96 protein-coding genes and 2 pseudogenes (1 of these 98 running past the window's edge) are annotated in these 115,343 nt (G+C 34.4%); 61 read left to right on the top strand and 37 right to left on the bottom strand.

The window, feature by feature from the left end:
* The 3 genes from bshC to E0I26_RS09620 form a co-directional block, all read left to right on the top strand.
* Positions 1-1,191, top strand: partial view of a bacillithiol biosynthesis cysteine-adding enzyme BshC gene (gene bshC, locus E0I26_RS09630; RefSeq protein ID WP_131916268.1) — the 3' portion only. Its footprint begins 417 nt before the window's first position; 1,191 of the gene's 1,608 nt are visible here — the last part of the coding sequence; its start codon lies off the left edge, out of view; it ends in the stop codon at positions 1,189-1,191.
* Between the two features lie 44 nt (positions 1,192-1,235).
* The gene (locus E0I26_RS09625) at positions 1,236-2,507 is read left to right on the top strand and encodes an acyltransferase family protein (RefSeq protein WP_131916267.1); all 1,272 of its coding nucleotides are present in this window, start codon (positions 1,236-1,238) and stop codon (positions 2,505-2,507) included.
* A gap of 113 nt (positions 2,508-2,620) precedes the next feature.
* Positions 2,621-3,040 carry a nucleoside-diphosphate kinase gene (locus E0I26_RS09620; RefSeq protein WP_113634352.1) on the top strand — a complete coding sequence of 140 codons (420 nt, stop codon included), beginning with the start codon at positions 2,621-2,623 and terminating at the stop codon, positions 3,038-3,040.
* Positions 3,041-3,178: 138 nt separating this feature from the next.
* On the opposite strand, the gene E0I26_RS09615 is transcribed toward E0I26_RS09620, so the two are convergent.
* Positions 3,179-3,475 (bottom strand): DUF721 domain-containing protein, encoded by a 297-nt coding sequence (locus E0I26_RS09615; RefSeq protein ID WP_099715934.1) that lies wholly within the window; start codon positions 3,473-3,475, stop codon positions 3,179-3,181.
* On the bottom strand, positions 3,456-3,896 hold the full coding sequence (locus tag E0I26_RS09610; protein WP_131916266.1) for a hypothetical protein: 441 nt from the start codon (positions 3,894-3,896) through the stop codon (positions 3,456-3,458). Before E0I26_RS09610 ends, E0I26_RS09615 begins: the two co-directional genes overlap by 20 nt.
* Before the next feature lie 247 nt (positions 3,897-4,143).
* On the opposite strand from E0I26_RS09610, the gene E0I26_RS09605 reads away from it, so the two are divergent.
* Complete coding sequence (locus tag E0I26_RS09605) at positions 4,144-5,220, top strand: serine hydrolase domain-containing protein (protein ID WP_131916265.1); 1,077 nt, start codon at positions 4,144-4,146, stop codon at positions 5,218-5,220.
* A gap of 187 nt (positions 5,221-5,407) precedes the next feature.
* Here E0I26_RS09605 and ftsY read toward each other — a convergent pair whose 3' ends face one another.
* From ftsY to E0I26_RS09555, 10 genes are all read right to left on the bottom strand, one after another.
* Positions 5,408-6,376, bottom strand: a complete 969-nt coding sequence (gene ftsY, locus E0I26_RS09600; RefSeq protein WP_131916264.1) for a signal recognition particle-docking protein FtsY — start codon at positions 6,374-6,376, stop codon at positions 5,408-5,410.
* Positions 6,377-6,545: 169 nt separating this feature from the next.
* Positions 6,546-6,698, bottom strand: coding sequence for a DUF4295 domain-containing protein (locus tag E0I26_RS09595; RefSeq protein ID WP_073370281.1), 153 nt, complete (start codon positions 6,696-6,698; stop codon positions 6,546-6,548).
* Between the two features lie 75 nt (positions 6,699-6,773).
* Positions 6,774-6,956 (bottom strand): 50S ribosomal protein L33, encoded by a 183-nt coding sequence (gene rpmG, locus E0I26_RS09590; RefSeq protein ID WP_017495179.1) that lies wholly within the window; start codon positions 6,954-6,956, stop codon positions 6,774-6,776.
* A gap of 27 nt (positions 6,957-6,983) precedes the next feature.
* Positions 6,984-7,220, bottom strand: a complete 237-nt coding sequence (gene rpmB, locus E0I26_RS09585) for a 50S ribosomal protein L28 (RefSeq protein ID WP_024980263.1) — start codon at positions 7,218-7,220, stop codon at positions 6,984-6,986.
* A gap of 75 nt (positions 7,221-7,295) precedes the next feature.
* The gene (locus tag E0I26_RS09580; protein WP_131916263.1) at positions 7,296-8,546 is read right to left on the bottom strand and encodes a CinA family nicotinamide mononucleotide deamidase-related protein; all 1,251 of its coding nucleotides are present in this window, start codon (positions 8,544-8,546) and stop codon (positions 7,296-7,298) included.
* A gap of 168 nt (positions 8,547-8,714) precedes the next feature.
* On the bottom strand, positions 8,715-9,059 hold the full coding sequence (locus E0I26_RS09575) for an Hpt domain-containing protein (RefSeq protein ID WP_131916262.1): 345 nt from the start codon (positions 9,057-9,059) through the stop codon (positions 8,715-8,717).
* On the bottom strand, positions 9,059-9,670 hold the full coding sequence (locus E0I26_RS09570) for a fumarylacetoacetate hydrolase family protein (RefSeq protein ID WP_131916261.1): 612 nt from the start codon (positions 9,668-9,670) through the stop codon (positions 9,059-9,061). The genes E0I26_RS09575 and E0I26_RS09570 overlap by 1 nt, the downstream gene beginning before the upstream one ends.
* A gap of 83 nt (positions 9,671-9,753) precedes the next feature.
* Positions 9,754-10,524 (bottom strand): 3'-5' exonuclease, encoded by a 771-nt coding sequence (locus E0I26_RS09565; RefSeq protein ID WP_131916260.1) that lies wholly within the window; start codon positions 10,522-10,524, stop codon positions 9,754-9,756.
* Positions 10,525-10,696: 172 nt separating this feature from the next.
* Entirely contained in the window at positions 10,697-12,013 is a 1,317-nt protein-coding gene (locus E0I26_RS09560) for a dihydrolipoamide acetyltransferase family protein (RefSeq protein ID WP_131916259.1), read from the bottom strand.
* A gap of 84 nt (positions 12,014-12,097) precedes the next feature.
* Positions 12,098-13,285, bottom strand: coding sequence for a glycosyltransferase family 2 protein (locus tag E0I26_RS09555; RefSeq protein WP_131916258.1), 1,188 nt, complete (start codon positions 13,283-13,285; stop codon positions 12,098-12,100).
* Between the two features lie 593 nt (positions 13,286-13,878).
* Between E0I26_RS09555 and E0I26_RS09550 the strand changes: the two genes are divergently transcribed.
* From E0I26_RS09550 to E0I26_RS09520, 6 genes are all read left to right on the top strand, one after another.
* On the top strand, positions 13,879-15,741 hold the full coding sequence (locus E0I26_RS09550; protein WP_131916257.1) for an ABC-F family ATP-binding cassette domain-containing protein: 1,863 nt from the start codon (positions 13,879-13,881) through the stop codon (positions 15,739-15,741).
* A 306-nt stretch (positions 15,742-16,047) separates the two neighbouring features.
* The gene (locus E0I26_RS09545) at positions 16,048-16,959 is read left to right on the top strand and encodes a type II restriction endonuclease (RefSeq protein WP_131916256.1); all 912 of its coding nucleotides are present in this window, start codon (positions 16,048-16,050) and stop codon (positions 16,957-16,959) included.
* Positions 16,956-17,930 (top strand): Dam family site-specific DNA-(adenine-N6)-methyltransferase, encoded by a 975-nt coding sequence (locus E0I26_RS09540; protein ID WP_131916255.1) that lies wholly within the window; start codon positions 16,956-16,958, stop codon positions 17,928-17,930. The genes E0I26_RS09545 and E0I26_RS09540 overlap by 4 nt, the downstream gene beginning before the upstream one ends.
* A 321-nt stretch (positions 17,931-18,251) precedes the next feature.
* Positions 18,252-18,536, top strand: coding sequence for a hypothetical protein (locus tag E0I26_RS09535; RefSeq protein ID WP_205728792.1), 285 nt, complete (start codon positions 18,252-18,254; stop codon positions 18,534-18,536).
* A gap of 488 nt (positions 18,537-19,024) precedes the next feature.
* Positions 19,025-19,318 carry a type II toxin-antitoxin system HigB family toxin gene (locus E0I26_RS09525; protein WP_131916253.1) on the top strand — a complete coding sequence of 98 codons (294 nt, stop codon included), beginning with the start codon at positions 19,025-19,027 and terminating at the stop codon, positions 19,316-19,318.
* Positions 19,319-19,321: 3 nt separating this feature from the next.
* Positions 19,322-19,678 (top strand): helix-turn-helix domain-containing protein, encoded by a 357-nt coding sequence (locus E0I26_RS09520; RefSeq protein WP_131916252.1) that lies wholly within the window; start codon positions 19,322-19,324, stop codon positions 19,676-19,678.
* A gap of 116 nt (positions 19,679-19,794) precedes the next feature.
* Here the strand turns inward: E0I26_RS09520 and E0I26_RS09515 are convergent, their stop codons facing one another.
* Positions 19,795-21,345: an SDR family NAD(P)-dependent oxidoreductase gene (locus E0I26_RS09515; protein ID WP_131916251.1), complete on the bottom strand. Its 1,551-nt coding sequence runs from the start codon at positions 21,343-21,345 to the stop codon at positions 19,795-19,797.
* A gap of 186 nt (positions 21,346-21,531) precedes the next feature.
* Here E0I26_RS09515 and E0I26_RS09510 point away from each other — a divergent pair, with 186 nt between their 5' ends.
* Positions 21,532-22,311 carry an O-methyltransferase gene (locus E0I26_RS09510; protein ID WP_131916250.1) on the top strand — a complete coding sequence of 260 codons (780 nt, stop codon included), beginning with the start codon at positions 21,532-21,534 and terminating at the stop codon, positions 22,309-22,311.
* 53 nt (positions 22,312-22,364) lie between these two features.
* Here the strand turns inward: E0I26_RS09510 and E0I26_RS09505 are convergent, their stop codons facing one another.
* Positions 22,365-23,039 (bottom strand): hypothetical protein, encoded by a 675-nt coding sequence (locus E0I26_RS09505; RefSeq protein ID WP_131916249.1) that lies wholly within the window; start codon positions 23,037-23,039, stop codon positions 22,365-22,367.
* A gap of 380 nt (positions 23,040-23,419) precedes the next feature.
* Between E0I26_RS09505 and E0I26_RS09500 the strand changes: the two genes are divergently transcribed.
* From E0I26_RS09500 to E0I26_RS09465, 8 genes are all read left to right on the top strand, one after another.
* Positions 23,420-24,106 carry an ABC transporter ATP-binding protein gene (locus E0I26_RS09500; protein WP_131916248.1) on the top strand — a complete coding sequence of 229 codons (687 nt, stop codon included), beginning with the start codon at positions 23,420-23,422 and terminating at the stop codon, positions 24,104-24,106.
* A gap of 153 nt (positions 24,107-24,259) precedes the next feature.
* Positions 24,260-25,117, top strand: coding sequence for an ATP-grasp domain-containing protein (locus E0I26_RS09495; RefSeq protein ID WP_131916247.1), 858 nt, complete (start codon positions 24,260-24,262; stop codon positions 25,115-25,117).
* A 29-nt stretch (positions 25,118-25,146) separates the two neighbouring features.
* Positions 25,147-25,716: a cob(I)yrinic acid a,c-diamide adenosyltransferase gene (locus E0I26_RS09490; protein WP_039110943.1), complete on the top strand. Its 570-nt coding sequence runs from the start codon at positions 25,147-25,149 to the stop codon at positions 25,714-25,716.
* Between the two features lie 209 nt (positions 25,717-25,925).
* On the top strand, positions 25,926-26,147 hold the full coding sequence (locus E0I26_RS09485) for a DUF2795 domain-containing protein (protein ID WP_007138072.1): 222 nt from the start codon (positions 25,926-25,928) through the stop codon (positions 26,145-26,147).
* Between the two features lie 84 nt (positions 26,148-26,231).
* Positions 26,232-29,573, top strand: a complete 3,342-nt coding sequence (gene secA / locus E0I26_RS09480) for a preprotein translocase subunit SecA (protein WP_131916246.1) — start codon at positions 26,232-26,234, stop codon at positions 29,571-29,573.
* Between the two features lie 501 nt (positions 29,574-30,074).
* Positions 30,075-30,680: a hypothetical protein gene (locus E0I26_RS09475; RefSeq protein WP_131916245.1), complete on the top strand. Its 606-nt coding sequence runs from the start codon at positions 30,075-30,077 to the stop codon at positions 30,678-30,680.
* A gap of 568 nt (positions 30,681-31,248) precedes the next feature.
* Positions 31,249-31,467, top strand: a complete 219-nt coding sequence (locus E0I26_RS09470; protein WP_131916244.1) for a hypothetical protein — start codon at positions 31,249-31,251, stop codon at positions 31,465-31,467.
* On the top strand, positions 31,467-31,772 hold the full coding sequence (locus tag E0I26_RS09465; RefSeq protein WP_131916243.1) for a type II toxin-antitoxin system RelE/ParE family toxin: 306 nt from the start codon (positions 31,467-31,469) through the stop codon (positions 31,770-31,772). The genes E0I26_RS09470 and E0I26_RS09465 overlap by 1 nt, the downstream gene beginning before the upstream one ends.
* 71 nt (positions 31,773-31,843) lie before the next feature.
* On the opposite strand, the gene E0I26_RS09460 is transcribed toward E0I26_RS09465, so the two are convergent.
* A complete protein-coding gene (locus E0I26_RS09460) occupies positions 31,844-32,506 on the bottom strand; it encodes a TrmH family RNA methyltransferase (RefSeq protein WP_131916242.1) in 663 nt (220 codons plus the stop codon).
* A 272-nt stretch (positions 32,507-32,778) separates the two neighbouring features.
* Here E0I26_RS09460 and E0I26_RS09455 point away from each other — a divergent pair, with 272 nt between their 5' ends.
* From E0I26_RS09455 to E0I26_RS09435, 5 genes are all read left to right on the top strand, one after another.
* Positions 32,779-33,468, top strand: a complete 690-nt coding sequence (locus tag E0I26_RS09455) for an SIR2 family NAD-dependent protein deacylase (protein ID WP_131916241.1) — start codon at positions 32,779-32,781, stop codon at positions 33,466-33,468.
* A 128-nt stretch (positions 33,469-33,596) separates the two neighbouring features.
* A complete protein-coding gene (gene purB, locus E0I26_RS09450; protein ID WP_131916240.1) occupies positions 33,597-34,943 on the top strand; it encodes an adenylosuccinate lyase in 1,347 nt (448 codons plus the stop codon).
* A 184-nt stretch (positions 34,944-35,127) separates the two neighbouring features.
* Positions 35,128-37,368 (top strand): cation:proton antiporter, encoded by a 2,241-nt coding sequence (locus tag E0I26_RS09445; protein WP_131916239.1) that lies wholly within the window; start codon positions 35,128-35,130, stop codon positions 37,366-37,368.
* A gap of 255 nt (positions 37,369-37,623) precedes the next feature.
* Positions 37,624-38,229 carry an NAD(P)H-dependent oxidoreductase gene (locus E0I26_RS09440; protein WP_131916238.1) on the top strand — a complete coding sequence of 202 codons (606 nt, stop codon included), beginning with the start codon at positions 37,624-37,626 and terminating at the stop codon, positions 38,227-38,229.
* Position 38,230: 1 nt separating this feature from the next.
* Positions 38,231-40,132, top strand: coding sequence for a monovalent cation:proton antiporter-2 (CPA2) family protein (locus E0I26_RS09435; protein ID WP_131916237.1), 1,902 nt, complete (start codon positions 38,231-38,233; stop codon positions 40,130-40,132).
* Between the two features lie 87 nt (positions 40,133-40,219).
* Here E0I26_RS09435 and guaB read toward each other — a convergent pair whose 3' ends face one another.
* On the bottom strand, positions 40,220-41,692 hold the full coding sequence (gene guaB, locus E0I26_RS09430; protein ID WP_131916236.1) for an IMP dehydrogenase: 1,473 nt from the start codon (positions 41,690-41,692) through the stop codon (positions 40,220-40,222).
* Between the two features lie 163 nt (positions 41,693-41,855).
* On the opposite strand from guaB, the gene E0I26_RS09425 reads away from it, so the two are divergent.
* Positions 41,856-44,360: a cation-translocating P-type ATPase gene (locus tag E0I26_RS09425; RefSeq protein ID WP_131916235.1), complete on the top strand. Its 2,505-nt coding sequence runs from the start codon at positions 41,856-41,858 to the stop codon at positions 44,358-44,360.
* A gap of 8 nt (positions 44,361-44,368) precedes the next feature.
* Here E0I26_RS09425 and E0I26_RS09420 read toward each other — a convergent pair whose 3' ends face one another.
* The 3 genes from E0I26_RS09420 to E0I26_RS09410 all read right to left on the bottom strand — a co-directional run bounded on the left by E0I26_RS09420 (position 44,369) and on the right by E0I26_RS09410 (position 47,283).
* Positions 44,369-45,763 (bottom strand): DUF5723 family protein, encoded by a 1,395-nt coding sequence (locus E0I26_RS09420; RefSeq protein WP_131916234.1) that lies wholly within the window; start codon positions 45,761-45,763, stop codon positions 44,369-44,371.
* Positions 45,760-46,314 carry a hypothetical protein gene (locus E0I26_RS09415; RefSeq protein ID WP_235831750.1) on the bottom strand — a complete coding sequence of 185 codons (555 nt, stop codon included), beginning with the start codon at positions 46,312-46,314 and terminating at the stop codon, positions 45,760-45,762. The genes E0I26_RS09420 and E0I26_RS09415 overlap by 4 nt, the downstream gene beginning before the upstream one ends.
* A 105-nt stretch (positions 46,315-46,419) precedes the next feature.
* On the bottom strand, positions 46,420-47,283 hold the full coding sequence (locus tag E0I26_RS09410) for a hydroxymethylglutaryl-CoA lyase (protein ID WP_131916233.1): 864 nt from the start codon (positions 47,281-47,283) through the stop codon (positions 46,420-46,422).
* Between the two features lie 197 nt (positions 47,284-47,480).
* Between E0I26_RS09410 and E0I26_RS09405 the strand changes: the two genes are divergently transcribed.
* Together E0I26_RS09405 and E0I26_RS09400 are read left to right on the top strand one after the other, a co-directional pair.
* On the top strand, positions 47,481-48,092 hold the full coding sequence (locus E0I26_RS09405; protein ID WP_131916232.1) for a hypothetical protein: 612 nt from the start codon (positions 47,481-47,483) through the stop codon (positions 48,090-48,092).
* Positions 48,089-48,799, top strand: coding sequence for a DUF3307 domain-containing protein (locus E0I26_RS09400; protein ID WP_131916231.1), 711 nt, complete (start codon positions 48,089-48,091; stop codon positions 48,797-48,799). Before E0I26_RS09405 ends, E0I26_RS09400 begins: the two co-directional genes overlap by 4 nt.
* Here E0I26_RS09400 and E0I26_RS09395 read toward each other — a convergent pair.
* Complete coding sequence (locus tag E0I26_RS09395; protein WP_131916230.1) at positions 48,767-49,804, bottom strand: quinone-dependent dihydroorotate dehydrogenase; 1,038 nt, start codon at positions 49,802-49,804, stop codon at positions 48,767-48,769. The two genes, E0I26_RS09400 and E0I26_RS09395, sit on opposite strands and share 33 nt — an antisense overlap.
* Positions 49,805-50,085: 281 nt before the next feature.
* Here E0I26_RS09395 and E0I26_RS09390 point away from each other — a divergent pair, with 281 nt between their 5' ends.
* The 4 genes from E0I26_RS09390 (at position 50,086) to E0I26_RS09375 (ending at position 53,415) form a co-directional block, all read left to right on the top strand.
* Positions 50,086-50,661 (top strand): hypothetical protein, encoded by a 576-nt coding sequence (locus tag E0I26_RS09390; RefSeq protein ID WP_131916229.1) that lies wholly within the window; start codon positions 50,086-50,088, stop codon positions 50,659-50,661.
* Between the two features lie 178 nt (positions 50,662-50,839).
* The gene (gene pepT, locus E0I26_RS09385) at positions 50,840-52,093 is read left to right on the top strand and encodes a peptidase T (RefSeq protein ID WP_131916228.1); all 1,254 of its coding nucleotides are present in this window, start codon (positions 50,840-50,842) and stop codon (positions 52,091-52,093) included.
* A gap of 4 nt (positions 52,094-52,097) precedes the next feature.
* Positions 52,098-52,682, top strand: a complete 585-nt coding sequence (locus tag E0I26_RS09380) for a YdeI/OmpD-associated family protein (protein ID WP_131916227.1) — start codon at positions 52,098-52,100, stop codon at positions 52,680-52,682.
* Between the two features lie 289 nt (positions 52,683-52,971).
* Positions 52,972-53,415, top strand: coding sequence for a hypothetical protein (locus E0I26_RS09375; RefSeq protein ID WP_205728791.1), 444 nt, complete (start codon positions 52,972-52,974; stop codon positions 53,413-53,415).
* A gap of 76 nt (positions 53,416-53,491) precedes the next feature.
* Here the strand turns inward: E0I26_RS09375 and yajC are convergent, their stop codons facing one another.
* The 3 genes from yajC to E0I26_RS09360 all read right to left on the bottom strand — a co-directional run bounded on the left by yajC (position 53,492) and on the right by E0I26_RS09360 (position 55,998).
* The gene (gene yajC, locus E0I26_RS09370; RefSeq protein WP_099715973.1) at positions 53,492-53,764 is read right to left on the bottom strand and encodes a preprotein translocase subunit YajC; all 273 of its coding nucleotides are present in this window, start codon (positions 53,762-53,764) and stop codon (positions 53,492-53,494) included.
* Between the two features lie 30 nt (positions 53,765-53,794).
* Positions 53,795-54,706 carry a transcription antitermination factor NusB gene (gene nusB / locus E0I26_RS09365; protein WP_131916388.1) on the bottom strand — a complete coding sequence of 304 codons (912 nt, stop codon included), beginning with the start codon at positions 54,704-54,706 and terminating at the stop codon, positions 53,795-53,797.
* A 185-nt stretch (positions 54,707-54,891) separates the two neighbouring features.
* Positions 54,892-55,998, bottom strand: a complete 1,107-nt coding sequence (locus E0I26_RS09360) for a Glu/Leu/Phe/Val family dehydrogenase (protein WP_131916226.1) — start codon at positions 55,996-55,998, stop codon at positions 54,892-54,894.
* A gap of 202 nt (positions 55,999-56,200) precedes the next feature.
* On the opposite strand from E0I26_RS09360, the gene E0I26_RS09355 reads away from it, so the two are divergent.
* On the top strand, positions 56,201-57,961 hold the full coding sequence (locus E0I26_RS09355; protein WP_131916225.1) for an ABC transporter ATP-binding protein: 1,761 nt from the start codon (positions 56,201-56,203) through the stop codon (positions 57,959-57,961).
* A 71-nt stretch (positions 57,962-58,032) separates the two neighbouring features.
* Positions 58,033-58,413, top strand: a complete 381-nt coding sequence (locus E0I26_RS09350) for a PUR family DNA/RNA-binding protein (protein ID WP_099715976.1) — start codon at positions 58,033-58,035, stop codon at positions 58,411-58,413.
* A gap of 110 nt (positions 58,414-58,523) precedes the next feature.
* Here the strand turns inward: E0I26_RS09350 and E0I26_RS09345 are convergent, their stop codons facing one another.
* Entirely contained in the window at positions 58,524-58,859 is a 336-nt protein-coding gene (locus tag E0I26_RS09345) for a tRNA-binding protein (protein WP_131916224.1), read from the bottom strand.
* 397 nt (positions 58,860-59,256) lie between these two features.
* On the opposite strand from E0I26_RS09345, the gene E0I26_RS09340 reads away from it, so the two are divergent.
* The 3 genes from E0I26_RS09340 (at position 59,257) to E0I26_RS09330 (ending at position 62,274) form a co-directional block, all read left to right on the top strand.
* Positions 59,257-60,810, top strand: a complete 1,554-nt coding sequence (locus E0I26_RS09340; protein WP_131916223.1) for an FMN-binding glutamate synthase family protein — start codon at positions 59,257-59,259, stop codon at positions 60,808-60,810.
* A 6-nt stretch (positions 60,811-60,816) separates the two neighbouring features.
* On the top strand, positions 60,817-61,206 hold the full coding sequence (locus E0I26_RS09335; protein WP_131916222.1) for a GreA/GreB family elongation factor: 390 nt from the start codon (positions 60,817-60,819) through the stop codon (positions 61,204-61,206).
* Positions 61,207-61,401: 195 nt separating this feature from the next.
* Entirely contained in the window at positions 61,402-62,274 is an 873-nt protein-coding gene (locus tag E0I26_RS09330) for an alpha/beta fold hydrolase (RefSeq protein ID WP_317126118.1), read from the top strand.
* A gap of 85 nt (positions 62,275-62,359) precedes the next feature.
* On the opposite strand, the gene E0I26_RS09325 is transcribed toward E0I26_RS09330, so the two are convergent.
* Positions 62,360-63,292 (bottom strand): peptidylprolyl isomerase, encoded by a 933-nt coding sequence (locus tag E0I26_RS09325; RefSeq protein ID WP_131916220.1) that lies wholly within the window; start codon positions 63,290-63,292, stop codon positions 62,360-62,362.
* Positions 63,293-63,515: 223 nt separating this feature from the next.
* On the opposite strand from E0I26_RS09325, the gene E0I26_RS09320 reads away from it, so the two are divergent.
* Complete coding sequence (locus tag E0I26_RS09320) at positions 63,516-66,035, top strand: M14 family zinc carboxypeptidase (protein WP_131916219.1); 2,520 nt, start codon at positions 63,516-63,518, stop codon at positions 66,033-66,035.
* Between the two features lie 377 nt (positions 66,036-66,412).
* Here E0I26_RS09320 and E0I26_RS09315 read toward each other — a convergent pair whose 3' ends face one another.
* The 4 genes from E0I26_RS09315 to E0I26_RS09300 form a co-directional block, all read right to left on the bottom strand.
* A complete protein-coding gene (locus tag E0I26_RS09315) occupies positions 66,413-70,372 on the bottom strand; it encodes an Eco57I restriction-modification methylase domain-containing protein (protein ID WP_131916218.1) in 3,960 nt (1,319 codons plus the stop codon).
* A 2-nt stretch (positions 70,373-70,374) separates the two neighbouring features.
* Positions 70,375-71,379: a restriction endonuclease subunit M gene (locus E0I26_RS09310; RefSeq protein WP_131916217.1), complete on the bottom strand. Its 1,005-nt coding sequence runs from the start codon at positions 71,377-71,379 to the stop codon at positions 70,375-70,377.
* On the bottom strand, positions 71,370-71,579 hold the full coding sequence (locus E0I26_RS09305) for a helix-turn-helix domain-containing protein (RefSeq protein ID WP_131916216.1): 210 nt from the start codon (positions 71,577-71,579) through the stop codon (positions 71,370-71,372). Before E0I26_RS09305 ends, E0I26_RS09310 begins: the two co-directional genes overlap by 10 nt.
* Positions 71,580-72,181: 602 nt before the next feature.
* A complete protein-coding gene (locus tag E0I26_RS09300; protein ID WP_131916215.1) occupies positions 72,182-74,308 on the bottom strand; it encodes a M3 family metallopeptidase in 2,127 nt (708 codons plus the stop codon).
* 219 nt (positions 74,309-74,527) lie between these two features.
* On the opposite strand from E0I26_RS09300, the gene trmD reads away from it, so the two are divergent.
* The 6 genes from trmD to E0I26_RS09270 all read left to right on the top strand — a co-directional run bounded on the left by trmD (position 74,528) and on the right by E0I26_RS09270 (position 80,358).
* On the top strand, positions 74,528-75,205 hold the full coding sequence (trmD, locus tag E0I26_RS09295) for a tRNA (guanosine(37)-N1)-methyltransferase TrmD (RefSeq protein ID WP_074723946.1): 678 nt from the start codon (positions 74,528-74,530) through the stop codon (positions 75,203-75,205).
* Positions 75,206-75,231: 26 nt separating this feature from the next.
* Positions 75,232-76,056: an AraC family transcriptional regulator gene (locus E0I26_RS09290; protein ID WP_131916214.1), complete on the top strand. Its 825-nt coding sequence runs from the start codon at positions 75,232-75,234 to the stop codon at positions 76,054-76,056.
* A 107-nt stretch (positions 76,057-76,163) separates the two neighbouring features.
* On the top strand, positions 76,164-77,285 hold the full coding sequence (locus E0I26_RS09285; protein ID WP_131916213.1) for an agmatine deiminase family protein: 1,122 nt from the start codon (positions 76,164-76,166) through the stop codon (positions 77,283-77,285).
* Between the two features lie 231 nt (positions 77,286-77,516).
* On the top strand, positions 77,517-77,867 hold the full coding sequence (gene rplS / locus E0I26_RS09280) for a 50S ribosomal protein L19 (protein ID WP_131916212.1): 351 nt from the start codon (positions 77,517-77,519) through the stop codon (positions 77,865-77,867).
* 300 nt (positions 77,868-78,167) lie between these two features.
* Positions 78,168-79,391 carry an isocitrate dehydrogenase (NADP(+)) gene (locus tag E0I26_RS09275; RefSeq protein ID WP_131916211.1) on the top strand — a complete coding sequence of 408 codons (1,224 nt, stop codon included), beginning with the start codon at positions 78,168-78,170 and terminating at the stop codon, positions 79,389-79,391.
* A gap of 304 nt (positions 79,392-79,695) precedes the next feature.
* Entirely contained in the window at positions 79,696-80,358 is a 663-nt protein-coding gene (locus E0I26_RS09270) for a thiamine diphosphokinase (RefSeq protein WP_131916210.1), read from the top strand.
* 3 nt (positions 80,359-80,361) lie between these two features.
* Here the strand turns inward: E0I26_RS09270 and E0I26_RS09265 are convergent, their stop codons facing one another.
* Positions 80,362-81,228: an alpha/beta fold hydrolase gene (locus E0I26_RS09265; protein ID WP_131916209.1), complete on the bottom strand. Its 867-nt coding sequence runs from the start codon at positions 81,226-81,228 to the stop codon at positions 80,362-80,364.
* A gap of 158 nt (positions 81,229-81,386) precedes the next feature.
* Between E0I26_RS09265 and rlmF the strand changes: the two genes are divergently transcribed.
* The 8 genes and pseudogenes from rlmF to E0I26_RS09225 form a co-directional block, all read left to right on the top strand.
* Positions 81,387-82,361, top strand: a complete 975-nt coding sequence (gene rlmF / locus E0I26_RS09260) for a 23S rRNA (adenine(1618)-N(6))-methyltransferase RlmF (protein ID WP_131916208.1) — start codon at positions 81,387-81,389, stop codon at positions 82,359-82,361.
* 461 nt (positions 82,362-82,822) lie between these two features.
* Positions 82,823-83,434, top strand: a complete 612-nt coding sequence (locus tag E0I26_RS09255) for an RNA polymerase sigma factor (protein WP_131916207.1) — start codon at positions 82,823-82,825, stop codon at positions 83,432-83,434.
* A 90-nt stretch (positions 83,435-83,524) separates the two neighbouring features.
* Positions 83,525-84,634, top strand: coding sequence for a FecR family protein (locus E0I26_RS09250; RefSeq protein ID WP_131916206.1), 1,110 nt, complete (start codon positions 83,525-83,527; stop codon positions 84,632-84,634).
* A gap of 539 nt (positions 84,635-85,173) precedes the next feature.
* Positions 85,174-88,269, top strand: a complete 3,096-nt coding sequence (locus E0I26_RS09245) for a TonB-dependent receptor (RefSeq protein WP_131916387.1) — start codon at positions 85,174-85,176, stop codon at positions 88,267-88,269.
* A gap of 124 nt (positions 88,270-88,393) precedes the next feature.
* Positions 88,394-90,385 (top strand): excinuclease ABC subunit UvrB, encoded by a 1,992-nt coding sequence (gene uvrB, locus E0I26_RS09240; protein ID WP_131916205.1) that lies wholly within the window; start codon positions 88,394-88,396, stop codon positions 90,383-90,385.
* Between the two features lie 41 nt (positions 90,386-90,426).
* The gene (locus E0I26_RS09235) at positions 90,427-90,984 is read left to right on the top strand and encodes a Crp/Fnr family transcriptional regulator (protein WP_131916204.1); all 558 of its coding nucleotides are present in this window, start codon (positions 90,427-90,429) and stop codon (positions 90,982-90,984) included.
* Positions 90,985-91,056: 72 nt separating this feature from the next.
* Positions 91,057-92,505 carry an amidase gene (locus E0I26_RS09230; RefSeq protein ID WP_131916203.1) on the top strand — a complete coding sequence of 483 codons (1,449 nt, stop codon included), beginning with the start codon at positions 91,057-91,059 and terminating at the stop codon, positions 92,503-92,505.
* A 20-nt stretch (positions 92,506-92,525) separates the two neighbouring features.
* Positions 92,526-92,741, top strand: a pseudogene (locus E0I26_RS09225) (UvrB/UvrC motif-containing protein); the annotation flags it as partial.
* On the opposite strand, the gene E0I26_RS09220 reads toward E0I26_RS09225, so the two are convergent.
* The gene (locus E0I26_RS09220) at positions 92,738-93,139 is read right to left on the bottom strand and encodes an excinuclease ABC subunit B (protein WP_131916202.1); all 402 of its coding nucleotides are present in this window, start codon (positions 93,137-93,139) and stop codon (positions 92,738-92,740) included. The pseudogene E0I26_RS09225 and the gene E0I26_RS09220 overlap by 4 nt on opposite strands.
* Positions 93,140-93,195: 56 nt before the next feature.
* Between E0I26_RS09220 and E0I26_RS16725 the strand changes: the two are divergent.
* The 4 genes and pseudogenes from E0I26_RS16725 (at position 93,196) to E0I26_RS09200 (ending at position 96,642) form a co-directional block, all read left to right on the top strand.
* Positions 93,196-94,016, top strand: a pseudogene (locus E0I26_RS16725) (alpha/beta hydrolase).
* A 51-nt stretch (positions 94,017-94,067) separates the two neighbouring features.
* Positions 94,068-95,078, top strand: coding sequence for a dipeptide epimerase (locus E0I26_RS09210; RefSeq protein ID WP_131916201.1), 1,011 nt, complete (start codon positions 94,068-94,070; stop codon positions 95,076-95,078).
* A 6-nt stretch (positions 95,079-95,084) separates the two neighbouring features.
* On the top strand, positions 95,085-96,116 hold the full coding sequence (locus E0I26_RS09205; protein WP_131916200.1) for an aminotransferase class I/II-fold pyridoxal phosphate-dependent enzyme: 1,032 nt from the start codon (positions 95,085-95,087) through the stop codon (positions 96,114-96,116).
* Positions 96,117-96,174: 58 nt separating this feature from the next.
* The gene (locus tag E0I26_RS09200) at positions 96,175-96,642 is read left to right on the top strand and encodes a DUF1456 family protein (RefSeq protein WP_131916386.1); all 468 of its coding nucleotides are present in this window, start codon (positions 96,175-96,177) and stop codon (positions 96,640-96,642) included.
* A 21-nt stretch (positions 96,643-96,663) separates the two neighbouring features.
* Here the strand turns inward: E0I26_RS09200 and E0I26_RS09195 are convergent, their stop codons facing one another.
* Positions 96,664-97,368 carry a LytR/AlgR family response regulator transcription factor gene (locus E0I26_RS09195; protein WP_131916199.1) on the bottom strand — a complete coding sequence of 235 codons (705 nt, stop codon included), beginning with the start codon at positions 97,366-97,368 and terminating at the stop codon, positions 96,664-96,666.
* Positions 97,365-98,414, bottom strand: coding sequence for a sensor histidine kinase (locus E0I26_RS09190; RefSeq protein ID WP_131916198.1), 1,050 nt, complete (start codon positions 98,412-98,414; stop codon positions 97,365-97,367). The genes E0I26_RS09195 and E0I26_RS09190 overlap by 4 nt, the downstream gene beginning before the upstream one ends.
* 222 nt (positions 98,415-98,636) lie before the next feature.
* Here E0I26_RS09190 and E0I26_RS09185 point away from each other — a divergent pair, with 222 nt between their 5' ends.
* The gene (locus tag E0I26_RS09185) at positions 98,637-99,440 is read left to right on the top strand and encodes a DUF5694 domain-containing protein (RefSeq protein WP_131916197.1); all 804 of its coding nucleotides are present in this window, start codon (positions 98,637-98,639) and stop codon (positions 99,438-99,440) included.
* Between the two features lie 72 nt (positions 99,441-99,512).
* A complete protein-coding gene (locus tag E0I26_RS09180) occupies positions 99,513-100,034 on the top strand; it encodes a hypothetical protein (RefSeq protein ID WP_131916196.1) in 522 nt (173 codons plus the stop codon).
* A gap of 97 nt (positions 100,035-100,131) precedes the next feature.
* On the opposite strand, the gene sucC is transcribed toward E0I26_RS09180, so the two are convergent.
* The gene (gene sucC, locus E0I26_RS09175; protein ID WP_131916195.1) at positions 100,132-101,325 is read right to left on the bottom strand and encodes an ADP-forming succinate--CoA ligase subunit beta; all 1,194 of its coding nucleotides are present in this window, start codon (positions 101,323-101,325) and stop codon (positions 100,132-100,134) included.
* 430 nt (positions 101,326-101,755) lie between these two features.
* Here sucC and gltB point away from each other — a divergent pair, with 430 nt between their 5' ends.
* Both gltB and E0I26_RS09165 read left to right on the top strand, forming a co-directional pair.
* Positions 101,756-106,273 (top strand): glutamate synthase large subunit, encoded by a 4,518-nt coding sequence (gltB, locus tag E0I26_RS09170; RefSeq protein WP_131916194.1) that lies wholly within the window; start codon positions 101,756-101,758, stop codon positions 106,271-106,273.
* Between the two features lie 2 nt (positions 106,274-106,275).
* The gene (locus E0I26_RS09165; protein ID WP_131916193.1) at positions 106,276-107,730 is read left to right on the top strand and encodes a glutamate synthase subunit beta; all 1,455 of its coding nucleotides are present in this window, start codon (positions 106,276-106,278) and stop codon (positions 107,728-107,730) included.
* Positions 107,731-107,839: 109 nt separating this feature from the next.
* Here the strand turns inward: E0I26_RS09165 and E0I26_RS09160 are convergent, their stop codons facing one another.
* Positions 107,840-108,958 carry a PepSY-associated TM helix domain-containing protein gene (locus E0I26_RS09160; RefSeq protein WP_131916192.1) on the bottom strand — a complete coding sequence of 373 codons (1,119 nt, stop codon included), beginning with the start codon at positions 108,956-108,958 and terminating at the stop codon, positions 107,840-107,842.
* A 59-nt stretch (positions 108,959-109,017) separates the two neighbouring features.
* A complete protein-coding gene (locus tag E0I26_RS09155; RefSeq protein ID WP_131916191.1) occupies positions 109,018-111,150 on the bottom strand; it encodes a TonB-dependent receptor in 2,133 nt (710 codons plus the stop codon).
* A gap of 230 nt (positions 111,151-111,380) precedes the next feature.
* Between E0I26_RS09155 and lysA the strand changes: the two genes are divergently transcribed.
* A complete protein-coding gene (lysA, locus tag E0I26_RS09150; protein ID WP_131916190.1) occupies positions 111,381-112,601 on the top strand; it encodes a diaminopimelate decarboxylase in 1,221 nt (406 codons plus the stop codon).
* 57 nt (positions 112,602-112,658) lie between these two features.
* Here lysA and pafA read toward each other — a convergent pair whose 3' ends face one another.
* On the bottom strand, positions 112,659-114,275 hold the full coding sequence (gene pafA, locus E0I26_RS09145) for an alkaline phosphatase PafA (protein ID WP_131916189.1): 1,617 nt from the start codon (positions 114,273-114,275) through the stop codon (positions 112,659-112,661).
* A gap of 173 nt (positions 114,276-114,448) precedes the next feature.
* Here pafA and E0I26_RS09140 point away from each other — a divergent pair, with 173 nt between their 5' ends.
* The gene (locus E0I26_RS09140) at positions 114,449-115,252 is read left to right on the top strand and encodes a hypothetical protein (RefSeq protein ID WP_131916188.1); all 804 of its coding nucleotides are present in this window, start codon (positions 114,449-114,451) and stop codon (positions 115,250-115,252) included.
* Positions 115,253-115,343 lie beyond the last annotated feature (91 nt).

The raw sequence follows: 115,343 nt of genomic DNA, 5'->3' as shown, positions 1-115,343 counted from the left end.
TGGATGGCGACCGAAGACCATGATTTTGAAGAAATTAATTATTTCAATTTTAAAGGTAAAAAATTCCGTTGGAACAAAGAAAGCACTGGTCCCGTTGGACGATTGTCTACTGAAGGCTTAGCTGATTTCCTTGAAGTATACGCGCTGGAATTAGGTTCCAGTACGAATGCAAATACACTCAAAAAACTGTTTGAGGATTCCTATCTCAATCACGATAATTTAGCCGATGCCACGAGATTTTTGGCTAATGCGCTTTTTGGAGCGTATGGTTTAGTCATTTTGGATGCGGATAATCCCGATTTAAAACGCAACTTCATTCCTTTTATAAAAGAAGAATTACTTCACCAATCCTCCCATAAATTGGTGCTGGAAACCGCCGATAAATTAAAAGACTATACGGTTCAAGTGAATCCACGGGAAATCAATTTGTTTTACATCGAAGATGATTTACGAGAACGCATCCTCTTTGAAAACGATACCTACAAAGTAAATCACACCAAAATCGAGTTTTCTGAAAAGGAAATTTTATCACTTTTAGAAAATCATCCTGAAAAATTCAGCCCCAACGTGATTATGCGTCCGTTGTACCAAGAAGTGATTCTTCCTAATTTATGCTACATCGGCGGAGGTGGAGAAATCGCGTATTGGTTAGAACTAAAATCCTTTTTTGAATCTGTAAAAGTACCTTTTCCAATGCTTTTACTTAGAAACTCAGTCCTTTTAGCAACCGAAAAACAAGCAAAAAAAGCGGGCAAATTAGATTTGACTTGGGCAGCTTTGTTTAGCAAACAAGTCGATTTAATCAATGAGAAAGTAAAAGTATTCTCAGAATTCCCTATTGATTTAACCATCCAAAAAGAACATTTAAAAAATCAATTTCATTATTTACACTCATTAGTGCATCAAACCGATAAATCCTTTACCGGAGCTGTAAAAGCTCAGGAAGCGAAACAAATAAAAGGATTGGAAAATCTGGAAAGAAGGTTATTAAAAGCCCAAAAACGCAAACATACGGAACAATTGCAACGCATTACCGACTTGCAAAACGAATTATTCCCCAACCAAAGTTTACAGGAACGCCAGGCTAATTTTTCGGAATTTTATTTGGAATACGGAGAAAATTTGATTTCTATAGTAATGAACCAGCTTAAACCACTGGAGAATAATTTCAACATAATAACACTTCCTTAAACCAGACAAAAATTAACTGTCAAAACCAAATAAACCACAAAACAATGACCAAAGAACGCTTAATTTCACTGGATGTATTTAGAGGATTTACCATCATATTGATGACCATTGTAAACAATCCAGGTAGTTGGGCATCAATTTACCCACCTTTAGAACACGCAGAATGGCATGGCTGTACGCCTACAGATTTAGTTTTTCCTTTCTTTATTTTCATTTTAGGAACTGCAATTCCATTTGCAATGCCTAACAAAATTTTTGATGCTGGAGTTTTTAATAAAATAATTGTTCGTTCCTTACGAATATTCTGTTTAGGATTATTCCTGAATTATTTTGGTAAAATAGAACTCTTCGGACTCCAAGGAATTCCACTATTGCTAAGTAGATTGGCAATAACTTTTGCAGTAGCTTATGCGCTTATGGGTAACTTCAATTCAAAAACAAAGACCTATTTGGCATTTTCTGTTTTTGGCATTTTATTAATTTTAGCTTTTAGCGGAATCGAAGCCTATCAAGACGTTAGAATTCCGGGAGTTTTACAACGTATTGGAATTGTTTATTTCTTTGTTTCACTCTTATATTTAAAAACAAATCAAAAAACACAACTTCTGGTCGCTTTATCCCTATTATTGCTTTATTGGGGATTAATGTCTCTGATTCCAGTTCCTGGAGTTGGTGCGCCAAACTTTGAAAAGGGAACTAATTTTGCGGCTTGGATTGATAGCGTACTATTAGAAAACCATATGTGGGCACAAACAAAAACCTGGGACCCTGAAGGCGTTTTAAGCACAATACCCGCAATTGCATCAGGAATAATTGGAATGAGTATCGGAAATTTGCTAAACCTTCAAATCAGCAAGCTTGAAATTGCTAAAAAAATGGGAGGAATTGGGCTCATTCTTGTAATTATTGGATTAATCTGGAACATCGTATTTCCAATAAATAAATCTATTTGGACTAGCTCTTATGTACTATATACCGCTGGTTTGGCAACATTATGTTTGGCATTATTATATTATTTAATTGACATTAAAAACCATACAAAATGGACTAAGCTATTTTTAATTTGGGGAGTAAATCCTATGATTGTATTTTTCTTTTCGGGAATAATTCCAAGAATCTTTTCGATGATCCAATTTCAGAATCCAAAAATACCAACAGAACAAATTAATCTTTTAGAGTATCTATATTCTTTTGGAGTGACCCCATTTTTTACTAATCCAATGACAGCTTCTTTAGCTTTCGCATTGATTTATGTTGCCTTTTGGACAATCCTATTATGGTATTTCTACAAGAACAAATTGATTTTCAAAGTATAAGATTTAAAAACAACAGCACTAATATCAAATAATCATCTTTTAATTATTTATTTATTAAAATACATTCATAAAAAAAGTCTATTTTTGCACAAAATTTAAAAAACACAAACAAAATGGCTACAAATAGAACTTTTACAATGATTAAGCCTGATGCTGTTGCTAACGGACACATCGGAAACATACTTGCAATGATTACTAATGCAGGTTTCAAAATCGTTTCTTTGAAATTAACGCAATTAACTGTTGCTGATGCTCAAGCATTTTATGAAGTTCACGCTGCAAGACCTTTCTACGGTGAATTAGTTGAATTCATGTCAAGAGGACCAATTGTTGCTGCTATTTTAGAAAAAGATAATGCTGTTGAAGATTTCAGAACTTTAATCGGTGCTACAAACCCTGCTGAAGCTGCTGAAGGAACTATCCGTAAAGCATACGCAACTTCTATCGGAGAAAATGCAGTTCACGGTTCTGATAGCGATGAAAATGCAGCTATCGAAGGTGCTTTCCATTTTGCTGGAAGAGAGCAGTTTTAATCTAGACTACTTAGATTCTTAAAAAAACAAAACCCGCTTCGTTGAAGCGGGTTTTGTTTTTTTAAGCTATTTTTTGCATGACAACATTCTAAATCTAAAATGTCTAATTATCTAAAAATCTAAGAAGTCTAAAAAAGTCTATCGTAAAACTACGTCCTTCACTACATCACGTCTCAATTCCTCGTTAATCATAGCCACAATTTTTGATCTGCCGTGGCTTAATTCCTCCCTTAATACTGAAGAGCTCAATTCAACATACAAAGTGCTTCCTTTCAAAACCACATTTTTAGTGTAATTATTCACACCATTTCCCATAAGATTTTTCCACGCATCTTTCACGTCTATTTGATCCATTCCGGGTTGCAGTTTATTCACTTGGATAATTTGTTTCAAAACATCCCCTATCGTACTTTGATTATTTAGCCTTTTTGCCATCGCCCAGTAAATTTATTGGTGTTGCTTTCTTGTAATGATATTCTATTTTTTCCTTGTTCAACAGCACTAATTCTTCCGCTGACAAAGCAATTAACTCCTCACTCCATTTCATATAAGGTGTCGAATAATCCAAAAATACTTTGTCATCGGCAAATCGCACCGTTACGTTTTCATAAACATCATTCACTAAAAAAGTCCCATCCAATTGTGGCATCACTTTCTTCCGAATCCCTTTATTATTATCTATTTTAAAAAAATCATAACTTTCATTCATGCCATAATCCTTGTCTTTTCCGGCATCAAAAACAACTTTTTCAATTTCCCAATATCCGTTTATTTTAGAAATATCTGTAGGCTTAATCTTTTGCTGACATCCCACAAAAAGGAATGCTATAAAAAGAATGCTAAATGTGTTTTTCATATAATTATTATTTTTAGGAGCTGTTTCCTGCTGTCCGCTATATCTTTATCTTGAAATTCATCCTTCGTCAGAATTCAAGAAAAAGGATGCCGCTTCCATCAGGGCTAGGAAATTCGGGTTAAATCATGTTTATTCTAAATACAAAGTTACTCTTATTAAATTCAAAGAAAACAAAAATAGTAGAAACACATTAAACTATTTTCTATATTTTTGGTCTTAAAGGAATTAGAAATAAATCAGTAGCAAGATGTCAAAAATAATCTACAGTTTCCTCATCGTATTCTTTTGCAGCAGCTGCAGTTCCGATACTGTTGAACCAACTCCTACTCCAACACCTGCAGAAACACTCTATTTCCCACCTCTAACCGGTACAACTTGGGAAACAAAATCTATTGCGAGTTTAGGTTGGAAACAAACTGCCGTGCAACCGTTATTAGATTATTTGGAACTCAAAAATTCAAAATCTTTTATCATTCTTGTTAACGGAAGAATCGTAATGGAAAATTATTTCAACGATCATTCCGCAACAAGTAATTGGTATTGGGCAAGCGCAGGAAAAACACTGACAGCAACTGTAACAGGAATTGCTCAACAAGAAAACCTAATCAACATCAACAATAAAGTTTCGCAATACATAGGAGCCGGTTGGACCAGCTTGCCTTTAGCAAAAGAAAACTTGATTACAAACAAGCATTTACTCAATATGACTTCCGGATTAGATGATAGTACGGATGATGTTGATCCAGTAAACCTAAAATACAAAGCCGATGCAGGAACACGTTGGGCGTATCATAATGTATATGTAAAATTACAGGATGTTATTGCTCAAGCCAGCGGTCAAACTTGGAATATCTATTTCAATACCAAATTGAAAGATAAAATAGGGATGGATGGCGCATGGTTTCAACTTGGTAATAATTCCGTTTATGGAAGTACAACCCGCTCCATGGCACGCTTTGGCTTGTTAATATCCAACAAAGGAAAATGGGAAAGCAATACGCTAGTGAATGAAAATTATCTTAATGAAGCCACAAACACTTCACAAACTATAAATCTGGGATATGGCTATTTATGGTGGCTGAATGGAAAATCAAGTTATCATTTGCTACAAAGTCAACTTCAGTTCAATGGCAGCTTGATACCAACAGCTCCAGCCGATATGTATATGGCACTGGGGAAAAACGATCAAAAAATCTATGTTATTCCAAGCAAGAAAATGGTCGTTATCAGAATGGGAGATCTTGCAACTCCTGATAATCCAACTTTCGCGTTATCCGATTTTGATGAAACTTTGGGGCAAAAAATTAGTGCTTTATACCAATAAGCCTACTTGGTTTTCAAACGTCTCATAAAACCTAAAACAAAGAAAACCAATCCTATTATCAACAAAAAATAATAAAAACCAAGACTTTTATCTCGAATAAGATTTGCCAATATAAAAGAAATGATGCTCACTAAATAGAGATACATCGGAGGTGTGTTTTTTAAAGAAGAAAAATCCATTCTAATTATTATTTAAAAAAACTATCTACAAACTCATACTTATTAAAAACCTGAAGATCCTCAATTCCTTCTCCTACACCAATATATTTTACAGGAATTTGAAATTGATCTGAGATACCAATTACTACACCGCCTTTTGCAGTTCCGTCCAGTTTCGTAACGGCTAAACAAGTAACCTCTGTAGCTGCTGTAAATTGTTTCGCTTGTTCAAAAGCATTCTGACCAGTTGATCCATCCAAAACTAATAACACATCATGTGGTGCATCACCAACAACTTTTTGCATCACTCGTTTTACTTTGGTCAATTCGTTCATTAAATTAATTTTATTATGCAAACGACCTGCAGTATCAATAATGACAATATCGGCATTTTGTGCCACTGCTGATTGTAACGTATCAAAAGCTACCGAAGCCGGATCACTTCCCATATCTTGACGAACAATAGGAACGCCTACTCTATCCGCCCATATTTGCAATTGGTCAATGGCAGCGGCACGAAAAGTATCGGCTGCACCAAGAACCACATTATAACCTGCTTTTTTAAACTGATAGGCTAATTTACCAATGGTAGTCGTTTTTCCAACTCCATTTACCCCAACCACCATTAAAACATAAGGCTTGCTCTGAACTGTCCCGATAGCTATCGGGATTACAAACTCAGTGGCTTCTCCAGTATTTGTCTCTGATAATAAAGCAGCAATTTCTTCTCTAAGAATTTGATTGAGTTCTTCTATACCAAGGTATTTATCTGAAGCAACACGATTTTCGATTCTGGTAATTATTTTTAATGTAGTATTCACACCAACATCTGAGGCAACAAGGATTTCCTCTAAATTATCTAAAACTTCCTCATCAACTTTTGACTTTCCGGCAACAGCTTTGGTTAGCTTCGAAAAGAAATTTGTTTTTGATTTTTCAAGACTCTTGTCTAATGTTTCTTTTTTCTCTGATGAAAATATTCTTTTGAAAAAACTCATTTCTTTTTAGATTATTAGATTGTTAGACTTCTTAGATTTTCAAACAATCTGAAGTCTGAAAAATTAAAGAGGACAATTTACTGTGCTTCTATAAAATTTTAGACAAATATAAAAAATAAAAAAGCTACTTCCGAATGAAAGTAGCTTTTCTATATAATGTGATTGTTAATTATTTCTTTTTCAAGAATTCATCAACAGCTTCAGGAGCCATAATAGATTCTACGAATGTATATGCACCTGTTTTTGGAGATTTCACCATTTTGATGGCTTTTGATAATCTCTTAGAAGATGTTTGTAACGATGCTACGGTTTTCTTTGCCATGATTCAAATGTTATTTAAATTTAAATAAAATCTTCAAATGTGACCATTTGAGATTTTTATTAAAATCTCTAATTATTATTTAATTTCTTTGTGAACAGTTACACGTTTCAAGATTGGATTAAATTTTTTAATCTCTAATCTGTCTGGTGTATTTTTTTTGTTCTTTGTTGTTATGTATCTTGAAGTTCCTGCAACACCTGAAGTCTTGTGCTCAGTACATTCTAAAATTACCTGGATTCTATTACCTTTCTTTGCCATCTTGCTATTTTTTTATTTTGGAATGGATTATTTAATAAATCCTTCTGACTGCGCTTTTTTCAAAACTGCAGCGATTCCATTTTTATTAATTGTTTTTATCGTAGATGCAGCTACTCTTAGAGTAATCCATCTATCTTCTTCTGGAAGATAAAAACGCTTTTTAACTAAGTTCACAGAAAATTTTCTCTTAGTTTTGTTCATAGCGTGAGAAACGTTATTTCCTACCATCGCTCTTTTACCTGTAAGGTCACAAACTCTTGACATTATACTTATCTTTTATCGTTATTCAAAATCAGGGTGCAAAGAAAAGAAAAATAAACCTATTAAGCAACAAATTTACTACACATTTTTTAAAATTTCTTTCTGTAATAGTTCTAAACTTTTAATTACAGCTCTATCTATCACTTTTTCACGGGGTTGGCCAAAATTAAATTCTTCAACAATTACTTCGCTTGGTGTTGCCAATGCGATAAAAACAGCTCCAACTTCTGCATTTGAGTCTCCTTTTAACGGTCCTGCGTTCCCAGTTGTCGCAATTGCATAATCTGTTTTCATCATCTTTTTTATGTTCAAAGCCATGGCCGAAACTACTTCTCTACTCACCACCGAATTTTCTTTTATGAGGCTTTCCGGAATACCCAAAACATCTATTTTAACGGCTGTTGCGTACGAAACCACACTTCCTTTAAAATATTTTGAAGAACCCGAAACCGATGTCAATACTGCTGCAATATTACCTCCGGTACAACTCTCGGCGGTGGAAATCGTTTTATTTTGCTTTGCCAGCATTTTTCCTACTACAACTTCTAAGGTTTCATCATCGTCAAAACCAACAATAATATCATGGATTATGGCATCCAGCGAGTTTACATTTTCGGCAAGAGCAACTTCTAATTTTTCTTTATCGGTGCCACGGGCCGAAAGACGCAAACGAACTCTTCCCGGTGCAGGCAAATAAGCCAACTTAATAAATTCAGGAAGGTTATTTTCCCAATCCTCTATTCGTTCCGCCACCATACTTTCGCCTTGTCCGTACGTGAGAATTGTTTTATGGATAATATAAGGGCGTTTATACTCTCTAACAACTTTTGGAATAATTTCATGCTCCACTAAATACTTCATTTCGTAAGGAACTCCGGGAAGCGAAATAAAAACGGTATTCTCCTTTTTCATCCACATTCCTGGCGCAGTACCTACCTGATTGTGAAGCACCGTACATTTTGACGGAACCAGTGCCTGATCTTTATTGATTTGCGTAATGGTTCGTTTATAAAAACCTTCTATAAGTTGCGTAACATGAGCCAGCACTTTTTGATCAACAACCAATTCATCTTCAAAATAATCACAAAATGTTTTCTTAGTAATATCATCTTTTGTAGGTCCTAAACCTCCAGTTATAATAACCAAATCGACTTTGTTTTGAAGCGCTGCAAACGTATCTAGAATGTGTTTTTTATCATCACTAATCGAAATCATTTCATTGATTTCAACACCAATTTTATCTAACGACTTAGCTATAAAACCAGAATTCGTATCAACAATTTGGCCTATTAAAATTTCGTCACCAATGGTAACTATGGTTGCTTTCATTTTTTTGTGATGTTTTTTTTTATGAGATTGCAATCTAAAAAGAGGAATGTGTAAAATAATACATTCCGTTTTTTTTTGCGTGAGGGATAAAAGTGAAAATCCTCCCGTTTTTCCGGGAGATTGTAACGGATAGCCCGACCCGCTTTTTCAGCGGGTCACGCCCCAATATTACAAATCGAAATCTTTTTTGATTTCTTTGATAGCGTCGTTAACTTGGTTTTTTACGCTCTTAAAAGTTTCTTTAATGTCTTTCTTTTTACCTTCGGCTTTAGTCCAGGCTTCAACTTGGAGAATCTCTTCAAAAGCCATATTTAAACCCATTAAATCAAGCGTAGGTTTTATCTTGTGTGCATAAGCATAAGCATGCTTGTGGTCTTTCTTTTTTATTCCTTCTTTAATTTGAAGTAAATCGTCTGGAACTTCAGTAACAAACAAAGTCAAAATTTCATTCACAAATTCTGGATCGTTGTCTGAAAGTGCGTACACTTTTGAAAGGTTGTAATTTATAGCCATTATTTTACCTGTATTCTAAATAGTTGTTGTCCCTCTAAAAATCCTTCCAAAACGTCATCCGGCTTTACTGCAGCAACTCCTTCCGGAGTTCCTGTAAAAATAATATCGCCAATTTTTAACGTAAAAAACTGAGAAACGTACGAAATAAGCTCATCAATTTTCCACAACATAAGGCTGGAATTACCAATTTGTACCGTTTTATTGTTGTTGGTTAATTCAAAAGTAATATTTTCTAATGAACTAAATTGATTTTTAGGTAAAAATTCTCCTATAACTGCCGAACCGTCAAATGCTTTTGCTTTTTCCCAAGGCAACCCTTTTGCTTTTAATTTATCCTGTAAATCGCGAGCCGTAAAGTCAATTCCGACACTGATTTCGTCATAATATTTATGGGCAAACTTAGGTTCGATGTATTTCCCCACTTTATTTATTTTGACAATAATTTCAATTTCGTGGTGAATATCTTCCGAAAATTCCGGGATTACAAATGGATGCTGCTTCAACAAAACGGCCGAATCCGGCTTCATAAAAACCACAGGTTCCGTTGGTCTTTCGTTACGCAATTCCTCTATATGATTGGTGTAATTTCTACCGATGCAGATTATTTTCATAACTTGGGTTTTGGGTTTTAGCTTTTAGGTTTTAGGTTTGAAAATATCTTACTTCCAACACCTAACACCCAATATCCTAATACCTATTTCGTATTTAGTTTTCTAAGTTTGATTGCCGTTAAAACTTTCTTGGTATACAATGGAAAATCCGCATTTTGAATCCAACTAAAATAACCGGGCTCTGTTTCCAGAATTTTATCCACTTTCACTCCTTTGTGCTTTCCAAAAGCAAAAATTTCTTCATCATCCTTATCAAAAGCAATCATTCCTGCAAAATCAGCGATTTTCTTTCTTGTCGTAAACTCCGATAATGATTTCATATCGTTTTCCAGTTCCGGATAACGATCCAGTTGTGCTTTTAATATTTCATAAGTCGCCATGGTGTCCGCTTCTGCAGAATGTGCATTTTCAAGCGTTTTCCCGCAATAAAACTTATGTGCCGCGCTCAAGGTACGTTCTTCCATTTTATGAAAAACCGTTTGTACATCAACTGAAACTCTATTTTTCATATCAAAATCTACTCCGGCACGTAGCATTTCTTCTGCCAATAACGGAATATCAAATCGATCTGAATTAAATCCAGCCAAGTCACTGTCTTTAATCATATTGTAAACTTGCGTCGCCAGTTCATTAAAAGTAGGCTCATTCGCCACTTTTTCATCGGTAATTCCATGAACAGCGGTTGTCTGTGGCGGGATTGGAATCGTTGGATTAACCAGCCATGTCTTACTTTCTTTGTTTCCGTTTGGGAAAACTTTGAATATTGAGATTTCTACAATTCTATCTTTTCCAATGTCAATTCCTGTGGTTTCAAGATCGAAAAAGCAAATTGGTTTATTGAGTTTAAGTTCCATTTTTTAATTTTGTGTGGATACAAATATATAGGTTAAACACGAATTTGACGAATTATCCCCAAATAATTTCTTCAAGAATCCTTCTCTTTTTGTGTAATTAAAACCGTGTAATAAAATAAAAACCCGACTGATTTTTAAAAATCGGTCGGGTTTAAATTGTAATTATATACCTTTAAAAATCTCTGTTTACATCAAAAGCTTCTAAATATTCAGCGACTCTTTTTACAAAACTTCCTCCTAGCGCTCCATCTACCACTCTATGATCATAGCTGTGCGACAAGAACATTTTTTGACGAATTCCAATAAAATCTCCTTCAGGAGTTTCAATTACTGCCGGCATTTTACGGATTGCTCCAAGGGCTAAAATTCCCACTTGCGGCTGATTGATAATTGGCGTACCAAACACACTTCCAAAAGTCCCCACATTCGTAACCGTATAAGTTCCGCCTTGCGTGTCGTCTGGTTTTAGTTTTCCAGCTTTTGCACGACCTCCTAAATCGTTGACCGCTTTTGCCATTCCTACCAAATTCAGCTGATCTGCATTTTTAATAACGGGAACAATTAAATTTCCGTTTGGTAACGAAGCAGCCATTCCAAGGTTGATATTTTTCTTTTTGATGATATAATCTCCATCAACAGAAATATTCATTCCAGGGAAATCTTTCAATGCTTTTGCAACAGCTTCCATGAAAATTGGCGTATACGTCAATTTCTCGCCTTCTCTCTTTTCGAAAGCATTTTTATTTTTCTCTCTCCATTTTACAATATTCGTCACATCCACTTCGATAAACGATTGTACGTGAGCCGAAGTTTGTACCGAAGCGACCATGTAACCCGCAATTAGCTTGCGCATTCTGTCCATTTCTATAATTTCATCACCACCGCTTACAGATACCGGAGCCGCTTTTTGAGCAACTGGAGCTGCAACTGGTTTTTGAACTGCTGCAACCGGAGCTGTCCCGATAGCTATCGAGGCTACAGGTTGGCTTGTTCTATTTTTTACGTACTCTAAAATATCATTTTTAGTTACTCTTCCTTCTTTTCCTGTTCCGGAAATCGCTGCTAATTCTGCAACAGAAACCCCTTCTTCTTTGGCAATATTTTTCACCAAAGGCGATAAGAATTTTTCAGAATCAGAGAAATCTACTGGAGCCGCAACACTTTCTTTGGCGGCATCCACCGTTTTTGTTACTTCAGCAACAACCTCAGCGGCTACAGCTTCTTTAACAATTGGTACAAGCTCTCCACCTTCGGTTTCAATTATTGCGATAGTCTGACCTACTTGAACCAGATCATCTTTACCAAACAATTGCTCAATCAAGATACCCGAAACTTCACTTGGCACTTCGCTGTCTACTTTGTCAGTAGCAATTTCAAGTACCGCTTCGTCAGCTTCAATTTTATCTCCAACTTCTTTTAACCAGTTTGTAATGGTTGCTTCTGCAACGCTTTCTCCCATTTTTGGAAGCTTTAATTCAAATCTTGCCATATTGTTAACCTAAAAGGTGATTTTGATTTTCAGTTTGCGAAATTACTAAATATTTCAAATATAAATTACATTAAATGTAATTTTTTACTCTATTTTCATAATCTCACCTCTTTCGTTACTATTATTACTTCCAATTAAAAAATTAGCGTTTTTGGGAATGATTTTAAAGGTAAATCCTCTATTTCTTGAAGATTCAAGAATCGACATACAATCTTTAAAAGAAATGAATTCGTTATCCAGAATAATTTCAGTCCCCGTTCCACTTCTTAACGAAGACGAAATTACCATTTTTTCTGTTTTTAAATCGTGAAATGAGACTTTTTTTTGCAAAATCAAAGCCAGTTTTTTTGCTAATTTTTCATTTGAGGAATACAACAGATATGATTTTGGAGCGCTTTTTATCCCGAAGTTTCGGGAGGGTTTCCCTTGAAACCTTTTTACCAAAGAGAAAAAGACAATTCCTGTTTTCATAAAAAGTGAGAATAACACGGAAACACGAAAATGCTTTTTGTAAAAGAAATGCATGGCTTCCTGAAAACGCTTCATATACGTTTCGTCCTTAACGGTACTTTCTCCTTTATAATGGATTACGGTGGTTTCGTGGAAATAATAGTTCGACTTTCCTTTTTGTAAAATTCTATACGACAAATCAATATCATCCGAATACATGAAACAATCTTCATCAAAACCGCCTACTTCAAGGTATAAATCTCTTTTCATTACCATAAAAGCACCCACGAGAATATCCACTTTTCCAGTTTGGTTTTCGTTTAAATGTTGCGCGTAATACTTCCCGAATGTTCCCGACTTGGGAAATAATTTGTACAAACCCGTGATTTTGGTAAAAGCGACCCAAGGTGTTGGAACGCCACGCTTGCTTTCCGGCAGAAAATTCCCGGCTCCATCGATAAGTTTGCAACCCAAGATTCCTAAATTATTCTTCTCGACTGCGCTCGAAGTGACAAAATTTAAAATTTTTATAAACGTATCTTCGGCGACAACAGTATCCGGATTGAGAATGCAAATGTATTCTCCTTTGGCTTGGGCTACACCAATATTATTGCCTTTTGGAAAACCTACATTTTCATTATTTTGAATGAGTTTTACGTTTGGAAAATGCTGTTGCATCATTGCACAACTGTCATCGGAAGAATTATTATCGATTACAATGATCTCGCCATCAATGGTTTTTAATGCATTTTGAACGCTTAAAACACATTGTTCGAGAAAATACCGAACGTTGTAATTGAGAATGATGACGGATAGTTGCATTGAGCAAATATAATTAGAAAACTTGCCAATTAAAAAATTAGAAAATTATCCTACTATTTTTATTTTTACTTCTTCACTCGAATAGGTTTCTAACTTCCCTTCATTCAATTGATGCAAAGCCTCATGAATATCCTTTACGTATTCATTTTCAGAAATTGGATTTCCATCTGCGTCATAACCAACACTGTTTTCTTCATCAAGAAGTTTTGCTATTTTACTAAGAATCTTATTATCGTTACTATTTAAGATTCTTTGCGTAATGTTGATTTTTAAAGTCTCCGTTTTTATGATACAAATTTTTAACTACTCAAATTTACGCTATTTTATTGAAAATCAAAAAACATGTTTCTTCTTAGCCCCGATTGAAGTGAAAATCCTTTGAGAGGAACGAACAAAGATTGCAACGTAAAGCGGGAACGATATCTGCAAATAAACCCGAATCTTTCGCTCCTAAAAAATAGGCTGCCGTTTTTAGTTTTAACATTACTTAAACCACAAAAACTTGAAACTTGATGTAAATGAATTACTTTTGCAAAAAAGTTATGTTTCGCAACGCAGGCATAGCTTTCAATTTATAACTCATATCTTACAAAGTGAATTACCTTTCTGTTGAAAATATCTCGAAATCTTTTGGTGAACGTACGTTGTTTAAAGACATCTCGTTTGGAATTAATAAAGATCAAAAAATTGCTTTCATAGCCAAAAACGGTTCTGGAAAAACGACTATTATGAGTATCATTAATGGTTTAGAAGAATCTGATACCGGACAAGTGGTTTTGAGAAAAGGCATCAAAATGGCGTTTCTTTCGCAAAATAATAATTTGCAGGAAGAATTAACGATTGAGGAAAGCATTTTCGCATCGGATAATGAGACTTTAAAAGTGATTGAAGCGTATGAAAAAGCATTAGAAAATCCCGAAGATGAAGAAGCCTACCAAAAAGCTTTTGACGGAATGGATCAGCACAATGCGTGGGATTTTGAAACGCAGTACAAGCAAATTTTGTTCAAACTGAAGTTGGAAAATTTCAAATTGAAAGTGAAAAATCTTTCTGGTGGACAGAAAAAGCGTTTGTCACTGGCTATCATTTTGATTAATCGTCCTGATTTATTGATTCTGGATGAGCCTACGAATCACTTGGATTTAGAAATGATTGAATGGCTGGAAAGTTATTTTGCCAAAGAAAATATTACGTTGTTTATGGTAACGCACGACCGTTTCTTCTTGGAGCGTGTTTGTAACGAAATCATCGAATTGGACAACGGAAAATTATACCAATACAAAGGAAATTACTCCTATTATTTAGAGAAAAAAGAGGAACGCATCGCCTCCGAGAATTCGAGTGTGGATAAAGCGCAGAATCTTTTTGTGAAAGAATTGGAATGGATGCGCCGTCAGCCAAAAGCGAGAACGACAAAATCGAAATCGCGTCAGGATGATTTTTATGACATTAAGGAAAAAGCGCAAAGTCGCCGTCGTGAAAATAAAGTAGAGCTTGAAATTAATATGGAACGTATGGGAAGCAAGATTATCGAGCTTCACAAAATTTCCAAAAAATTCAAGGATCATGTCATCATGGATAATTTCAGTTTTGATTTCCAACGTGGCGAACGCATTGGAATCATTGGAAAAAACGGAACCGGGAAATCGACTTTCTTGAATTTATTGACCGGAACTATTCCGCTTGATGGTGGAAAAGTGGTGATTGGCGAAACGATAAAAGTGGGTTACTATACACAAAGCGGAATCAACCCAAAACCGGGTCAGCGTGTGATTGATGTGATTAAGGAATACGGAGAATTCATTCCGTTGATGAAAGGAAAATTGATTTCGGCTTCGCAATTGTTAGAGCGTTTCTTGTTTGATGCTAAAAAACAATACGATTTTGTCGATCGATTGAGCGGTGGAGAATTGAAACGTTTGTACTTGTGTACGGTTTTGATTCAGAATCCGAACTTCTTGATTCTGGATGAGCCAACCAATGATTTGGATATTGTGACGCTGAATGTTTTAGAAAGTTTCCTTTTGGATTATCCGGGTTGTCTGGTAGTAGTATCGCACGACAGGTATTTCATGGATAAAATTGTGGATCACTTATTCATTTTTAGAGGTGATGGTGTGGTCGAAGATTTTCCTGGAAACTATTCTGATTTTAGAGCCTATGAAGACAGTACTGATGTTGCTCAAAAAGAGGAAAACAAAGCTGAAAAGAAAGACTGGAAACAAAATAATCCAACTGGAAATCTTACGTTCAACGAACAAAAAGAATTCCAGAAAATCGAGCGAGAAATCAAAGATTTAGAAATTCAGAAAGCGAGTATAGAACAATTATTCTCAGACGGGAAAATTGGGGAAAGCGATATTGAAAAGAAAGCTAACGAATTGAAAAACATCATCAATAAAATTGAAGAGAAAGAGGAACGCTGGTTTGAGCTTTCTGCTAAGATAGAAGGATAAAATTAGTATTCAGTGACAGTTTACAGCATGTAACACTTTCTTCAAATAATATTCTAAACACACCCACAACAGAATGAGATTTTGTTGTGGGTGTTGTTATTTAAAGCAAAAAAATTATCATAAATCCATAAGAAAAATTGGAATAAATTAGTCTATTTGATATTTTGCAACCTATATATTTATATATTTGAAATAAAGAATATTATTTATCAGACTTATATACAAGCTGACTGTATTTGTAAAAAACCGAATATAACAGAACATTCGCATTAACATTTTGTACATTTGTTCCTAGAAAATAAACACATGAATATTAGAGAGAAATACATTACAGAATTTGAGAAATCCTTAAATAAATTTGTTGAAGAATTAAAAAAACATGTTTCTACCGAAACTGGAGAGTGGACTGTCAAAGGGTTTATTGACATCTACAAAAATATATATACAATTTCTTCGGACACAAAAATTGTTTCGAAAATTCTTGAAATTCATATTTTTCCTGTAATTTTAAAATTTGCAAATGATGCAGGTTATAAGATTATCTTAGCTACTCATCAAAATTATTATCCAGATTTAACATTTGTTAATAAAGAAAATGATGAAATTAAATTTGCACTTGATTTAAAAACAACATTTAGGAGAGATGATAAGTCCGCAAAATTTACACTAGGTAGTTATGGCGCATATTTCAAAGAAAGAGATAAATCGAAAAACATTCAATTCCCATATAACCAATATACCGGACATTATTGTTTAGGCGTAATTTACACAAGAATAGATTTCGACGATGATTTATCTGATATAGAAATTTTTCAGGTTAATGAACTTGAAGAAAATTATGGTAATCAAATTGATCCAATAGGAGAAAGAGAAATTACTAAAGTTGAGAACTTAAAATCTATCACATCAGTAATAAAAGATTTTGATTTTTTCGCTGTAGCTAAATGGAAAATAGCAAGTGATGGAAAAGGTTCTGGAAATACCGCAAATATTGGATCTGTGAGTAACATTGATGATTTAAGAGCTGGAAATGGTGTTTTCAGTAAACTTGGAGAAGAATGGTTTGATGAATATTGGATAAACTATGGCGATGCTAAAATCATAAGGGATAATAAAGCAGTGCCAATTACTAATATTTGGGATTTCCTCGAATTTAAAGGAAGAACGGACTTGATTGATAAAGTTGGAAACGGGGCTAAAAAAAGAAAAAGTAAATGAAAATATTTGTTCCACCAATAAAATCGCAAGGTATAAAATCTAAACTTACCGAGTGGATTTCAGCAAATGTTGAAAACGTTTCCTATGAAAGATGGGTAGAACCATTTATGGGGACGGGTGTTGTTGCATTTAATGTTAGACCAAAAAAAGCACTTTTATGTGATAGTAATCCTCATTTAATTAGGTTTTACAATGCAATCAAAGACAAAGAAATTACTAGCGGAATTGTAAAAAGACATCTTACAGAAGAAGGTAAAAAATTATTAGAAAGTGAAGGTAGATACTATTACGAAGTAAGAACAAGATTTAATCTTGAAGCAAATCCTCTTGATTTTTTATTTTTAAGTCGTTCTTGCTTTAACGGAATGATGCGTTTTAATAAAAAAGGTGGATTTAATGTACCTTTTTGTAAAAAACCAAATCGTTTTGCTCAAGCATTAGTTACAAAAATCACAAATCAAGTAGAAAATATATCTCAAATTATTGAGAATGGAGATTATACGTTCAAGCATCAAGATTTTAAAGATACTTTAAATGAAATAAAACCAAATGATTTTGTTTATTCTGACCCACCATATATTGGAAGACACGTCGACTATTTTGACTCTTGGACAGAAGATGAAGAAATAATTTTGAACAATGGTTTAAACAAATCAAATGTTTCATTTATTCTATCAACTTGGTTGAGCAATAAATATAGAACAAATGATTATGTATTCTCGGTTTGGAAAAATTGTTTTGTATCTACAAAAGAACATTTTTATCACGTTGGCGGAAAGGAAACAAATAGAAATGCAGTATACGAAGCATTATTATCAAACATAAAACTAAAAGATAGCATATCAAATTCTGAAATGAATGAAAGAATTCAATTAAATCAATCACAATTGACAAGTGAAGTAAAGAGTTATAACGTGCCAAAGCAATTGACTATTATACTTGAAGAACAACAACTACACCCAATAGAATAGACGGGCCCAAATCGTTCGGAAGTAAACTGATTTATCTCAAATTGACACCACAACAAAATCTAATTCTGTTGTGGTTTTTATTTATAAGCTTAGTAGGATATTACCAAGGAATAGGATTGCAATCCCAGATTTTTCTAACAATATTTTTCTTCTAAATAATTACATACGATCAAAATATTTTTAAAACAGAAAGTACTTTGTATTTCAAAGTCATGTATCTTTGCTAAGTAAAAACCTGGAAATGAAGCTTATTAAATATTAAAAGCTGCACTTTCGGATTATGTACAACCAAATTAATATCTAAAACTGAAAATTATGATTATGGAAAACAAAAGAGGTATTGGCATTGTCCTCACAGTAGTTTTTTTACTGCTCATCCCATTAATAGCAATGCAATTCACAAATGAAGTAAACTGGAATCAGTCCGATTTTGTAGTCGCTGGTGTCCTATTGCTCGGTACAGGGCTTATCTGTGAGCTTGTAATGAGAAAGGTAAAAAAAATCGATCATCGAATCATTCTCTGTACAGTTATTCTGGCAGCGCTTCTCCTCATTTGGATAGAACTTGCAGTCGGTCTTTTCGGGACACCCTTCGCCGGATCGTAAACAGTAAACCTTGATTGCGGATTTGTAAACCGTTCCCATAAAATTAAGCAACAAAAAACCACGACAAAATTAAATGCTGTTGTGGTTTTTATGATATAGATAATACTATAATAGACAACTCTTTTTTGCCACATCAAGCGCAGTCGAGATACAACATTGGTTCTCGACTGCGCTCGAACTGACAGTTGAATGATTTTATAAATTCGAAGATTTTACCAAGGAATCGGATTGTAATCTTTCAAAAACTTCCCACACCAGTGTTTTCCTGTATTAATACCGTCAAACAACGGATCCATAACTCGTGCTGCTCCATCTGCAATACCTAATGACGGTTGAAAATCTTACAGTTCTGGTTTACTTTGGCAAAGTTTTGTTTGGTAAAAAAAGTCCCTAAAATATACTTCACAAAATACAGATACACAAACAAGTAAAAAAAAAATGCAACTATTCCCAAATTGGTAAATTGTTATTATCTTTGTAAAAAAGATTTGAGAGTAGTTGCTAAAAAAATATTGAGGGATTTTTGGGAAAATCATTCTGATTGTGAGCAACAATTAAAATCATGGTTTCGTGAAGCTCAAAAAGCGGAATGGAAAAACCCTAATGACATAAAAGCAGCCTATCCAAGCGCAAGTATTCTTAATGAGAATCGAGTAGTTTTTAATATTAAAGGAAACAACTACAGGTTAATAGTAAAAATAAATTATGAATACGAAATGGTCTGGATTAGATTCATAGGAACTCACGGAGAATATGACAAAATTAACGCAAATACAATTTAGACAATGAATATAAATCTTATCAAAACAGAAGACGATTATAATCAAGCGCTTGAAAGACTTGAAATAATCTTTGATGCAAAAAAAGGAACGGAAGAAGGCGACGAATTAGAACTTTTAGGAATATTGATAGATCAATATGAAAATGAGCATTTCCCAATAGATTTACCCGATCCTATTGAAGCGATAAAATTCAGAATGGAACAAATGGGATATACTCAAAATGATTTAGCCAAAATCATTGGTTTCAAAAGTCGAGCTAGCGAAATTTTAAACAGAAAAAGAAAACTTTCTTTGGAAATGATTAGACAGTTACACACCAGCCTAAATATTCCGACAGAAGTTTTAATACAAACTTATTAGTAAAAACCATAGCCACTTAACTGGAATTAGCAATTCTAAAAAAACCACAACAAAATTCAATTCTGTTGTGGTTTTTTATTCTATAAACTTCTTTCGGTTTCCCCTTCAGGTGGCTTCTACCAAGGAATCGGATTGTAATCTTTCAAAAACTTCCCGCACCAATGTTTTCCCGTATTGATACCGTCAAACAACGGATCCATAACTCGCGCTGCTCCATCCACAATGTCTAATGGCGGTTGAAAATCTTCTTCTTCCTGTTTTCTTTTGGCTAATTCTGCCGGATCTTCGTCGGTTACCCAACCGGTGTCGACCGCATTCATAAAAATGCCGTCTTTTGCCAAAGTTCCCGAAGAAGTGTGCGTCAGCATATTCAAGGCGGCTTTGGCCATATTGGTATGCGGATGGCGGTCTTCCTTGAAAAAACGATGAAACTTTCCTTCCATTGCCGACACATTGATGATGTGTTTTTTTCCGGTATTATCTTTCTTCATCACTTCCGAAAGGCGGTTACACAATACAAAAGGCGCTACGGAATTCACCAACTGTACTTCGATCATCTCCGTGGTTTCTATTTGTCCCAATCGCAAACGCCAGCTGTTGGTTTTTCTCAAATCCACTTGCTGCAAATCGGCATCGAGTTCTCCTTCCGGAAAAACTTCATTTGCCACGAGCGCATTATCAAACGAATACGGAATCTGAGATAATTTGGCGGAAGCCCGCAACCCTATTCCGGGTTCTGGTCCGTGCCAAGTCACCGGCATATTTTGATTTGGAGAAGCTCCAGATGTCAATACTTTTAATTCATCCAAACAATTGGTATGATCCAATAATAATTCTTGCGCTTGTTTGGGCAAAGAAGCGATGGAACGTTCTTCGTTTTCCATTAAATGCGTATAGAATCCGGCGGGACGTCTCACCGTTTGCGCTGCATTATTGATTAAAATATCCAAACGTTCGTATTTTTGCTCAATAAAGTTACAAAAAATCTCCACACTCGGAATGTGTCGCAAATCCAATCCGTGAATTTTCAAACGATGTCCCCAATCCATGAAATCGGCTTCCTTAGAAAAACGCAAAGCGGAATCCACCGGAAAACGAGTCGTTGCAATTACGGTTGCTCCACCACGCAACAACATCAAAGTAATGTGATACCCAATTTTCAGACGAGAACCTGTAATAACGGCAACTTGTCCGTTTACGTCAGCAGTTTGAAAACGTTTGGCATAATTAAAATCACCACAATCCGTACACATCGTATCGTAAAAATGGTGCATTTTAGTAAATTCCGTTTTACACACGTAACAATTTCTGGGAGTTTCCAGTTCCAATTGCTCTTTGTGGGCGAGGTCATGTGAAGCCAATAGTTTTGGTGCCACAAAAATACTTGCTTCACGGGCATGCCGAATTCCGGTTTCCTTTCGGGCGGTTCGATCCCGTTTTTCCATTTTGCGTTTGGCAGCCACTTTTCCGTCTTTTTTTCTTCGGGAAAGCTCGTCACGGTCGGGTCTGGAAAACATTCCTGCCGCTTTGATTAAAGCTGTTCGTTGTTCTTTTGGGATATCAAATATTTGGTCGGTATCGGTATTTAATTGTGCCAAAATAGCGATGCATCGGTCAATTTCCTCCGAACTTATGGCACTTTTATGTTCTATTTGTTCAATCATCATCTTAAAAAAATGGGTATTATTCTTGGTGTAAATTCCAAGGGCGCAAAGATAGACTTTTTAAAGTCGTAAAGTTTCAAAGTCAAAAGTCATATAGTCTTTGCTTTTGAATTTGTGACTTTCGGCTTTAAGACTTTTGACTTTCGACTATTATCTTAGTATCTTCGCGCCTAGCTTGCAAATATCTTTATGTTATTCCAAATAAAATCGTACGTACAATTCCTTTGGCACTCAAAAAATGAGCATGCCGTACATTCTCCGTTTGTATTTAGTTTGCTAACGAAATGCTTTTATGATAAAAAGTCAAAACCGGAATATGCTATTTTAAAAAAGTATCGAGATTCGATTTTAGCAAATAACAACACCATTGAAGTCACTGATTTTGGTGCAGGTTCGAAAGTTTTCAAATCGAATACAAGAGTCATTGCCAAGATTGCCAAAACTGCTGGAATTAGCCAGAAACGAGCCGAATTGCTCTTTAGAATTGTCAATTATTTTCAGTCACAAAGTATTTTAGAAATTGGAACTTCTTTAGGATTGGCGACTTCCGCACTTTCTTTAGGGAATTTAAAAGCAAAAATAATCACTTTAGAAGGTTGTCCTGAAACAGCAAAAATTGCTCAAAATCAATTCAACCAATTTAGTTTAACCAATATAAATTTAGACGTAACAGAATTCGGTAGTTATTTGAGTGACTTTCGACTTTCGACTTTCGACTTTCAACTTATTTATTTCGACGGCAATCACTCCAAGAAAGCAACGATAGACTATTTCGAAGTATTACTTCCTACAATTACCAACGAAACCGTTTGGATATTCGATGACATTCATTGGTCGCCAGAAATGGAAGAAGCTTGGAAAATCATAAAAAAACATCCAAAAGTGACTGTAACTATTGATACGTTTCAATGGGGATTGGTGTTTTTTAGAAAAGAACAGCCAAAAGAACATTTTGTGATTCGTACCTAAAAAAAATGACAGCCATTGCTGACTGTCATTTCTCACTTTGAATTAATTATTCCTTATTCTTTAGCTCTTTTCATCTCTCCTGATTTTGCTCCCATTCTGTTTACAGTATACATCGGTGCAAATTTCAATTTTAAACTAGCAATTTTTCTGTTATCCTCACCTGAAAGTCCTTCTTTTTCAACAGTATTTTTTCTGCTGTCAAGTGCTTCATACATCAATTTAATTTCATCCCAATCTTCACGAGAATAGGCATCTTTATTCGTTTCAACCGTACCAACAAATTGTTGATAAACGCCAAGGATATTGTCTTTGTTTACCCAAGTAAAACTCATGTCATCCCCTATTTTTCCTTCACCAAACAAAGCATTTCTTAGTTGTTGTTTTGGGTTTACAGCTACAGCAGCTTGAGCATTCTCTTGCATTTCAGCTTCATATTTAGCTTTCAAAGCTTCATATTTTGCAGTTGCAGCATCAAGACGTTCTTGCGCTTCAGCGTTATCTTTCATATTAGCTAAAGCTGCTTGAGCATCTCCGCTTCTTAATTGATACGTAGCTTCAATTCCTTGCCAGTTTGCTTTAGCATCCTCTGCAGTAACATTTCCTAATGAATCAACATACGTTACATATGTATCTACCGTTTTTTCTGCTTGTTGAGCTTTCTCATCTTTACATGAAGTAAATCCTAAAGCGATTACCGCTATTCCTAACACCATTTTTGTACTTTTCATAACTACTTGATTTGATTAATATTATTATGTAAATTTAAGCAACATTATTCGATTCGTAATTATAATCCAAAAATCTTATAAATATTACATATAATTATGAAATAAAGAGCAATAAAATGTGAATTATATAAACTAACCCTGAAATAGTATAAATAATTACAGAGTAATTTTATGTATTAAAAATTGTCTTTTAAAAGAAATTAGCAAAAATCACAAGTATTTGATTTTAAAAAAGTTAGTTCCCACTTAAAATTGAAGCTCAAAATGTAACAAATTTTAAAAAACAACTACTTATTAATAATTCAAAAGTCTTTTGTACTTTTAAAATCTAATTTAATAGCACCCTACGCACAGTCGAAGGTCAAAAATCATATATTCTAATGGCAAACCCGCTAATCAAAATAACCAATATCAAACGAGATTTTGTACTTGGAAATGAAATCGTTTATGTTCTTAAAGGCATTGATTTAGAAATAAATAAAGGTGAATATGTAGCATTAATGGGACCTTCAGGATCTGGAAAATCAACTTTAATGAATTTATTAGGCTGTTTAGACACACCAACTTCCGGGAGTTACATTCTGAACGGAAAAGATGTCAGCCAGATGAAAGATGATGAATTAGCCGAAATTCGAAATAAAGAAATAGGTTTCGTTTTCCAGACTTTCAACCTTTTACCCAGAACAACCGCATTAGACAACGTGGCTTTACCCATGATTTATGCCGGATTTTCAAAATCGGAAAGAAAAGCACGAGCTACCGAAGTATTGGAGCAAGTAAATCTTGCGGATAGAATGGACCACCAACCCAACCAGCTTTCGGGTGGACAACGCCAGCGTGTGGCAATTGCCCGTGCTTTGGTCAACAAACCATCCATCATTCTTGCCGATGAACCTACGGGGAATTTGGACAGTAAAACGTCATTAGAAATCATGAAACTTTTTGGAGACATCCATAATAATGGAAACACCGTGATTTTGGTAACGCACGAAGAAGAAATCGCCGCTTATGCACACCGAATCATTCGTTTGCGTGACGGACTTATCGAAAGCGACACTACTAAATAGTTTTTTCAGGAGCTTTTTCCGGCTATCCGCTTGTATCTCTTTCTTGTCATTCTTCCTTCGTCTGAATGACAAGAAAGAGGATACCGCTTATATCCGGGCTAGGAAATCCAAATTACGATTGCGTTTAAAATTCCAAATAACATCCACCAAAAAATGAAAATCGCTATACTAACCTGCGAAAAACTTCCAGACCTAAATCCCGAAGATCAAAAAATAATTCCGGCATTAGCCAAACATAATATAGAAGCCAGCGCTGCTATTTGGAGCGACAAAAGCGTTAATTGGACTGATTTTGATTATCTGATTTTTCGCAATACTTGGGATTATTTCGAGAAAGAAACCGAGTTTAAAATTTGGCTCGACCAAATAGAAAAACTGGGAATCAAAACACTAAATCCCATTGAAGTAATCAAGCAAAACATCCATAAGTTTTACTTGCGTGAAATGGAGCAGCAGGGAATCACAATTTTACCAACCGTTTTTATTGATAAAACGGATAATCTTAATCTTGCAGAACGTATTCCGTCACACTGGAAAAAAGCAGTTATAAAACCGGCATTTTCTGCGGGCTCTTATCTCACAGAAGTTTTTGAAGCATCAGAAATTCAAGCAATAAGTGAAAAATATAAAAGTATAGCTTCAGAAAAAGAATTGCTTTTACAGGAATTCATGCCCGAGATTCAAACATTGGGCGAAACCTCTTTTATATTTTTCAATAAAAAATTCTCCCATTGTGTCAATAAAAAACCCGTTGAAGGGGATTTTAGGGTGCAATCACAATTTGGAGGAAAATACAATTTGGTTCAACCCAGTCCAGAATTAATTGAAAAAGCACAAAAAATTGTTGATACTTTTCAAGATGATTTATTATATGCCAGAGTGGACGGAATAGTAATTGAAGATGATTTGCATTTAATGGAAATCGAATGCATTGAACCTGATTTGTATTTCAATCTCAGTGAAAATTCACTGGAACGATTTGTTGCCGCAATAGTGGAATTAATACCCTAAATTTGTTTTTTAAATCAAATAAACGGTAGATGAAAGTATATACAAAGACTGGAGATAAAGGAACAACAGCACTTTTTGGCGGAACCAGAGTCCCAAAAGACCATGCCCGAATAGAAAGTTACGGAACCGTTGACGAATTGAACTCTTATATTGGTCTGATTCGCGATCAGGAAATGAACAGTCATTACAAAGAAATCCTTATAGAAATTCAAGATCGCCTATTTACTGTCGGCGCTATATTAGCAACGCCACCTGAAAAAGAGGTGATGAAAAACGGGGAACTTCGTTTGAAAAAGCTGGGAATTATAGAATCTGACATTGAATTATTGGAAAATGAAATTGATGCCATGGAAGAAGCATTGCCGCCAATGACTCATTTTGTACTTCCAGGCGGACATACCACTGTGTCATATTGTCATATTGCACGTTGTGTTTGTCGCAGAGCAGAGCGCTTAGCAGTCCATTTAAGCCACAATGAACCCGTTGCTGAAATCGCAATCAAGTACTTAAACCGACTTTCTGACTACCTTTTTGTGTTGGCACGGAAGTTGTCTCATGATTTGAACGCTGCCGAAGTTCAATGGATTCCGAGGAAGTAGGATTTCAGTCCCGAAGCTTCGGGAGAAGAGTAACGATTTTTTATTTCAGATGTATTGAAAAATCATTTTTTTTAAATCAAAAATCGTTAATCTGAAATCAAAAATCAGCAATCAACAAAACGTTCTTAACTTTAACTAAAAATAAATGATTTTTTACTTGTCTTTTTCAGTAAAAAATTTATTTTTGCACAAAACTAAATCGACAACACATGTATTGGACATTAGAATTAGCATCTTATTTAAGCGATGCACCGTGGCCTGCTAACAAAGACGAACTTATTGACTACGCTATTAGAGCAGGAGCTCCATTAGAAGTAGTAGAAAACCTTCAATCTATAGAGGATGAAGGCGAGATATATGAATCAATGGAAGAAATTTGGCCAGATTATCCTACGGACGAAGATTATCTTTGGAATGAGGATGAATATTAAAAAGTAAACCAAGAAAAAGTCTCAAAAGAGGCTTTTTTTTTGTTTAAATTTACAGAATTACACAACCAGAAATAAAAACATATTATGAGTTTTATAAATAGTATTATTAAAGTCTTTGTTGGGGATAAATCCCAGAAAGATGTCAAAGCTTTACAACCGTATCTTAACAAAATCAAAACTTTTGAAACTCCTCTGATGGCATTATCTAATGATGATCTTAGAGGACGCACTGCTTTTTTTAAGGATAGAATCAAACAGGCTCGCGCTGAAAAAGATGCTAAAATCGCTGCGCTGAAACTGGAAGTGGAAAGCATTGAAGATATTGACAAAAGAGAAGATATTTATGTTGCTATTGATGCACTTGAAAAAGAAGCTTACGATATCTCCGAAAAAACGTTGATGGAAATTCTTCCGGAAGCGTTTGCCGTTGTTAAAGAGACAGCAAGACGTTTTAAAGACAACACCGAAGTAGTTGTAACGGCAACTGCAAAAGACCGTGAACTTTCAGCTACTAAAAGCTACATTACCTTAGATGGTGACAATGCCATTTGGGCAAATTCTTGGAATGCAGCAGGGAAAGAAATTACTTGGGACATGATTCACTATGACGTACAATTAATTGGCGGAATGGTTTTGCACGAAGGTAAAATTGCCGAAATGCAAACAGGGGAAGGAAAAACATTGGTGGCAACCTTACCGCTTTACTTAAATGCCTTAACTGGAAACGGTGTACATTTAGTAACTGTGAATGATTATTTGGCAAAAAGAGATAGTACTTGGAAAGCACCATTATTCGAATTCCACGGTATGACTGTTGAATGTATTGACAATTACCAACCCAGTTCAGAAGGAAGAAAAAAAGCGTATGATGCTGATATCACTTACGGAACCAATAATGAATTTGGTTTTGACTACTTAAGAGATAATATGGCACATTCGCCAGAAGATTTAGTGCAACGAAAACACAATTACGCTATTGTCGATGAGGTCGATTCAGTTTTGATTGATGATGCCAGAACACCATTGATTATTTCAGGTCCGGTTCCGCAAGGAGATCGTCATGAATTCATGGAAATGAAACCAAAAATTGAAAACTTAGTTAGCTTACAAAGACAATTGGCTAACGGTTTCTTATCTGAAGCAAAAAAATTAATCAAAGAGGGAAATACTAAAGAAGGTGGATTCCAATTATTAAGAGCTTACAGAGCGTTACCAAAAAACAAAGCATTGATTAAGTTTTTGAGTGAAGAAGGAATTAAACAATTGCTTCAAAAAACCGAAAATCAATACATGCAGGATAACAAAAGAGAAATGCACAAGATTGATGAGGCATTGTATTTTGTTATTGAAGAAAAAAACAATCAGGTTGAATTGAGTGACAACGGAATTAAATACCTTTCCGGAGATACGGACTCTGACTTTTTTGTACTTCCGGACATTGGAACTGAAATTGCCGCTATCGAAAAGAAAAAATTAGATAAAGACACCGAAGCCGAAGAAAAAGAACAACTATTTCAAGATTTTGGTATAAAAAGCGAGCGTATTCATACCTTGACTCAGCTTTTGAAAGCCTACACTTTATTCGAAAAAGATGTAGAATATGTAATCATGGATAACAAAATCATGATTGTTGATGAGCAAACAGGTCGTATCATGGACGGTCGTCGTTATTCTGACGGATTGCACCAAGCAATTGAAGCCAAAGAAAATGTAAAAATCGAAGCCGCTACACAAACATTTGCAACAGTTACGTTACAGAATTACTTCAGAATGTACAACAAACTGGGAGGAATGACTGGAACAGCATCTACTGAAGCGGGAGAGTTATGGCAAATCTACAAACTGGATGTGGTTGAAATTCCTACGAACAGAGGAATGGCAAGAATAGACAAAGAGGATTTTATTTATAAAACTACTCGTGAAAAATTCAATGCCGTTATCGAAGACGTAACTGAATTATCTAAAGCAGGAAGACCGGTTCTTATTGGTACAACTTCTGTAGAGATTTCAGAATTATTAAGCCGAATGTTGAAAATGAGAGGCGTTGCACACAATGTCTTGAATGCAAAAATGCACAAACAAGAAGCACAAATTGTTGAAGAAGCCGGAAAACCTGGTGTGGTAACTATTGCAACAAACATGGCTGGTCGTGGTACCGATATTAAATTATCTGCCGAAGTAAAAGCCGCTGGTGGATTAGCAATTGTAGGAACGGAACGTCATGATTCCCGTCGTGTTGACCGTCAGTTGCGTGGTCGTGCAGGACGTCAAGGTGACCCGGGAAGTTCTCAGTTTTATGTTTCTCTTGAAGACAACCTAATGCGTTTGTTTGGTTCTGAAAGAGTGGCTAAAGTTATGGACAGAATGGGATTGCAGGAAGGTGAAGTGATTCAGCATTCTATGATGACTAAATCTATCGAACGTGCTCAGAAAAAAGTAGAAGAAAACAACTTTGGTGTTCGTAAACGTTTATTGGAATATGATGATGTAATGAATGCGCAACGTGAAGTAGTATACAAACGTCGTCGTCATGCTTTGTTTGGAGAGCGATTGAAATTGGATATTGCGAACATGCTTTATGATACCTGTGAATTGATTGTTGATGAAAACAAAGCAACAAATAATTTCAAAAACTTTGAATTCGAATTAATTCGTTATTTCTCTATTACTTCACCAGTTACTGAAAGTGAATTCAGTAAATTGAGTGAAATGGAATTAACCGGTAAAATATACAAAGCTACGCTTGAATATTACACGGAGAAAACCGAGAGAAGTGCCAGAGAAGCATTCCCAATCATAAAAAGTGTTTACGAAGACAAACACAACCAATTTGAACGCATCGTAGTTCCTTTTACAGACGGAATAAAATCTTTGAATGTGGTTACTGATTTGAAACGTGCCTACGAAACTGAGGGTGCTCAACTTGTTGCTGATTTCGAAAAAAATATCACTTTGTCTATTGTAGATGAAGCTTGGAAGAAACACTTACGTAAAATGGATGAGTTGAAACAATCGGTTCAACTTGCGGTTCACGAACAAAAAGATCCATTACTTATTTACAAATTGGAAGCGTTCAATTTGTTTAGAGCAATGATTGACAATGTAAATAAAGAAGTGATTTCATTCTTGTTCAAAGGTGATTTACCGGCTCAAGAGAATCAACAAATTCAAGAAGCGAAAGAAGTTCGTCAACAAGAAGATTATAAATTAAGTAAAGACGAAATTCCAAATAGTGAAAGTGCGAATCGCGAAGCGGGAGAAATGCAACAACGACAAGTAACCGAAACTATCGTGAGAGATATGCCAAAAATCAATCGTAATGACAACGTAACGATTCAAAACGTGGCTAACGGACAAATTCAAGAAATGAAATACAAAAAAGCCGAAAGCTTAATCGCTTCAGGACAATGGGTTATCGTTAACTAATAACCGTTTCGATTCCTTAAAATTAAATTCCCCAATTACGAAAGTAGTTGGGGAATTTTTTTTATCCTGAATTTATTGCAGGATCTTTTCAAGAAGCAATTCCCGCCCTACGCTACAAGCTATTTGGTTTCAAACCCTTTTTCTAGCCGCTGTCAGGAGCTTCCTTTGGTCGCTCTGCCACCGCCAGAAAAAAGTGGTTTTCAACTGGCATAGGCTTTCCACTGCTGTCGGGGCTAGGGATTTTGCAATAAATAACTCTGTTTACGGTTTCCCGTAATGATCCTGTAATCAAAGAATATATCTTTAGCAATAAATTAATTACTAATTCCAATTTATAAGTATTTTCAGCGATTAATTTATATCTTTGAAAATAAATAAAGACTGACCTTTATCAGACCTATCTACCCAAATTTGGTGTGATAAGTCGCATATCGTCAGACCTATATACTAGTTAGCACCAATACTATGACGACACAGAAATCATCTAACAACAAACAAAATATGAAATCAAAACTGACATTATTTTCAACAATACTTTTGACAGTCTTACTTTTAAGTTTCACAAATAAAAATGAAATTGGACAATGCTATATTTCATTTAAAACAGCAACAAGTTTGACAACTGCTGACCCTGACCGACTCCCAGAAACTTCTGAAAAAGTAAGGACTGTAAAAACCGACAATGGAGAAGTTGAAGTGACCAGAATTGACGGTTACAGAGTTTTGTATAATAATGAAAAGAAAGCCCCATTCGTAAATTTGAAAGTTGAACTTTCTGAAAACAAATCCTACGACAAAGACCAAAAAAATCTTATAGAGAACTTGAAGTATTTAAATTCACATTCGCAAAATATGGAAACTAAAGACCTAATCGAACTTGAATTTAATGGTTATAAAGTTTACGGGTTTAGCAGAGCAACAATTGAAACTGGAAGTACATTAGGGACATTTGTTATGTTCCCAAGAAACGGTGTGACAGTTTATTTCTACTTTAACAATATGAAACCTGAATACAGAAATTTTGAAAGTGTAGACGACTATAAAAAACAACGTGACAGGTTTATGGACGAATACACTAAATACTTGACAACGTGCAAAGGTAAATAAGTACTGGTGCTAACAGCCGTTTTGAGCTAGTGTGTGATTTAGTGGAATTACCGTTTCGTATCAACTTTTCTGCAAAGCCGAAAGTTGAAAGGTACCACTCTGGTGCTCGTTTGCAACGAGTACCCATTTTAATTTGGAACACCATCGTAGCGTTTGTAACGCGGTTTCTTAAACTAAAAACTATATACTTCCGCAAACTTGTCACCCAGCTCCGCATTCTATTCCTGAAAACACATAAATTTTTCGTAAATGCTGCGCAAATGTCTCTGACTTTGCGCAATTTTCAGAACTTGATATTAAATTAAAACGTCATAAAGTCTCTGACTTTCATCAACCAGATTGCGCGGATTTGCAATCCGTGCCGACAACGATAAGCACATAATCAAAAGATAATATTAGATGTGATTGCTTCGTTCCTCGCAATGACTCAGCTAATGGTAAAAAAACAAAGTTGAGTAAACTAAACTTTGTCAAAATACTTACTACGATTCCTTCTTCTTCAAAAAGACAATGCGATGGGAATAGCTGTGACTATTTTTTGTAACTTTGAATTTAAGAAATAAATGATATGGATATTCAATCTTCTAAAATAGAATTGGTAAAAATCATTCTCAACATTGAGAATGATAAATTTATCGAAAAAATTACGGAATTTATTCAAAAAGAAAAAGTAGATTTTTGGGATGAATTGAGTGTTGCTGAGCAAGAGGAAATTGAAAAAGGAATAAAAGAATTGAATAAAGGAAAAAGAGTTGCGTTCAACGACTTTCTTAAAAAAATCTCTTAGTGAAAGTCTTTTTATCCGAATTAGCTGAAAGTAAACTTTTGAAATTAAATGAGTTCCTTTTAGAGCATTGGAATTTGAAGGTTCGAAATGATTTTATTAAAAAGCTAACTTCTAAAATTGAACAAATTTCAAATCAACCTGAAAGTTGTCCAGAATCATACTTATTCAAAGGGCTTTTTAAATGTGTTGTAACAAAACAAACTACTTTTTACTATAGAGTAAACTTTGACAAAAAAGAGATTGAGATTATCACCGTTTTTGACACAAGACAAAATCCAGACCAATTAGAAAAGGACATACCATAAATTTGAAAGCCATTTTCCAACTTAGTTTTTATAACAATTGTTTGAATTTGCAATTCATACCCATAGCCGATCTATCTTGGATTCTCCTCAAAATACCGTTCCTCAATTCGCTTGATGTCTTTTATGGAATTTTTGGCCCAAGCCAAACGCTTTTCTAAGATTTCATTTTCGGATAAATGCCAATCAATGTTTGAATTACGCAATCGATTCGTCAAGTTTTGAATGATGATTGCCGCCGAAACCGAAATATTCAAACTTTCGGTAAAACCTACCATCGGAATTTTTAGAAAACCATCGGCGCGTTGCAAAATTTCTTCGGACAACCCGTCTCTTTCTGTTCCAAAAAACAAAGCACTCGGTTTAGAAATATCAAAATCTTCCATCAAACAATCATTCTCATGTGGCGTAGTGGCAATGATTTGGTAGCCTTTGCTTTTTAACGTATCCACACAATTCGTAATGCTGTCGAATGTGTTAATGTCAACCCATTTTTGAGCACCCATGGCAATCTCTTTGTCTATACTTTTTCCGTAACGCTGCTCGATAACATTCAATTCCTGAATCCCAAAAATCTCACAACTGCGCATTACCGCGCTCGTATTGTGCATTTGAAAAATATCCTCAACAGCAATCGTAAAATGCTTGGTTCTGTTTTCCAATACTTTCAGGAATTTTTCTTTGCGGTTATCCGTTAAGATATTTTCAAGAAAATTAAGGTAATCGATATCAATCATTGCGGGTTATTTTTTTGCAAAAATACTAAAAAAGAGTAGCTTTATATACTAATTCGAATCAAGGATTGAAATGTGCCGTTAGGCACTAAATATTGGTAGAAAACAAGAAGTGAAACGGATTTAGCGTGCCGTAGGTACGCAACATTTATAGTTTTGTCGCGTACCAACGGCACGCTAATAAATTTTGACCCTAATTACTACCAATATTTAGTACCTAACGGCACAGCCAAACAGCTATTCAAGCTGATTCACATTACAAATGTATTTTACAAATGAAAAAGAAACTAGTAGTCCTAACCGGAGCAGGAATAAGTGCCGAAAGTGGTATCAAAACTTTTCGTGACAGTGACGGACTTTGGGAAGGTTATAACGTTATGGATGTTGCAACTCCCGAAGGTTGGCATAAAAACCCGGCTTTGGTGCTGGATTTTTATAATCAAAGACGAAAACAACTCAAAGAAGTACAACCGAATTTGGGTCATCAAATTCTGGCTGAATTAGAAAAGGATTTTGAGGTGTACATTATCACACAAAATGTGGATGATTTACACGAACGCGCCGGAAGTACTAATGTGTTGCATTTGCACGGCGAATTATTGAAAGTGAGAAGTACCAAAAACCCGAATTACATTCTGGATTGGCAGGACGATTTGAATTTTGGCGATTTCGATGAAAACAAAAATCAATTGCGCCCACATATTGTTTGGTTTGGCGAGGAAGTTCCAGCGCTTGATGAAGCGATAACACTAACTCAAAGTGCCGATTATTTTGCCGTCATTGGAACTTCTTTGCAAGTATATCCTGCGGCTGGATTAATTGATTTCACAACCCGGGAAACGCCTGTTTTTTATATTGATCCAAAGCCCATAAAAATTCCAAATCTTCGAAATCCATTGGAAGTAATTCCTATGCGTGCCACGGAAGGAGTTGCTTTTTTGAAAGAAAGGCTACTCAATCAATAACAAAATCAATCGCAATGGCAATGAAAAATTTTAGTTTCAATAAAGAATTCCCGCAAAAAATCTAAACTTATACCCCATAACTTGTAACTTATAACTATTTTTGTGCCTTTCGAACAAACAACAAAACAATGACTACTTTAAACGAATTGAATGCTATATCGCCAATCGACGGAAGATATAGAAACAAGACTATTTCGCTGGCTCCATTTTTCTCTGAAGAAGCTTTAATCAAATACCGCGTATTGGTTGAAATTGAATATTTCATTGCTTTGTGCGAAGTGCCTTTGCCACAACTTGCAACCGTAAACCCGAATTTATTCGAAAGCTTACGTAACATCTATAAAAATTTCTCTACTGAAGATGCCCTTTGGATTAAAGAAACGGAGAAAGTGACCAACCATGATGTAAAAGCGGTGGAATACTTCATCAAAGATGCTTTTGAAAAATTAGGCTTGTCCCAATATAAAGAGTTCATCCACTTTGGATTGACTTCTCAAGATATTAATAATACGGCGATTCCGCTTTCTACAAAAGAAGCTTTTGAGAAAGTGTATATGCCTTCTTTGATTACTTTAACATCAAAACTGAAAGATTTAAGCGTTGAATGGGCGGCTATTCCAATGTTGGCTCGTACGCATGGACAACCGGCTTCTCCAACTCGTTTGGGTAAAGAAATTGGTGTTTTTGTAGAACGTTTAGAAGAGCAAATGCGTTTGTTATTTAATGTTCCTTTTGCGGCTAAATTTGGTGGTGCAACCGGAAATTATAACGCACATCATGTGGCGTATCCTCAAATTGACTGGAGAAAATTTGGAGGGAAATTTGTGGAAGAAAATCTTGGTTTACACCACTCCTTCCCTACTACACAAATTGAGCATTACGATCATTTCGCCGCGTTTTTTGATGCTTTGAAAAGAATAAATACAATCATCATTGATTTAGACCGAGATATCTGGACATACGTTTCAATGGAATATTTCAAACAAAAAATCAAAGCGGGAGAAATAGGTTCTTCGGCGATGCCACATAAAGTAAACCCAATTGATTTTGAAAATTCAGAAGGAAATTTAGGAATTGCTAATGCTATTTTCGAACATTTATCGGCTAAATTACCATTGTCAAGATTACAACGCGATTTAACGGACAGTACCGTTTTGAGAAATATTGGTGTGCCAATGGGACACACATTAATCGCTTTTGAAGCTACTTTGAAAGGATTGAACAAATTGTTATTGAACGAACCAAAATTCCATGAAGATTTAGAGAAAAACTGGGCCGTTGTTGCTGAAGCGATTCAAACAATCTTACGTCGCGAAGCCTATCCTAATCCGTATGAAGCGTTGAAAGGATTGACCAGAACCAATGAAGCGATTGATAAAAAAGCAATTCACGGTTTTATAGCAACCTTAGAAGTTTCGGATGAAATTAAAGCCGAGTTGATGCAAATCACTCCTAGTAATTTCTTAGGAATATAAGTTTTAAGAAATTATTGAAATTTGTAAAATCCCGTTAAAAAGAGATAAAAATTCTTTTCAACGGGATTTTTATTGCTAAAAAAATCATAAAAAGCAGTATTTAGCTAGAATTATACTTTAAAAATTAAAGTTTTTTCATATCTTACCAAGATACACAAAAACCTTATAATACAAGTAAACGCCTATGAATACAGCAGAAACAGTAGCAAATGCATCGCACCATTTACAACCTTTAATTAGTGATTTAGGATTAATTCTTATGACAGCTGCAGTGGCAGTTTTGTTATTTAAAAAAATAAAACAACCGCTGGTTCTGGGGTATTTAATCGCCGGATTTTTGGCTGGAAATCATTTTGATTTTTTCCCTTCGGTAAAAGATATTAAAAGCGTAGAAGTTTGGGCAGAGATCGGAGTAATCTTTTTATTATTTAGTTTGGGGCTGGAATTCAGTTTTAAGAAACTGATGAAAGTAGGTGGAACAGCATCGATTACTGCTGTAACACAAATTATTTCGATGGTTGCCATCGGGTATTTAGTGGGCCAATGGATTGGTTGGAAACCAATGGACTGTATCTTTTTAGGAGTGATACTTTCTATTTCATCCACCACTATTATTCTGAAAACATTTGATGAACTAGGCGTAAAAACCCAAAAATTTGCGGGAATAGTTATCGGTTCGCTTATCGTGCAAGATATAGTCGCCATTTTGATGATGGTATTGCTTTCTACTATTGCGGTAAGTCAACAATTTTCAGGTGGTGAGCTGTTGCAATCCGTTTTCAAACTGATTTTTTTCTTGACTATATGGTTTGTTGGAGGAATCTTTTTTATCCCGACTTTACTTAAAAAAGCCAAAAACATATTGACTGACGAAATGCTGCTAATCATCTCACTTGCTTTGTGCTTAATGATGGTTATTCTTGCTGCCAATGTTGGTTTTTCTCCTGCTTTAGGCGCTTTTATCATGGGTTCCATCATTGCCGAAACAACTCAGGCGGAACACATCGAGCATTTGGTAAAACCCGTTAAAGACCTTTTTGGAGCCGTTTTCTTTGTATCCGTGGGTATGTTAATTAATCCCGATACATTGACCGAATATGCTTTGCCTGTCGCAATTTTGACATTCGTAGTGATTATAGGACAATCCGTAAGTTCAACAATTGGCGCTTTACTTTCCGGACAACCACTGAAACAATCCGTGCAAACCGGAATGAGTTTATCGCAAATTGGGGAATTCTCCTTTATTATTGCAACACTGGGAATGACATTGAATGTAACCAGTGATTTTCTCTATCCAATTGTAGTGGCTGTATCAGCAGTGACCACTTTTACGACTCCTTTTATGGTGAAATTCGCCACTCCATTTTCGGAATATCTGGAAAAAAAACTGCCTCGAAAATGGATTAAAAAAATTGAACGCTACAGTGCCAATGCGCAATCCATAAAATTAGTGAGCAACTGGCAAATAGTCGTACGGGCGTTTCTGACGCAGGTAATTATCCATTCCGTAATTATAGTGGCTGTTATTTTACTTTCCTCTAAATTCATTCTGCCTTTAGTTCAAGGATCTCAGTTTGGAAACCTGTTTGCGGCATTAATTACAATCGTAATACTATCTCCTTTTTTATGGGCGCTATCCTTGCGTCGCGTCGCGGTAAAAGAAGTAGCCATTTTGAGAGAGGAACGTAAATATCGCGGACCAATACTGATGATGATTTTAATGCGAATGGTATTGACCCTTTTTTACATCGGTTTTTTATTAAATATCTTTTTCTCTCCCGGAATCGCTTTTATAATGCTGATTGTTGCCGTTGTCGTGTATTTTGTTTTTCCAAAAAAATTAAATGCGCAATATCACAAAATTGAAGACCATTTTTTGAAAAATTTAAATGCCCGAGAAATTAAAAAAGCGGTAAGAAGTCGTAGTGATTTAACACCCTGGGATGGCCATATGACCACTTTTGAAATTGCTCCAACCTCGAATATTGCCGGAAAAACACTAGAAAAGTTAAGCATTCGCGAGCAATTAGGAATTAATATCGCTTTCATCAAGCGTGGAGAAATCACGATTAATATTCCCAGCAGAAACGAAAGATTGTTTCCCGGAGATGAAATTTGCGTGATTGGTACTGATACCCAAGTGGCAGCATTTAAAAAATATTTGGACCAGCATGAGATTGATGTCTCACCATTGGTAACTGAATCTGATATTGTTTTACAACAGTTAGAACTGATAAACGAAGTATTTATTGGAAAAAGCATACGTGATTCTGAATTACGTGAAAAAACACGTGGCTTGATTGTTGGTTTGGAAAGAAGAGGAAAAAGAATTCTCAATCCAGAATCAAAATTGATTTTAGAAAAAAATGATATTCTTTGGATTGTGGGCAGCAAAAAACTGTTGGCGAATCTTTCCAAAAATTAAACAAGAAAATTTATTTTTTACAATTCTATTTTGGTTGAATTAGTGCAATCCAAAATAGACATTTTAAATACATCCCGTCTGAGCAAAACTTTAGATTTTGTTCAGACGGGATTTTCTGTTTATTGTTAAAAATAGTATTTGAACGATAGTAAATCATTAAAATTAAGCAATATTTTATACCTTAGAGGAGTTTTCTTTATGCAAAGAACATTGTAAATCAACACGATAACCCTTTTAAATTGTTACAATAAATTTATGCCAAAAAATAAAATCTTAATCCTATTTTCCCATCCCTTATTCGAGAAATCACATGCGAATAAAGCTTTGGTGCAAAATATTCCCGATTCAGAAAACATTACTTTTCATGATTTGTATGAGGAATATCCGGATTTTGATATTGATGTAAAACGCGAAAAAGATTTGTTAAGTCAGCATGATATTATCATTTGGCACCATCCCATGTATTGGTACAGTTGCCCGCCATTGATGAAACAATGGATTGACATGGTGCTGGAACATAACTGGGCTTATGGAAAAAAGGGGAAAGCCTTGCAGGATAAAATTATTTTTCAGGTGATTACAACTGGCGGTGACAAGGAAAATTATTGTGAAACAGGTAGTGATCGCTACAGTATTCTTGAATTATTGGAACCGTTTAACCAAACTGCAAAAGTGTGCAATATGATTTATTTACCTCCTTTTGTAGTGCATGGAACACATAATATGACCAAAGAAGATTATGAAAAAAATGGTTTGATTTATGGCTATTTTCTTGACTATTTAGAAAGTAATACTTTAGATACGGATGAAATTTTGCAACACCATTATCTGAATGAATGGTTTGCAACAATACTGACATAACATGGATACGAATTTTTTACTTCAGGCAATCATTTATTTATCAGCAGCCGTAATTTGTGTGCCTATTGCTAAAAAATTGGGGTTGAGCTCCATTTTAGGCTATTTATTAGCCGGAATCATTATTGGTCCTTATGTTCTTGGTTTTATTGGTCAGGAAGGTCAGGATATTATGCATTTTGCTGAATTTGGCGTCGTAATGATGTTGTTTTTGATTGGTTTAGAATTAGAGCCAAACAAGTTTTGGAAAATGCGAAAATTCATTCTGGGAATGGGTGCTGCACAATTGATCGGAACCACTCTTATTCTATTCATCGGATGTCTATTTTTTATGGACTGGAAATGGGAAACTACGTTGGCAATTTCGTTGGCCTTAGCTTTGTCTTCAACTGCCATTGTCTTGCAAACCTTAAAAGAAAAAGGACTATCAAACACTTCCGTTGGACGTTCCTCATTTGCGGTTTTACTTTTTCAGGATATTGCAGTAATCCCAATTTTAGCTTTTTTACCTCTTTTGTCAACGGTAAATCTTGAGGCAACAAATAACGCACCACAATCATTAATTACAGGCTATGCGAGCTGGTTGCAAACGGTAATCGTCATTGGAATTATTTCGACAATCTATTTTGCCGGTCGTTTTGTATTTGTTCCATTATTGCATATAATCGCAAAAACTCGGTTACAGGAATTGTTCACTGCTTCGGCATTATTATTGGTTGTTGGTGTTTCCTATTTAATGCAATTAATTGGATTAAGTCCTGCGCTTGGTGCTTTTATGGCTGGAGTCGTATTGGCAAATTCCGAATTTCGTCATGAATTAGAAGGCGATATTGCGCCATTTAAAGGATTGCTTTTGGGGCTGTTTTTTCTTGGTGTTGGTGCATCCATAAACTTCCAATTAATTATTGAGAATCCTCTTTTCATTTTTGTTTTTGGAGCCATCCTAACTCTTGTGAAATTCGCAGTTTTATTTGTAATCAGCAGATTTCATAAAAATAAAATAGATCAAAATTTATTATTCGCTTTCGGTTTGAGCCAAGCGGGAGAATTTGGTTTTGTAATCATGAGTTTCAGCATGCAATTGAATATTGTTCCCAATATTTTAGCCAATCAAATTATGGCTGTTATTGCCATGAGTATGGTTGCAACACCTTTTCTGCTCCTAATAAATGAACGAATAATTTATCCCAACACCCGAATTCAAGAAAAAGAAATAAAAAAAGATAATGATTATATTGACGAGGATAACCCCGTTATTATTGCTGGTTTTGGGCATTTTGGAAGTACAGTTGGTCGCTTATTGAGAGCTAACCAAATAAAATCAACCATTCTGGATTATGATTCAGACCGAATCGATTTATTACGAAAGATGGGGTACAAAGTGTATTATGGGGATGCTACCCGATTAGAACTATTGAAAGCTGCGGGTTGTGAGAATGCGAAAATTTTTATTGCCGCAATAGATAATCCTACCGTAAATCTTCAAGTAATTGAAACCTTAAAAAAACATTTTCCAAATTTAAAAATCTTAACTCGTGCCCGAAATCGAAATGATGCCTATGAATTAATCGATCATAAAGTCGAACATATTTACAGGGAAACTTTATACAGTGCTGTAAATATGGGTGTTGATGCATTGGTAGCATTAGGCCTTCGAAAATATACGGCAACCAGACAAGGACAGCAATTTATAAAATACGATGAAATTACCACGCGTAAACTGGCTGAAAAACGCCACGATAAAATGGCCTATCTGATTACGATTAAAGAAGAAATTGAATTACAGGAACAGTTATTAAAGAGTGATATTTATTCCCAAGTTGCAGCAACTAATCACAGTTGGGACAGTCAACATTTGAAAAACAATCTGGCTGACTTGTCTGACTCATCTGAATTGCAGGACTAATTTAGTTTACACCAATAAAAAAAAGCATAATTAATCCCCTAAAATGGAATTAATTATGCCTTTTTTTTTATGATTTTAAGCGATAAATTATCTAGAATAATTCGGAGCTTCTTTCGTAATCGTTACGTTATGAGGATGACTTTCGTTGATTCCGCTTGCAGTAATACGAACAAAACGCCCTGTTTCCTGTAACGTTGGAATATCTTTTGAACCACAATATCCCATTCCGGCACGAAGGCCACCAATGAATTGTTGCATGCTTTCGTTCAATTCTCCTTTGTAAGGAACACGACCTACAATTCCTTCCGGAACCAGTTTTTTCACATCATCTTCCACATCTTGGAAATAACGGTCTTTTGAACCTTCTTGCATCGCTTCAACAGAACCCATTCCACGGTATGATTTGAATTTTCTTCCTTCGAAAATAATAGTTTCACCAGGAGATTCCATGGTACCTGCCAGTAGTGAACCTAACATTACACAATCAGCACCCGCAGCAATCGCTTTAGGGATATCACCTGTGTAACGAATCCCACCATCAGCAATTACGGGAACTCCAGTACCTTTAATCGCTGCTGCTACTTCAAGAACAGCTGAAAACTGAGGAAAACCAACACCAGCAACAATACGAGTAGTACAAATAGAACCTGGTCCAATACCTACTTTCACACCATCAGCTCCATTTTCAACAAGATACTTGGCTGCTTCAGGAGTGGCAATATTACCAACAATAACATCTAAGTCAGGGAATTTAGCTTTAACTAATTTTAGTACATCTACAACTCCTTTTGTATGTCCATGGGCAGTATCGATTATAACTGCGTCTACTCCGGCATTAACCAAAGCAGTAGCTCTTTCAACAGCATCTGCAGTAACACCTAATGCAGCCGCAACACGTAAACGTCCGTATTTGTCTTTGTTTGCATTTGGTTTTTGAGTCAATTTAGTAATGTCTCTAAACGTAATTAAACCAACTAATTTATAATCCGCATTTACTACTGGAAGTTTCTCGATTTTATACCCTTGCAAAACTACTTCGGCTTGTTCCAAAGAAGTACCTTCGGCAACTGTAACCAAGTTCTCACTTGTCATTACCTCAACGATAGGTCTGGCATTGTTTTTTTCGAAACGTAAATCTCTATTCGTAACAATACCTTTCAGTTTTTTATTTTCATCGACAATTGGAATACCTCCAATACCGAATTCTTTCATCGCATTTTTAGCATCTGCAACTGTAGAAGTCAATGGCAAAGTAACTGGATCGATAATCATTCCAGACTCCGCACGTTTTACTTTTCTAACTTTCGCAGCTTGTTGCTCGATAGTCATATTTTTATGCAAAACACCAATTCCTCCTTCTTGCGCCATAGCAATTGCCATTGCACTTTCGGTAACAGTATCCATAGCAGCAGATACAATTGGAACATTAAGTGTTATATTTCTTGAAAATTTTGATTGAATACTCACTTCGCGAGGAAGCACATTTGAGTAGTTAGGAACTAATAGAACATCATCGTAAGTTAATCCTTCACCGATAATCTTAGAGTTGTGTGCGATCATTGCAATTGTAGTTGGAGTTTAATTGCGTGCAAATATAAACAATCTTAAGCAAAAAAACGAGTAAATTTTATAATAAATGATTAAATTGCATTATAGAGTTTTTCTCTAATACATCTTTCCGTGTTTTTATAATCGATACTATTTGATTCATTTATTTTTTGCTATGACAGAACCTCAACAACAAATAAAAGGACTTTCAAATGATGAAGTCTTGCAATCAAGAACAAAATATGGTGCAAATTCCATAGTGCATCAGGACAAAAGTAACTTCTTCACTTCTTTAATCGAAATGGTTAAAGAACCCATGTTTTTGTTGCTTTTGACTGCTACCAGCATTTATTTTATTACAGGCGATTTTGGCAATGGAATTTTCATGGCTATTGCCATTATATTGGTTTCTACGATATCACTTTATCAGGAATCGAAAAGCAGGAACGCAATCGAAGCTTTAAAAAAATTATCTCAACCTAAAAGTAAAGTCATTCGCAATAGCAAAATTATAGAAATCCCAAGTGAGGAAATTGTCTTGGGTGATTTCATTCAAACCGAAGAAGGAACCTTTATCCCCGCAGATGGTATCATCATTAAATCTAATGATTTTTCCATAAATGAGTCTGTTCTTACTGGTGAATCGCTGGCTGTCTTTAAAAATGAAACGTCCGAAAACAATCAGGTATATCTTGGAACAATTGTCACCAGTGGTTTAGCCATTTGTGAAGTAACAGCCATTGGGAACCAAACCCAATTAGGCAAAATAGGAAAAAGTCTGGAAACGATTATCGAAGAAAAAACGCCTTTGCAAATACAAATTGGGAACTTTGTAAAAAAGATGTCTTTTGTAGGACTGGCAATTTTTGGTATCGTCTGGATTATTAATTATTATAATTCCAAAGATGTCTTAGACAGTTTATTAAAAGCCTTGACCTTGGCAATGAGTATCATTCCTGAAGAAATCCCAGTGGCTTTTACCACTTTTATGGCACTTGGTGCTTGGCGCTTAATGAATATGGGAATAATTGTCAAGCAAACAAAAACTGTAGAAACTCTGGGCAGTGCCACCGTAATTTGCACCGATAAAACGGGAACAATTACCGAAAACAAAATGAGTTTGGCGCAATGGTATACTTTTTCATCGAATGAAATATCTAATCCAAAGAAGCAGTTAAATAATGATGAGCAGGAATTATTAACGCTCTCCATGTGGGCCAGCGAACCCATTCCGTTTGACGCAATGGAAATTGCATTACATGAAGCCTATTCAAAAATAGAAATCCCAGATGAACGAGCCAATTTCAAATTAATACATGAATATCCATTGTGTGGAAAACCTCCCATGATGACCCATATTTTTGAAAACCAAAATGGGACGAGAATTATTGCTGCCAAAGGTGCTCCCGAAGCATTAATTGCATGCTCTAATCTATCCGAAAAAGAAACGCAACAAATCCTTACTGCAATGACAACTATGGCAATGGAAGGATTTCGCGTTCTGGGTGTTGGCGTTGCTAAATTTTCAGGAACTGATTATCCAAAAACACAACAAGAATTTTCTTTTGATTTCAAAGGATTGGTCGCTTTTTATGACCCGCCAAAAGAGAATATAAAAGCAGTTTTTGAAACATTTTATAAGGCTGGGATTCAAGTGAAAATAGTTACAGGTGACAATGCAGCGACAACAGCTACCATAGCCAAACAAATTGGTTTTCGAAACGCAGAAAAAACACTCAATGGAGATGAACTAATGGCAATGGACGACGCCACTTTGAAAGAAAAAGTAATGGAAACTGCAATTTTCACAAGAATGTTTCCTGAAGCCAAACTCAAAATCATAAAAGCACTGAAAGACAACAATCAAATTGTAGCCATGACAGGTGATGGTGTAAACGACGGACCCGCTTTAAAGTCAGCACACATAGGAATTGCAATGGGTAAAAAGGGAACCGAAATTGCCAAACAAGCCGCCAATCTTATCCTTATTGACGATGATTTTTCTAAAATGATTGATGCGATTGCAATGGGCCGAAAAATATATAATAATCTAAAAAAAGCGATTCAATACATCATTTCCATCCACATTCCAATTATCATGATTGTGTTTATTCCTTTGGCTTTAGGATGGATTTATCCAAATATTTTCTCTCCGGTTCATGTCATTTTTCTGGAGATAATTATGGGGCCTACGTGTTCTATAATTTATGAAAATGAACCCATGGAACGCAATTTGATGCTACTCGAACCAAGACCATTTACCACTACCTTTTTTAAACTGAAAGAAATAACGATAAGTATTATTCAAGGACTTGTAATTACGTTGGGACTTTTATTTGTCTACCAATATTGTGTGGCTGATAATTGCTCCGAAAGTGCCACAAGAACTGTTGTATTCCTCACTTTGATTGCTTCCAATATTTTCTTGACACTCACCAACCGTTCTTTTTACTATTCTATATTTACAACTTTACGCTACAAAAATAATTTAGTTCCGATGATTATAGGCGCAACCATTCTAATCACTGTTCTATTGCTGTTTGTTCCTTTATTTGCCCATTTCTTCGAGTTCGAAAGGGTTTCTGGCTATCAAATTTGCTTGAGTATTTTAGTGGGATTTGTTTCGGTACTTTGGATAGAAATTTTCAAACGATTTAAACGAAGAAAAGTACAATTTTAGAATATAATTTATTTTTTACTATTCTTAAAAATAACATTAAGCCCTAGCTGAAAAGACAGACTATTGGCTTTGGTAACATCCTTATATTCCAAAAGATTATCGGCAAGAACATAGAAATTAACCGGTCCAAACATACTGGATAATCCCAACCCTATATTTTTATAAGAATAGGAATCTATCGTATAGGTTGCTTTCATTTGCAACGAATTGAAAATTTTTCTTCTGTAATAGGTCGTAAAAGCAACTAAAGGCGTTCTCGGAGTGGACATTACGAATAATTGGGCACCTACTGCGCTTTTATAAATAGTTTCAGGATCATAATTAAGGCAGTTGCAATCTTCGGATACTTCCTCTTCAAATGAAAACTGAATGGAAGTGTTGAATTTCGTAGGTCGCCATGTAGTGTAATCAGCATACAAAGTATCCAAAGGAATGGCATCCTTAAATTCTTGGTATCCATTTTCTGCTGAATTTCCAGAACTGAATTTGGGAATAACACCTTCGTATTTGTAAGCCCCTTTAAAAGTCAAACTTTCTACTTCTTTGGTATGTTTTATAAAACCAAGGTCTATGACACTTGCAGTTAATTGAATATTTTTCTTTGGATAATAAGTCAAACCAGCGTCAAATCCCAAACCTAAATTACCTCCTAGAAAGGCTCTTTTAGTAATGTCTTTTACTGCATTTGGCTCATAATCTTCATCATCGTATTTAGCAATTCCCGATGTATTGAGTTGCAAATCCGAATAAATCATTTGTTCATAAACCCCTTGTGTGGAAGGAATAGTATAAATGTATCCTGAATTACTAGTTGAATTAGCATTATAAATACTGGAATAAATCTTTCCTCGCGCTCCTAGAATTAATTTTTCATTTATTTTTTTATGAAATCCAAGATGAAAAACGGAGAGCATTTCTGCTTTTACACTCAAATCCCCTAAATTGAATACTTTACCCAAATAATCTCTATTTCCGTCTAAAGCCAAAATTGCAATATCTTTAGGCACATAGCTCATAAAATCAAATTCTTGGTACATACCAAAAGAAACATAGGAATCCCCTTGATCTCCCGCTATTTTAAAGCCTCCGTTAAATAATTCTATTTGTTCGTTTAGGACTACTCTATCTTTTCTTGTTGTGGAGAATACTACATTTCGCAGTTTCACGTTAAAATCTACTCCATTATCAGCAAATAAATCATACGCGGAGAATCCACTCGAACCAACATTTGTAGAAATACCAGACAATAAAGGAATCCCAAAATACCAATTGTACTTCACATCAGAACCCGGATTAGTCAGCAAAGACTGAGGCACTGAAGTGAAATTATATAAAATTTGCTTGTTTTGAGAAATACTTTTAACCGATAAAAATAGAACAAAGACTACAATTATTTTTTTCATTCTACTACAAAATAAGCGGTTACTCCTGAACGTAATTTTAAACTTCCTGTGCTATTTTCGTTTAATGGTGGACCGGCAAACATGGTGAGCGTGAAAGTAATTTTTGTCGTTCTTTTTAATAAGTCCAGCGTTGCATTTTCAAATACTTCAGTTTTAGTAACTATATTTTCTACACCGGTATACGCTAGCACGGTAAAATTTGTGGAATGAACAGGCTGATTATTTCTATCCAGAAATACTAAATCTATTCTGTACCCCCTATTTATGGTATTGTTAACTTCAAAAAATAAATCGACTCTTTTTAAGTTGTCTCTAAAAAATTTATCATTGAATACATCGACAGTTGGCGCATCCGTAATAACGGTGTGTTCCATTCCTCCGGTAACAAATTCATCTGCAGGAATATCAAAATAGGCTAAATTTGCAATAAAAACCGGTTCTAATTTTATATCATAGACTTGATTATAGTCTAAATCACTTGCACATGAAGACGAAAATAGTATCAGAATTAGTACGCCTAAAATTCTATGGACAGCCCGTAGTTTCATCATATTAGTATGTTAAAAGTAAATTGGGGAATTGTATAACAAACGTATCAATCATAGACTTATTATTTTCAAAATATTGAGTTCAACCACAACTGCCATTTTTATTTTTTAATGAAATTCACCAAATAGCTTCGAAGCCTCATTGTAAGCACTTTCAAAACTTATAGGACTCATGTCAGTTTTTTCTTTTTGAGAAGTAAAATAGGATAATAGTTTCTCTGTAGGCATATTACCCGTTAAATCGTCCGTTGCCATTGGACATCCGCCAAAACCCTGAATAGCCCCATCAAAACGGCGGCAACCCGCTTTGTAAGCCGCATCAATTTTCTCAAACCATTTATCAGGCGTAGTATGAAGATGAGCGCCAAATTCAATTTTTGGATATTTTGGAATTAAATTCGAAAACAAATACGAAATCACATCTGGTGTTGAACTTCCTACCGTATCCGAAAGTGATAAAATTTTGACTCCCATTAAAGCTAATTTTTCAGTCCATTCCCCTACTATTTCAACGCTCCAAGGATCGCCGTAAGGATTACCAAATCCCATAGAAAGATACGCTACTACTTCTTTATTCGTATTATCGGCAATTTCAAGAATTTCCTGTAACGTAATTAATGACTCGGCAATCGTCTTGTGGGTATTCCGCATTTGGAAATTTTCTGAAATCGAAAAAGGAAAACCTAAATACTGTATTTCGGGATGCGATGACGCTAAAGTTGCCCCTTGTGTATTAGCAATAATCGCCAATAATTTACTTCGGGTTTGAGATAAATCAAGTTGTGCCAGAACCTCAGCGGTATCCTGCATTTGCGGAATGGCTTTAGGCGAAACAAAGCTTCCAAAATCGATGGTGTCAAATCCTACACGCAATAAAGACTGGATATAAGTCACTTTTCTTGCCGTAGGAATAAATGGCTTTATGCCTTGCATGGCATCACGTGGACATTCTATAATTTTTATTGGCTCCATAGAAAGCCAAAGATAGAAAAACAATTATGAATTTTAAATTATCAGTTTTAAATTTTTGAAAATTGACATTATTACGTATTTTGGTAATAATTTTAATTATTACATAATTTGGTAATATTAAATATTATTACGTTATTTGGTAATAATTTATTTTAAACTTTTAAAGTAGACCTTTACTTTTTTAATTATATTTGGATATGACAAGCATAATCACTGGAGACATCGTTAATTCAAGAAAACTACCCTCTAAAATATGGATTGACGGTTTGAAAGAACTATTGAATACCAAAGGTAAAAACCCGAGTGAATGGGAAATTTATCGTGGTGACGAATTTCAGATGGAAATTATAAATCCAGAAGAAGCGCTACTGACAGCTTTCCAAATTAAGGCCTATCTAAAAACATTAAAGCTCGACGCGAGAATGAGTATTGGTTTTGGCGATAAAACCTATACAGCAGCCACAATTTCTGAAAGCAACGGAACTGCGTTCGTTCGTTCGGGAGAGCTTTTCGAAACTTTAAAAAAACAAAAAACAACCTTAGCCATTAATTCTGGCAATAGCGATTTAGATACAGAAATGAATTTAATGCTCCGTTTAGGATTGACCTTTATGGATAATTGGCTGGTGCAATCGGCTGAATTTGTTTTGGCATCCATAGAAAACAAATCACTTTCTCAAGAAGAAATGGGCGTGAGACTCGGTATAAATCAAGCCGCAGTAAGTCGCAGACGAAAACGAGCGCAGTTTGATTTGGTGCTGGAATTAGATAATCATTTCAGAAAAAAAATTAAAAACCTCAGTGTATGATTATTTTTGTAAAACTATTATTGGCACATTTACTTGGTGATTTTTTATTCCAGCCTACATCTTGGGTTTTAGATAAAGAAAGCAGAAAACACAAAAGTATTTATCTTTATATCCATACACTGCTTCATTTTATTTTGGCTTGGGCTTTAGTTGGCGGGACTGATTTTGTTTGGTTTGCCATTTTACTGGCGGTAACGCATGGAGGAATTGATTTTTTGAAATTACATTTTCAAAAAAATAAAACAAAACGCAACTGGTTTGTAATTGACCAACTGTTACATCTTATTGTGCTCATAGCAATTACACTATTTTACAATAACGAACGTATTGATTTTACAGCATTCGACAACCGATTTTGGATCTTTGCGACTGGAATACTTTTACTGACAAAGCCTACATCTATACTTATAAAGAATATTATTTCTATTTGGACTCCTGAAAACAAAACAAGCGACGATTCCTTATCCAATGCCGGAAATTACATTGGAATACTGGAACGCCTGTTCGTTTTTTATTTTGTCATTACTGCCCATTTTGAAGCCATTGGTTTTTTATTGGCTGCAAAATCTATTTTCCGATTTGGAGATTTAAAAGAAGCCAAAGACCGAAAACTTACTGAATATGTTCTTATCGGAACCTTATTGAGTTTTGGCATTGCATTATTGACAGGGCTTTTAGTAAAATATGGGTTGTTGCAATCTTTCTAAAATCTTTTTATTTATGGCTTTCACTAATCCCGGGCCTTCATAAATAAAACCCGTGTACAATTGCACCAAACACGCTCCGGCTTCCAATTTTTCAATCGCATCATCGGCAGAATGAATTCCCCCTACTCCAATAATAGGAAACGCTTTTTTACTTTTTTGAGATAAAAATCGGATGACTTCAGTGGAACGTTGCGTTAATGGTTTTCCTGACAAACCGCCCATTTCAGTTTTATTCTCCGATTGTAATCCTTCACGGGAAATCGTAGTATTTGTGGCAATAACGCCCGCGATTTTAGTTTCCTTGATAATATCAATAATATCCAATAATTGCTCATCTGTCAAATCTGGAGCGATTTTTAAGAGGATTGGTTTTTGCTTTGGCTTAGCCAAATTCTTATTTTGAAGCGTTTGCAGTAATTGTGTCAACGGCGCTTTGTCTTGTAAGGCTCGGAGATTTGGTGTGTTTGGCGAACTTACATTCACCACAAAATAATCCACATAATCATACAAAGCATCAAAACAGATTTCATAATCCGAAGTGGCTTCTTCGTTTGGTGTCAATTTATTTTTACCAATATTTCCTCCTATGAGAACCCCAGTATTTTTCTTTAATCGTTCAACAGCCTCCTGAACTCCGCCATTATTGAATCCCATTCTATTGATAATGGCGCTATCTGCTTTCAGACGAAACAATCGTTTTTTAGGATTTCCTTCCTGTCCTTTTGGAGTAAGCGTTCCTATTTCGATAAAACCAAAACCAAAACTGGACAATTCTTTATACAACTTGGCATCTTTATCAAAACCAGCCGCAAGTCCAACTGGGTTTTTAAATTTCAAACCAAAAACTTCTGTTTCCAACCTTGGGTCATTAACTTCATAAAGCAATTTAAAAAGAGAGGTAAATCCAGGAATTCTAGACAAAAATCGAATCAATGAAAAAGTAAAATAGTGGACTTTTTCCGGATCAAACAAAAATAGAAATGGGCGAATGAATACTTTATACATAGTTGTAGTGTTGTTGGTGCAAAAATAGAACTATCTCATCGATAATTAAATATTTCGAAAAAAAATTATACATCAACATTTGATTTGGCTGTAGCCAAAGAAGAAATAGCAAAAAACAGTAGTTAAACAAAACACTTGTTCCCCGCTATTTACAAATAAAAAAAAACACTTTCAAACTGCTTCATTCAAAATAAAATATTTTTTTTCAATGTTTTTTCTTATATTAGTACTAACTAAATTAGTATTTATTTAATTTTTTATCAACTTAAAAATATACAGATATGAAAATAAAATTACTCTTTACAGCTGTTTTGCTTTCCAGTTTTCAACTATTTTTTGCGCAAGCAATTAAGAATGAAACAAAAAAAGACACCACCAAATTAGCGACAAAAACTACTGTAACAACAATTAAAGACACTGTTATTGTGTCTAAGGCTGCAGAAACTGGGGTTGTCGCAACAGCAATACAAAATAACGCAAATGAAAAAGCTTTAAAAGAGGAAGCTAAACTACTAAAAGACAAACTCAAAGCTGAGAAAAAAGCGCTAAGAGTAGCTAATAAAATCGAAAAAGAGCAAAAGGATTTTGAAAAAAAACAAAAAGCTTTTGACAAACGACAAGACAAAATTCTTTCCAGTGAAAAATCAATTAGTACACTAAAAACAAAGATTTCAAATGAAGAAAGAAATTTAATTAAACTCAAAGAAAAATTTGAACAAAAGAAATCTAAAGGAAAGCTCAGTTCTATTGAAATTGAGAAAGAAAATATCCGAATCAGTAAACAACAAATAAAAATAAATAAGCTGGAAGGAGATCTCGATAAAACAAAAGACAAGTTAACTAAAATGAGAGATTAATTTGAACCACCTTCGGGTGGTTTTTTTTATATCTGCAAGATTATGTACATTGAAAAACAGGAATGTATTTCTCATTTTCAATGAATCTAAGCTGTTAAAAAAAATGAGAAATTACTTGTTGATTTACTTCAAAAAAGCTCCTGAAAAAATGTTTATATTTGCATAAAAACAAATTAAAATGCAACATATAATTGACCGTTTCATCAGCTACGTAACTATAGATACGGAATCTGACCCCAACTCTGAAACTACACCCAGCACAAAAAAACAATGGGATTTAGCCAATAAACTGGTTGAAGAACTAAAAGCCATTGGAATGCAAGACGTAACAATAGATGACAAAGCGTATATCATGGCAACTTTGCCAAGTAATGTGGCCCATGAAGTCCCTGTAATTGGATTTATTTCACATTTTGATACTACACCCGATTTTACTGGTGCCAATGTAAAACCTCAAATTATCCCTAATTATGATGGTAAAGACATTGTATTAAATACCGAACAAAACATTGTATTATCACCGAGCTATTTTAAAGATCTATTACTTTACAAAGGGCAAACTTTGATTACTACTGACGGAACAACATTATTAGGAGCCGATGATAAAGCCGGAATTACTGAAATTGTGACTGCAATGGAATTCCTTGTCAACAATCCCGAAATCAAACACGGAAAAATTAGAGTTGGTTTTACGCCCGATGAAGAAATTGGTCGTGGCGCGCATCATTTTGATGTAGCTAAATTTGGAGCGGATTGGGCTTATACAATGGATGGTAGTCAAATAGGCGAATTGGAATATGAAAATTTTAATGCGGCTGGTGCCAAAATTATTTTCAAAGGAAAAAGCGTGCATCCTGGTTATGCCAAAGGAAAAATGATCAATTCTATGTTGATTGCCAATGATTTTATCAATGAATTACCAATTGATGAGACACCCGAGACAACAAAAGGATACAAAGGTTTTTTTCACGTACATCATTTAACCGGAAGTATCGAAGAAACCGTTTTGGAATTAATCATTCGCGATCATAACAAGAAAAAATTTGAGAAACGTAAAGAATTAATCGAAAAAATTACTCGAAAAATCAATAAAAAATTCGCGAAACAATTTGGTTCAGCTATTGTTATCACTGAGATTAAAGACCAATATTACAATATGAAAGAAAAGGTTTTACCTGTGAAACATATTGTGGATATTGCGGAAAAAGCGATGAGAGAAATAGGTATTAAACCACTTATTAAACCCATTCGTGGCGGAACTGATGGTTCTCAATTATCGTATAAAGGATTGCCTTGTCCCAATATTTTTGCTGGCGGACATAATTTTCATGGAAAATACGAATACGTTCCTGTAGAAAGTATGCAAAAAGCGGTTGAAGTAATTGTGAAAATTGCTGAATTGACAGCAACAGAAGATTCATCTAAAAAATAATTTATTGGAATCCTCAAAAACGACTCATTCTTGGGATAAAAACAACAGTTGGTCAGAAGAATTAGAATTTCTAAAATCAATTATTGTCAAAACTGAACTCGTGGAAACTACCAAATGGGGCGGTATTGTTTATGTCCTGAATGGTAAAAACGTGCTCGGAATTGGAGGATTCAAAAATTATTTTACAATTTGTTTTTTTAACGGTGTTTTTCTGAAAGATGAAAAAAAAGTTTTAGTTAACGCGCAAGAAGGCGTTACCAAATCGTTGCGACAATGGCGCTTTTCATCAAAAGAAGAAGTCAATGAAGCGGCAGTATTAGATTATATTCAGGAAGCGATTACCAATGAAAAACAAGGAAAGAACAGTAAACCCGAGAAAAAAGAACCTATCCTTTCTGAACTTCTTCAAAAGGAATTAGATGCTGATGCCAATTTAGCAGATGCTTTTCTAAAATTCTCTCCTTACAAACAATATGAATTCTTAGAATATATTGAAACTGCAAAACGAGAAGAAACCAAACGTTCCCGGATCGAAAAAATAAAACCAATGATACTTAAAAACATTGGTTTAAACGATAAATACCGATAAAATCAAGTCCCAATTCTGAAACTCAGAGTTGTGACTTTTTATTTAACGCCACATTAGGATAATACATTCTACTTTCCTAATCATTTATACAATCTCTTTCTTTTAAAAAAGAAAACACTTCCTTCCTTGGTTACAATTTGCTGCAAATCAGAATAAATTATCTGAATCGTTCTGAAAAACTTAACATTGACCAGTGCAATAAATCACTATATTTACTTACAATCACTTAACAATTTAATAACACCAGAACAATATTCGTTTAATTGAATAAAAGCTAATACTATAAATTATGATACAAAAGAAAGAAACGGAAACTGATACAGTATCTCCAACAAAACCTGAAATTGATAAGCCAATTAGAGCTCGAAGAACAAAAGTCGTTAAACCTGTAGCGGAACCCGTTGAAATCATAGAACCGGTAATTGAAGAAATCATAATGGAAACGATAGAGATTTCTACTATTAGTCTAGAGGATAATAGTGACGTTTCAAATAAGAAAAAAAGTAAAAACGAAATCAAAAAAAAAGTAAAAATGAAAGATAAAGACAAGAAAAAGGCTAAAAAAGCCGACGCAAAAGAGAAAGCAAAGCAAAAAGCGAAAGCAAAAGCTAAAAAGGCAAAAAAAGCCAAAAAGGATAAAGCTAAAAAAGCTAAAGTCAAAGCCAAGATAAAAGCTAAAAAGGCCAAAGCAAAATCAAAAAAAGCGAAGAAGAATAAAAAGAATAAAAAATAATGATATTCTTTTTTATCAAAAAAAAGTCCCAATCCGAATAATCGGTTGGGACTTTTTTAATTCATTAAAATGAGAATTATTTTTTGTTCAATACTGCACTCATTTCCATAGAAATAGCAGAACGCTCCATTTTCAATTTTCCTGACATCGTTTCAACAACAACAGTTGTATCCGCTAATTCAGAAACTTTTCCATGAAGACCACTTTTTGTAATGATTTTATCACCTACTTTTAAGCTGCTTTCAAATTCTTTTTCGTTTTTCGCTCTTTTTTGTTGTGGTCTGATCATGAAGAAATAGATTACCACAAACATTAATAAAAACGGTGCAAATTGAGTTAATTGTTCCATAATTTAAATTCTTTTTTTTATTGATTAATATTACATTAAACCACGACCAGCTTTAATGATTCTTTTGCTGGCTTCCAGTTCTTTTACTAAATTGTCTAAAATTCCGTTGATAAAAATACTACTTTTTGGCGTAGAATATTCTTTAGCAACTTCTAAATATTCGTTAAGAGTTACTTTTACAGGAATGGATGGGAATTTTAAAAATTCACAGATTGCCATTTTCAGGATAATAGTGTCAATCTCGGCAATTCTTTCAGTGTCCCAGTTTGGTGTTTTATCAAGATATTCTTTGGCTAATTCCGTTTCGTTTAAGACCGTTTTTCTGAACAAATCTTTAACAAAATCCTTATCCTCATTGTCTTTATACAATTTTGGCACTCTAAAATTATCGTCTTCTCCAGATTTAATTACTTTCAATTGCTTGATAATATGCGTATTCACTAATGGAATATCATCAACCCAAGTCAACTTATCATCTTCTAAATATTCATACAATTTCTCGTTTGGAACAATTACATCCATGAATAAATCAACGATAAATTGTCGGTCTTCTTCAAATGTATTTACTGGATTACTCATGTAATCCGCATACAATTTGCTTGCTTTTACATCATTAAGAAGTAATAAAATATAATCGTCGTTTAAAGACCAATTATTGATTTTACGGTTTTCCAATGCAATGCTTAGTGAATTATTTTCGGCAAGGATTTGAAAGATTCTGTTTTTGATAAACTTTTCGTTGGGTTTACGTTCCTCAGGAGTTGCAAGATGTTTCAAACTGGATTTATGTAAAAAGACAGTCTCTGTTTTACAAATTTCAATCAGGGAAGAAAGCATTATAAGGTATAAATCTTGAATATTGTCGATGCTGTAAAAAAGGAATTTTTCTTCTTTTTCCAGATTATCTGAACCGCTTTGATGCATCGCATAAATGGATTGCATTACTTTAACGCGAATGTGTCTTCTATTTACCACCTTGTAAGAACTTTTATTAATTAGTCTGCAAAAATAAGTATTTCATTTTTTAAAATAAAATATATAATCGCTTATTTTAAAAGTATTCAATCAACAGCATTCAGTGAACGCTAATAAATTGTTCACTGAATACTGATAACTGAACGTTTTTTTTACTTTTTACTATTTTCTATTTTTCTTTGATTGATGCGATTTTGAGCAATAGTCAAAGCGGCATGATGTGTTGTCATCTTGTTAGCAATGGCAAAATCAAATATCTCTAATGTTGTGTTATAAATATTTTCTGTTTTACGCATGATCTCCGCTTTGTCATAATGCGCTAATTCCGCATAAACATTGATAATTCCACCCGCATTAATCAAGAAATCAGGAGCATATAGAATGCCTCTTTCTTGTAGAATTGCACCGTGAACATTCTCATCAGCCAATTGATTATTGGCAGCTCCGGCAATTACTTTTGCTTTAATTTTATAAACTGTATTGTCATTTAACGTTGCTCCCATGGCACAAGGCGCATAAATATCAACATCAGCACTGTACAAATCCTCACCTCTGAAAATTTGTGCGTTATACTTCGCTCCCACTTCATTTAATTTTTCTTCATTGATGTCAGCAATCGTTACAATTGCACCTTCTTTTGTCAAATAATCAACTAAAGTTTCTCCAACATGGCCGATTCCTTGAACCAAAACTTTTTTACCACTCAAAACATCAGAACCAAATTGTTGCTTTGCAGCAGCTTTCATTCCTAAATATACTCCGTAAGCTGTAACTGGCGATGGATTTCCAGAACCTCCTCTTGATTCAGAAATTCCGGTAACATAAGGCGTCACGTCTCTAACGATATCCATATCTGCGGTCTCCATTCCCACGTCCTCAGCAGTAATATATCTCCCGCTTAAACCATGCACAAATTCGCCAAACTTACGCATCAACTCAGGAGTTTTTTGTGTTTTGGCATCACCTATAATAACTGCTTTACCTCCACCAATATTCAATCCTGTAATAGCCGCTTTAAAAGTCATTCCACGTGAAAGACGCAATACATCGTTCAGCGCTTCCCATTCATTTGCGTAATTAAACATTCTCGTACCTCCTAAAGCAGGGCCCATAACCGAATTATGAATACCAATAATTGCTTTTAAACCTGTATCTTTGTCATTGCAAAATACAATTTGTTCGTGATCATCAAATGATAATTGACCAAAAACGGGATCCATTTTTTTAAGTTCCTTTCCAGTTGTGAAAGCTGCATTCATAGTGTGATTTTTTATAGTGATGAATTATGAATTTGTCAAAAAGACAATTCAAATTTACATAAAAAATGAACATGCAGTAGATTTTTGTCTAAAAATCACCAATTCAATAATTTAATTGATTATTATTTCATCACTAACAAGTATTAAAACTAAGGTTTTATTCAAAAAATGAAACCATTTCAACACAGAATATCTTAAAAAAATGAAAGAATTACGTTATTTAAATAAATATTTCGTCAAATACAAATACAGTTTCTTACTGGGAATTATTTTCACCATTATCGCACAAATATTCATGCTTTTCACTCCCAAGTTGATTAGCAAATCATTTAAGGTAATTGAAGCTTTCGCCAAAGATAAAACCATTGCCAAATCAGTTATTCATCAAGAATTAATTTCAAATATTTTACTGATTATTGCCACAACAATCATTGCTGGTTTTCTTACTTTTTTGATGAGACAAACCTTAATTGTAATGTCACGTCACATAGAATTCGATTTAAAAAACGAAGTGTTCCGTCAATATGAAAACCTGTCGCAGAACTTTTATAAGCAAAATCGCACCGGAGATTTAATGAACCGCATCAGTGAGGATGTTTCAAAAGTAAGAATGTACGTAGGGCCTGCTGTGATGTATTCGATTAATACTTTTATCCGTTTTGCAATTGTAATCGTTTATATGTACAATGTATCCCCAAGATTGACTTTATACACGCTATTGCCTTTACCAATTTTGTCGTACGTCATTTTTAAACTCAGCTCCGAGATCAATAAAAGAAGTACTATTTTCCAGCAATATTTATCCAAAGTGTCCAGTTTTTCACAAGAAATATTTTCAGGAATCCGAGTGATAAAAGCCTATTCACTGGAAGACCAGCATCAACAAAATATGGTTAATTTAGCCAATGAAAGCAAAAGCAAAAGCTTAAACTTAGCCAAAGTGCAATCCTTATTTGGTCCGTTAATGTTAGCGCTGATAGGAATTAGTAACTTAGTGGTAATCTATTTTGGTGGTCTAATGTACATTGACGGCACTATAAAAAGTATTGGAACCATCGCTGAATTTATTTTATATGTCAACATGCTTACTTGGCCGGTAGCTTCATTAGGATGGGTTTCTTCGATGGTTCAAGAAGCTGAGGCTTCCCAAAAACGCCTTAATGAATTCCTAAAAATCGAACCGGAGATAAAAAATAAAAATCTGGACAAATCAGTGATTGAAGGTTCTATTTCTTTTGAAAATGTAAGCTATACTTATGAAGACACTAATATAAAAGCGATACAAAACATTTCATTTACAGTAAAAAAAGGAGAAACTTTAGCTATTCTAGGGAAAACCGGATCTGGTAAATCGACTATTTTATCCTTGATTTCACGTATGTATGATGTTACAGAAGGGAAAATAAACATTGACGGAAATGAAATAAGCACCATCAACTTGTTTGATTTACGTAACAGTATCGGAATTGTACCACAAGATGCCTTTTTGTTTTCGGACAGTATCAAGAATAACATTATGTTTGGCAAAGAGAATGCAACGGAAGAAGAGGTAAAAGCTGCCGCAAAAAGTGCCGTTGTACATGATAATATTATGGGTTTCAACAAACAATACGAAACAATCCTGGGGGAAAGAGGAATTACACTTTCAGGAGGTCAAAAACAAAGAGTTTCCATTGCAAGAGCAATTATCAAGAATCCTCCTATTTTACTTTTTGACGATTGCTTATCTGCAGTTGACACGGAGACCGAAGAAGCAATTTTAAACAACTTACATGAAATTTGTAAGGATAAAACCACCATTATTGTAAGCCATCGCGTTTCTTCCGCTAAAAATGCAGACCGAATTATCATCATTGAAAAGGGGGAAATTATACAACAAGGTTCTCATAATCAATTGATAAATCAAGAAGGCTATTACGCCGCTTTATATTTGAAACAACTTTCAGAAAAAGAAATGCTATAATTGTTGGATAATACATATATTTTTTAGATTTTTGGATACTACTTAACAACCATAAATTGATAGAAAGGAATATGAGAGAACATGACATGTTAGAAAAAGAAGAGATATTTTCTAAAGTTTTAAGAGCTGGAAGAAGAACATACTTCTTTGATGTGAGAGCGACAAAAGCAGATGATTATTACATTACCATTACCGAAAGCAAAAAATTTACTGAAGAAGATGGATCATTCCATTTCAAAAAACATAAAATCTATTTATATAAAGAAGATTTTGCAGCTTTTGCAGAAATTCTTGGCGAAATGACTTCTTATGTTTTGAACCACAAAGGCGAAGAAGTAATTTCTGAAAGACACCAAAAAGATTTCAAAAAGGAATATGCTTCTGAAAAATCAGATGATGAAATTATACCACAAACATCAACTTTTACCGATATTGAATTTGATGATATTTAATTTTTAATTCCTTACTTACACATAAAAAAAGTCCAAAAATCAGAAGATTTTTGGACTTTTTTTATGGTGATACTCTAAATAGCAGTTCGTTTTTGTTTATGAATCCAATATTACCCAATTCGCAACCCGTTTTCTATTTTGAAATCGGGAGCCAGCAAAATTACGTCACCTTCATCTCCTACCGCACCCAATACCAGACATTCGCTCATGAATTTCCCGATTTGCTTTTTAGGAAAATTAACCACCGCTACAATCTGGCGGTTAAGTAAATCTTCTTTTTCGTAACGTTTGGTTATTTGCGCCGATGTTTTTCTAATTCCGATTTCAGAACCAAAATCTATGGTAAGTTGGTACGCTGGTTTTCTAGCTTCAGGAAAATCATTGACTTCCAGAATAGTTCCTACACGCATTTCTACTCTTTCAAATTCAGGCCAGGTCAGTTCCATGTAATTTTAGTTTTACTTTTGAAGCATAAAGTTACATTTTACAAAATAAAAACCTACATATTAGAAAAAGATATTTCATAATTAAAAGCAGGAAAAAGCCAATCTGGCATGTTAAATACACGTTAAACATATTAAAACTAAAAGAAATGAATGTACTTTTGTATTGCGGAATTTAAAATTTTATGAAAATATTTCCAAATACAACACCAACCTCCACCACTCTTTTCAAAGAGTTTTTTGTGTTTGGCGCAAAATTTTCGCATTCAAAAGCCTTTGTTGATTAGACCTTCGTCTATATAAAAACAAACTACTTCGAGACGAAGGTTTTTCTTTACATCATTTATTTAATCAGAAATTTTAAAAGTTATCTTTTTAAAATTCAATCAAATTTAAAAACATGTTTTTAAAAAAATTAGCTGCGCACCAAATTATTTGGGCGTCAACCCTTTCGTTTTTAGCAATCAGTAGTGTATTGATTTATTTCGATTATCTTGATTATTTATTTTTGGTTATTCCGCTTTTATTACTTTATATGCTCCTTTCGGATACTTTCCAATCCAAACATACCGTTAAAAAAAACTACCCAATTGTGGGTCGATTCAGGTATTTCTTAGAATCTTTTCGTCCGGAAATGCGTCAATATTTCTTTGAAGGCGAATTAGACGGCAAACCTTTTAATCGCAGACAACGAACTATCGTTTATCAAAGAGCCAAAAATGTAAAGCAAACTATCTCTTTCGGAATGCAGGATGACCCCAACAGAATTGGGTACGAATGGGCAGCGCATTCTATTTATCCAAAAAGAGCCGACAAACAATTTTTCAGAACCACCGTTGGGAACAGCCAATGTTTGCAGCCTTATAGTGCCAGTATTTATAATATCAGTGCCATGAGTTATGGCGCATTGAGCAAAACTGCCATTTCTTCTTTGAATAAAGGAGCCCAGAAAGGCGGATTTGCACATAATACAGGCGAAGGAGGAATCAGTGATTTTCACTTAGAAGGCGGTGATTTAATTTGGCAAATCGGAACTGGATATTTTGGATGCAGAAAAGACGATGGTACCTTTTCAGAAGGATTATTTACAGAAAAAGCCAACTTTCCACAAGTTAAAATGATTGAGTTAAAACTCTCGCAAGGAGCAAAACCTGGACACGGAGGATTATTACCAGGCGAAAAAAACACGCCTGAAATTGCTAAAATCAGAAACATCCAACCTCATGTGGCTGTACATTCGCCAGCAGCCCATACTGCTTTTTCAAACAGTACTGAATTATTGTTTTTTCTAAAAAAATTAAGACACTTATCTAACGGAAAGCCGGTTGGATTCAAAATTTGCATTGGGCGTCAAGATGAATTCATAGCAATTGTTCAAGCCATGAAAGAAACAGGAATTGTTCCTGATTTCATTACCATTGACGGAGCAGAAGGAGGAACTGGAGCAGCACCTTTAGAATTTATTGATTATATGGGAATGGCACTTTCGGATGCTTTGATATTTGTTACCAAAACCTTAAAACAATTTGAACTCAGGGATCAAGTTAAAATTATGGCTTCTGGAAAAATCATCACTGGTTTTGATATCGCTAAAGCAATATCACTTGGCGCCGATGCCTGTTACAGCGCACGAGGAATGATGTTTGCGCTAGGCTGTATTCAAGCGCTGCAATGTGATAGTGGCAAATGTCCTGTTGGTATTGCAACACAGGATAAAGCTTTATACAAAGGATTGGATATTACTGAAAAAAGTGTGCGCGTTGCTCATTTTCACAACAACACGTTAAAAGCTTTTGCAGAATTCATTGGAGCTTGTGGATTTGATTCCCCAAAAGCCATTACTCCAGATGTTTTTTACCGCAGAATTGACCATAAAACGAATGAAAGTTTTGCAGCACTATTTTTTAACGATTTTGAAAATAAAGCTAAAACCGAAAAAATAAACTTAAACTAAATCCAAATGAAGCCAACTCCAGTTTTAACAATTACCGATTATCACATTCTTCGGGAATTGGTGAAAAATGCAAAAGACAGTACGAATATTAGAGAAATCGCTTTGCTTACACAAGAATTAGATCGGACAATTGTCAACAAAGAAGGTGTTCTTGACGAATCTATTATCCGAATGAATTCTCATGCAACAGTCGAAGATACCAAGACCAAACAGCAAATGAAAATTCAAATTGTTATGCCTTCACAATCCAACATTAAAGAAGGAAAAGTTTCTATTTTGGCTCCTTTATCCGTCGCAATAATTGGCTTTAAAGAAAATGACGAAGTGGAATGGCAATTGCCTGCCGGAATTAAAAATTTAAAAATAATTGCCGTAACGAATACTCCAAACAACTAATTACCAACTCTTTTAAACACCTCATTTATGAAGGTGTTTTTTTTATCTATAAGCGGAAATTCTTTCTTTTCATCTTCGAAAACAAAAAAATTACAACTATTTACACTAATTATGTAATACTATTTTCAGTTTATGCCACTAATTTTACAAAAGACGAATATTAAATTCATCTTGTAAATAGTAACTATTATGGAAATGAGTCAGAAAAACAGTAGCGAATCGAGAAAGGAAAACAACACTGGATTAGACATGTACATTGAAACAGCGCCTAATGTAAAATTATATGTTAAAGATTATGGTGAAGGAAAACCAGTTATTCTTATTCACGGATGGCCACTATCTAATGAAATGTGGGAATACCAAATTGATACTTTAGTTCAAAATAATTTTAGAGTTATTGTTTATGACCGTCGTGGTTTTGGAAAGTCCTCACAACCTTGGGATGGTTATGATTATGACACTTTAGCCGACGACTTAAAGGCTATTATTGACCAATTGGATTTAAAAGAAGCCACACTTGTTGGATTTTCAATGGGTGGTGGCGAAGTAGTACGCTATTTCAGTCGTCACAGCGGAAAAGGGGTTTCTAAAGCGGTGCTTATTGCATCAGTGACACCGTTTCAATTGCAAACGGATTCTAATCCAAATGGTGTTCCACAAGAAAAATATGATGCTATGGCAGCACAAATCAAGGAAGATCGAATTGGCTTTCTGGATAGTTTTGGAAAAACATTTTTTGGAGTGAGCTTTATCAGCAAACCTATCAGTACACCATTATTGGATTATTACAGAATGCTGTGCTCTTTTGCTTCACCACGTGCCACTTTAGAATGTGCCATATCATTTTCAACAACCGATTTCCGTCGTGAAATGGCATCTGTCAATGTTCCTACATTAATTATTCATGGGGACGAAGACAAAACAGTACCTATTGAAATTACTTCAGAAATAGCGGCAAAATTAATACCCGACAATAAATTTATTGTTTATGAAGGAGCGCCACACGGGTTATTTTACATTGAAAAAGATAAATTAAACAAGGATTTGATTGAATTTTTAAATTCATAAGTAGTAACAAATTCATTTATTGCAAAAAACTCCCAAAACTTTCGTTTTGGGAGTTTTAATTTTATATGCTAATAAATAGTTTAAACTATTTAACATCCATTAATTCTACGTCAAAAATCAAAGTAGCATTTGGTGGAATTGCTCCTCCAGCACCACGAGATCCGTAACCTAAATGTGAAGGAATAACGAAACGTGCTTTGTCACCTACGCGCAACAACGCAATACCTTCGTCCCAACCTTCAATAACGTTTCCTTTTCCTAATGGAAATTCAATTGGTTTTTTACGCGGATAGGAGCTGTCAAAAACTTTTCCGTCAGGAAGTTGTCCTGTATAATGTACTGAAACTGTTTTTCCGTTCTCCGCTTTTTTACCTTCCCCTCTTTGGATGAATTGGTAACGCAAACCGCTTTCTGTTTTTTCAAAACCGGCAGCCAATTTTTCCATAGCGGCTTCAGCATCTGCTTTTAAAGCAGCATCACGCTTGTTACGAGAACCTTTGAAAGTGATAAAAGCTTCAATTGCATTCCAATTTTTAGCTTCTTCTCCTACTCTAACAATTTCTAAAGACTCCAAAACATCCCCTTGAGCAACAGCATCAACAACATCTTGACCTTCTACCACATGACCAAAAACAGTATGTTTATTATCCAACCATTCTGTTGGGATGTGTGTAATGTAAAATTGAGAACCGTTTGTTCCAGGTCCTGAATTAGCCATTGCCAAAACTCCCGGACGATCGTGTTTCAAACTTGGATGAAATTCATCATCAAATTTATACCCTGGATCTCCAGTTCCTGTTCCTTGTGGACAACCACCTTGAATCATGAAATCAGGAATTACTCTGTGGAATTTTAATCCGTCATAAAATTTAACCCCTTGCGGTTTTACTTTATTTTCTAAGTTTCCTTCTGCCAATCCTACGAAATTCCCCACTGTACCTGGAGTCAAATCGTGTGTTAGTTTTACTAAAATAGCACCTTTTGCAGTGTTGAATTTAGCATATATTCCGTTTTCCATTTTTGTTTAATTTTTATTGAAAGGCAAATTTACGAAATTAATTTATTTGAACCTATTCGCTAAAATGTTACATTTGATAAATTATCATGATATTTAGTCCAATTTATAGCCTTAAAAACATCTTATTTAAAGTAGTTTGAAATTTAACCTTTGAATAAATTATAAATCAACTTGAATTCAATTGATACTTTTAATACCATCACCAATAAAAACTTATTTTTTCATGAAATTTATCTATTGCATTTTATTCTTTACTAGCTTCATTTGTAATGCGCAACAGCAGTTGGTGACATTAGAGTATTTTTTACCAAAAAATTCTACATACAATGAAAAAATTCCGACTCCAAAAAGCATATTTAATTTTGAATTAGGAGAAATGCACACGGATCACAATCAAGTGGTTCATTTTATGAATGCAATTGCAAAAGCCTCAGACAGAGTACAAATAGAAACAACCGGTTACACTTATGAAAACCGTCCGCTTCAATTACTTACTATTTCGAGTCCTAAAAATTTAGCGAAAATTGATGAAATCCATAAAAGACATCTCGCACTAACGGAATCAAATGCCAGTGTTCAGGACGTATCTGACTTACCTATTGTAGTCTATTTAGGATATTCCATTCATGGTAATGAGTCCAGCGGAACGGGAGCTGCGATTGCTTTGGCATATTATCTTGCAGCATCTGAAAGTCCTGAACTTGAAAAAATACTGGACAATACGGTCATTTTATTAGATCCCAGTTTAAATCCAGATGGACTACATCGTTTTTCTACTTGGGTAAATAGCCATAAAAGTAAAAATTTAGTAACTGATCCTAATGATCGAGAATTCAATGAAACATGGCCGGGTGGTCGATTTAATCATTATTGGTTTGACATGAACAGAGACTGGCTTCCTGTTCAACTTCCGGAAAGTCAGGCACGCATTAGAACTTATAGAAAATGGATGCCTAACGTATTGTGTGATTTCCACGAAATGGGAACTAATTCGACCTACTTTTTTCAACCAGGAGTTCAAAGCCGCACTAATCCGCTTACTCCTGAATTGAACCAAAAACTTACTGAAAAAATTGCAGGCTACCATGCCAAAGCATTGGATAAAATTGGAAGTTTTTATTTTGTCGAAGACGGTTTTGATGACTTTTATTACGGTAAAGGATCTACTTATCCAGACATCAATGGCGGTATAGGCATTTTATTCGAACAAGCGAGTTCAAGAGGACATGCCCAACAAAGCGTAAACGGAGTAATCACTTTCCCATTTACCATCAGGAATCAATTTACCACCAGCTTATCTACGCTGCAGGCTACGTATGAAATGCGAAAAGAGTTATTGAAATACCAACACGATTTTTTTGTTAATTCCAGTATCGAAAGTAAAAATAATAAAATAAAAGGCTACGTTTTTGGAGACGAAAAAGATGCCACTAAAGTTAAAGAACTGACTAAAATCCTTAGCCAACATAAGATTGAGATGCTTCATTTGAAAGAAGACATCACCATCAACAAAAAGAAATTCAGCAAAGACTTGAGTGTTATTATTCCAATGGAACAAAAAAATTCAAAGCTGATACACGCTATTTTCGACAGACAAACCAAGTTCAAAGACAGCTTATTTTATGACATTTCAGCATGGAATTTTGATTTGGCTTTCAATTTAAATTTTGAAGGAATGAATTCCCTTTCACAGGCTGGAGCGCGTTACGAAAGCCCGTTCAAATCCGGAATGGTGAATCAAAAAAGTGATGTGGGTTATTTAATTGAATGGACCGATTACAATTCTCCTAAACTTTTATACCAATTACTGGCCAAAGGACTGCGCGTAAAAACGACCAAAAAACCATTTGTACACAACGGGAAAACTTTTTCCTATGGAAGTTTATTATTGCCTATTCAAAATCAAACGCTGAGTTCGGATGAAATTCATGCTTACCTCAACAAAATTATTCCAAACTATGCTATTGCAATTACCGCAGTAGAAACGGGTTTTACCGATGGTGCCAATTTAGGAAATCCTAATTTAGTTAATCTCACTATGCCAAAAGTAGCCATGGTTGTGGGCCGTAATGTTGATCCATCAGATGCTGGAGAATTATGGCATTTATTTGATCAAAAAGCAGCAATTCCGTTAACTAAAATAGATGTGGAACAACTGCAAAAAGTGAATCTAAGCGCCTACACTACTTTAATCATGGTGAATGGAAATTATGCTGGACTTTCGCCGGCCACAATAACTAAAATAGAACAATGGACACAAAACGGAGGGACTTTAATTGCTTATCAGGATGCCATTAAATGGCTGAACGATGCCAAATTAATTGAGTTGACTTTAAAAACCAATAAAAGTGAAGCCAAAGCGATTACCTTTGAACAAACTAGCGATTACAAAGGAGCACAAGAGATTGGCGGAGCCATATTTGAAACTAAATTAGATTTGTCCCACCCAATTAATTATGGAATGCCTAGAAATACAATGCCCATTTTCAGGAATTCATCGATTTTTATTGAACCCAATAAAAACAGCTTTAACAACCCGATACAATACACTAAAAATCCATTACTGAGCGGTTACATTTCGAAACCAAAACTGGAATTATTAAAAGAAACCGTTCCGTTTCAAGCAATACGAAAAGGAGAAGGGAATATCTTAATTTTTACTGATAACACTAATTTCAGAGCTTTCTGGTTGGGAACCGAAAAATTATTTTGGAATGCGGTTTTCTTTAGTAAACTCATGTAGTAAAAACCATAATCACATATTGAAATAGCATCTCAGAATAGTAAAAAAAACAAGCGCAGCGTAGCAATCCGTTGCGCTTTTTTGGGTTTTAATACTAATCTAACGTTCCCTTGCTACAAGATGTTTGGGACTAAAAAAGCCTAATCTTCGGTTATACACTAAAAATGTAAGTACAAAACCGTTTTAAAATTAAGCCCAATGCCCAAATCTCTTGTGAGCAAGTGTTATGCCTCGTTGTTCTTTTTCGTCCGCTTGATTGTCTGTCGGTTTTGCAGTGTGGTTGGACAGACACACTCTTTGACAAGCGCTGGTGTGATGTTGGCAATATGTGTGGCTGTGAAGTGAAGGCTCATTTTTACTCAAATTAATTATCCTTTTTAGTCTGCCATTGGTTTTATCATTTTTTCAATAAACTCAATTTCAGCTTTGGTCAATTTATATTTTGCATATAATTGTTGGTCAATTTTAGCGATTGATTTTGTCCAATCTATTTTCGAGTTTTCTGAAAAGTCTTGAAGCGGAACATATTTCCATACATCTTTATTGTTGTCTTGAGTTACTTTCAATACTCCTAGCATTGAACGAACAAATTTTGTCTTAATGTACTTCAAACAAGATTGGGCTTCTTTAACTGTATTAAATGCTCCGATACTTATAAAAGACTGAGTATATCCAGTTCCTAGATTTCCAATTACAGGTTCGCCAATCAATGCAGTCGGTACAACCTCACCTAAAGCTCCTGAACCATTACTTTTGGGAAGTAATACCTTGAACTTATTTGTATTTTTGTGGTCTTCAATATATTTGGCTGGTAAAAAGCGATAAGTTCTGCTGTTTTTAATTAAACCAAAAACACAAATATCATTTTTGCTAGCAGGTTCTTCTGCAAATATTGATAACTGGTCAAAAATTGAAGTTGTTAATCGTTTCTCTCTACCCTCACTGCCAATAATATTTTTATAAGCTGGATAATCTTTGTAGAGAGTTTCTAAATCAAATTTATTCTGTGTATATATATTGCTGGCTATTGACTCAAATTTAGGAGCTATAATTACTTTTTGTAAAATAGAATTTACTTCTTGAAACTTTGAAAAAACTCCAATTTTTTCAAAATTTTGCTTTTTATCTCTTAAAGTAATTGTTATCCCGCCCATTAAGTTCACCTCAGGAAATGCATCACTGCTCTTACTGAAATAAGATTGAACTTTTAAGTGTTTATCATCTAACATTTTCTTATTCCATTGACTTGGCGTTTTACCTGCATTGAAAAGAAATCTACCAGGGGTTACGAGCACCACTTTTTCACTTAACTGATAAGCTAAATCCATAAATAGATGATAAATAGGATTATCGCTCGTACCTTCTCTTCTATCTTGATAAGGCGGATTGCCTACAATTACATTAAACTTCATATGCTTATTGTTTATTTTAATGGTTTCATCTTGAATCAAATTGTTTTCTTTAATTAAATCTAAGGACGTATGATTCTGTTCAATTAGATTAACATCTAATTCAAGTAGCTTGTATACCTTTCTCGTGAATTCATAAGTAAGTTTTGACGTGGGTATGGAATAAAAATTGCTTGCAGTTATTTTTCCGAATTTTTTATAAACTGCGTATACAAATTCTCCCTGTTTAGAGGCAATGTCCAGTAGTAATGTCGAATCTGAAATAGTGTTGTCAGGCAAAGAATTAATCATCAATTCGGTAATGTTTTCAGGAGTAACTACTTCCCATTCAGAAAGACGACCAAATTTTTTCAGTGCATTACTAGCTCTTTTAATTGGAGAAATTTCAGTATCGTTCGATAATGAATTAATATTGTGAATTTTATAATCAAGTTCGCTTAATATAAACGGGTTGATGTGTTTTTGAAACAACTCAAGTATTATCGCATCTAAATTCAAATTTGAAGCAATTCGCAAATTGTCAGGATTACCCTTGATGTGATTAATTATTTCTTGTAGTGATTTAACTCTTGAATCTGTCAAAAATGCGAAGAATAAAATTCTTGCATAATACATTGCAAACTGACCTTTATAATCATTTACAGCTTTATCATCTTTTGATTTGGATTTTGTATTCCCTTCATTTTCGTTATCGTCATTATCAGGGGTATCTTCTATATCAATTTCATCTCCTTCACCTTCTGTTGGTTTAATTTCGATGCCTTGACGAGAACCGATTTTTCCTTGTCTTTCAATTTCGGCTTTGATGGCTTCAATATCTAACAAAGCATAATCAATAGCAATAGTTGTTGCTTCATCAAATACGCTTCTATTACTCGAATATTTGCGAACAGCATCCAATATATCAGCTGGCTGTATTTGAACAATTTTGTTATGGTGCAAAACTACAATTGGAGATATTTCAAGTTCTTTTTTGATTCTATCGGCTAATTTGTTGTTTCCGTTAGATTCCGTATTTACATTGTAAATCTGTGATTTATGTTCCTGCATTTGGAACATTCTGTTTGGGTTAAAGTCAACCAATAAAGTTTGTGGTTTCATATTGAATTTTACCACATCACCTGTCGGGGCTGCGAAAACCTTGATGTACTGATTTTGTAAACGAAAAATGGCTTGGTCGTATTCTTGTGGTGATGATGTATCTTTTAGGTAAAGCATTGTATCCCATTCGTGAACTGTGCTACCCGTGAGCATTCTGTTTACTGTTAGAGTGATTGTTTTTATATTTTCACTTTCACACTTTTTGATTTTGGCTTGAACTGCTTGTGTGTCTTTGAAGTTTTTTTCGTTCTCAACACCTGAAATATTGATAATTTCGTAATTGCTAAGATGTTTAAAATCTTGATTCTTGATTAATTCTTCCAATGCGTCACAAGATGCTCGATAAGGCAAAACACAAACAATATGACGGCACATTTTGCCTTCTTTTATTTTATCGTAATCTAGGAAACTTAATAAATTGGCATCCTCTTCTGAGCCGTCAATTACTTTTAGCAAGTCAAGAATTTCCTTTTCGTACTTGAATTTTTTGTGGAGTTTATTTTCCTTGTCTATGATTATTGATTGCGGTTTGAAAAGTTCTGAAAAAGCAAAGGTTACGCCTTGCTTTTTCAATTCTTCCATTTTTTTTCGGGAAGATTCATTTGGGTTAAAAGCAAAACGAATCATTTGAGGAAATCCATAATAAGGATTATCCCATTCCTTAACTTCGTCTTTGTTTAGATTTTCTACATCCCATTTTTCTTGATCTTCTGCAATATTTGTGAATTGATAAAATGCAATAATGTCATCATTGGTAAACTCGCTATTCATTAAAATGCGATAAGGCGTTCCGGAAAGATGAATGCGAATTTTAGCATTAAAAACTTTATTGGTAATTTCTAAATCGTCTAAAGTATTGTCATTTAGTTTTAATTCACTTTTTATTTCTTTGGCACTAAATTTTTCCTCTTTTAAGACTTTTCCATATTCAATGGCTCTTGCTCCAAAATGTGTTTCGTCAATGAGCAATAAGTCAATTTGATTTTCAAATACTTCTTTATGCTTTGTTTTTATTTCATCTCCTTGAAGGTCTTGTAAGGTTAAAAACAAAACAATTTTCTCATTTGCCTTTTGTTTTTCGGCAATAATCGTATCGCTTGTTAGGAGAGAGGTACTATCTAAAAAACAATATTCATCAAATTTAATGTGACTTTCAACAGTTCTTTTCCATTCTTCTTTCACATCAGCTTTTGCTGAAACCACAACCACTAGTTTAGCACCCATTTCAACGGCACAACACATTGATGTAAATGATTTGCCAAAACGCATAACAGCATACATCAATAAATTGGTTTGACCTTTATTTATGGATTCTCGAAAATTATCTATTGTTTTTTGTTGGTTTGGTCTTGGATTGTAATTCTCAGTTCTATTGTATGTATGCGTAATTGGAATGTGACTTTCATCAAAACGATAATATTGATATTTGGATTCGTTGTTAAGATGTCCGTTTTTTATGTCTTTTATTGCTTCTTGCAGGTCTTTTTCTGTTGCGTTTTCAAAAAACTCATTGGAGTAATATGGAATGTCTTTTAAAGCGTTAGGTTTTAATCTATTTCTTTTTAATTCGACTTCAAGAAAAAGATGAACTGCATAATCTCTGAAAAAAATTTCATCATCAACTTTTGCTACATTTCCAAATTTCTTTTCAAGGTTGGGGAAGTATTTACGCCACTCATTCAATCTTGTTTCAATTGGTCGATAAGTATCACCAACTTTCAAATAATTTGGAATGGTTTCCGTGGTAAAAGCATAGATTTGAGGTTCAACTCTACCGATAATTATTTCGTCAAGTATAGCTACATTTATATTATTTGCTTCTGCCATATTTATTTCTTTAACAAGTCAATAAACCTTATTACTTTACCTGCTTTACTTGTTTCTTTGTCTTTTTCCTCCCAATCCATAATGTAGCAATAAATGCCATTGTGAAGCTTTATGTTTTGTGTTTCACAACCTTTGCATTTCTTTATTTCTGTTTTAGTTTCAAAAAAATCTAGAATTTCTAGAATTTCATTTTTACAACTGTTAGGAATAATTCCTTTTAGACCGTCCATTTGCCAGATATTCCAAGAAATAATTTGTGCAATATTTTGGATGGTTTCAAGAGTTGGTTCAATTTCAAATTTGTGTGTAAAGTTTTCAATGAATGTTATAAGCAATGCTTCTCGAGCCAAAAGCAAACTATCTCCTTGCCATTCAAAACCGTAAGTGCTTTTAAATGCGGTTTCAACTGCTTTTAGCCATTCATCTGTTGAGTCCAAATTTTCATTTACTACTCTTAATTTTCTGTCTAAAATTCCGATTCTATTCTCAATCTTAATAAATTCTCCCGTTGTTGTGTCGTATCTACTAACTAGATAAGGTGCTTCTCCACAAGAAATCTCTAATCGAGTATCACGAACATAGTCTTCCCAAGTCTTGTCTTTTGGGAAAGCAATTTTTTCTTTTGTTATTTCCCAAGATTTTGTTCCGTTTTTTAACAAGATTTCTTTATTAAAAACACCTTCTGTTCCAAACCAAGGATTGTCAACCAAATTGTTTTGTGCATTGCATATCCAAGAAGGAGTGAAAACTTCAGCCATTTCTTTGGAGCGTGATAGTTGTAAAGTTTTGTCCTTTTGAACTCTAGGCATTATTACATTGCCTTTTTCTCCTGTGATTAAATCAGGTAAAATTTCAGAATTAAATCTGTATGAATCTCCGAGATGTTCGTAATTGTCTGTCGCCCAAAAAATATTTTTTTGAGTGGTTTGGTCACGCAGTAGTATTCCGAGAACGTCAGGGTACTTCTCGATTAACTCGTTTTCTAATATGTCGATAACTACTTGCACTTGTATACTTCTTCGTTAGTTTTTAAAAGTTCTTTTACATCAATCTTTAGAATGTTAGCTATTTCGTATAGCACTTCAAGTCTTGGTTGTTGTCGATTTTGCACATAACCGTTAACCATATTGTAGCTCTTACCAAGCTGTTCGGCTAACCAAGTCTGCTTAATTCCTTTTTCTTCAAGTACTTCTTTGATTTTGTTCATTATTACAAAAGATGTCAAGTCGCAAATTTAGTTTTATTTTTCAATATCTCGTTTTTCAAGATATAAAATGTTTGAATAATTTTCTATTTGTCTGTCTGTGTTGTTGGCAAAAAAGGTCTCTTTTGTTTTTTGAGAATTGGCTCGTGTGTCGAAAAAAACCAAATGTGCTATTCGTGTGGTTGGTTTTTTTACAATGAGGCATAACTCGTTTATATGCGCCACTCAGTTGCGCATATACAGCCATTTGGACGTATACACGCGATAAGAGGCTTTTTTGTCGTTGCGCTAATTTACCCAAAAATAGTTCAAAAGCCTTACAAAGAACCATTTATTTTAGAAATACTTTTCGCACTAATTTTAGCTATTCAAAACCTAATAATCCCACTAAACCCTAGCCCAGATAGCAGTGAAAATCCTTTCTAGTCCTAAACTTGTTTCAGGATCCTGAAACAAGTTTAGGACTAGAAAGATTGCAACGTCCCGATAGCCATCGGGAAGCTGGAAAATACTCCTAAACAATCCCGACGTTTCGGGACAGAATAAATCCTAAAAAAAATGACATCCTTACGAATGTCATTTTAATTATTTGCGTCAAAATTTTATTATTTCACTAATAAACCCGCATTTCTCAAATACGGTTCTATTTGCATGTCATGCCCGATAAAATCTTTGAAGGCTTTGTTTAAATCGACACTATTACCCACTGATAAAATGTATTTTCTGAAACGTTCACAATTGGCTCTTGTCATACCACCATTGGCCTGCATCCAGTCGAAAGCATTATAGTCCAATGTTTTTGACCAAGTGTACGCATAATATCCTGCGGAATACCCTCCGCCCCAAATGTGGGCAAAATAAGGCGTGTGGTATCTTGTTGGAACCTCATTTACCAACAATCCGTATTTTTGCAGCGCCTCTTTTTCGAAAACTAAAGTAGGTTTGAAATCGGATTCCTTTTCTACGCTATGCCAAGCCATATCCAGCGTTGCCGCTGCTAAAAGCTCGGTTACAACGTATCCTTTATTGAAGGTATCGGCTTTTTTGATTTTTTCAATTAACTCCTGAGGAATCGCTTGTTTGGTTTGATAATGTATCGCATAATTTTTCAGGACCAAAGGATCCAATGCCGCATGCTCATTGATTTGGGAAGGAAACTCCACATAATCACGTGGAACGGATGTCCCAGAAAGCGTTACATACTGCTGGTTTGCAAACAATCCGTGCAAAGTATGTCCGAACTCATGAAACAGCGTGGTTACATCATCAAAACTAATCAACGATGGATTTCCACCGGCTGGTTTTGAGAAATTATAGACATTGACAATAACTGGTTTTTGCTTTAAATAATGCGACTGATTCACAAAATTACTCATCCAAGCACCACCATTTTTATTGTCTCGAGTGTAAAAATCTAAATAATATATCGCAATTGATTTTCCGTCATTATCATATACTTCATACACTTTTACATCCGGATGATAGACCGGCAAATCATTCCTTTCTTTAAATGTGATGCCATACATTTGTTGTGCTGCGAAAAACACCCCTTTTTCTAAAACAGTAGCAATTTCGAAATACGGTTTTATTTGACTTTCGTCTAAATCATATTTTGCTTTGCGCACTTGCTCTGAATAAAAGTTCCAATCCCAAGGCTCTAATTTAAATCCTCCGTTTTGTGAATCAATCAAATCTTGAATTTCTTTGGCTTCTACTTTTGCTTTTACAACTGCCGGACCTGCAATTTTTGCTAATAAATCCATCGCTGGTGCCGGTGATTGTGCCATTTGATCTTGTAATTTCCATTCGGCAAAACTTTTCTTACCCATTAAATTTGCTTTTTGCAAACGCAATCTTGCCATTCGCTCTAGTACTTCACGAGTATCGCCATCATCATTTTTTTCGGCACGATTCCAAGATGCTTTGAATATCTTTTCTCTTGTGGCTCTGTTGGTAAGACTTTGTAATAATGGTTGCTGAGTGGTGTTTAACAATCCTATTAAATACTTTCCGTCTTGACCTGCTTCAGTAGCTTTTGCCTTTGCAGCGGCAATTTCATCAGCACTTAAACCCGCTAAATCATTTACATTATCAAATAAAACGGCTCCATTTTTTCGGGCTATTAACAGTTTATTATTAAATGAAGTGCTCAAACTTGCGAGCTCTTCATTGATTTTTTTCATTTTATCTTTATCGGCAGCTGACAAATTTGCTCCGGCTAATTCAAATTGTTGCAAATAATATTGTGTCAATTTTTTGTCTTCCCCTTTTAAAGCAGCAATATTCAATGCCTTGAAGCGATTGTACAGCTTACTATTCAGATAGATTTTATCATTGTGAGCTGAAAAAATTGGAGCGTATTCCTCGTCGATCGCTTGCAATGTCGGGTTGGTATTAGACCCCGATAAATTATAAAAAATACCTGTTGCTCTGCCTAAGTCCACGCCACTGGTTTCTAATGCCAATACCGTGTTTTGAAAAGTTGGTTTCGCTGGATTGTTTGCAATCTTTTCAATTTCCTGATCATGAATTTTTAAACCGTATTCAAAAGCAGGTTTAAAATGTTCATCTTTAATTAAATTAAAAGTCGGTGCTTGATACTGCAACGTACTTTTTTGTAAAAGAGGATTCGTCATCTTAACGGATTTATTTTGTGCATAGAGTGTTTCAGTTTGTAGAGAAGCAACTAAAAACAAGGAACTAGCAACGATTATTTTCGAAAAAATTTGCATAATTAAGTGGTTTATTTTTAAGACATAAAAGTAGTTGAAAAAAGTATAGTATGAAATAGTGCCGTTAAGAATTAATTCCTGCTAAAAGCATCATTAGTTAAGCTAAAAGCTAAAATAGTATCCTGAAAAAGTTTAATCGTTGATTTGGTTATTTGAAAACCTCTGCAACTTTGTACCTTTGCTCCCGAATCCTCGGGATTGAAACTTATAAAAGAAATTATGCGCATCGATATTGTTACCGTTCTCCCAGAATTATTGCGAAGTCCGTTTGAGGCCTCAATTATGAAACGTGCTATTGACAAAGGTTTGGTAGAAGTTCATTTTCATAATTTACGGGATTACACTACCAACAGACAGAAAAGTGTAGATGATTATCCGTATGGCGGTGGCGCTGGAATGGTAATGACAGTACAGCCTATTGACGCCTGTATTACACATTTGAAAAGCGAAAGAACCTACGATGAAATCATTTATATGTCGCCGGACGGGGAAACCCTGAACCAGAAAATGGCGAATACTATGTCAATGTACGAAAATATTATTATCCTTTGCGGACATTATAAAGGTGTGGATCAACGCGTACGCGATCATTTTATTACCAAAGAAATATCAATTGGTGATTATGTATTGAGCGGTGGTGAATTAGGAGCTTTGGTATTATCCGATGCATTGATCCGATTGATTCCTGGCGTTTTGAGTGATGAAACCTCAGCATTGACGGATAGTTTTCAGGACGGATTATTGTCAGGACCTATATACACACGCCCGGCTGATTACAACGGCTGGAAAGTTCCGGAGGTTTTGACCAGCGGAAATTTTGCAAAAATCGACAAATGGCGCGAAGATATGGCGTACGAACATACCAAGAACAGACGACCCGATTTGCTTGAAGAGTAGTTTTCAGTGTTGTAAATACCTAATCAATGAGTGATTTCAATAAAAAACGAATTTACAATACTCGAAATTACATTGAGACCCATTATAACCAAATAATCTCAGTTGATTCTCTAGAAACCATCTCTTGTTATTCGTACAGAAACTTACAGCGTATTTTTTATTCTCTTTTTAATGAAACAATTGGCGCATATCAAACGCGTTTGAAAGTTGAAAATGGGTATAAAAAACTTTTGTATTCTAATAAGCAAATTTCTGACATTGCTCTTGAAATAGGTTTTGCCGATGTGCAATCTTTCTCGAAAACATTCAAAAAACATTTTAACTGCTCCCCTTCATTGGCGAGAAACCAAAAAGAACTCTTGTTGAATGAAGGTCATCCTATACAAACTATTACTTGTGTTTTAAAACCTGAAATAATTTTCATTCCCGAAAAAGCTGTTTATTATTCGAGTTGCAAGACCTCATATATCAACCCAGAAATAGAAATTCTTTGGGATGCAATATTAAAAAATGATTTTCCAGATAGTAATACAGAATACTATGGTGTTGTTGCCGATGATATTGTAATCACCGAAAAATCTAAATGCACCTACGATGCTTGTATTGCTACTAGCTCCTTAATCAAAAACTTACCAACTAAATCTATATTTGGAGGCAACTATGCTCGGTTTTTTCATCAAGGAAGTTACGAAACCTTAGAAGAGACCTATCAACAAATATATGGCGGTTGGTTTTTGGATAATGATTTTGAGTGCTCTCATTCCCCCGTTATTGAACATTATTTAAAAAATGAGGCAAATTGCGATAATGAAGCCGACTATCTTACGGCTATTTTTATTCCGCTTTTGTAATTTGTCCATTTTGGACAACTTATTGATTTCAATTTAGAAATACATTTGCCATGTCAAACTACTAGTACTAAACGACATTTAATGTTTTAATTTAATACCAAACTAAGATGAACAAATTATTTTTTATACCCTTACTATTTCCATTATTTACATCTTGTCAAGAAGATACTGAAGCTACTATTCCAGATCAACCAATCAATTCCGAAATTATGTATACTATGCCCGAAGAATCTGCTCCTCATGAAGGAACTTGGTTGCAATGGCCTCATCAATACCAATATGGAATTGACTATAGAAACGACCTAGATGGCACTTGGGTTGCAATGACTCAATCGCTGATAGGAAGTGAGAAAGTCCATATCGTTGCCTACGATGTTACCGAAAAAGAAAGAATCATTTCCTTATTAGAAACCGCAGGAGTTTCTTTATCCAATATCGAATTTAAAATCTACAAAACAGATGATGTTTGGGTTAGAGACAATGGACCTATATATGTAAGAGACAAAAATAATCAATTGGTAATTCAAGATTGGGGATTTAATGGTTGGGGTAAAAAAGCAGCATTTTCAAATTGCAATACCATTCCAACTCAAATTGCAACCGATCAAAAAAATACAGTAATAGATTTAAACTCCGTTATGATCAATGAAGGCGGAGCTATAGAAATAGATGGAAACGGGACATTATTGGCTACCAAAAGTGCTATTTTAAATTCCAATCGTAACCCTGGAATGACCCAAGCACAAGCCGAAGCTATTTTCAAGAAAAACCTTGGCACAACAAACTTTATTTGGTTGGTAGGGAAAGCAGGAAGAGAAATAACAGACATGCATATTGATGGATTTGCACGTTTTGGAAATACGAATACGATTGTTACTATGAATGAAAGCGATTTATTGTATTGGGAAGTACCACAAACAGATATTAACATCTTATACAATTCAAAAGACAAAAACGACAAAAGTTATACTTTTCTAAAACTCCCATTATCTCAAAATGATGTTGTGACAACGTATGGTAAAAAACTAGGATACAAAGGGTCTTATGTAAACTATTATATAGGAAACACTGTTGTTTTAGTTCCCAATTATAATGATTCAAATGATGCCGTCGCCAATAAATTAATTCAGAGTTTGTACCCTACTCGAAAAGTGATTGGTATTGATGTCCGTAATTTGTATGCCAATGGAGGAATGATTCATTGTGTTACTCAACAACAGCCTAGGTAAGAAAATAGATTAAGTTGCAGTACTTAGATAGCAGGTTACTGAGTAGGAACAGGTAAATTATTACAACTATTGCATTTTAAACTCTAAACATCTCAGCATAAGGATACAAATAATTCAAAATTTATAATTTATAATTCAAAATAATTATTTACTTTTGCGCCCACATTAGTTCAACCTCTGGCGAGATCCGTGAATGTTGATTTAATACAAACCATAATTAAAAAAATTATCATGGCAGATTTAATGAAATTCGTTCAAGACGAATTCGTAACAAGAAAAGATTTCCCAGTTTTTGCAGCTGGAGACACTATCACCGTTTACTACGAAATTAGAGAGGGTGAAAAAACTAGAACTCAGTTTTTCAAAGGAGTTGTAATCCAAAGAAGAGGTTCTGCTAACACAGAAACTTTTACAATCCGTAAAATGTCAGGAGCTGTTGGAGTAGAGCGTATCTTCCCGGTAAATCTTCCTGCATTACAAAAAATTGAAATCAATAAGAAAGGTGCTGTACGTAGAGCTAGAATTTTCTACTTCAGAGAACTTACTGGTAAAAAAGCAAAAATTAAAGATAAAAGAAGATAGTTTACTGTCTCTTTACTATAAAAGTCCCAACACTGTTGGGACTTTTTTTTAGTTTAAAACCAAGGTACTCAATGCTATTCTTTAAATCCGACAGGAATTTAACTGATTTCAAGCGCTTCGTATTTGACAATAAATAAGGAATATCTTTTCCATATTCTTAATTTGAATACCCTAAAATAACAATTTAGCAATTCATTTTAAACTACTAAAAACTTAATGAAAACGTATTTTCTTTTACGATAACGTTTTATTACATTTGTAGCTACGTTTAAAAATAAGAATTACATATATCAATACACTATGACAAAAATTAAAGTAGCCAATCCTGTGGTTGAATTGGATGGCGATGAAATGACACGAATTATTTGGTCCTTTATTAAAGAAAAATTAATTCTTCCTTATTTAGATTTAGATATTAAATATTACGATTTAGGAATGGAAAGCAGAGATGCTACCAATGATCAAATCACTATTGACTCTGCAGAAGCGATAAAAAAATACAATGTAGGTATCAAATGTGCTACCATTACTCCTGATGAAGACAGAGTAAAAGAATTTGGTTTAAAAAAAATGTGGAAATCACCAAACGGAACGATTCGTAATATTGTAGGCGGAACTGTTTTCCGTGAGCCAATTATTATGAGTAACGTACCACGTTTGGTTCCGGGTTGGACTAAACCTATTGTTATTGGTCGTCACGCTTTTGGAGACCAATACAAAGCGACAGATACGGTAATCAAAGGAAAAGGAACTTTGACAATGAGTTTTACTAACGAAGCTGGAGAAACTCAGTCTTGGGAAGTTTACGATTTTCAAGGGGACGGAGTTGCAATGGCAATGTACAATACTGACGAAAGTATTTTTGGTTTTGCCCATTCTTCTTTCCAAATGGCTTTGACAAAAAAATGGCCTTTATACCTTTCTACAAAAAATACGATTTTGAAAGCGTATGACGGACGTTTCAAAGATATTTTTGAAGAAGTGTATCAAGAACATTACAAAGCAAAATTTGTTGAAGCAGGTATTATTTACGAACACAGATTGATTGACGACATGGTTGCTTCTGCAATGAAATGGAGCGGTGGTTTTGTTTGGGCTTGTAAAAACTATGATGGTGATGTACAATCAGATACTGTGGCACAAGGATTTGGTTCACTTGGACTAATGACTTCTGTATTAGTAACTCCTGATGGAAAAACGGTAGAAGCGGAAGCGGCTCACGGAACTGTAACACGTCACTTTAGACAACACCAACAAGGAAAAGCAACTTCCACTAACCCAATTGCATCTATTTTTGCATGGACAAGAGGATTGGAACACAGAGGTAAACTTGACGAAAACCAAGCTTTAATTGATTTTTGTCATGCCTTAGAACAGGTTTGTATTGATACTGTTGAAAGCGGAAAAATGACTAAAGATTTAGCAATGTTAGTAAAACCAGAAGGTTTGACTGAAGCTGATTACTTAACTACCGAAAATTTCTTGGCAGCCATAAAAGAAAATTTAGAAGCTAAACTAGCTTAATTTTTTCTAAACTATATTAAAAAGACAACTGGAAACGGTTGTCTTTTTTTTTATCTTAGTAATATATCAACATTTCTCAAACAAGAATCAACTTCGATGTAGTGAAATTTGGAAATAAAAATCTAAGAAATGATTATAAAATAAATTATTACCGCTACAAATGCCTCTATTCAAACCCAATAACGTTTAATTTTCACGCAAACTATTTTGTTTTTCATTACAATCGCAACTGTAAACCATAACCTTTCTTTTTTTACCTTTACATCATAAATCCTAAATCAACATTCTTAAATCTTAAATCCTAATGTCTTCACACCATATCGTTCGCGACGACCAAGAACCTGCTTTAATCATTGCCAACGGCGCTTCCTGTAATCCGGAACTATTGGGTCAATTACTGGAGTGGTCACCGCTTGTCCTTGTATTGGATTCGGCTATGGTTCGTGTCATGGAATTAGACATCAAAGTCGATGTGCTTTTAGGGGATTTTGACAGAGGGTTTGATCCTGAAATTTATAAAACGTCTCAATATCCAATCGAAATCATTCATACGCCGGACCAAAATAAAACCGATTTAGAAAAAGCATTTGATTATTTAATCGAAAGAAAGATTCCTGCTGTAAACGTCGTTTGGGCAACCGGACGAAGAGCCGATCATACGATTACCAATCTTACCAACATCACACGATACAGAAACCTATTGAAAATTGTTATTCTGGACGATCATTCGAAAGTGTTTTTATTGCCTAAGAAATTCGAAAAATGGTACACGGCGAACACTCCTATTTCATTAATTCCCATCGGTCACGTCACCGGAATTCATTCTGATAATTTATATTATCCGTTGAAAGATGATAGTCTGACCATTGGTTACAGAACCGGAAGCAGCAATCATGTAATCAAAGACGGCATCGTGACAATAGAACATGATGAAGGTGATTTATTGATGATGGAATGTCTGGATTAGCATTTATTGAATATTCAACAAAGCATTTCTCACAATTTCATAGTGACTCCAAGGGATAAAATGATTCGCTTTTTCGATCGTTATCGTATCCATTGATTTAGCATTGACAAACTTTTTTTCCATAAAGGCAACATTACTGTACGGCACCAAAGCATCTTTTGTTCCATGAATAATTGTGACATCACAAGTAATCTTTTTCAATTCTGGCTCTAAGTCTACTAAATCCTGTTTCAGCCACCACAACTCATCATTAGAAGGCCGTAATGCTCCGGGAATTAAATACCGCAAAGGCGATACTTTGATAACCGTTCTCCATTTCTCGGGTTTTTCAGCTTTCGGGTCCAATGATCCTGCAAGTATCACCAATCGTTTGTACCAAGATGGATTATCCACTGCTAACTTAGCCACAACTGGTCCGCCAATGGAATGTCCCACCAAAATCAGCGGCTTTGTATTATCGATTTTTTTTATAAACTCAGATATTCTTCGGGACTGTTCCTTTAAATCTTGAGCATCCCCAAAATCACTGTATCCAAAACCCGGTCGGTCGATAGCAATCATACGGTATTTTTTCAGCAATAAAGTATCTTTAAGATATTCTTTGAAGGCATTCCAACTTCCGGGCGAACCGTGTACAAAAAACAAAGTCGGATTTTGAATATTACCCGTTTCTACGTAATGTATTTTATACTCTTCAAAAGCAATTGTTTTATCTTGAAACACTGTCTGGGAATCAGCAAAAAATTTTGTTGTTTCCTTATTCGAAAATCGCATCATCATGCAAGACTGACACATTACAAAATAAAAAACCATAAAACTGTAGGCTATGTATCTCTTTTTGAATTTAAATGTAGCAGGCATAAAAATCATTCTATTTGTATTTTTTATATAAAAGTAACCGTTTTTATGTTTCAAAAAATACGCAACGTTCTGATTTTATGATTTATTTTTCATCTGTTTAATGGGTCAAAGTCGTCTTTATGCTTTTACAAAATAGTAATGCCTATCTTTGCATCGAAATATAGAAAATGAAACCGAAAACGATTACCGAAAAGACTAATTTACATCCCCGAAATCTTGACAGATTTGGATATAATTTTGAGCAATTAATAGAAAAATCTCCTGAATTACAGCATTTTGTTTCTATCAATGAACATAAAATCGAAACTATTGATTTTAGTAATCCTGATGCTGTAAAGTCACTTAACAAAGCATTGTTGTTATCACATTACGACATTCAAAACTGGGATATTCCTAAAAATTATCTTTGTCCGCCCATTCCCGGAAGAGCCGATTACATCCATTATATCGCTGATTTATTAGCTTCAAGCAACAACGGAATTATTCCTGAAGGAGAAACTGTTCAAGGTTTAGATATTGGTGTGGGTGCCAATTGCATTTATCCTATAATTGGTAATTCAGCTTACGGATGGAGTTTTGTTGGAACTGATATCGATTTAAAGGCAATTGAAAATTGCAGCGCTATTATTGAAGATAATCCAAAACTGATTGATGCCATCAGTTTACAACAACAAACAGAATCGCGTTTCATTTTTAAAAATATAATCACTCCCGAAGACAAATTTACGTTCACCATTTGCAACCCTCCTTTTCATGCCTCACAAGATGAAGCTACAAAAAGCACGGTTCGAAAAATCAATAATTTAGAAAACACCAAAACCACAACCCGAGGCGGAGCCGAACGGAGCGAAGCTAAACCCGTTTTAAATTTTGGTGGTCATAATGCTGAATTATGGTGTGAAGGCGGTGAATTAGGTTTCGTTACCCAGATGATTTACGAAAGTGCAAAATATCCGATGCAATGTTTATGGTTTACCACTTTAGTGTCTAAAAAAGAGAATCTTTCCAGTCTTTACAAAACGCTAAACAAGGTAAGTGCTGTCGAAATTAAAACCATTGATATGGCTCAAGGCCAAAAAACAAGCCGAATCGTAGCTTGGACTTTCCTGAGTGAAGCACAACAAAAAGCCTGGAAGTTTTAAAACAAACCTTATTCCGTTTTAGCATTCAATCCCACAAATCATTCTTGACAGTAGGGATAATCACTATATTCCAATACTTTTTCATATTATTTATTTAAAATGAAGTCTTCAAAAAACTTCCATTATTAAATCAATAATTAAACCTCTAAAAATTTATTTTACCGAAAAAAACATACAGCTATTCATAAATAGTTGTATTTCTCTATGTTTTTAAGAAAAAAAATAAAATTTAACTTAAATTTACGTAAGTTTGATAAATAAATCTTTAAATAATCATAAAGATATTCCTTTTCGATTCATTAAACCATTAACTGAAAATCGTAATTATTAAACCAAAAAAATATTAAAATAAGATACTAACACCCCATTTATTATTCTTTTTTATTTTATTTTTTTTGCATTTAATATCAAAATACGTTTATCAAAATTTCGCATAAAACCAATGAACTAATTCAAACTAAATGGTAAAAAAGCAACTACTACATACCGAAATACTTGAGGACTCCACACTTTGGAACAGTCTAAAAGAAGGGAATGAAAATGCTTTTTCAATACTTTTTAAAAGACATTATGCTCATTTAGTGCGTTATGGAAATTCCTTTCTTCCTTTTCCTGAAAAAGTGCAAGACTGTGTTCAAGATGTCTTTACAGATATTTGGATTTACAGAGACAAACTGCATGATAAAGTGGTCGTAAAAGCCTATTTATTAGCATGTGTTCGTAAGCGAATTACCAGATCACAAGAACGAGATCGTATTTTTCGCCTTAGCAGTTCCATAGATACCGTTGAATTTCTATTTGATTTTTCAATTGAACATGACCTTATCTCAGATGAAACGACAGCGTCAAAAGTGTCACATCTCAATCATCTGATTAATGATTTGCCGTCTCGACAAAAAGAGGCTTTATATCTTCGTTACAACCAAGAACTTACCGTAGACCAAATTGCGGATACACTTGACATTAATTATCAATCGGCAAACAATCTTTTACACCGCGCTTTGTTGAGCTTACGCAAAGAGTGGAAAGGAAATATCTTCTTTATTTTAGTACTGTTTTCATTCGCATTTTAGTTTTCTAAAAAATAAATTCAAAAAAATATAGCATTTAATGAGTATCAATTAAGAAAATGGTCCTCTATATAATTGTAACCCCTTTTTTTGATGCAACAACGTAACAATTATACCGAGATAGAACACTTTTTAGCTGATGAATCATTCCGATTATGGGTGTGTTTCAAAGACGACCAACAAGATTGGGAAGAATGGACTTTAGAAAATTCCAGTCGTGCTAAATTGGTAGAAGAAGCCAGATTATGGTTGTTAGCGATGAAAGTTCCTAATGATGATTTATCTTCGGATGAAGTTCAAGATGCTCTGGAAGCCACTTGGGAAAAAATTGAAAGAAAAGAAGAAAATAAAAAGGAAAAGCCAGTTCTTAAACTATTGAGAAAAAGATGGTTTAATGGAGTTGCTGCTGTTTTGATTTTAAGTCTTTTATCCGGTTGGCTGTACAATCAAAGCAACACCGCTGAAAACTCGGCACTTACTTATAGTGAACTTATCCATGAAAATGAAGAAGGTCTGGTTGAACAAACTAATAATTCAGACAAACCACAAATAATAACATTATCCGATGGTAGTTCTGTTTTATTACAGCCCAACAGTAAACTAAGTTATCCTAAAATATTTGTGGGCAATGAAAGAAAAGTCTACCTCTCCGGTGAAGGCTTTTTCGAAATCAGTAAAGACCCTAAAAAACCATTTTTTGTTTTTGCGAATGAGATAGTTACAAAAGTAGTAGGGACCAGTTTTAAAATAAAAGCATACGCTAATCAGCCAAATGTGGAAGTTGTAGTTCGAACTGGAAAAGTAAAAGTAAGATCTAATGAATTAATCTCAAATCCAAAAGACGAACTGATTGTTTTATTACCCAATCAAGCCTTACGATTCGTTCGAAAAAATTTAAGTTTTAATAAAATTACCGATATCACACAGGATGAATCATTGAGTCGTTCGACCAGCAATATAGAGCAATTGGGATTTGAATTCACAGATATTCCTGTGGCACAAATTTTCAAAACTATTGAGCAGGGGTATTTAGTGAAAATTGATTTTCCTCAAACAAAATTAAAAGACTGCTATCTCACAACATCTTTAACGGATCAGCCTTTGCCTGAAAAGCTTAAAATTATTTGTAAAAGCCTTGGAAACAATACGAGTTACGAAATGAATGGAAACCAAATTATTATTATATCAGATGGATGTAACTAACATTATCTTGCCTATGAATTAAAGTATACAATAAAAAAAGCGCCGAAAATGCTGTAACATTCTCGACGCCTTGAATAAAATCAATCGCTCTCTGTAAAGAGTAATTGCTGTGTTCTACCAATACCCTAACTAACGAATATTAATAAAAACAGACCAAAACTATGAAAAAAACCGTCCTTAAACAACGACTACTAATTCGAATTATGAAAATAACCTTATTTCAATTTGTTTTAGCCCTTGTCTTTTCAAGTGTAACAATAGCGAATAATATCAGAGGTCAAAAAAAACTGGACACAAAGGTAACGATTACCGTGACCGATTTGAACTTAGATACTGCGCTGACTAAACTTGAGAAATTGGCACATGTGAAGTTTTCGTATAATTCGAGAATGTCACAATTGAATCAAAAAGTGAGTGTGTATGCTAATAATGAAGCATTATCAAGTGTACTGACGCGCATTTTAAAACCACTAAAAATTAATTATACCGAAGTAAGTAATCAGATTATTTTACAAAAGGAAGGTATTGCTAAAGCTGGGATGAATGGAGAGTTTTTCTCAACTTTAAATCAAAATACGATTGCCGAAATAATCAAAGGTCGTGTAGTTGATGAAAAAGGAGAATCTTTACCTGGCGTAACTATTCTTGTAAAAGGAACTACAAAAGGCACAACAACAGATATAGATGGAAACTATACTATTAGTGCTGAAATTGGAGATGTATTGCAATTTTCTTATGTGGGATTAGAAACTAAATCGGTAACTGTAACAGGAACTACATTAAACGTTACTTTAACGGGAAGTGGCGAAACACTACAAGATGTTGTCGTGATAGGTTCCCGTAATCCTGCAAGAACTGTAACAGAATCTGCAGTGCCTATTGATGTGATTTCTATGAAAGACATTGCTTCACAAGGTCCGCAAGTTAACTTAAATCAAATTTTGAACATGGTTGCGCCATCGTTTACATCAAATACTACGACTGTAGCTGACGGAACGGATCATATTGACCCTGCTCAATTAAGAGGTTTAGGACCAGACCAAGTATTGGTATTGGTTAACGGAAAAAGAAGACATACTTCTTCGTTAGTAAATATTAATGGTTCACCGGGAAGAGGATCGGTAGGAACGGATTTAAATGCTATTCCTGCTTTTGCTATCGAAAAAATTGAAGTATTAAGAGATGGAGCTTCTGCACAATATGGATCTGACGCTATTGCGGGTGTAATCAATATTAACGTAAAGAAAAACACCAATAAATTAGATGTTGCTCTTTTTGCCGGAAGTAACTTTTCTAAAAATGCAAACGACCACACAGGAGGGAATGACGGTAACAACTACCAACTAGATTTAAACTACGGTACAGGTCTTGGGAAAGAGAAAAGTTTCATAAATGTGACTGGTAGTTTTCAATTGCGTGATGCTACAAGCAGAGCAAAAGAAGTTACAGGAACTTTGTTTAATGCATACAATGCCATAGAACAAAGAGCTGCTGAGGCAGGAACAAATATCAATGCTCTTTTTGGAAATATTGGTACTGCATCAAGTCCTACCGCAAATGAATCACAAATTGTTTCTGCAATAAAAACGTATGCTCCACAAGTAGGATATTTTACAACTGCTCAACAAGCATCAATTGCGGGAGCAACTTCATTATATGGCACTACAGGAATGCAAAATATCTTGAGTGGTATTGGTGATGCTACTGCAGGAGAATTAGGCTATAGAGGTCTTGAAAGAAAAAATTTCAATATGAGAGTAGGACAATCTTCCTTGAAAAGTGCTCAGTTCTTTTTGAATGCCGCTTATCCAATCAATGATAAATTGGAAGCCTATACATTTGGTGGGACTAGTTATAGAACCGGAGAAGCAGCCGGTTTTTACAGAAGACCTAATCAAGCCAGATCATACACGGGATTGTATCCAAACGGATTTTTGCCAGAGATACATTCTACAATCAACGATGTCTCAGTTGCTGCTGGTCTTAGAGGTATGCTATTCGAAAATTGGAATTTTGACTTAAGCAATACTTTTGGAAGAAATGCTTTTGATTACAATATCGAGAATACGGTAAATGCTTCTTTAAGAGAAAATTCTCCAACTGAGTTTGACGCAGGTGGTTTGGCTTTTTCCCAAAACACAACAAATTTTGACATGAACAGAAAATTTGATGTACTAAAAGGACTGAACGTTGCTTTTGGTGCTGAGTATCGTCATGAAAACTTCGCCATCACTGCAGGTCAGCCAGAATCATATAATTTATATGATATTGATGGAGGTATAGTAACCGGAACAACTCCTGCAAACATTAAAGTTACTGACTTTTTTGGTGCAGCAAGACCAAATGGCTCACAAGTATTCCCAGGTTTCAGACCTGCAAATGCAATTGACAAAGACCGTAACAGTGTAGCTATTTATACTGATTTAGAATTAGACGTTACTGACAAATGGTTAGTAAACGGAGCGGTTCGTTTTGAGAATTATTCTGATTTTGGAAACACCACTAATTTTAAATTAGCTTCCCGTTACAAAATAACAGACAACATCAACTTACGTGGTGCCGTTTCAACAGGGTTTAGAGCACCATCATTACACCAAATTTATTTCAATTCAACTGCTACACAATTTGTAGGTGGTGTACCATTTGAAGTTGGAACTTTCAGTAATGATTCGCAAGCGGCGCAATTATTAGGAATTCCTAAATTGAAAGAAGAACAATCTAAAAGTGCCAGTATTGGATTTACAGCAAAAATACCTGAAGCCAATTTAACCTTTACAGCGGATGCTTATATTGTAAAAATAGACGACAGAGTTGTTCTTACGGATCAATTTTCAAGACCGGGCGGAACTCCTGCAGCTGGATCGCCAAATGCAATTTTGAATGCATTATTTGATACTGCCGGTGCCACAGCAGCAACTTTTTTTGCTAATGCAATTGACACGGAATCAAAAGGAATTGATGTTGTAATAAGTCATAAAACAAGTTTTGGAAATAACGTTTCTCTAAAAACAGATTTATCAGGAACTTTTTCTAAAACCTACAGAGTTGGAGAAATTCACGCTTCACCAGTATTAGAAGCTGCTGGTCAGGTAAACAGATACTATTCTGAAGCAAGTAGAGTATACTTACAAGAAGCAATTCCTAGAGTTAAAGCAAATTTAACCAATTCTCTTTCCTACAAAAAAATCGATTTCTTCTTGCGAAATGTTTATTTTGGTAAAGTTACTGATCCAAATACTGCAGACGTAAATGGCGACGGATTTATTGGAGCAACGATTATAAATGGGCAAGCAATCGAAAATGAGCATCCAATTTGGGGAGCTAAAATCATTACTGATTTATCAGTAGGTTTCAAAATTACTAAGGCTGCAAAAATTGTTATTGGTGCCAATAATATTTTTGATATTTATCCAGATTTAAATCTAGGTCCAATTTCAGCAAAAAGACCTACAAACATAGTTAACGGATCATTAACCCCTGCTTCTGGTTTGGATACAAGCGGAAATATTGCATATAATACATCCGCATCAACGGTTGATTTATCAAATGCAAACCAATTTGTATATTCCAGAAATACATCTCAATTTGGTCAAAACGGAAGATTTGTTTTTGCCAGATTAAGCTTCAGTTTCTAAAAATTTAGTTTATTTTAAAAAAACCATTCGCTTAGGTGAATGGTTTTTTTTTGGCTAAAACTTTGGTTAAAAAAGAATCCAAACTTTGTACCTTTGCAGCTCTAAAACTTTGCCCCTTAATTAAATGAATTTCCAAGTAGTATCCGATTACCAGCCGAAAGGCGACCAACCACAAGCGATTGAAAAATTGACTCAAGGGATTATTGATGGTGATAAATTCCAAACACTTTTAGGAGTTACCGGATCCGGAAAAACATTTACGGTGGCCAATGTCATTCAGGAAGTGCAAAGACCCACATTGGTTTTGGCACACAACAAAACCTTGGCAGCACAATTGTACTCGGAGTTCAAGCAGTTTTTTCCGAATAATGCCGTGGAATATTTCGTTTCGTACTACGATTATTACCAACCCGAAGCTTTTATGCCTGTAACCGGCGTTTTCATTGAAAAGGATTTATCCATCAATGAAGAACTGGAAAAAATGCGAATGTCAACAACTGCTTCGTTGCTTTCCGGACGAAGAGATATTTTGGTAGTGGCATCGGTTTCGTGTTTGTATGGTATTGGAAATCCTATCGAATTTCAGAAAAACTTAATTCCGATTGAGAAGGGACAAATCATTTCCCGAACCAAATTATTGCATCAACTGGTGCAAAGTTTATATTCCAGAACTGAAGCTGATTTTAATCCTGGAAGTTTCAGGATAAAAGGCGATACAGTAGATGTTTATCCAAGTTATGCGGATGAAGCGTACCGAATCCATTTCTTTGGCGACGAAATCGAGGAAATTGAAAGTTTCGACACAAAGAATTCTCAGGTCATCGAAAAATTTGACAGACTGACGATTTACCCTGCCAATATGTTTGTGACTTCGCCAGATGTGTTGCAAGGTGCGATATGGGAAATCCAACAGGATTTAGTAAAACAGGTCGACTATTTCAAGGAAATCGGCAAACATTTAGAAGCAAAACGATTGGAAGAACGCACCAATTTTGATTTGGAAATGATTCGCGAACTCGGTTACTGCTCCGGAATCGAAAATTATTCCCGTTACCTCGATGGTCGTTTACCAGGAACTAGGCCTTTTTGCTTGCTGGATTATTTCCCGAAAGATTACTTAATGGTCGTAGATGAAAGCCACGTGACACTTTCACAAGTTAGTGCTATGTATGGCGGAGACAGAAGCCGAAAAGAAAATTTAGTGGAATATGGTTTCCGACTTCCCGCAGCGATGGATAACCGTCCTTTGAAGTTTGAAGAATTTGAAGCGATGCAAAATCAGGTTATTTACGTTTCGGCAACGCCAGCCGATTATGAACTACAAAAAACTGAAGGTGTCGTTGTCGAACAGGTAATTCGTCCGACAGGATTATTGGATCCCATTATTGAAATCCGACCAAGTTTAAACCAAATCGATGATTTAATTGAAGAAATTCAGGTTCGAGCCGAAATTGACGAACGTGTTTTAGTGACCACTTTAACCAAAAGAATGGCGGAAGAATTAGCTAAATATTTAACCAAAGTCAATATTCGTTGCCGCTATATTCACTCCGAAGTAGATACTTTGGAACGAATCGAAATCATGCAAGATTTGCGAAAAGGAATTTTTGATGTGTTAATTGGTGTAAACTTACTTCGTGAAGGCTTAGATTTACCCGAAGTTTCTTTGGTTGCTATTTTAGACGCAGACAAGGAAGGCTTTTTGAGAAGTCATCGTTCGCTTACGCAAACCATTGGTCGTGCAGCAAGAAACCTGAACGGAAAAGCAATTATGTATGCGGATAAAATTACGGCAAGCATGCAAAAAACCATTGATGAAACCAATTATCGCAGAACCAAACAAATTAATTACAATACTGCAAATAATTTGGTACCACAAGCCTTGAATAAAAAAATAGAAAGTGCTTTTACCAAAAATCCTTTGGCAGATTATGAATTAGGCTATACTAATTCAATTGCTGCAGAACCTATTACAGAATATTTATCAAAACCGGATATTGAGAAACGCATTCGTGAAAAACGTAAATCAATGGAGAAAGCCGCTAAAGAATTAGACTTTATGCAGGCGGCAAAATTACGTGATGAAATAAAAGCGTTGCAAGGACAATTGGTATAATTATTTTTTAAAAGTTGTATATTAACCCAAAAGAAACGAAATTGATATTTGAAAAACTTAACCTATCCGACAAACATTCTGCAGAATTTTTTCAAGACATTAGTAAGCTAATGAATTTTCAGGAATTTTCAAACAAGCATATTTTACACACCGAAGGCGAAGTTTGCGACAAAATTTATATCATCCATAAAGGATTAGCCAGAGCCTATTATTATAAAGACGGTAAAGATATTACTGCCCATTTTGCCGTTGAAAACACTTCTATTACAGCCATAGATAGTTTTATTCAAAGGAAAAAAAGCAGATATAACATTGAATTATTAGAAGATACTTCTCTGTCATTTATAAGTTATAACGAATGGCAAAATTTACTTGCGGAGAAATCACATTATGAAAAATACGCTAGAATTTTTCTCGAAAACATATATATTGATATTGCAGAACGCATTGAAGATTTACTTTTCCACACTGCAAAAGAACGATACGATAAAATTACAGTCAAGTTTCCAAATCTTTTACAACGAGTAAACTTAGGGCATATAGCCTCTTATATTGGGATCACCCAAGAAACATTGAGTAGAATAAGAGCAGAAAAATAAATATAGGATTTTGATATATGTCAAAAAGATATCATTTCAGATGGACGTAACTTTGTCAAAATAATTTTTGAAATGAAAAACATTATATTTGAAAGTGCTATAAATATTGGTCAAAAAATTAAATCCAAAGAAATAAGTGTTGTAGAAATAGCTGAAGCTTTTCTAAATCAGATCGACAAACATAATCCTAAAGTTAATGCAATTTATCAGTTAAGGGATCGAGAAGAAATTATCAAGGAAGCCAAAGAAAAGGATTTACAAATTGCAAATGGAGAAAAACTAGGTTTACTTCACGGAATTCCGATAAATATAAAAGACAGTTTTTTAGTTAAAGGTTTAAAAACTTCTAATGGAGACCCAATGTTGAGAAATTATGTTGCAACTGAAGATGCTGAACTTGTAAAAAGGCTGAAAGAAGCAGGCGCGATAATTCTTGGGAAAACAAATGTTGCTTTATATTGTATCGATTGGCAAAGCAATAATTTCTGGAACGGAAGAACTAATAATCCGTATGATTTAAATAGGGTTGCAGGTGGAAGTTCTGGTGGTACTGCAGTTGCTGTTGCTTCTGGGTTTGGAGCTCTAGATTTGGGAGCAGATGCCGGCGGTTCAATAAGAGTACCAGCTCATTTTAATGGGATTTGCGGTTTAAGACCTACTGAAGGTTTACTTTCAAATAGAGGGCATCTGAAACATCCAAAAAAACCTCAAGGAAGAAGACATATTATTACACCAGGCCCTTTAGCAAAAAATGTTGAGGATATTTTATTGATGATGCAAGTTTTAACCAATTTCAAAAACCATCCACTTCCTGAAATTCCCAATGTAGATTTTAATTCAACTTTTTGGAATGGAGACAAACTAAATATCGCTTATGCTGAAACCATTAATAGTACCGAAGTGGATAATGAATACTTAACTATTTTCAATGGTTTCATCAATAAACTTAAAAACACCGAACATCATATTCAAGAAGAAAGCCCTATTTACGATGAAAAAAGAGCTTATTTAGAATGTCAGAAAATTATAGGTTTTGAAATAGGAATTAACAATCCCAAAGTTCCGCTATTAGCAAGTTTTATGTTTGGCTTTATTTATCTAAAATACAGAGATTTTTTATGGGCAAAAGGTATGGCTTTAGGACAAAGGCTTAGCAATATTAATTACGCCAAAGCAATCGATTATAAAGATCAATTCAGTGCTATTTATCAAGGTTTTTTGTCAAAATATGACATTTGGATTACGCCAGTTTGTTCTTTTGAAGCTTACCCACACCAAAATACACGGAAGTCATTTATGGTAAACAATAAAAAAGTTGGTTATACAGAAGCGATGGCTTCATTCAATTTTACAACCGCATTTTCAGGGCATCCAATTCTTGTAATTCCAATTGGAAAAAAGAGAAACGGATTACCCGTCGGAATTCAAATTCACTCCAAAAAATGGAATGATAAAAAACTACTCGAAATTGCAAAATATTTTGAAAGATTTACAAATGGATTTGAAGAACCAATATTATAAAAAATACTGTTACTAATTGAAGTCGCTTTACCAAAAATCCTCTAGCCGATTATGAATTAGGCTATACTCTTTCAAATGCAGCCGAACCTGGTACAGAATATTTATCAAAACATGATATTGAGAAACGCATTCGTGAAAAACGTAAATCAATGGAGAAAGCGGCTAAAGAATTGGACTTTATGCAGGCGGCAAAATTACGTGATGAAATAAAAGCGCTACAAGGGCAATTGTCTTAATTATGTTGCTCCTGAAAAACATTCAATAAAACTTCGCCGTCAATTATCGCGTTTGGTGCCCCATTCATCAACTTAAGAATTCGTTTTGTGGCTATAGGGTTAAGTCCCATATCAATAGCTATTTGCAGAATAGCAGTCGTTTCTTTTTCATGCAAAATCCCATCACAATACATCAACAAGGCCAATCTGTAAAATTGTTGAATGCGTAAAAACTCCGATTTAATTGGTAATTGTGGTAATTCCTGATGAAATAAATCTTTAAAAACATCTATTTCGAAACTCAACTCATTAGCTATAATTGCTAAAAAATCATATTCTCTCTTATGCAAATATCCATCAACAGTGGAAAAAGCAATCATCTCCAAAAGTAAACTCCTCTTTTCTTCGAATGTATTCATCAAATTATTATTTTTAGCTAAAATATTGTTTTTAAATCAAAATACAAAAACTAATAATGATTCGACCACAGTTCCTACTGCTTCTCTTCTTTTTTACAATAGTAAAAATTGCTGCTCAGGACTCTGAACAGTCGAAACAAAGCACTGCTTCAAAACAAGTTTCTACTTTTACTATTGAAGCACCACAACTTCAAACGGCAAAGAAAATTTGGGTGTATTTGCCAGAAAATTATGAAACGTCAAAAAAGAAATTCTCAGTAATTTACATGCATGATGCTCAAAATTTATTTGATGCTAAAACTTCCTATTCGGGTGAATGGAATGTCGATGAAAAACTGGACAGCCTAAAAGCACAAGTTATTGTTGTAGGAATCGAACATGGAAATGACAAACGAATCGATGAATTAACGCCTTTTAAAAACGAAAAATATGGTGGTGGAAAAGCGGACAGTTATTTAGAATTTATCGTAAAACATTAAAACCAAAAATAGATGAAACCTACAGAACCAAAACTGACAAGAAAAACGCCATCATTATGGGAAGTTCCCTTGGCGGACTTACTTCCTATTATGCCATTTTAAAATACCCTGAAATATTTGGAAAAGCGGGTGTGTTTTCTCCTTCATTTTGGTACAGTAAAGACATTTATAATCTGACTGAAAAATCTAAAAAGATAAAGTCTAAAATCTATTTCCTATGTGGCGATACTGAAAGTGACGATATGGTTTCGGATATGAACAAAATGGAATATTTATTAAATTCAAATAGATGTTACTGCCTTAATTTGAATGAAAAGAAAATTGTAAAAGGCGGGCAACACAACGAAAAACTCTGGCGCGATGGTTTTGTGAAAGCAGTGTTATGGCTTGGTTACTAAACCTCCTATTTAAAGAAACTCATTAATTTAAAGTGTAAAAATCAGATTCAAATGGAACTAATATTAAGAGAATACAACCTCAAATTAAAACATACCTTCACGATTTCAAGAGAATCGATCGACTTTCAGCCTTCTTTGATTGTGGAGTTAAATAGTGATGGTTTTTCAGGTTTTGGCGAAGCAACTTCTAATCCATATTACAAGACAACAGTTCCGGTGATGATGCAGGATTTAGAAAAAATTCGCACCATAATCGAAACCACTACAGATGAAACTCCGGAAGCTTTTTGGTCAAAGATTCACCCCTATTTAAAAGATGATATGTTTGCATTGTGTGCTTTGGATATGGCATATACAGATTTGTATGCTCGTAAAAAAGGAAAGAAATTATACGAATTGTGGAATTATACTACTGAGAGAAATCCATTAACTGATTACACGATTGGAATTGCATCCATAGAAAAAATGGTGGCAAAAATGAAGGAACTGCCTTGGCCAATTTATAAAATAAAATTAGGGACTAAAGAAGACATCGCCATTGTTACAGAACTTCGAAAACATACCAATGCCATTTTTAGAATCGATGCTAATTGTGGTTGGGGAGTTGAAGAAACCATAAACAATGCTGTTGAACTGAAAAAACTGGGTGTGGAATTCTTGGAACAACCCATGAAAGCAGACAATTGGGAAGGACACAAGGAAGTTTTCAAACATTCGGTTTTGCCAATAATAGCAGACGAAAGTTGTATTATTGAGGAAGATGTAGCCAAATGTCACCATCATTTTCATGGAGTGAATGTCAAATTAGTAAAATGTGGCGGACTAACTCCCGGAAGACGAATGATTCAGGAAGCCAAGAAATTAGGATTGAAAACTATGGTGGGTTGTATGACCGAATCAACTGTAGGAATATCTGCGATTGCTCATTTATTGCCGCAACTGGATTATGTAGATATGGATGGCGCATTGCTTTTGGCTGAAGATATTGCCTCTGGAATAACAATAGATTTTGGTAAAATAAGCTATTCTGAAATCAATGGAACCGGTGTAACTTTAATGTAGTTTTAAATGAAAGTCAATCAATTTCCAGACCGAATAATTGAAATCGAAAATGAAGAATACCTCTATTTTGGAGGAACGGCTTATTTGGGTTTACCAACGCATCCCGAATTCCAAAAACTGCTCCTCAAAAATATTTTGCAATGGGGAACGGCATATGGAAGCTCGAGAAGTGCCAATATTCAACTAACCGCCTACGAAAACGGTGAACGATTTTTAGCTAATTACATCAAAGCAGATGATGCACTTACCCTTTCTTCCGGCATGTTGGCGGGGAAATTAATAGTAGAGGCATTAACACCTGAAACCGATTGCTTTTTTCATTTTCCGGATACGCATACTGCCATAAAAGTGCCAAATAGTTTACCTGTTTTTATTGGAAATGAATTAAATCCTCGTTTGCTGGATAACGTAACTGAAAAAATCACGATTCTAACTGATTCTGTTCCATCATTTCATATAAAACCTATAGATCTTTCTATTCTAAATTCGATTCCTTCCAATAAAGAAATCACTTTGGTTATTGACGAATCGCATTCGCTTGGAATTTTGGGTACGTATGGGTGTGGGATTTATTCGACAATCAACATTCCCAATATTAAAAGAAAAATCATGGTATCGTCTTTGGGCAAAGCTTTTGGATTGACGGGAGGTGTAATTGCCAGTGATTCCGAATTTATTAATCAGATTGCAACTCACGATACTTTTGTTTCCAGTGCGGGGATGAATACCGCATTTGTACAAACCATGGCAGATGCAGCAGCGATTTATTTGCAACAGCATCAAAAATTAAAAGACAGTTTAAACTACATTAATACTCATTTGATTAAAAACAGAGTTGTTCATTTTGACCCCAATTATCCGCTAATTTATCCAGAAATCGAAGGACTAAATGAAATTTTCACTGCGAATAAAATCATAGTGACTAATTTTAAATATCCAACAGACACCAAGGATTTAAATCGAATTGTAATTACTGCCAATCACAAAAAAGAAGATTTGGATAAAATAATTCACATTCTGAACCAAAATCAATTCTAAATCGAAAATTGTGGTGCAATTGCTTTTTAACCGTACCTTTGTAAAAAATTAGAATATGATGACAAACAACGATATCTTTAAAAAACTTCGTGTAGCGTTAATGTTACGTGACGATCAAATAGTTGAAATATTAGAATTGGTGGATTTTAGAATCACTAAATCAGAATTGGGTGCTTTTTTTCGTGATGAAAAACATGAAAATTATATGGAATGTGGTGACCAAGTGTTGCGTAATTTCCTAAATGCATTGGTAATTCACTTGCGTGGAACGAAAGAAAATCCAAAAAATCCAAATGATGTTTTAGCCAAACACAAAGCTCAAATTCCTGTAAAAGAAGGCGCTTCAGAAAGAACGGAATTTAAAGCAAAGCCAAAAGACGAAGAAAAATCAAGAGGAGATCAAAGTCCTTCTAAATCAAAGCCCGCTTCTAAAAAAACCTCAAAAAAAGAATATCCAAAAGGGAATAACAAAATACAAGTCGTAGAGAAAGTGAAATTTAATTTCGGTAAGAATAAAAAATCCTAAGTTTAGACTTAGGATTTTTTTTTATATCTTATTGTTGCCAATTCGTTCAAAAAAAGCATCTTTAAAAGTAGCACCGATTGGCAATTCCTTTTCATTGATAAAAACAGAAAAATTGTCAGTTGCTACAATTTGTTTTAAAGAAACCACATATGATTTATGAATCTGAACAAACTCATTTTGTGGCAATGATTCAATTACGTTTTTCAACGAAGAATGTGTGATGATTTTTTGAACAGTAGTATGAATGCAAACATAATTTTGAAGACTTTCAACATACAAAATATCATTTAAGAATATTTTTGAAAATTTATTTTTACCATCCGTTTTTATAAAAATAAATTCAAGTTGACTGTTACTTTTAATTGCTTGTTTTGGAACAATATTCACCTTTGAAACCGCTTGATAAAAACGCTCAAAAGAAATTGGTTTTAGTAAATAATCAATCGCATTGAGCTCAAAACCTTCTAAAGCAAAATCAGGATATGCCGTTGTAAAAATGACTTTTATATCTTTAGAAATAATTTTTGAAAGCTGTAAACCTGTTAGTTGTGGCATTTGAATATCTAAAAAAACTAAATCAACACTTTGAGAATTCAGAAATTCTAAAGCTTTCATCGAATCATTAAAAACACCTACTTTTTCAAGGAAAGAAACTTTCTGGAAATAGCTTTCCAAGATGCGAATTGCAGGCGGTTCGTCATCGACAATGATGCATTTAATTTTCATAAATAATCAATCTTTAAAGGAATTTTTAAATACGTTTTAAAGGTATCATTTTCTTGTGTTTTCTCTAACACAAATTTTTCTTTATAAGTATATTCTAAACGTTTTGTCAGGTTTTCAAATCCAATTCCTGTCGAAGAATAATTTTCTCCTTGAATGATATAATTAAACGTTGAAATTTCTACAAAACCATCTTTTACATTTATCAAAATCGATGCTTTTTTATCACAATCATTCAGTTTTCCATGTTTAAACACATTTTCTATAAAATGAATTAAAACTGAAGGAAGAATCAACTCATTACTATAATTCCCCTCGATAGAAAAACTTAAAAAGAGTTGATTTTCAAATCTTTTCCCCTGCAAATGAATATAATTTTGCAGGAACTGAATTTCTTTGGAAAGCAATACCAGTTCTTTTTCAGTTTCCGCAATCACATAACGAAGTAAATCAGACAAAATTAATAAATCAGATGCCGCTTCAGCATCTTTTTCAATCCAATCACTATAAAAAGAATTTAAAGTATTGAACAAAAAATGTGGACTGACTTGTGATTTTAACAACTGAAATTCGGCCTTTTTATTCTCTAAAAGCAATTGCTGATTTTGTTTTTCAGCCTCTTGAAATTGCCAAAATAAATAAGCCAAAGTACTAATAATTACAGATGGCAATCCAAAGAAAAAATTATCCCGAACATAGAATTCAATTTCTCTTGATTTTTCAACATAATTATGAATTCCTGTGATTTCAAAAAGAACAATTTCTTGAAAAAAATACCGTACCCCAGCAAAAGTAATTAATGAAACAGGAATACTTAACAAGTAAAATAAAATCCTTTTTTTACTTAAAAACCAATTGCAAAAAGTATAAAAATTCAAAATATAAATTGCAAAAATCGCCATAAATCCACTTACCGAAAACAAAAAATCCATCCTATTGAAAATGAATAAAATTTCCATTTTATTGACACCAATGTTCCATAGATAAAAAGTAACAAATAATCCTAAAAACAGAATAATGTGATAATAAAAAGGGGGCTTTAGTTTCATAATTGGGTACTAATATATTCAAAAATACAATTATGTCTTTAATCAAAATCATTATTTATAGGAAATCACATTTTTTTGAGATGAACTGCAATAATCAGTACACAAAATTTTTCATCAACTGATTTTGACAATTTACAATTTGTAATTCGGTATTTGTCAAAAATTCAAAATTAGCCTTAAGAACTATTCTACTTTCGGGATAAATTTAAAACCTTAATTATCATGAAAAAATTACTGCTGCTATTTTTATTTACAGTTTCTATTAATCCTGTATTTGCACAATCAAAAAAGAAACAAATTCTATTAATTGGAACCTTTCATTTTGAAAATCCAGGACTCGATGTTGCTCAGATAAATACTTTCAATGTAATGTCGCACAAAAGTCAAAAAGAACTCGAAGACATTACTAATAAAATTAAAAGATTTGGTCCCAACAAAATTTTTGTAGAATGGAACTATGAGAAACAAGACAAATTAGATAAATTCTATGCTAAAAACACAGACAGTTTGTTTCAAAAAAATGCCGATGAAAGAGTACAATTGGCATTAAGATCAGCTAAAAAATTAGGCCATAAAAAGCTATTTGCAATTGATTACAATCAAGCAGGTTTTCCGTACGATAGTTTGGTGAAAGGCATGCAAGAAGCCAATCAACTTGATTTGATCAAAAAGAACAAAGAAGAAATGGCAGCTTATGAAAAATCTCAAAATCAAAAAATTGCTAAATATTCCTTAACCGAGCTACTTATAGATTGCAATACAAAAGAATCGAATACCGAAAATGTAAATTGGTATCTTGAAACTGCCAACAAAGCTGGAAAAACAGACAATTTTGTGGGTGCTTATTTAGTTTCAGAATGGTACCGAAGAAACCTTTATATGTATTCTTTAATTCAAAAACTAACAGAAAATAAAGACGATAAAATAATGGTATTGCTTGGAGCAGGTCACACAGCTATGCTGCGCGAGTTTATAAAATACGATCCAGAATTTGAAATTATAGAATTAAAAGATGTTTTAAAATAACAAAAAAATCCTGAGCTTACACTCAGGATTTTTTGTATATTTATTTAGCATTACTAATTTATCCCTTCCAGAATGAAATGTATTCTAACCTTCTCTCTATTATTTCTTACAACAGTATTTTTTGGACAAAATAACAAAACTGAAGAGCCAGCAATGCTTCTTGATTCAACCTTAGTTGCTACAAATACAATGGAATATATTGACCCCAATGAAATTGAATCTATAAATATTATCAAAAAGAACACCACAATAAATGGTGTTTTATATTATGGACAGATATTCATAACAACCAAAAATCCTAAGAAATATGATTTCATAAGTTTGGACCAAATCAAATCTGAATTTACCAAAATCAAAAGCAACGATGTCATTTATATGGTAAATGGAGTACTTATAAAAGACAATATTGAAACTTTCAAATTAGACCGCAACTATATTTTGACCGTAGAAGTTACCAATTCAAACGCCTTTTACAATTTAAGAAAAAATGATACCAAATTTGACATCATTAACATCTTGGGGAAAACCAAAGAAAATTTAGATTCTAAAAATACGATTCTATTAAGAGGACATGAAGCAATTGGTATTAAATAAATTTTATTTTTACCGCATAAAAAAAATCCTGAGCTTTCACTCAGGATTTTTGTTTTGGATAAAAACGCACCGCAGTACGTATCTACAAAATATTATATTAAGAAAGAGCCGCTTTTACTTGATCAGCTGCTTCTTGAAATTCAACAGCAGATAAAATTGGCATTCCTGAATTATCAATTAATTCTTTTGCAATAGCTGCATTTGTACCTTGTAAACGAACAATAATTGGCACTTTTATAGCATCACCCATATTTTTGTAAGCATCAACAACTCCTTGCGCCACACGGTCACAACGAACGATTCCACCAAAAATATTAATTAAAATTGCTTTTACGTTTGGATCTTTTAAGATAATACGGAAAGCAGTTTCAACACGTTTTGCGTCAGCAGTTCCACCTACGTCAAGGAAGTTAGCAGGCTCAAAACCAGCATACTTGATTAAATCCATAGTTGCCATAGCCAAACCAGCTCCGTTCACCATACATCCTACTGTACCGTCAAGGTCAACATAGTTTAAACCTACTTCTTTTGCTTCAACTTCGATTGGGTTTTCCTCACGAACGTCACGCATATCAGCATATTTCTTTTGTCTGTATAAAGCATTATCATCGATATTTACTTTAGCATCTACAGCCATAATTTTATTGTCAGATGTTTTTAAAACCGGGTTGATTTCAAACATCGAAGCATCAGATCCAATATATGCATTGTATAAAGAATCGATAAATTTCACCATTTCTTTGAAAGCATTTCCAGAAAGACCTAAGTTAAAAGCAATTCTTCTTGCTTGAAAACCTTGTAATCCAACAGAAGGATCAACTTCTTCAGTAAAAATTAAATGAGGAGTGTGTTCCGCAACTTCTTCAATATCCATTCCACCTTCAGTAGAATACATAATCATGTTACGACCTGTAGCTCTATTTAATAATACAGAAACATAAAACTCAGAAGTTTCACTTTCACCAGGATAATAAACATCTTCAGCGATTAAAACTTTGTGTACTTTTTTACCTTCAGCAGAAGTTTGAGGTGTAATCAATTGCATTCCGATGATTTGCTCTGAAATCTCTTCTACTTGTTGTAAATTTTTGGCAAGCTTCACTCCACCACCTTTTCCACGTCCACCTGCATGAACTTGGGCTTTTACAACATACCAACTTGTACCCGTTTCGGTAGTTAATTGTTTTGCAGCAGCAACCGCTTCTACTGGACTATTAGCAACAATTCCGCGTTGAATGCGAACTCCGTAGCTAGCTAAAATCTCTTTTCCTTGATATTCGTGTATGTTCATAATATAGAATTTGTCTGGATTCTGAATTTATTTCAGAATAAAAGTGGCACAAAAATAGCAAAATTCATCTAAATAGAGAAATCTTTTTTCCTATTTAAAACTAAGATAATATTAGGTAGAAAATAAATGAAATTTATGCATGCATTTTTCAATTCTTTATGATGTGATACTATACAGAATTTGAGAAACAAAAACTACTATAACGATTGAAATGGCACTAACAAAAAGGGCTATTTGTAGCCTATTATTACTGTTTTATTCATTTAAAAATAAATCGAATTGTCAAATTATCAATTTCAAGGTATTTAAATGATAGTATTGATTTTTATTCAACCTTTTTATTCTTTTACCATAAAAATATAGTCTGTACTGCATTTTTGATGTATTATATTTAACGAAATCTTTATTTTTGTATAAAAAAAATATCAGCATGAGAGTTAAAGAACAAGGCCTTTATTTGCCGGAATTTGAACACGACAACTGTGGCGCAGGATTTATTTGTAATTTGAATGGAATTAAGTCAAATGACATCATACATAAAGCACTCGATATCTTAATAAAGCTAGAGCATCGTGGAGCTGTAAGTGCAGATGGAAGAACGGGAGATGGAGCAGGAATTCTATTTGATATTCCTCATGATTTTTTCAAAAAAGTTTGTGATTTCGAAATTCCAGAAACTAGAGAATATGCAGTAGGAATGGTTTTTATGCCAAAAAGCATCAACCAGGTTTCTTTCTGTAAATCAACTTTTGAAGCTTCCATAAAAGACCAAAATTTAAGCATTTTAGGATGGAGAGACGTTCCTGTTGATGTATCTAATTTAGGTCAAATTGCAGCCGAAAAAGAACCAACCGTAAAACAAGTGTTTGTTGGAAAAAATGGTTTGGATCTTACCGAACAACAATTCAACGCCAAAATGTTTGCTGCAAGAAAAATAGCGGAACATGTTATTATAAATTCACGAATTTCGGAAAGTCATAAATTTTACTTCTCCAGTTTTTCCACTACCACTATTATATACAAAGGACTTTTGATGCCTGAGGATATTAGCAGGTATTATACCGATTTGTTAGATGATGACTTGGTAACCAGATTAGCCTTGGTTCACCAACGTTTTTCGACTAATACTTTTCCGTCATGGGAACTGGCACAACCGTTTAGATACATGTGTCACAATGGCGAAATAAATACCCTTCGTGGAAACATTAGCCGAATGCGTGCTCGTGAAGAACTTATGAAAAGTGATGTATTTGGAGATGATATCAAAAAATTATTCCCAATTATATTAGAAGGAAAATCCGATTCGGCTTCTATGGATATGGTTATCGAATTATTATTGATGACTGGACGTTCTTTGCCGGAAGCCATGATGATGGTAGTTCCTGAAGCTTGGGAAAAACACCAAACCATGTCGGAAGACAAGAAAGCGTTTTACGAATACAATGCCTGTATCATGGAACCATGGGATGGGCCAGCTTCTATTCCGTTTACAGATGGGAATGTGATTGGTGCTTTATTGGATAGAAACGGATTACGTCCTTCTCGTTATACATTGACCAAAAGTGGTTTTGTAATTATGTCATCAGAAATTGGTGTTCTAGACATTAAACCAGAAGATGTGGTACAACATGGCCGATTGGAACCAGGAAAAATGTTTTTGGTTGACATGAACGAAGGCCGTATTATTGAAGATGATGAGATAAAAAATTCCGTTGTTACTAAACGACCATACAAGCAATGGTTGGATGCCAATTTACTTCAATTAGCTCAAATTCCTTATACAGACAATCCAATTCCAGTTGAGAAAATTGATTTTGAAACCAGACAACGTTTGTTTGGATATACAATTGAGGATTTAAAAACAATCATAAACCCAATGGGCGCTGAAGGTGCAGAAGCATTAAGCTCTATGGGTAACGATACGCCTTTGGCAGTTTTATCAGATCAGCCACAATTGCTATATAACTATTTCAAACAATTATTTGCTCAAGTTACCAACCCGCCATTGGACGGTATTCGTGAAGAAATTATTACTGATATTAGTTTAGCAATTGGTGGTGATTATAACATCTTTGATATTGTCCCGAAACATTGTAAAAAACTAAAAATTCAAAATCCAGTTATCTCAAATGAGGATTTAGATAAAATAAAAAACATTGATCATGCCGATTTCAAATCGGTTACTATTTCTACTTTATATCCAATTGAAAAAGGGGTAAATGGTTTGGAACGTGCTTTGGAGAAATGTGTACAAGCAACTTTCAAAGCGGTTTCAGAAGGTTACAATATTGTGATTCTTTCTGATAGAGGAGTTAGCGAAGAAATGGCTCCAATACCAATGTTATTGGCTTGTTCTTATATTCACCATTCATTGAATATTCTAAAATCACGTTCGAAATTCGGAATCATAATCGAATCTGCTGAACCTCGTGAACCCCATCATTTTGCATTATTATTCGGTTATGGTGCAAGTGCAATCAATCCTTACATGGTAAATGAAATCATTCACGATCAAGTAAAACAAGGTTTTATCACCAATGTAAAAGCGGATTACGCCGTTAAAAATTACAACAAAGCGATTGCAAAAGGGATTCTAAAAATCATGAATAAAATTGGCATCTCTACTTTACATTCATACAGAGCTGCACAAATTTTTGAAATTTTAGGATTAAATAAAACATTCACCTCTAAATATTTCCCTTATACTCCTTCCAGAATTGAAGGAATTGGTTTAATGGAGGTAGAAAAAGAAATCAAAAAAAGATACCAAAAAGCATTTCCAAATTCTGAAGTTGCAAGTTTATTGCCATTAGAAATTGGAGGTATTTACAGATGGAGAAGAAACGGGGAAAAACACATGTTTAACCCAACAACAATCTCAAAATTACAACAAGCGGTTCGTTTAAATAGTCCGGAAAGTTACAAAGAATACTCTACTATGGTGAATGATCAAAGTGAAAACTTAATGACCATCAGAGGTTTATTTGAATTCAATAATCTTGATCCTATTTCAATTGACGAAGTGGAGCCTTGGACAGAAATTGTAAAAAAATTCAAAACTGGTGCCATGTCTTATGGATCAATCAGTCAGGAAGCCCATGAAAACTTGGCGATTGCCATGAACAGAATTGGCGGAAAAAGTAATTCTGGAGAAGGTGGAGAAGATTCTAAACGTTTCCAAAAAGACCTCAATGGTGATTCTAGAAATAGTGCCATCAAGCAAGTGGCTTCAGGAAGATTTGGTGTATCAATTAACTATTTGACCAATGCCAAAGAGATTCAGATAAAAATGGCTCAAGGTGCAAAACCGGGAGAGGGTGGACAATTACCTGGCGAAAAAGTGGTGCCTTGGATTGCGGCAGTAAGAAACTCAACACCTTATGTTGGACTTATCTCCCCTCCTCCACATCACGATATTTATTCTATTGAAGATTTATCACAATTAATATTTGATTTAAAAAATGCCAATCGTGAAGCAAGAGTAAACGTAAAATTAGTTTCGGAAGTAGGTGTTGGAACTATCGCTGCCGGTGTTGCCAAAGCAAAAGCCGATGTGATTTTGATTTCTGGATACGATGGAGGAACCGGTGCTGCACCACTAACTTCATTGCAACATACCGGTATTCCTTGGGAACTTGGATTGGCAGAAGCCCAACAAACCTTAATCTTAAATGATTTAAGAAGTCGTGTGGTACTGGAATGTGACGGGCAATTAAAAACAGGACGTGACGTAGCAATTGCCGCTCTGCTTGGTGCCGAAGAATTTGGTTTTGCAACAGCGCCATTAGTAGCTTCAGGTTGTATCATGATGAGAGCTTGTCACTTGAATACGTGCCCAGTGGGTATTGCAACCCAAGATCCTGAATTGAGAAAAAATTTCAAGGGAACTCCGGAACACATCATCAACTTCATGTATTTCATTGCCGAAGAATTGAGAGAAATCATGGCTCAATTAGGTTTTAGAACACTTAAAGAAATGGTGGGACAATCACAAAAATTGAATGTCAACAAAGCCATCAAACATTATAAAGCAAGTGGATTAGATTTATCTTCAATTTTATATAAACCAGAAAAAGCAAAAACGGTTCCAAATCATAACACAACAACTCAAGATCACGCATTGGACAATGTGCTTGATTTTGAAATTATAAAAGCGGCTATTCCTTCTATTTACAGAAAAGAAAGAACCAGGGTTAATTTCAAAATTAAAAATACAGATCGCTCTGTTGGGGCAATTTTGAGTAATGAAATTTCAAAAATATATGGTGCACAAGGATTACCTGATGACACTATTTTGGTTGACTTTGAAGGTTCAGCGGGGCAAAGTTTTGGTGCTTTTGCAACCAACGGTTTGTCTTTTAAAATCCACGGAAATTGCAATGACTATTTAGGAAAAGGACTTTCTGGTGCAAAATTGATTATTAAAGTCCCTCCTACTGCTACTTTCAAACCAGAAGAAAACATCATCATTGGTAATGTAGCGCTTTATGGTGCAATTACTGGTGAAGCCTATATTAATGGTATGGCTGGAGAACGTTTTGCGGTTAGAAATTCGGGTGCAACAGCAGTTGTAGAAGGAATTGGAGATCACGGATGTGAATACATGACTGGTGGAACTGTTGTGGTACTAGGAAAAACCGGAAGAAATTTCGCAGCTGGAATGAGCGGTGGTATTGCTTATGTTTTTGATCCAAATAAAAAATTCGATGCTACATTATGCAATATGGAAATGGTCGCTTTTGAAACATTGGAAGAAGATGATTTTACTAAACTGAGACGTTTGATAAAAAATCATTCTATGTACACCAACAGTCCTTTGGCAAAAAGAATTTTGGAAGACTGGCAAAACCAACAGAAGCATTTTATCAAAGTAATGCCAACCGATTACAAAAAAGCATTGCAAAGAATATCAGAGGAAAAGCAAATTGAAGAACTAATAGCACAATAGTCATGGGTAAGATAGGTGGATTTAAGGAATATAATAGAACCGACGAAAGTAATGTTGCTGTTCTAGAAAGAGTATCAAATTATAATGAATTTACAATTCCGTTAGCAAAAGATAAAATTAAAGAACAAGGTTCCAGATGTATGGATTGCGGAATTCCTTTTTGTCACAGCTCATGTCCTTTAGGGAATTTAATTCCTGATTTTAATGACATGGTGCATCAAGAAGAATGGGAAAGCGCTTTGAAGATTTTACAATCAACAAACAATTTCCCTGAGTTTACGGGTCGTTTATGTCCTGCGCCTTGTGAGAAATCATGCGTATTGGGAATTATCAGTGAGCCTGTAGCTATCGAAAATATTGAAAAGAATATTATCGAAAGAGGTTTTGCAGAAGGTTGGATCAAACCACAAACACCAGAAGTGAGAACTGGAAAAACAGTTGCCGTAATTGGATCTGGTCCTGCTGGATTGGCCGCTGCACAACAATTGAATCGTGCTGGACATACCGTTACCGTTTTTGAAAGAGACAATGCAATAGGTGGACTATTACGTTACGGAATTCCAAACTTTAAATTAGAAAAAGGAATTATTGACCGACGCGTTAAAGTATTGGAAGCAGAAGGTGTAGTTTTTAAAACCAATGTAAACGTAGGTGTAAACTATAGCGTCGATGAATTAAATGCTTTTGATTCTATCGTATTATGTGGTGGAGCTACCGAAAGAAGAGGTTTGCCAACAAAAGGTGCTGACAGCAAAGGCGTGGTTCAAGCTATGGATTTCCTTACACAACAAACCAAAGTTTTATATGGTGAAACAATTGCTAACCAAGTTAAAGCAACCGGTAAAGACGTAATCGTGATTGGTGGTGGAGATACAGGATCAGATTGCGTGGGAACGTCCAACAGACATGGAGCAAAATCAGTTACCAACTTTGAAATCATGCCAAAACCTCCAGTTGGAAGAAGCGAAACTACGCCATGGCCATTTTGGCCGTTGCAGCTAAAAACATCTTCTTCGCATGAAGAAGGCTGTGACAGAAACTGGTTAATCAATACCAAAGAATTCCTTGCTAATGAAAAAGGAGAAGTAGTTGGATTAAAAACCGTTGAAGTAGCGTGGAAAATAACGCCAGGGCAAAGACCAGAACTAATAGAAAAAGAAGGTTCAGAGAAAATATGGCCATGTGATTTGGCTTTATTAGCCCTTGGTTTTACAGGCCCTGAAAAAACGTTAAGCAACCAATTGGGATTAGAAATTGATATGAGAAGCAACTATAAAGCAACAAATTATCAAACAAATGTTCCTCATATATTTACCGCTGGTGATATGAGAAGAGGACAATCCTTAATCGTTTGGGCTATATCCGAAGGTAGAGAAGCCGCTAGAGAAGTTGATTTATACTTAATGGGTTACACCAATCTACCAACAAAAGGCAAGGGAGATTTGCCAAGTTTGTAGTATTTAATAGAAATAAGTAATCCCCTTTGAAAAATATTATTTTCCAAAGGGGATTTTTAATTACAGTCAATTTGTAAACAGACTTGACAAGTTAAGAATAATGATCTACCTAATTTTCAACAATTGATTCATAGATAAAAGCATTTGGTTTGATTTGTTTCGATTTTGCTTTTCGCTTCCTTCTCCACATTATAAAACCAGTAATTGGTAAACTTGCAGCTATTAGAACAACCAAAAAGGCAATTATTTTACCCGAAATTCCAAAAATAGAACCTGTGTGAATACCGAAAATTGAGTTTTTAACTTTCTCTGCCGTCGATGCGTTTTTATCTAAATCTGTTTGCGCAATTTTTCCCGAAAATTGATCTACAAAAAAGGTATTGTATTTTGGGATATATTCATATGCATATTTCAATTTCATACGAATGGTACCGTTACTTTCTTTAGGATAATAAATAGTTGACTCTATGCAATTGGGGTATTCTTTTTGTATTTGTGCATAAATTGCAGCAATGTTCGTTTCCGTCGTTTTTGGCATTCCAGAATTGGGCCCCCATTTGGTGTACGGTTTACTATTGGTAACTGCATACGCTGCCTTTTTTACAAAATCATACGAAAAAAACAAACCCGTACTCGCTATAAAAACCAGAATAAAAGAAGCGTAAAAACCTCCAATTCTGTGCAAATCAAAATTCAATCTTTTGGCAGACTTATTACTTACAGTAAAATAAAATTTCAACTTTTTAAAATTGGTTGGAAACCACAAAACCAAACCTGAAATCAACATAAAAAGGAATATAAAAGTCGAAACTCCAATTATATTTTTACCAATATCACCTAAAAGTAACGTACGATGAATCTCTAAAATTATGGCAAAAAACGAATCTTTACTATCCAGAGACATCACTTCCTTCCCGTTGTAGGGATTATAGGCTACTTGAGTTTTTTTATCCCCCAGCACAATTGTTGCATTGGGAACGCTCTCTTTTTGCTTGATAAAAAGCAACTTATTATCCCCATGATTTTTCTTGAAAGAATCAATAATAACATCAAGCGACATACGGCTTGAATTTTGCGCATTCACATAATCAAAATCATGTTGGGTACAGCTTGTTATTTCTTCTTCAAAAACATAAATACAACCTGTTACGGCTACTATAAGTAGGATAATCCCTGAAGCCAAGCCGAGCCAAAGATGCAATTTCCGAATTGTTTTTTTAAATTTCATTACACGTATAAAAGGTTAAAACTGCAACTTTAGCATCGACTTTTAAAAAAAATTAGAGACTAAAAACTATATTGCAATTGCAAAGAGACTCTTCTGCCCGGTGATTTCACATAATCTTGATCTCTCGCCATCCACCATGCAATATTTGGAGAATAATCTTTGTTAAATAAATTCTCAACACCAAACGATGTTTTAATATGTTTGTTAATTACATACGAACTACTAAAATTAAAAATAGTATATTTTTGTACAGGCCCTTCATTAAAACTATATTTATTTGTTGCTGGATCTGAGCTGAATCGGTCTCTTTCAAAATTATGTAAAACACTTAATTCAACATCCCAATTTTTCAAAGGCTGAATTTGAACGTTACCAGTCACTTTCGGTGCCATTATTCGAGAGCCATTAATATATTTTTCATAAGAATCGTCGTTATCATTATCAACTTTTCCTTCTATCCAAGCAAATGCACCACCAAAACTTAGATAATCCAAAGGCTTGAAATTGATAATCGCCTCATAACCCCAAATATATTCAGGAGCGCGTTGCATAGCATAAGAACCATCAGTATTTTGGACTGAGGATGCCCCTAGTTTTGAAGTACTCCAAAAGCTTGTTACTTCATAATTGAACCATCTTTTTGGCGATCCGGCTAATCCAACTTCATAGTTATTCACTATTATGGGATCCGTCGGTAATTTTGAAACAACACTTGTGGTTGCACTTCTTAATATTCTTCCAATTTCATTAATGGAAAACGATTGTGAATAGCTCGAGAAAACATTTAATGCAGGCAAAACATTATATCGAACTCCTACATTCCAAACCAGCGCATTGTATTCTAAATTACCGCCTTCAACAAAAATACTTGGGGTATATGTGTTCGTTTTTGTGTTTAATACGGGAAGCGTATTAAAATCATCAACTTCAACTTTAATATTTTCATATCGAGCACCTGCTTTTAAGGTAAATTTATTCCACGCATCAAATTTCACTAATGCAAATGGAGCTGTATTTTGCATATTCATTTGTGGTGTCCAAAAACGACCGTCCTCCAGTTTTTGCACCGTGGCATCTTGAAGTAAGTCTATTCCGTAAATTAAATCGGCTTTATAATTTTCTTTAGAAAAAAGACGAGAATCAAAATTTGCTCGAAGTCCTATTTTTTTTGAAGTTACATTTGACTGTCCTCCGTTAAGGAATTGTATTTTATCATAGTAAAAAACAGTTCTAAAGTCTTGTGAATAAGCGTTTACATTTAGCGAAGTCCCATTCCAGATACTAGAATTAGAGTAGCTTAACCTCAAATTATGATTTCTTGGAGTTCCCTCAGGAGTTCCTAATCTATCTGCTGCTGCTATCCCAATAGTAGGAGTCACTCCCCATTTGCCGATTTTGACATCTTGATTCAAAAACGATTTTGATGCATAACCTATATACGATGCCTCAATTCTTTGATTTTCGGATATTTCGTAACCTATTTTAATCAATCCATTATAAGTATTCATATTGGCCAAACTATACGTTGGAGAAATATTTACAGAATTGGCATCCTTTAACAATCCTGTTTGCTCATGGGTCAAGCCCAAAACGTAGTCAAAACGATTGTGTTTACCATTTAAAGAAATCGAAGTTCTGAAGCCCAGAGTTTGATCAAAAGAAGCAGGTTGTGCTGTAAAACTAGATGCAACAGAACCCATAATAATTTTTTCCTTACGGTTTTTCTTGGTTATGTAATTGATAATTCCTCCATCTGCACCGTTTCCATAAATCGACGTGGCTCCTTTGATAACTTCAATTCTTTCAATTGAAGCCGGATCGATAACCTGAAGATCTCTTCCACCATTTCGCAACGGCGTAGATTGTGGTATTCCGTCTATCATGACCAAAAATGGCCTTCCTCTCAAGGTTTGTCCATAATTTGACGTTTGGTTACTAGAAGTTGCCAAACCAGGAACGGTATATTGTAAAATACTAGCAATGTTTGAATTAACCAATGACTGGTTTTGAATCTTTTTTTCTCCAACAATGGTCACTGAGGAAGTTACTTCCTTTATACTCTCTTTTTTACGACTGGCAGTTATTATGATGTCATCCAATTCGGTAACTTTTTCTACTTCATTAATTTTTTCCTGAGCAAATCCAAAAAAAGGTATCAAAACAAGCAAATAAATTATTTTCTTTCTGTTCATAAGGGCGGTTTCTATTATATTTTTAATTTTGGCATATTTTATTTAGCAAATATAATTTTTATTCATTCTAAATAAAAATTATTTTCACACTTTATTAATAATATTTTTTGCACTATTTTAGGAATTAATAAAATGTTTGATTTATAACTTTTTGTTACAATTTGTTAGAATTCATTTATTAGCTTGTGGGACTAAATAAAGAATAATAAATTTGCTCAAAATTAATAATCATGCAATCAAAAGACTTAGTACAATTAGCAGAACAATTTGGCAGTCCATTATACGTTTATGATGCCGAAAAAATACAATCTCAATACAATAGATTAACAAAAGCTTTTTCTAAAGTAGATAAGTTGCGCATCAATTATGCTATGAAGGCTTTGTCGAATGTTGCTATACTTCAGTTATTAAAAGAAATGGGATCAGGGTTAGATACTGTTTCCATTCAAGAAGTATTGTTAGGGCTTCATGCCGGCTATGAACCAGAAAAAATATTTTATACTCCAAATGGTGTTTCTCTTGAAGAAATTGAGGAAGTTACAGCTATGGGAGTTCAAATAAATATTGACAATTTGTCGATATTAGAGCAATTTGGCACAAAATATCCAAATGTTCCTGTATGCATCAGAATAAATCCTCACGTGATGGCAGGCGGAAATGCAAATATATCTGTTGGTCATATTGATAGTAAATTTGGTATTTCTGTACACCAATTACCTCATTTGGTTCGTATTGTTGAAAACACAAAAATGAATATCGTAGGTATTCACATGCATACCGGTTCTGATATTTTGGACATCGAAGTATTTTTATATGCTGCCGAAATCTTATTTGATGCTGCTAAAAACTTCAAAAATCTTGAATTTTTAGATTTTGGAAGCGGATTTAAAGTGCCTTATAAAAAAGACGATATCGAAACTGACATTGAGGAACTAGGCAAAAAATTATCCAAAAGATTCAATGCTTTTTGTGCCGAATACGGAAAAGAATTAACGTTAATATTTGAACCAGGGAAATTTTTAGTAAGTGAAGCAGGTTTCTTTTTGGCTAAAGTTAATGTCGTTAAACAAACTACTTCGACTGTTTTTGCAGGAATAGATAGTGGTTTTAATCATTTGATTAGACCAATGTTTTATGGTTCACAACATCATATTGAAAACATATCACACCCAAAAGGGAAAGAACGTTTTTACTCCGTAGTAGGATACATTTGTGAAACCGATACTTTTGCCAATAATAGAAAAATAGCAGAAATAAAAGAAGGCGATATTTTATGTTTTAGAAATGCAGGAGCATATTGTTTCTCCATGGCATCAAACTACAACTCTAGATACAAACCAGCCGAAGTATTATGGCTAAATGGTGAAGGACATTTAATCAGAGCACATGAAACCTTTGAAGATTTGTTGAGAAACCAAATTCCGTTACCGGTATCAGCCGCTACAGTTTAAAACAAAAAAATCCCATTTGCAAAACGAATGGGATTTTTTTAATAATGACAATACTATTTATTTTTTATCTAACAACGTTTCCAAAACTTCAGATTCAGTTCCATTAGGAAATGGAATCTTCAACATTTGCGAAAGCGTTGGTGCAATTTGAGTAATATATTTTTTAGTGTGCAATTCTCCTTTTGGCACTTGCCATCCATAAAAAAGTAACGGTACGTGAGTATCATAACTATTAGGTGATCCGTGAGTAGTTCCGGTAGGTTGGTATTGCATGTAACCCGTTTTATCAAGTATAACTATATCGCCATTTTGTTTTGGATCGAAACCTTTTGAAATAAAACTCAAGAAATAATCATCCCCCGACGAAGCTAAAATTTCTTCTTCAGTGTACACTCTTTTAACTTGTTCTTGAGTCATCAAAAAGTCTTTGAAACTTTGTTTCACTTTCGTCAATTCTACCCCTTTTTGTTTTATTATTTCTTTATTGAAAAAAAGATTAAAGTTAGAATAATCCAATATTAAATCAGCACCAAACGTTTCGTTAGAATGTTTTTTTAATGCTTCAACAATGTCTTTTGAAGGAATATTTTTTACATTGTATTTATTATCTTTTAGATAATTTGGATTTTCAGCACCTGCGTGATCAGCGGTCAGAAAAAGCAAGTAATTATCCTTTCCAACCGTTTTATCTAAATAGTTTAAAAACTGAGCCATCGTTTGATCTAAACGCAAATAAGTATCCTGCAACTCCATAGAACGTGGTCCAAAAGTATGTCCTACATAATCCGTTGAAGAAAAACTAACCGTCAAAAAATCCGTAATTTCATCTTTCCCTAACTCTTCTTTTTCTATAGCTTTCATCGCTAATTCTGCCAAAATATCATTTCCAAAAGGTGTTGTACGCAAAACATCAGCACCTTTTTCTTTGTATATCTTATTTAAATCATATGGAAAAATAGGTGGGTTTGCTTTATCTAATTTACCTTCATATGGATTATCGTCTGAAAGGCTTTCGTTATAAGTAGCAGCAGGCTTCAACAAATCCCAACCTGTATTGATATAGTTCATATATCGCTTTTCTTGGTTGAATTGCGTTACCCAAGCTGGTAATGTTGAACCATAAAAAGTACTAGAAATGAAGGCTCCAGTCTTACTATACCAAAATGCCCAATTAGCAAAATGACCCGCTGGTAAAATAGCACCACGATCTTTGATACTCATCCCGATTACTTTTCCTTTAAAATTTGTCGCCATTCGCAACTCATCAGTAATGGTGGTACTTAGCAAGTTTTTTGGAGACATTGCTCCCTCCTTTTCTGTACCATCACCTATTGTTTTTACAGAAGCATCATCTGTACAATACATATCTTTTCCTATAGCTTTATTAAACCAATCATTCCCTACAATACCATGAGTAGAAGGGGTTGCTCCAGTATAAATACTCGCATGACCCGGCGCAGTATAAGTAGGTACATAATTGTAATGCATATTGTGAAATGTATACCCATTATTCATTAATCTTTTAAAACCATTTGCAGAAAAATCATCTGAAAAACGATATAGATATTCCATTTTCATTTGGTCAACCACTATACCTACCACTAATTTAGGGCGTTGCTGAGCTTGTGAGTTCAAAGACATAATAAATGCCAAAAACAAAATAATTTTTTTCATATTATATTTTTATATTTAAAACAAAAATACAACATAAAGTTTAATCAAACTCTGAACAAATACTTCAGAATAATAAATTAATCTATTCTTAACTCATCAAAAAAACATGCCTAAAATTAATTAAAAATTGCAAACGTATATTTTACTTGCAATTGCAAAATGAAAGACTAAATTTGAGTAGATTTCTAAATAAAGTAATTATGGAAATGTATGACAATAAAAATACTGCTCAAAAATCATTCGATGAAAATTATTTATCAGAAGAATTGTTACAGGCACAATGGGCGGAATTTATAGAACTAAAGAAAGTAATTGCGGAAATATACCTTAAAAAAGGAAGTCCAATAACCATTTTAGACATCGGAATTGGTAATGCTCGAATAGTAAAACATTTAAGTGCAATTCCCGAAATGTGGAATATGGTTAAATTCTATGACGGTACTGATAATGCCGAAACATGTGTTAATTTATCACGTAACACAGCAAATGAATTAAATATTGAAGATAAAGTGACCGTTTATTTTTTAGATGCTGTAGAATTAAATCAATTACAAAAGCAGTATGATTTGATTATTACAACTTGGTTTACGGCAGGTAATTTTTATCCTGAAAACTTCCCTTTTGAAAATTATAATTTATTATCCGAAAAAATTGATTTATCAAAAAATGAAAAATTTGATACTATTTTCACCTTTGCCTATAAAATGCTGAATGCTAATGGAGAAATTTTAATTGGAGCCTGCTATATTGACAACGAGAATACGAGAAAAAAGCAAGAACTATCGTATCAGAAAATGGGAATGACTGTAATAACTGATGCCAAAGATAGTTTTACAGCCACAAAAGAAAGATTTTGGTCACAAAGATTTACAAAAGAAAAAATATATCACTATTTTAAATTTGTAAAACGGGAGAAAATATCATTTACACAACTTGATCCTTATGATTATGCTATGCAAATAAGGATAAAAAAGTAAAAGCATCAATTACTTATTAACTAGTTACTTAAATAATTAAAAAACTTATAAACGCAAAAAATCCTCATCAAATTCATGATGAGGATTCTTT

It is taken from the genome of Flavobacterium rhamnosiphilum (assembly GCF_004349195.1).
Taxonomy (GTDB): Bacteria; Bacteroidota; Bacteroidia; order Flavobacteriales; family Flavobacteriaceae; genus Flavobacterium; species Flavobacterium rhamnosiphilum.
Note: the sequence above shows the minus strand (reverse complement) of the source record. Positions and strands in the feature narration are given on the sequence as shown.

What these genes read in the sequence shown, in the direction of transcription:
- E0I26_RS09595 (WP_073370281.1), bottom strand. Translation starts at nt 6,698, where the DNA reads ATGGCAAAGAAAACCGTAGCATCGTTACAAACATCTTCTAAGAGATTA.
- E0I26_RS09275 (WP_131916211.1), top strand. Translation starts at nt 78,168, where the DNA reads ATGACAAAAATTAAAGTAGCCAATCCTGTGGTTGAATTGGATGGCGAT.
- E0I26_RS09230 (WP_131916203.1), top strand. Translation starts at nt 91,057, where the DNA reads ATGAAAAACATTATATTTGAAAGTGCTATAAATATTGGTCAAAAAATT.
- E0I26_RS09605 (WP_131916265.1), top strand. Translation starts at nt 4,144, where the DNA reads ATGTCAAAAATAATCTACAGTTTCCTCATCGTATTCTTTTGCAGCAGC.
- purB (WP_131916240.1), top strand. Translation starts at nt 33,597, where the DNA reads ATGACTACTTTAAACGAATTGAATGCTATATCGCCAATCGACGGAAGA.
- ftsY (WP_131916264.1), bottom strand. Translation starts at nt 6,376, where the DNA reads ATGAGTTTTTTCAAAAGAATATTTTCATCAGAGAAAAAAGAAACATTA.
- E0I26_RS09565 (WP_131916260.1), bottom strand. Translation starts at nt 10,524, where the DNA reads ATGGAACTTAAACTCAATAAACCAATTTGCTTTTTCGATCTTGAAACC.
- E0I26_RS09410 (WP_131916233.1), bottom strand. Translation starts at nt 47,283, where the DNA reads ATGGAGCCAATAAAAATTATAGAATGTCCACGTGATGCCATGCAAGGC.
- E0I26_RS09570 (WP_131916261.1), bottom strand. Translation starts at nt 9,670, where the DNA reads ATGAAAATAATCTGCATCGGTAGAAATTACACCAATCATATAGAGGAA.
- rlmF (WP_131916208.1), top strand. Translation starts at nt 81,387, where the DNA reads ATGAAACCGAAAACGATTACCGAAAAGACTAATTTACATCCCCGAAAT.
- E0I26_RS09335 (WP_131916222.1), top strand. Translation starts at nt 60,817, where the DNA reads ATGAAGCCAACTCCAGTTTTAACAATTACCGATTATCACATTCTTCGG.
- E0I26_RS09540 (WP_131916255.1), top strand. Translation starts at nt 16,956, where the DNA reads ATGAAAATATTTGTTCCACCAATAAAATCGCAAGGTATAAAATCTAAA.
- E0I26_RS09475 (WP_131916245.1), top strand. Translation starts at nt 30,075, where the DNA reads ATGAAATCAAAACTGACATTATTTTCAACAATACTTTTGACAGTCTTA.
- E0I26_RS09625 (WP_131916267.1), top strand. Translation starts at nt 1,236, where the DNA reads ATGACCAAAGAACGCTTAATTTCACTGGATGTATTTAGAGGATTTACC.
- rpmG (WP_017495179.1), bottom strand. Translation starts at nt 6,956, where the DNA reads ATGGCAAAGAAAGGTAATAGAATCCAGGTAATTTTAGAATGTACTGAG.
- E0I26_RS09420 (WP_131916234.1), bottom strand. Translation starts at nt 45,763, where the DNA reads ATGAAAAAAATAATTGTAGTCTTTGTTCTATTTTTATCGGTTAAAAGT.
- E0I26_RS09320 (WP_131916219.1), top strand. Translation starts at nt 63,516, where the DNA reads ATGAAATTTATCTATTGCATTTTATTCTTTACTAGCTTCATTTGTAAT.
- E0I26_RS09205 (WP_131916200.1), top strand. Translation starts at nt 95,085, where the DNA reads ATGAAAGTCAATCAATTTCCAGACCGAATAATTGAAATCGAAAATGAA.
- E0I26_RS09520 (WP_131916252.1), top strand. Translation starts at nt 19,322, where the DNA reads ATGAATATAAATCTTATCAAAACAGAAGACGATTATAATCAAGCGCTT.
- E0I26_RS09300 (WP_131916215.1), bottom strand. Translation starts at nt 74,308, where the DNA reads ATGCAAATTTTTTCGAAAATAATCGTTGCTAGTTCCTTGTTTTTAGTT.
- E0I26_RS09185 (WP_131916197.1), top strand. Translation starts at nt 98,637, where the DNA reads ATGAAAAAATTACTGCTGCTATTTTTATTTACAGTTTCTATTAATCCT.
- rpmB (WP_024980263.1), bottom strand. Translation starts at nt 7,220, where the DNA reads ATGTCAAGAGTTTGTGACCTTACAGGTAAAAGAGCGATGGTAGGAAAT.
- E0I26_RS09210 (WP_131916201.1), top strand. Translation starts at nt 94,068, where the DNA reads ATGGAACTAATATTAAGAGAATACAACCTCAAATTAAAACATACCTTC.
- guaB (WP_131916236.1), bottom strand. Translation starts at nt 41,692, where the DNA reads ATGATCGCACACAACTCTAAGATTATCGGTGAAGGATTAACTTACGAT.
- trmD (WP_074723946.1), top strand. Translation starts at nt 74,528, where the DNA reads ATGCGCATCGATATTGTTACCGTTCTCCCAGAATTATTGCGAAGTCCG.
- E0I26_RS09460 (WP_131916242.1), bottom strand. Translation starts at nt 32,506, where the DNA reads ATGATTGATATCGATTACCTTAATTTTCTTGAAAATATCTTAACGGAT.
- E0I26_RS09195 (WP_131916199.1), bottom strand. Translation starts at nt 97,368, where the DNA reads ATGAAAATTAAATGCATCATTGTCGATGACGAACCGCCTGCAATTCGC.
- E0I26_RS09545 (WP_131916256.1), top strand. Translation starts at nt 16,048, where the DNA reads ATGAATATTAGAGAGAAATACATTACAGAATTTGAGAAATCCTTAAAT.
- E0I26_RS09155 (WP_131916191.1), bottom strand. Translation starts at nt 111,150, where the DNA reads ATGAACAGAAAGAAAATAATTTATTTGCTTGTTTTGATACCTTTTTTT.
- E0I26_RS09455 (WP_131916241.1), top strand. Translation starts at nt 32,779, where the DNA reads ATGAAAAAGAAACTAGTAGTCCTAACCGGAGCAGGAATAAGTGCCGAA.
- E0I26_RS09345 (WP_131916224.1), bottom strand. Translation starts at nt 58,859, where the DNA reads ATGGAACTGACCTGGCCTGAATTTGAAAGAGTAGAAATGCGTGTAGGA.
- E0I26_RS09315 (WP_131916218.1), bottom strand. Translation starts at nt 70,372, where the DNA reads ATGGCAGAAGCAAATAATATAAATGTAGCTATACTTGACGAAATAATT.
- E0I26_RS09165 (WP_131916193.1), top strand. Translation starts at nt 106,276, where the DNA reads ATGGGTAAGATAGGTGGATTTAAGGAATATAATAGAACCGACGAAAGT.
- gltB (WP_131916194.1), top strand. Translation starts at nt 101,756, where the DNA reads ATGAGAGTTAAAGAACAAGGCCTTTATTTGCCGGAATTTGAACACGAC.
- nusB (WP_131916388.1), bottom strand. Translation starts at nt 54,706, where the DNA reads ATGCAATCCATTTATGCGATGCATCAAAGCGGTTCAGATAATCTGGAA.
- E0I26_RS09560 (WP_131916259.1), bottom strand. Translation starts at nt 12,013, where the DNA reads ATGGCAAGATTTGAATTAAAGCTTCCAAAAATGGGAGAAAGCGTTGCA.
- E0I26_RS09485 (WP_007138072.1), top strand. Translation starts at nt 25,926, where the DNA reads ATGTATTGGACATTAGAATTAGCATCTTATTTAAGCGATGCACCGTGG.
- E0I26_RS09340 (WP_131916223.1), top strand. Translation starts at nt 59,257, where the DNA reads ATGTTTTTAAAAAAATTAGCTGCGCACCAAATTATTTGGGCGTCAACC.
- E0I26_RS09160 (WP_131916192.1), bottom strand. Translation starts at nt 108,958, where the DNA reads ATGAAATTTAAAAAAACAATTCGGAAATTGCATCTTTGGCTCGGCTTG.
- E0I26_RS09200 (WP_131916386.1), top strand. Translation starts at nt 96,175, where the DNA reads ATGACAAACAACGATATCTTTAAAAAACTTCGTGTAGCGTTAATGTTA.
- E0I26_RS09360 (WP_131916226.1), bottom strand. Translation starts at nt 55,998, where the DNA reads ATGAATGCAGCTTTCACAACTGGAAAGGAACTTAAAAAAATGGATCCC.
- E0I26_RS09390 (WP_131916229.1), top strand. Translation starts at nt 50,086, where the DNA reads ATGAAAATAAAATTACTCTTTACAGCTGTTTTGCTTTCCAGTTTTCAA.
- E0I26_RS09555 (WP_131916258.1), bottom strand. Translation starts at nt 13,285, where the DNA reads ATGCAACTATCCGTCATCATTCTCAATTACAACGTTCGGTATTTTCTC.
- E0I26_RS09610 (WP_131916266.1), bottom strand. Translation starts at nt 3,896, where the DNA reads ATGAAAAACACATTTAGCATTCTTTTTATAGCATTCCTTTTTGTGGGA.
- E0I26_RS09535 (WP_205728792.1), top strand. Translation starts at nt 18,252, where the DNA reads ATGGAAAACAAAAGAGGTATTGGCATTGTCCTCACAGTAGTTTTTTTA.
- pepT (WP_131916228.1), top strand. Translation starts at nt 50,840, where the DNA reads ATGCAACATATAATTGACCGTTTCATCAGCTACGTAACTATAGATACG.
- E0I26_RS09415 (WP_235831750.1), bottom strand. Translation starts at nt 46,314, where the DNA reads ATGATGAAACTACGGGCTGTCCATAGAATTTTAGGCGTACTAATTCTG.
- E0I26_RS09490 (WP_039110943.1), top strand. Translation starts at nt 25,147, where the DNA reads ATGAAAGTATATACAAAGACTGGAGATAAAGGAACAACAGCACTTTTT.
- E0I26_RS09440 (WP_131916238.1), top strand. Translation starts at nt 37,624, where the DNA reads ATGCCAAAAAATAAAATCTTAATCCTATTTTCCCATCCCTTATTCGAG.
- uvrB (WP_131916205.1), top strand. Translation starts at nt 88,394, where the DNA reads ATGAATTTCCAAGTAGTATCCGATTACCAGCCGAAAGGCGACCAACCA.
- E0I26_RS09470 (WP_131916244.1), top strand. Translation starts at nt 31,249, where the DNA reads ATGGATATTCAATCTTCTAAAATAGAATTGGTAAAAATCATTCTCAAC.
- E0I26_RS09190 (WP_131916198.1), bottom strand. Translation starts at nt 98,414, where the DNA reads ATGAAACTAAAGCCCCCTTTTTATTATCACATTATTCTGTTTTTAGGA.
- pafA (WP_131916189.1), bottom strand. Translation starts at nt 114,275, where the DNA reads ATGAAAAAAATTATTTTGTTTTTGGCATTTATTATGTCTTTGAACTCA.
- E0I26_RS09220 (WP_131916202.1), bottom strand. Translation starts at nt 93,139, where the DNA reads ATGAATACATTCGAAGAAAAGAGGAGTTTACTTTTGGAGATGATTGCT.
- E0I26_RS09350 (WP_099715976.1), top strand. Translation starts at nt 58,033, where the DNA reads ATGAGAGAACATGACATGTTAGAAAAAGAAGAGATATTTTCTAAAGTT.
- E0I26_RS09250 (WP_131916206.1), top strand. Translation starts at nt 83,525, where the DNA reads ATGCAACAACGTAACAATTATACCGAGATAGAACACTTTTTAGCTGAT.
- sucC (WP_131916195.1), bottom strand. Translation starts at nt 101,325, where the DNA reads ATGAACATACACGAATATCAAGGAAAAGAGATTTTAGCTAGCTACGGA.
- E0I26_RS09270 (WP_131916210.1), top strand. Translation starts at nt 79,696, where the DNA reads ATGTCTTCACACCATATCGTTCGCGACGACCAAGAACCTGCTTTAATC.
- E0I26_RS09290 (WP_131916214.1), top strand. Translation starts at nt 75,232, where the DNA reads ATGAGTGATTTCAATAAAAAACGAATTTACAATACTCGAAATTACATT.
- E0I26_RS09305 (WP_131916216.1), bottom strand. Translation starts at nt 71,579, where the DNA reads ATGAACAAAATCAAAGAAGTACTTGAAGAAAAAGGAATTAAGCAGACT.
- E0I26_RS09375 (WP_205728791.1), top strand. Translation starts at nt 52,972, where the DNA reads ATGATACAAAAGAAAGAAACGGAAACTGATACAGTATCTCCAACAAAA.
- E0I26_RS09615 (WP_099715934.1), bottom strand. Translation starts at nt 3,475, where the DNA reads ATGGCAAAAAGGCTAAATAATCAAAGTACGATAGGGGATGTTTTGAAA.
- E0I26_RS09445 (WP_131916239.1), top strand. Translation starts at nt 35,128, where the DNA reads ATGAATACAGCAGAAACAGTAGCAAATGCATCGCACCATTTACAACCT.
- E0I26_RS09325 (WP_131916220.1), bottom strand. Translation starts at nt 63,292, where the DNA reads ATGGAAAACGGAATATATGCTAAATTCAACACTGCAAAAGGTGCTATT.
- E0I26_RS09505 (WP_131916249.1), bottom strand. Translation starts at nt 23,039, where the DNA reads ATGAAAAGTACAAAAATGGTGTTAGGAATAGCGGTAATCGCTTTAGGA.
- lysA (WP_131916190.1), top strand. Translation starts at nt 111,381, where the DNA reads ATGCAATCAAAAGACTTAGTACAATTAGCAGAACAATTTGGCAGTCCA.
- rplS (WP_131916212.1), top strand. Translation starts at nt 77,517, where the DNA reads ATGGCAGATTTAATGAAATTCGTTCAAGACGAATTCGTAACAAGAAAA.
- E0I26_RS09510 (WP_131916250.1), top strand. Translation starts at nt 21,532, where the DNA reads ATGTTATTCCAAATAAAATCGTACGTACAATTCCTTTGGCACTCAAAA.
- E0I26_RS09285 (WP_131916213.1), top strand. Translation starts at nt 76,164, where the DNA reads ATGAACAAATTATTTTTTATACCCTTACTATTTCCATTATTTACATCT.
- E0I26_RS09395 (WP_131916230.1), bottom strand. Translation starts at nt 49,804, where the DNA reads ATGTATAAAGTATTCATTCGCCCATTTCTATTTTTGTTTGATCCGGAA.
- E0I26_RS09245 (WP_131916387.1), top strand. Translation starts at nt 85,174, where the DNA reads ATGAATGGAGAGTTTTTCTCAACTTTAAATCAAAATACGATTGCCGAA.
- E0I26_RS09495 (WP_131916247.1), top strand. Translation starts at nt 24,260, where the DNA reads ATGAAAATCGCTATACTAACCTGCGAAAAACTTCCAGACCTAAATCCC.
- E0I26_RS09575 (WP_131916262.1), bottom strand. Translation starts at nt 9,059, where the DNA reads ATGGCTATAAATTACAACCTTTCAAAAGTGTACGCACTTTCAGACAAC.
- E0I26_RS09500 (WP_131916248.1), top strand. Translation starts at nt 23,420, where the DNA reads ATGGCAAACCCGCTAATCAAAATAACCAATATCAAACGAGATTTTGTA.
- secA (WP_131916246.1), top strand. Translation starts at nt 26,232, where the DNA reads ATGAGTTTTATAAATAGTATTATTAAAGTCTTTGTTGGGGATAAATCC.
- E0I26_RS09620 (WP_113634352.1), top strand. Translation starts at nt 2,621, where the DNA reads ATGGCTACAAATAGAACTTTTACAATGATTAAGCCTGATGCTGTTGCT.
- E0I26_RS09425 (WP_131916235.1), top strand. Translation starts at nt 41,856, where the DNA reads ATGACAGAACCTCAACAACAAATAAAAGGACTTTCAAATGATGAAGTC.
- E0I26_RS09255 (WP_131916207.1), top strand. Translation starts at nt 82,823, where the DNA reads ATGGTAAAAAAGCAACTACTACATACCGAAATACTTGAGGACTCCACA.
- E0I26_RS09405 (WP_131916232.1), top strand. Translation starts at nt 47,481, where the DNA reads ATGACAAGCATAATCACTGGAGACATCGTTAATTCAAGAAAACTACCC.
- E0I26_RS09265 (WP_131916209.1), bottom strand. Translation starts at nt 81,228, where the DNA reads ATGATTTTTATGCCTGCTACATTTAAATTCAAAAAGAGATACATAGCC.
- E0I26_RS09400 (WP_131916231.1), top strand. Translation starts at nt 48,089, where the DNA reads ATGATTATTTTTGTAAAACTATTATTGGCACATTTACTTGGTGATTTT.
- E0I26_RS09180 (WP_131916196.1), top strand. Translation starts at nt 99,513, where the DNA reads ATGAAATGTATTCTAACCTTCTCTCTATTATTTCTTACAACAGTATTT.
- E0I26_RS09435 (WP_131916237.1), top strand. Translation starts at nt 38,231, where the DNA reads ATGGATACGAATTTTTTACTTCAGGCAATCATTTATTTATCAGCAGCC.
- E0I26_RS09580 (WP_131916263.1), bottom strand. Translation starts at nt 8,546, where the DNA reads ATGAAAGCAACCATAGTTACCATTGGTGACGAAATTTTAATAGGCCAA.
- yajC (WP_099715973.1), bottom strand. Translation starts at nt 53,764, where the DNA reads ATGGAACAATTAACTCAATTTGCACCGTTTTTATTAATGTTTGTGGTA.
- E0I26_RS09515 (WP_131916251.1), bottom strand. Translation starts at nt 21,345, where the DNA reads ATGATGATTGAACAAATAGAACATAAAAGTGCCATAAGTTCGGAGGAA.
- E0I26_RS09355 (WP_131916225.1), top strand. Translation starts at nt 56,201, where the DNA reads ATGAAAGAATTACGTTATTTAAATAAATATTTCGTCAAATACAAATAC.
- E0I26_RS09330 (WP_317126118.1), top strand. Translation starts at nt 61,402, where the DNA reads ATGAGTCAGAAAAACAGTAGCGAATCGAGAAAGGAAAACAACACTGGA.